A 112172-nucleotide genomic window follows, 5' to 3' on the forward strand; every position below is an offset into this window, starting at 1 on the left:
TGATACAAACTTGCGTACACGCGTGCATGTATGTGAGGGGACGAGATGGCCAGGGTGTTCGTGGTCGGGGTCGGCCTGACCAGGTTCGAGAAGCCGGGACGTCGCGAGGGCTGGGACTACCCGCACATGGCCCGCGAATCCGGCACGAACGCGCTGGCCGACGCCGGGATCTCCTACGACCAGGTGCAGCAGGCGTTCGTCGGCTACGTCTACGGCGAGTCGACGGCCGGCCAGCGCGCCGTCTACGAACTGGGGATGACCGGCATCCCGGTCGTGAACGTGAACAACAACTGCTCGACCGGTTCGACCGCGCTCTACCTCGCGGCCCAGGCGATCCGCGGCGGCCTGGCCGACTGCGCTCTCGCGCTCGGCTTCGAGAGGATGAAGCCCGGCTCGCTGAGCTCGACCTGGGACGACCGCGAGCAACCGATGATGCGGCACCTCCTCGCGCTGGCCGAGCTGCACGAGTTCGCGATGCCGACTGCGCCCTACATGTTCGGCGCCGCCGGGCGGGAGCACATGCAGAAGTACGGCACCACGGCCGAGCAGTTCGCCCGCATCGGGGTGAAGAACCACCGGCACTCGACCAACAACCCGTTCGCCCAGTTCCAGCACGAGTACTCGCTGGACGACGTGCTCGCGGCAACGATGATCTACGAGCCGCTGACCAAGCTGCAGTGCTCCCCCACCTCGGACGGGGCGGCCGCGGCGATCCTGGCGAGCGAGCGCTTCGTCGACGAGCACGACCTCGGTGATCGCGCGGTCGAGGTCGTCGGGCAGGCAATGGTCACCGACCTGCCCGGCACCCTCGAGTCGCAGTCGGCCATCACCCTGGTCGGCGCGCAGATGTCACGCCGGGCCGCTCAGGCGGTGTACGACCAGGCGGGCTTCGGCCCGGACGACGTCGACGTCATCGAGTTGCACGACTGCTTCTCGACCAACGAGCTGTTGACCTACGAGGCCTTGCAGCTGTGCGGCGAGGGCGAGGGCGGCAAGCTCGTCGACAACGACGACACGACCTATGGCGGGCGGTGGGTGGTCAACCCGTCCGGTGGCCTGATCAGCAAAGGCCACCCGCTCGGTGCCACCGGCCTGGCCCAGTGCGCCGAGCTCACCTGGCAGCTGCGCGGCGCCGCCGGCGCCCGCCAGGTCGAGGGCGCGCGGATCGCCCTGCAGCACAACATCGGGCTCGGCGGCGCCGCCGTCGTCACCGCCTACCGTCCGGCCAACCGCTGACCCTCACGACAGGAGAATCCATGGGCACGATCGAGAAGACCGTCCGGTTCGACGCCGCACCCGAGAAGGTGTGGGGCGTGGTGTCCGACCCGGCGCGCTTCGGCGAGTGGCTCGGCATGCACAAGTCGTGGAAGGGCGACCCGCCGGCCGAGTTCGCGAAGGGCACCCAGGCCACGGCCGTGGTCAGCCTGCTCAACATGCCGAACACCATCACCTGGACGGTGGCCGAGTACGACCCGAACTCGTCGGTCACGCTGACCGGCACCGGCATGGCCGGCGTGAAGGTGTCGATCACGCTCGGCGTCGCCCCGAGCGGCAGCGGCAGCGACATGACGATCCTGGCCGCCTTCGAGGGGCAGATGCTCGTCGGGGCCATCGGCGCCGCGGTCGAGAAGGCCGGGCGCACCGAGCTGGACGAGTCGACCGGCCGCCTGGCGGACCTCATCTCGTGACCTCGTTCAGCACCGACTCGCTCGGCGCCTGGGGTGAGCCGGACACCTTCGAGGTGACGGCCGAGCGCATCGCGGCCTATGCCGAGGCCACGAACGATCCGATCGCGGCGCACCGCAGTGGCGACATCGCGCCGCCGGTCTTCGCGATCGTGCCGTCGTTCCTGTCGATGCTGCAGGCGGCGTTCCTGGTCGCGCCGCCCGAGGTGGCGATGCGGGTGGTGCACGGCGAGCAGGACTTCCACTTCCACCGGCCGATCCGGCCCGGCGATGTCATCGTCACCCGGGTGAAGCCGCTCGGCTTCGCCGTCGGGGGCAGCGGCACACGGGCGGCGTTCCTCCTCGAGTGCCGCGATGCCGCGGGCGAACTCGTCAACGAGCAGTACATGACCGCCTTCTTCCGCGGCGTCGACGCCGGGACGTCCTCGGGCGGGCTCGCGCCGACGCACGGGTTCCCCGAGGCGGCGCGCGACGACGCCGCGGTGGCGAAGGTCGTCGGGCACGTCGACGCCGACCAGACCTTCCGGTACGCCCCGGCGTCGGGCGACCCGATGCCGATCCACCTCGACGAGGACGCCGCCCGCTCGGCCGGCCTGCCCGGGATCATCGTGCACGGCCTGTGCACGCAGGCGTTCACGTCGTGGGCCGTGCTCACCGAGCTCGCCGACCGCGACGTCAGCCGGCTCAAGCGGCTCGCGGTCCGCTTCGCCAAGCCGGTGCGGCCCGGCCAGGACCTCACCACCACCATCTGGGCCACGCCGACGACCGGCGTGTACGCGTTCGAGTCCGAGGCGGGCGGGGCGCTCGTCATCACCGACGGCCTCGCCGAGATCGCCCCGGCCTGATCTTCGACGAGGGACACATCATGGGAGCACTCGACGGCCGCGTGGCGGTCATCACCGGCGCCGGGCGCGGTATCGGTCGCGAGCACGCGCTGCTGTTCGCGCGGGAGGGCGCGAGCGTCGTCGTGAACGACCTCGGCGGTGCAAACGACGGCAGCGGCGCCGACGCCGGTCCGGCCCAGGAGGTCGTCGACGAGATCGTCGCCGCCCGCGGCAGCGCGGTGGCCAACACCGACAACGTCGCGACGTGGAACGGCGCGGCCGCGCTCGTGCGGCAGGCGGTCGACAGCTACGGCCGGCTCGACATCGTCGTCAACAACGCCGGCATCCTGCGTGACGGCTTCGTCGCGTCGCTGACCGAGCAGCAGTGGGACGACGTCATCGCCGTGCACCTCAAGGGTCACTTCGCCGTGTTGCGCCACGCGGCCGAGTACTGGAAGGACAGGTCGAAGGCGGGCGAGCAGGTGGCGGCGTCGGTGGTCAACACCGCTTCGGCGTCCGGGACGTTCATGCCCAACGCCGGGCAGCTCAACTACGGCGCAGCCAAGGCCGGCATCGCGGCGATGACGCTCGTCGCCGCGCAGGAACTCGAGCGCTACGGCGTGCGCGTCAACGCCATCGCGCCGATCGCCCGCACCCGGCTCACGCTGGCCACGCCCGGCATGGGCGCGATCTTCGCCGCGCCGGTGGCCGAGGGTGAGTTCGACATGTTCAGCCCGGCCAACATCTCCCCTCTCGTCGCCTACCTCGCCACCGAGAAGTGCCCGCACAACGGCAAAGTGTTCGCGGTGCAGGGCGGCTCGATCCAGGAGCTCGAGACCTGGCGCACCACGCGCGGCACCGACACCGCCGGGCCGTGGACGATCGACGACATCGCCGAGCGCACCGCCGACTGGAGCTGAGCATGTACGAGTGGTCCGAGACGGACCTCGCGGTCCAGGGCGCGATCCGCCAGTTCGTCGACACCGAGATCCGGCCGCACCGGGAGGAACTCGAGTTCGGCGACCGGCCGCCCTACGACATCCTGCGCAAGCTGTGGAAGACGTTCGGCATCGACGTGATGGCCTCGGACTCGATCGAGAAGCTGCTGGCCGAGGACGGCTCGTCCGGTGGCGGCGGGATGCTCGGTGGCGGCGGCCAGGCGAGCCTGGGCGTCATCCTGGTCAAGGAGATCTGCCGGGTCTGCCCCGGCTTCGTCGGCGCCTTCGGCGTCAGCCTCGGGCTGGGAGCGTCGACGATCCTCTCCCGCGGCACACTCGCGCAGAAGCGGCGCTGGGTGCCGAGCCTCGTCACGCTGGAGAAGATCGCCGCCTGGGCGCTCACCGAACCCGGCTCCGGCTCGGACGCGTTCGGCGCGATGAAGACCACCGCCCGGCGCGACGGCGACGAGTACGTCCTCGACGGGCAGAAGACGTTCATCACCAACGGGCCGTACGCCGACACCGTCGTCGTCTACGCCAAGCTCGACGACGGCGCGACCGCCCTGCGCGACCGCAAGATCCTCACCTTCGTGCTCGACAGCGGGATGCCCGGCTTCACCCAGGGCAATCCGTTCCGCAAGATGGGCTTCCACTCCTCCCCCACCGGCGAGCTGTTCTTCGACGGCGTGCGGCTCGGCCGCGACCGGCTGCTCGGCGAGACCGAGGAACACGCCGGCGGCGACGGCCGCAGCAGCGCCAAGTCGGGCTTCGTGGCCGAGCGGACGGGCGTCGCCGCGATGTCGCTCGGCATCATCGAGGAGTGCCTCGACCAGTGCACCCGCTACGCGAAACAGCGGATCCAGTTCGGGCACCCGATCGGCGACTACCAGCTCGTCCAGCTCAAGCTGGCCAAGATGGAGGTCGCCCGGATCAACGTCCAGAACATGGTTTTTCAGTGCCTCGAGCTGTCGGCCGCGGGCAAGCAGCCCAGCCTCGCCGAGGCGTCGGCGATGAAGTGGTATGCCTCCGAGACGGCCACCGAGGTGGCGATGGAGGCGGTGCAGCTCTTCGGTGGCAACGGCTACATGGCCGAGTACCCGGTCGAGCAGCTCGCGCGGGACGCGAAGTCGCTGATGATCTACGCCGGCAGCAACGAACTGCAGATCACGCACGTCGCGAAGGGCGTGCTCGAGCGTTGAGCGTCAGCCGGCCGCGCCGGCCACGGCCCGCACGACATGATCGACCGGCGGGAACACCGCGCGCAGCCGCTCGCGGGCGCGGCGCCAGCGGGCGTTGCGCTGCCGGGGTGGCAGGTGCCAGGTCGAGATGAGCAGGCCCCGCATCGCGTCCATGGCGGTGAAGACGGCGTCGAGCAGATCGGGGTCGACGAGTTCGGGCCCGGAGCCACCCGCGTCGGCGGCGTCCCGAAGGCTCTCCATGAGTACCGGCTCGACGCCGGCGACGTGGCGCCGCAGCTCCTCGTCGGTGCGGGCCGCGACCCAGAGCTCGACGGTGGCGGTGAAGGTCGGGCCGTGGTGCATGCGCCACAGCACGTCGAGCAGCTCGCCGATCGGGTCGTCGGACTCGGCGACCCGCGCGATCTGGCTCCAGCCGAACTGCGCGCTCTTGCCGGCGAGGTGGGTGACGGCAGCGGTCACGAGATCGTCCTTGGTGCGGTAGTGGTGCACCTGGGCGCCGCGGGTGACGCCGGCCCGCTCGGCGATGCGGGTCACGGTCGTGCCGGCGTAGCCGAACTCGACGAGGCAGTCGATCGTGGCGTCGAGCAGTCGTTCCCGCATCGCCGAGCTGCGCTCGTCCTGGGTCCGGCGGCCCGACGTTGTGGTCACCCCGCAAGCTTACATACCGGCCATCCTGTATCTAAGCATGGCAGGAGGGAAATGATGTCGTACCCCTCTGCAAGTCTTGATCAGTGCTCAACGATGCGCTCCCCGCCCGGCCCGAAGCGAGACGGCTGCTCGCCAGCAAGCTGCTCACCTCCATCGGTCAGGGCATGACCCTGCCCTTCCTCTTCGTCTACTTCACCCGCGTCCGCCACCTCGACCCCACGGTCGTCGGCCTGGTCGTGGCGTGGATGGGGCTGCTCTCGCTCGCCCTCGCCGGGCTGGGCGGCAGCCTCATCGACCGCTTCGGCCCGCGCCGCATCATCCTGCCGCTCTACGTCGTCAGCGCCGCGGGCATCGCGTCCTACGGGTGGGCCACCACCGAGCTCGCCGCCTTCGGGGCGGCCACGCTGTGTGCGATCGGCGGCTCGGCGCTGTGGTCGGGCGAGAACACGATGCTCAGCCGGGTCACCGGCGACGACGAGCGGCAGCACGTGTTCGGCCTGTCGTTCACCCTGCTCAACCTCGGCATCGGCATCGGCGGGGTCACGTCCGGCTTCATCGCCGACATCCACGACCCGGGCAGCTTCCGCCTGCTCTACGTCGTGAACGCCGCGCTGGCCCTGGTGCCGGCGCTGATCCTGCTCACCCTGCCGCAGGTCGGGCACCGCATCGCCCGGCCCGAGCGCGCGCCCGGCGTGGCCGCCGGCGGCTACCGCGACGTGTTCGCCAACCGCGCGTTCCGGCGCTACCTCGTCTTCGCCCTGCTCCTCACCGTGTGCGGCTATGCGCAGATCGAGGTGGGCTTCCCGGCGTTCGCGTCGCTGGTCGGAGGCGTGTCCACGAAGGTGATCGCGTGGGGGCTGGCCGCGAACACGCTGACGATCGTCGTGTCGCAGCTGTTCGTCCTGCGTCGCCTGCGCGGGCGCAGCCGCAGCACCGCGCTGGCGACCGCGGCGACGATCATCGCCGGCTCGTGGGTGATTCTCGGCGTGAGTGCGCTCGGCAAGGGCGTGAGCCCGGTCCTCCCCGTTCTCGGCGTCGTGCTGTGCGCGAGCGTCTTCGCCTGCGGCGAGACGTTCATGTCACCGATCATGCCGGCGGTCACCAACGCGCTGGCCACCGAGGAACTCCGCGGTCGCTACAACGCGATGGGCTCGCTGATCTTCGGCGTCACCGCCATCGTCGGCCCGCTGACCGCGGCTCCGCTCATCGGGCACGGCCTCGGCGGGGTGTGGGTGGTCCTGGTGGTGGCCGGCAGTCTGGCGGCGGTGGTGGCGGCCCGGTCGCTGCGCCGGCTGCTGACCCCGGAGCAGGACGGCCGGTTCGGCGCGGTCGGCGTACCGCCCGAGGCTGCGGTCGTCGGCGCATGATGGGGGCATGAAGCTCGTCCTCGACCTGCACGACATCTACAACAAGGGCGACCAGATCGAGCGCGCGCTGCACGACGTCATGGCCGAGGCGGCGGCGAAGAAGGCCAAGCTCGTCGAGATCATCCCGGGCAAGGGCTCGGGGCAGTTGAAGAAGAGAGTGCTGCGCTTCCTCGACCGCAAGGACGTCCGCCCGCTCTACCACCGGGTCGAGAAGGACAAGGACAACTTCGGCCGGGTCTTCGTGCATTTCCGCTGGAAGTAGCTGCGCTACCTTGTCCCGACAAGGGGCGGTAGCTCAGCCGGTCAGAGCAGCGGACTCATAATCCGTCGGTCGTGGGTTCAAGCCCCACCCGCCCCACAGGCGCCTTCCGCGACCGGGATGTAGGTGGCCCGGCGCCCGCCGGAGCGGGCGCCGGACCCGAGCTCCGAGGTGCCGCACCGTTCCCCCGATCGGCGTCGCACCAGAACTCGTCCGTCCACCTTGACCGATCGTTCTCGTCTCCCGCCGGTCCGAAGGTCCACGAGGTGCGGGGTCCTTCGTCCCGAAGGGGTCCGGCGCCCGTTCGCAGCGTCATTGCAGCGTTGCTCGGGTAGCGTTGCGAGCACTGTGACTGCGCACACAACCAGCACATTCACCGACGCGCTCTCGACCCATCGCGACCACGATCGCTTCCTCGAGTCCGGCGCGGTGTCGGCGCGCGTCCGCGACCTCGTTGCCGAGTCCTGGCTGCGTTCGGCCGCGGCGGGGGTCGACGCCGACCGGCCCGAGGCCCCGGTCGCGATCGACGCCGACGAGCTGCGCGACTACCGCGAGGCCCACCCGCTCTCCCAGGTCTTCCCGCTGCTCTACGACGTGCTCGGCCGCGCCGCCGAGGAGTGCGACAGCCTGCTGGCCGTCGGCGATTCCGACGGCCGCCTGCTGTGGGTGTGCGGACGTCCCGGCGTGCTCGCGCAGGCCGAGGGCATCAACTTCGCCGAAGGCACCTCGTGGGACGAGGGCCGGGCCGGCACCAACGCCCCCGGCACGGCCCTGCGCCTCGACGCCCCGGTCCAAATCCGCGCGGCGGAACACTTCCGCCGCGCCGTGCAGCCGTGGACGTGCGCGGCCGCCCCGATCCACGACCCGATCACGCAGGCGATCCTCGGCGTGGTCGACGTGACCGGCACCGAGACGATCGCCTCGCCGCAGACGATGGCCATGGTGCGCGCGGCGGCCCGGATGGCCGAGGCCGAACTCGGTCGCATCGTCGCGGTGTCCGGACGCCCGAAGCTGTGGTCGTCGGCGCGGGAGCCGGTCTGCCGGCTCGAGGGGCTCGGCCGGCCCGACTGCCAGGTCGACGTCGACGGTCGCACGAGCCGCCTCACCCACCGGCACAGCGAGATCATGGTGCTGCTGGTCGATCGCCCCGAGGGTCTGACCGGCGACCAGCTCGCCATCGAGCTCTACGCCGACGACGTGCGGGGGTCGACGATCCGGGCCGAGCTGACCCGCCTGCGCGCACTGCTCGGCGCCGACCTGCTCGACTCCCGGCCCTACCGGCTGCGCTCGACGCCGGCCTGCGACTGGCTGCGGGTGGGTGAACTGATCGAGGCCGGTCGGGTGGCCGAGGCGATCCGTGCGTACCGCGGCCCGCTGCTCCCCCAGTCCGACGCACCCGGCGTGGTCGCGCGCCGCGAGCGGCTCGAGCGTGACCTGCGCGCCGCCGTCTACGCCTCGGGTGACCTCGATCTGATGATGGCCTGGACGCGCTCGCGCTGGGGCGCCGACGACGTGCAGATGTGGGAGCGGCAGGCCGGCTTGCTGCCCGAGAGCTCGCCGCTGCGCCCCCTGGCCGTCACCGAGGTGCGCCGGCTCAACCGCGAACTCGGCGCCTGACTCAGTCGTCGCGGGTCCGGTCGAGGCGCTCGGGGGCCCGCTCGAATCCGGCCGATCGGTACGTGGCGACGGCGGCGGCACGGGCGCTGGGCGTGCAGACCAGTGCGCTCGTCGAGCCGAGCGCCCTCAGTTCGGCCGCAGCCGCCCGGCAGATCGCCCGGGCGTACCCGCGCCCGCGGTGGGCGGCGTGGATCCCCAGCGGCTCGATCAGCCCCGGACGCCCCGCCCCCGCCGACCACACCGTCACTCCCCCGACGGCAACGCCCTGATCGTCATAGGCGAGCAGGCAGCGGGCGTCGGCGAACGGCGCCCCGTCGGCCATCGCGTGCCACCGGTCATCGGTGAAGCGTGCGCTGTCCCAGGCGGACCGGTGGACCTCGGTGAACTCGGAGACCTGCGCCAGGCCGATCACGTCGACGCGCAGGTCCTCCGTCTCCACCGGCTCCGCAAGATCACGGCGCAGCGGTGTCCACGCCTCGCCGCCGCTCCAGCCGGTGTCGGTCAGGATCTCCTGGACCCGCGTACCGTTCGGCGACTCGACCGATGCCTTCCCCGCCGGCAGCACGCCGCGCCGCGGGTCGGACAGGTCGGAGACCACCTCACGGGCCAGCTCGGCGTCGTGGCGGACCTCGGGCGCGACCGTCATCCGCAAGACCTCAGGGCTGTCCAGGAAGCCGATGCCGACGATCCGGCCGTCCCGACTCCAGGTCCGCAACGCCGCGGCCGTGGCCTCGGCACCGAACTGCCAGTTCCAGCCCAGGTCGCCCGGATGCAGCTGCATGGTCAGCCCCTCGACCTGCCAGCTGCGCAGCGCGTTCACGACCTCCACGAGCTGATCGACGCTGGGGGTGCTCAACTCGATGGCCACGCGGGTCATCACACACGATCACCCGGCGGGGCGCACCCGAGTTCTCGGTGGAGCGGGCGCACTTCGATCTTGCCGTCGCGGATCTGCGACGCGTCGGTGGCGAGCTTGTTCGCCACCTTCAGGTCAGGGGCCTCCCACACCCGGACGCCGGCGAGGTACCCCTTCGACGCCACGATCGAACGCGCTGATGCCCGGCTGCTGCCGGGCTGGTCCTGGTCGTCGAGCACGGAAATTAGGTACTGCATAGGATCTTGCACTCCAACCGATGTTCGAATACAGGAGGCCGGTTGTCCACAAATTTCGGAACATCTGAGAAACTGTCGAACGGTGTTCTATTCTGTGATACATGATCAGAACTGCGGCGTCGGAGGCTCTCGCGGTGCTCCGCGTGGGGGTCGACAGGCTGCTCGACGCGGATCTGACGGCCCTGTCCGGGGTCGAGGTCGCCGAGCTGTTGGCGGCTCTCGAGGTGCAGCGCCGCCGGCTTGATGCGGTGGACGTCGCGGTGTTGGCCGAGGCCGACTGCCGCGGCGTGGCGGGTGAGTACGCCCAGACCGGCACGCCGGAGTTGGTGATGACGTTGTGCCGGGTGGATCCGGCCGAGTCACGGCGCCGAACCGAGGCCGCCCGCACGCTCGGGCCGCGGCGCACGGTGACCGGGGAACCGTTGCCGCCGATCCTGGCCGCGTCGGCCGACGCCCTTCGTGCCGGTGCGGTCTCGGCGACCCAGGTCGATGTGGTCACCCGCTGTCTGGGCAGGCTGGAACGGGTGCCGGACCTGCCGATGGCCGAGGTCGCCCCCGTCGTCGAACGCGTCCTGCTCGACGCCGCGCAGCACGAGCACCCGGGACTGCTGGCCCGCACCGCGCAGGCGATCATCACCCGCCTCGACCCCGACGGCGTCGAACCGAACGACGAGCAGGCCCAGCGCCGGCGTGACTTCGGGCTGCGGAAGCACCCCGACGGCACGTCCACCCCCACCGGCCGGTTCACCCCCGACGCCACCGCAACCATCGAAGCGATCCTCGACTCCCTCTCCGCCCCGATCCCGGCCGGGGAGGACGGCATCCCCGACGACCGCACCGCGGGGCAGCGCCGTCACGACGCGCTGCTCGACGCCCTCAAGCGGCTACTGCGCTCCGGCACCCTGCCCGACGCCGGCGCCGCGCCGGTCACCGTCATAGTCACGGTCAAGCAAGGCGTGGCGCGCACCGGGCACGGCGACACCTGGACGATGCCCGACGTCCTGCGCTACCTCGACTGCGCCGAGATCATCACCGTCGTCGAGAACGACCTCGACGGGGTCATCGCCTACGGCCGCACCAAACGCCTCGCCACCCCCGGACAACGCCGAGCCCTCGCCGCCCGCGACGGCGGCTGTAGCTTCCCCGCCTGCACCAGACCGGCCGCCTGGTGCGAGGCCCACCACGTGATCCCCTGGATCGACGGCGGGAACACCGACCTCATCAACTTGTGCCTCGTCTGCCCGTTCCACCACGGCGTGTTCGAGAAGGCAGGCTGGCGCGTCGACATGATCAACGGCCACCCCTGGTGGACGCCACCACCCTGGATCGACCCGGCCCGGAAACCCAGACGGAACACCGCCCACCACCCACCCGACCTCGACTTCACCAGCGAAGACAGACCACGTGTTTACAGCGTGATGCAACTCCGGGACGGACGGTGCCGCCCCCGTCGGCACTCGGCCGGCCCGACCGCCTCAGTCGCCGGCCCGATGCCAGCCCTGGTCGGCGTCACGCTCCGAGGGCGCGGGCGAAGCCGTCCGGGATGAGGATGTCGGAGCGCGTGAGGTCGTGGACGGAGCTCTTGCCGAGCCCGAGCAGCGCCGAGTCGATGCCGCCCCGGAGCACGTCGAGGACGTTCTCGACACCGGCCTGGCCGTTGGCGCCGAGGCCCCAGAGGTAGGCGCGTCCGATCATGACCGCGCGGGCACCGAGCGCGACGGCCTTCACGACGTCGCTGCCGCGCCGGACGCCGCCGTCGAGCAGCACCTCGATCTGGTCGCCCACGGCATCGGCGACGGCGGGCAGGGCGCGGATCGTGGCCGGCGTGCCGTCGAGGTTGTTGCCGCCGTGGTTGGACACCGAGATGGCGGTGACGCCGGCGTCGACCGCCGCCTTGGCGTCGTCGACGCGGCACACGCCCTTGAGCATGAACGGCCCGCCCCACTGCTCGCGCACCCAGGCGACGTCCTCCCACGACGGGGCGGGCGTCTGCATCCACTCGCCGTAGACACCGAAGAAGGTCGGCGCCGGCTCACCCGGGTTCTGCATGTTGGGCACGGTGAGGTCGGGGATCCAACGGGTCCGCGCGACGTTGTAGAGCCAGCGGGGCCGGGTGATCGCCTCCGGAGCGAAGCGCAGCGCCTCCTTGAAGGTCACCTTCTCCGGGATGCGCGGGCTGCCCCAGTCGCGGCCCATCGAGAAGGACCAGTCGAGGGTGGCGATCAGGCCGACGGCGCCGGCGGCGCGGGCGCGTTCCATGCGGGCGAGGATCTGCTCCTTCGACCCCGACCAGTACAGCTGGAAGAACGTCTTCGGGTTGGCCGCGACGACCTCCTCGACCGGCTTGCTCGCGAACGAGCTGAGCCCCATCACGGTGCCGCGCGCGGCCGCGGCCCGCGCGACCGCGACCTCGCCGTCGGGGTGGACGGCCTGTACGCCGGTCGGCGAGATGAGCACGGGCAGCGAGATGTCCTGGCCCATGACAGTCGTCGCGAGGTCGCGCTTCTGCGGCTGGCCCGCGGTGTGCGGCGCGAAGCCCAGCTCGTCGAAGGCGGCGATGTTGTCCTCGACGGTGAGGCCTCGCTCGGAGCCGGCGAGCAGCGCGCTGTACACCGACTTGGGCAGCCGCTTCTTGGCGCGGCGCTGGGCCTCGGCCACGGTCTCGAACCATGCGTTCATGTGCGGTCTCCTCGAGTCGTTCGTCGGCGGGCGGGCCGGGCGATGGCCGGACGCAGCGGGGCGATGGTGCGGTGGGTGCGGCAGCCGGCCCAGACGCCGGCTCCGTAGGCGATCTCGTCGGCGAGATGGGCCGCGGTGTAACGGATGGGGTCGAGCGAATCACGATGCGCGGCCCACGAGGTGAGCGGCGGACCCAGCAGCAGCGACGCGGCGGCCAGCCGGCGCCCGCGCGAACCTGGCAGCACCGCCGCCGCGGCGACAGCGGGCGCCGCGAGCTGGGTGAGATAACGCCCGACGCCGAGCCAGGTCTGGCGCACGGCCCCGGCCATCGACCGGGCGGTACCGCGGGTCGGCAGGCCGGCGGTCCGCAGGCGGCGGGACATCGCCGCCACACTCATCGCGTAACCCCCGGCGGCCAGGCCCGGCCGCCGCGCGAGCAGGGCGGCGACGGTAACCCCGAGCCACGGGTGGATGACGAGCGGGGCGCCGGCGCCGGGGTGCCGCAGCGCCAGCGGGGCGGCCGACGTGCCGTAGCTGAACCGCCGGCGCAGCAGGCCGGGCCAGGTGCCCGGCTCCTGGTGCGACACGCGCACGGCCGGGGCGTACCGAACCCGCCACCCTGCGGCATCGAGCCGCCAGACCAGGTCGACGTCCTCGCCCACACGCATGGACGCCTCGAACGCGCCGGTCCCGCCGGCCACGTCGAGCAGCGCCGCCCGCCGCGCGACCAGGGCCGCCGTCGGCACGTACGAGACGCGGGACTTCGGTGCGACCCGGCTGGGCCTCGGCCCGAGATCGAGACTTCCCCGGACCCGGGTGTAGCGCCCGGCCCAGGTGTCATCGGCGATCGCGGCGATGCGCGGCGCGGCCGCGGCGACCAGCGGATCGGCGAGGTGCGCGACGAGCGGGGCGAGCCAGCCGGCGGGCGGGACGCAGTCGCTGTCGAGCAGCGCCACGAACCCGGTGGTCACGGCGACGAGGCCGGTGTTGCGGGCAGCGGCCGGGCCGCCGTTGACGTCGCGCCGGATCAGCCGGGCGCCGTGCGCGGCCGCGACCCGCGCGATCGCGGCGGCGTCGCGGGAGCCGTCGTCGACGACCACCACGGGGTGCTCGCGACCGAGGGCGGCCAGGCAGCGCCCGAGCGCCTCGGGCCGGTCGAGGACGGGCACGAGCACGGTGAGGTCGAACGGTCCGGCGGCCGCCGGCGGCACCGGATGGGCCAGGCCGGAATCGACGAGCGTGCGGGCGAGACGGCCGGCGGTGGGACCGGCCACCGGGCCGGTGCGCAGCTCGTCGAGGGCGCGCCGGCCGGCGTCGCTGAGCCGGGTGATGCGGGCGGGCACGCCGCCGAACCAGGTACCGGGTTCGAGCTCGCGGGCACTGTCGTCGAGGGCGATGCCGAAGCCGTCGGGGAGACGGGCGGCCCCGGACGTCGGTGGCCCGTCGGCGCGGCGGTTCCGATGGAGCTCGCGGACCACCCCGGTCACAGGGCCAGCCCCCCGTCGACCGGCACGACGGCACCGGTCATCGCACCCGATGCCGGGCCGGCGAGGAACGCCAGCACCGCCGCGACCTCGGCCGGCTCGAGCAGGCGACCGAGGGGCTGCTGGGCCGCGAACGCCTGCGCACTCGGCAGTCCATAGAGCCGGGCGCTCTCGGCCAGGATCGCGGTGTCGGTGGAACCGGGGCTGACCGCGTTGGCGGTGACGCCGGTGCCGCCGAGCTCGACACCGAGCGCCCGGATCAGCCCGGCCACACCGGCCTTGGCCGCGCAGTAGGCGGCGAGCATCGGTAGCCCGCGGGTGGCCGCGGTCGAGGCGACGGCGAGGAACCGGCCGGCCCGCGGCTCGGGGCGGCGCAGCAGCGCCGGGATCGCCGCCCGGGCCAGGTTGAGCACGCCGCCGAGGTTGACGGCGAGGACGGCCTGCTCCTGCCCGACCGGCACCTCCCACGCCGGGACGCCGCCGGCCATCGCCCCGGCCGCCGCGATCGCGGCGTCGAGGCCGCCGTAGCGCGATTCGGCCTCGGCCACCGCGGCGTCGAGGCCGGCCTGATCGCGCACGTCGGCGACCACGGCGTGCACCCGGTCCGGGCCGAGCTCTCCGACCAGGGCGTCGAGGTCGGCCCGGCGGCCGAGCGGGTACGGCAGCGCCGGGTCGTCGGCCGCGAGGTCGAGCGCGAGCACCGACCAGCCGTCGGCGACGAGCGCGCGCACGGTCGCCGCACCGATGCCGCGCGCGGCGCCCGTCACCAGCGCCACCCGGGTCATGCGTCCACCCGCCCGGGCCACCAGGCGTCGACGTCGCGCACCAGGTCGGACGCGAGACCGGCGAGCACGCGCTCCCCCTCGGCGGCGCTCGCGCCGGTCGGGTCGCCCAGGATGCCGGTGGCCGTCACCGCCCGCACACCGCCGGAGCGCAGCGCGGGCATCAGCTCGGCGAGCGGCCGGGTCTCCCCCGGCACGGCGTGCTCGATCGAGACGGCGTCGGGCCGCAGCGCCAGCAGCATCGAGGTCTCGGTGCGGCCGGCGTGCGCATCGACCTGCCAGCGCGGCTGGTGGAGGCGCACGTCGCGGCCCTCGTAGCGCAGCCGATCGACTGCGTGGCCGACCGCGCCGGCGTTGCCGCCGTGGGCCGAGACCAGCACGATGCGGTCGAACGTCTCGGTGGCCGAGCGGCCGAGCTCGAGGACGAGCAGTTCGAGCGCCGCCTCGCCGATGGACAGTGTGCCGGCGAACCCGGCGTGCTCGCCCGACGCGCCGTAGGGCACGGCCGGGGCGACGACGACGTCGGCCCGGGCCGCGGCGAGCCGGCGCGCAAGTTCGACCGCCACGTCGGTGTCGGTCGACAGCGGCAGGTGCGGCCCGTGCTGCTCGGTCGAGCCGAGCGGCACCGCGAGCACCGCGCCCGCAACGACCCGGCGACCGGCCTCGGGTGAGGTCAGGCCGTCGAGTCGCTGCGACGCGCGGCGCGACACAACTAGAGCGCCAGCCCGGCGAGGGGGTTCTCGTCGCAGGCCCGCTCGGGCGGCCGCCGTGCGGTGAGCGTCAGCGGCACCGGCCGGGCCGGGGCGGTGCGGTGCGAGTGGTCGAGCGACGGCTTCGGCGCGGTACCCGCGTCGATGAGCGTGAGCGCCTGCTCGCCGTGCCCCTTCACGCACTCCGGATCGGGACCGTCGAGCGGCAGGCCGGTGAAGAACTTGGCCGCCATGCAGCCGCCCCGGCACGCGTCGTAGGCCGAGCACGACGTGCAGGCTCCCCCGCTCTGCGGCTGCCGCAGCTCGGTGAACAGCTCCGACTGCCGCCACACCGAGGTGAACCCGCCCTCGGCGCGGACGTTGCCGGCGAGGAAGTTCTCGTGGATCGCGAACGGGCACGCGTAGACGTCACCCACCGGGTCGATCAGGCACACGACCCGGCCCGCGCCGCACAGGTTCAGCCCGGGCAGGGCGTCGCCGAACGCGGCGAGGTGGAAGAACGAGTCGCCGGTGAGCACGTTCGAGCCGTGGGCGACGAGCCAGTCGTAGAGCTCGCGCTGCTGCTCGGCCGTCACGTGCAGCTCGTTCCACACGTCGGCGCCGCGCCCGGACGGCCGCAGGCGGGTGATGCGCAGCTGGGCGTCGAAGCGATCGGCGATCGCTTTGAAATCGTCAAGCTGATTGACGTTGTGCCGGGTCATGACGACCGAGATCTTGAAACCCTTGAACCCGGCGTCGTACAGATGTTGCATCGCGCGCAGCGCGGTGTCGTAGGACCCCGGGCCACGGACGACGTCGTTCACCTCGGCCGTGGCGCCGTCGAGGGAGATCTGCACGTCGACGTAGTCGCTGGCGGCCAGGCGCTGCGCGACCGCGGCGTCGATCTTCACGCCGTTGGTCGAGAACTTCACCCCGACGTGGTGCTCGGTGGCGTAGTCGACGAGCTCCCAGAAGTCGGAGCGGACGGTGGGCTCACCGCCGCCGATGTTGACGTAGAAGACCTGCATCCGCTCGAGCTCGTCGATGACGGCCTTGCACTCGTCGGTCGACAGCTCGCGCGGGTCACGCCGCCCGGAGGACGACAGGCAGTGCACGCAGGACAGGTTGCAGGCGTAGGTGAGTTCCCAGGTGAGGCAGATGGGGGCGTCCAGGCCGAACTGGAACTGCTCGACCAGCGGCAGTGCGGTGCTCGTCATGAAGGGGTCCTCTCGCAGATCATCCGGGACGTCGCGAGCGTGGTCAGCGCGGCGCCGTACTGCGGCAGTTCGGCGGCGGCGACCCCCGACGACAGGCAGGCGTCCCGCGCCGTCGGTGAGTCGGCCAGCGCGCGGACCACGGTCAGCAGCTGCGGGCTCTTCAGGAACGACAGCTGCCGGGTCCCGAAGTGGTAGAGCAGCGCGCCGAACCGCTCGGGGCGGATCGACACCTGCCGGTGCAGCTGCCACGCAGCGTCCAGGTCGAACGGGCGGACCTCGGTGTCAGTAGACACCGCACATGCCGTCGATGGAGACCTCTTCGACGAGGACGTCCTCGACGACGGCAGCCTCGTCGTGCGTTTCGACGGCGTCGCTCACCTCGGTCACGGTGGCGGTGGTGTCGTCCATGTCGGCTCCTCTGCGGATGGGATCGATGGTTTTCGTCACTCGGTGACGAATAGCTCGGTACGCTAACGTCGCCCCTCCGCAGGATCAATAGCTGGGCCGAAATTCACGAGGTACGTATGTCCGTCGAGGTGGAGACCGCCGGCCGTCCGCCACGCCGCGGTCGGCCGCCGGGCACCAGCGCGCGCGCCCTCGAACTCATCGCGCTCGAACTGTTCACCGCCCAGGGTTTCGACGAGACGACCATCGACCAGATCGCGTCCGAGGCCGGCGTCAGCAAGCGCACGTTCTTCCGCTACTTCGACTCCAAACCGTCGGTGCTGTGGGCCGAGTTCGACCTCGAGGTCGACAACCTGCGCCGCATCCTCGGCGACATGCCGGCCGACCTCCCGGTGATGGAGGCGGTGCGGCTGGCCGTGCTCGAGGCCAACCACTACCGGGCCGAGGACGCCCCCGAACTGCGACGCCGCATGACGCTGATCGGCTCGGTGCCCGAGCTCGGCGCGAGCGCGGCCGTGCGCTACGACGCCTGGGAGCGGGCAGTCGGCGACTTCGTGGCGAAGCGCTCGGGCCAGCCCGAGGATTCGCTCTACCCCCTGACCGTCGGCCGGGCCACGCTGGCCGCCTGCCGCGCGGCCTACGAGCGGTGGGCCGCCCGGGCCGACGCCGACCTGACGGTCTACCTCGACGCCGCCCTGCGCGCGCTCGCGGCCGGTTTCCGCGACGACGTCCTGACCGGCGAACCGACACCGAAGCGACGGCGCTCGACCCGCCGGTGACACCCCCCTGCCCGATCGGGCAGGGCCACCCTGCGACCGTACGGGCGCCACGATCGCGCCCCGGCCGGTTTCTCGTCCGTAGCCTGTCGCCGCGCGTGGTGGCCGCCATAACGTCCCCGACGTCAGCGCCGCCACCAGCCACCCGAGCGAGGTCCGCATGCAGGTCGACGAACTGCTCAAGCCATACCCGATCAAGGAGTTCCACCCGTTCCCGCGGGCGATGCTCGGTCCGGGAGCCCACGAGATGATCGGCCCCGAGGCCCTGAAGCTGGGCTTCAGGAAGACCCTGGTGATGACGTCCGGCCTGCGCGGCACGGACATCGTCCACAAGATCGTCGAGTCGATGAAGTACCACGGGCTCGAGGTGGTCGTGTACGACAAGGTCGAGTCCAACCCCAAGGACTACAACGTCATGGACGCCGTGGCGCTGTACCAGGACAACAAGTGCGATTCCTTCGTCTCCATCGGCGGCGGCTCCTCGCACGACGCCTGCAAGGGCGCCCGCGTCTCGGTCGCGCACGACGGCCGCAACGTGAACGAGTTCGAGGGCTTCAACATGTCCGAGAACCCGAAGAACCCGCCGCACATCGCGGTCTCGACGACGGCCGGCACCGGCTCGGAGACGTCGTGGGCGTACGTCATCACCGACACCACGACCGACCCCGACAACCCGCACAAGTACGTCGCCTTCGACGACGCCTGCGTGACGAGCCTGGCGATCGACGACCCCGTGCTCTACTTCGACTGCCCGATCGACTACACGGCGCAGTGCGGCTTCGACGTGCTCGCCCACGCGAGCGAGCCGTACGTGTCGCGGCTGAACTTCCAGCCGTCGCTCGGCAACGCGCTGCACGCGATCCGGCTCACCGCGCAGCACCTGCGCGCGGCGGTCTGGAACGGGCAGGACCTCGAGGGTCGGGAGGGCATGATGTACGCCCAGTACATCGCGGCCCAGGCCTTCAACTCCGGCGGCCTCGGCATCATCCACTCGATCTCGCACGCGATCAGCGCGTTCTACGACACGCACCACGGCTTGAACAACGCGATCGCGCTGCCCCGCGTGTGGGCGTTCAACATGCGGGCGGTCTACCACCGCTTCGCCGACATCGCCGAGGTCATGGGCATCGACACCCATGGCATGACCAAGCCACAGGCCGCCGACGCCGCCCTCGCCGCGGCGATCCGGCTGCTGCGTGACGTCGGCATCCCGGAACGCTTCGTCGACGTGACCGCCGACAGCTACTCGAAGAACCGGCTGGGCCGGGGCCCGACCAAGTTCTACGAGAAGGCGAAGACGATCACCGGCGACAAGGCCGACGTCGACCGCATCACCAACCACGTGCTCGGTGACGCGTGCACGCCGGGCAATGCCAAGGAGTGCACCTTCGAGACGGTGCGCCCGGTGGTCGACCACTGCATGAACGGTGATCTCGACGACCTGTTGAGCTGACCGGCGCCAACCCCCAGCACCATCCCGTCCGCTGCGGCGACGCGTCCCGCCGTCGTCGCGGCGGGGCCGGGCCGATCGCCACCGGAAGGATCCTGCGTGAGCCTCGACGCCGCGACATTCGACTCGGTCGACGATGTGGTCGCCCGCTTCGCCCAGCACGGCTACCTGGCCGACGACCGGCTGGCGACCACTGTGTTCCTGCAGTCCCGGCTCGACAAGCCGATCCTGCTCGAGGGGCCGGCCGGGGTCGGCAAGACCCAGCTCGCGAAGTCCCTCGCCGAGGTCACCGGCCGCCCGCTGCTCCGCCTCCAGTGCTACGAGGGTCAGGACGAGAGCACTGCTCTCTACGAGTGGGACTACGGCAAGCAGCTGCTCTACACCCAGCTGCTGCGCGAGAAGATCGGGCAGATCGTGGGAGACGCCACGACGATCCACGAATCGGTCGAGCGCATCGCGCACGAGGACAGCGTGTTCTTCTCCGAGCGCTTCCTCGCCCCCCGCCCGCTGCTCGAGGCCGTCCGCTCCGACGTGCCGGTCGTGCTGCTGATCGACGAGGTCGACCGCGCCGACGAGGCGCTCGAGGCGGTGCTGCTCGAACTGCTCGCCGAGTACCAGGTGTCGGTGCCCGAGCTCGGCACCTACGCGGCCGAGCACCTGCCCTACGTGGTGCTGACCTCGAACAACACCCGCGACCTGTCCGCCGCGCTCAAGCGCCGCTGCCTGCATCTCTCGCTCGACTACCCCGACGCCGAGCGCGAGCTCGAGATCATCCGGTCGAAGGACACCGGCCTGCCCGAGGCGCTGGCCCGCACCCTCGTCGACGTCGTCCGTGGCCTGCGCGACCTCGATCTGCGCAAGGCGCCCAGCATCTCCGAGACGATCGACTGGGCGCGCACCCTGGCCGTCCTCGGCGCGAAGGAGCTCACCGCCGAGATCCTCGCCCAGACCGCCAACGTGGTCGTGAAGTACGACCGGGACCTGCGCCGCACGCTCGAGGTGCTGCCCAAGCTCGTCGACCCGAACGCCGTCGTGCCGACGAGCCGCGACCGTGGTCACCAGCACGGTCCCGGGTCCGGTCACTCCCACGGCCACGAGGATCACCCGCACCGCCACGACGACCATGACCCCGAGCCCGTCCGCGACCCCGCGGGCCAGGAGCGCCGCGCGGCCAAGGACGAGCCGGGCCGCCACACCGCGCCGAACTACGGCATCGCGCCACCGACCCGCTCGCTCGACGTGGGCCGCGGGCAGGGCGAGCGGTCGTTCCACACCCGCGGCGCCCGCCGCCGGCCGGTGTAGGTCGCCGTGGAGGAGTCGGTCCATCGCTTCGTGCGGCTGTTGCGGCTCTCCGGCGTGCGGGTAGGGGTGTCCGAGGCCGTCGACGCGATGCAGGCCCTCGCCCTGCCCGGCATCGCCGCCGACCGGGAGCTGACCCGGCACGCCCTGCGGGTGAGCCTGGTCAAGGACCGCCGCGACGAGCCGACCTTCGACCGCATCTTCGACCTGTTCTTCCGGCTGCGCCGCGTGCTCGAGGACGACGAGGATGGCCACGGCCACGCGCACGACGACCTCTCCGACGAGGGCCGGCTCGAGCGGTTCAGCCTGTCCGAGGACACCGGCGAGGCGCCGACCGGCGGCCACTCGCACGGCCAGCCGGTGGACATCAAGGAGTTCTTCGACGACGAGGATATGGCCCAGCAGTACAACCTGCACCAGGAGGCCAACCGCCTCGACCTGGCCTCGATGACCGACGAGATCGTGCTCTCGGACCAGGCCGCCACCGACCCGTCCGACGCGACCCGGGTGCAGCTCACCACCTCGCGCCTGCACAACCCGGGGCGCCCCGGCGAGATCGCGACGAGCGAGGGCCTGCGGCTCGACGCCGAGCTGTCGGTCGCGCAGGAGATGGCGCTGCTCTCGTGGCTCGAGGAGACCGAGGGCGACGACGAGGGCGACCCGCAACCGGACGAGCTCGCCGCCCTGCGCGGCCGCCTCGCGGGGCTGCTGGAGCGATTGCCCGACGCCCTGCGCAAGCACCTGGAACGGCTCATGGCCGGCGGGCTCGACGTCGAGTCCCCCGACGTCGCCGCCCCGCCCGGCGAGCGCATCGACGAGCGGGAGCGCGCCGATCTGGAGGAGGCGGTGCGCCGGTTGCTGCGCAGCCTGCACGGCGCGCCCCGACCGCGGCGTCGCGTGGCCGCCAAGGGTGCGGTCGACGGCGCGCGGACGATGCGGCACAACATGCGCTACGACGGCGTGCCGTTCAAGCCGATCACGGTGGCCCGGGTGGCCGACCGGCCGCGGCTGCTGCTCCTCGTCGACGTCTCGCTGTCGGTGCGCACCGCCGCCCGGTTCACCCTGCAGCTCGTCCACGGCCTGCAGAGCATGGCCTCGACCGTCCGCTCGTTCGCGTTCGTCTCCGACCTCGTCGAGATCACCGACCTGTTCGACGAGCATCCGCTGGAGAACGCGCTGGGCCTGGTCATGGCCGGCCTCCCCGCCGGGGGCGTGCTCGACGTCGACGCCGACTCCGACTACGGCGAGGCCCTCGGCCAGTTCCTCGACGACCACGGCGGCGCGATCACCCGGCGCACCACCGTGATCGTGCTGGGCGACGGGCGCGGCAACGGCAAGGACCCGAACTTCGGGGCGATCGCCGAGATCTCGCGCCGCGCCCGCGAGCTGATCTGGCTGACCCCCGAGCCGCGCTACTCGTGGGCGCTCGGCTCGTGCGACCTGCCGGCCTACGCGGGTTACTGCGACCGCGTGCACGTGGTCCGCGACCTCGCGGGCCTGGACCGGCTCTCCGGACTCGCGCTGGCGCGGACGAGCGCGTGAGCACGACCGTCGCGCCGATCGACCCGCTGCGCTCGTGCCCGGCCGGGCGTTACGCCGACGAGCGGCTGATAGTCGAGCCGGGCCGGCCGCTCGGGGTCACGGCCGCGGCGACGGGAGACGGTCGCATCCTGGTCCGGCACCACCTGCGGCCGGCCGAGCTGGACGACGAGCTCGGCGCCGCGCTGGCCGCCGCACTCGCGCCGCTCACCGACGACCACGACGTCTTCGCCCGGGCGTTCACCGGCGTCGTGCTGACCTCCGCGCCGCAGGCCGAGCGGGCGTGGGAGCTCTTCTACCGCAACACCCTGGCCCGCATCCGGCACGCCGAGCCGGGCTACAGCGCGATCTACCGGCGGGCGCTCGAACTGCTGCCCCGCGGCGAGGTGCTCGACCTCGGCTGCAGCTTCGGCTTCCTCGCGTTGCACCTGGCCGCGCGGGGCGACCGCGTGACCGCGGCCGAGATCGACGCCGGCACGACGACGCTGGTGCGCTCGATGGCCCGCCGCCTGCGCCGCCCCGTCGAGGTCGTCCGGGCCGACGGGGCCGCGCTCCCCCTGCCCGACGGGTGCGTCGACGCCGTCGCCGTGCTGCACGTGCTCGAACACGTCGACGACGCGACCGGGGCCGAGGTGCTGACCGAGGCGCGCCGGCTCGCGCGGTCGCGGGTCGTCGTCGCCGTCCCGTTCGAGGAACGGCCGACCGCCCTGTTCGGTCACGTCCGGCGCATCGACGCCCACCACCTGTACCAGCTCGGTCACGCGTCGGGCTGGTCGTTCGACATCCACCGGCACCACGGGGGCTGGCTCGTCCTCGACCGGCCTGTCCGGCACCACCGGTAGCCGTCCGGGCGACCGTCCCGGGTCAGCGATCCTCAACCAGCCCGGGAGCTGGGCGTTCTCCACCTAGAGGGCGCCCATCTTGCTGGCGACGTACACCGCCTCGGCCCGGTGCCCGACGTCCAGCTTGCGCATGATGTTGGCGACGTGGAACTTCGCCGTCGTCTGACTGATGAACAGCGCCTTGCCGATCTCGCCGTTCGACATGCCGCGCGCGAGCAGGCGCAGCACCTCCATCTCGCGAGCGGTCAGCGAGTGGGCGCCGGCCGCCGACGGCGCGCTGAGCCCGCGCACCATCGCCGACGCGCTCTTCGGGTCGAAGGCGTTCTGCCCCGAGTGCACCGTGCGGATGGCCCGGACGAGCTCGGACGTGTCGACCTCCTTGACCACGTAGCCGCGGGCGCCGCGGCGCAGGGCGGCCACCACGATGCTGTCGTCGAGGGTGGTGGTGAGGACGAGCACGGCCAGGCCGGGGTGGGCGTTGACGAGCGCCTCGCACAGGTCGAGCCCGGCCAGCCCGGGCGCCCCGGAGAGCTTGAGGTCGAGCAGCACGAGCGAGGGCCGGGTGGCCGCGACGACCTCCATGGCCGCGGCCGGGCTGCCGGCCTCGCCGACGACCCGGACGTCGGGCTCGCGCTCCAGCACCGAGCGCAGTCCTTGCCGCACGACCGCGTGATCGTCGACGAGGACGATGTCGATGGTGTCGGACCTCGGCCGGGGCGCGGCGCTGGCGCTCATGCGGTTCTCCTTGTTCGGACTCACGAGCCGGTCGGGGGCGGGCCGGGGACGGTGACGTCGATCAGGACGCCGCCGAGCCGCGCGCGCCGGATCGCGAAGGTGCCGCCGAGATCCTCGGCCCGGCTGGCCATGTTGAGCAGGCCCTGGTGCCGGCCGTCGGGCCCGCCGCCGCCGGCCAGGCGCAGGCGGCGGCGAAGCTCCCGCGGGTCGCCGCTGCCGTCGTCGCTGACCGAGAGCTGGGCCCCGGCGTCGGAGTAGCGCAGCCGCACCGCGGCCCGGGTGGCCCGGGCGTGGATCGAGACGTTGAACAGCGCCTCGCCGGCGACGCGGGCGAGCGCGTGCTCGATCTTCGCCCCCAGCGGGGTGGCGAGCCCCTCGATCCGCACCGCGACGGCCAGCGTCGGCTGGTGCTGGGCGGCGAGCCCGTGCAGCAGGTCGGGCAGGCTGGCGACCTCGTCGCCGCCGGGCTCGTGGTGCAGCGCGTAGATCACCGAGCGCACCTGGTCGCCGGCCTTGGCCACGAGGTCGCGGGCGTGCACGAGGCGCGCAACGTTCGGTCCGCGCGTCCCCTCCTGCTCGACCGCCTCGGAGCGGCAGACGTCGACGGCGAGCCCGGCCGACAGCACGTACTGGGCGACGCTGTCGTGCAGTTCCAGGGCGATGCGGTGCCGCTCGGCGTCGAGCAGCTCCCGCTGGTGCAGCACCTCGAGGCGCCCCTCGGCCCGTTCGAGCTCGGCCGTGCGGGTCTGCAGGTCCTCCGAGCTGCGCCGGATCTCGTCGTAGAGTCGCTGCGCCCGGGCCCGCAGGTCGGTCGCGGTCGTGTAGAGCGTGGCGGTGTGGATCGACATCGCCGCCTGGTTGGCCAGGATGCGCAGCACCCACAGGTCCTCGGTGTCGAGGGCGTCGCCGGGCGGCCGCGAGACGACGAGGCGGCCCAGCACCTCGCCGTCGAGGGTCATCGGCACCCGCACCCACTCGTCGGTGACGGTGGTCGACGGGTCGTGGTCGGTGCGGACCTGGAACAGCTGGTCGCGCAGGCCGCCCGGCAGCGCCCGCTCGCTGTCGATGAGCGCGCCGGTGATCCCGGCCGCGAGGAAGCGGGTGCCCAGACCGGGCAGCGCGACGTCGCGCAGGGCCATCATCGTCCAGTCGGCCCGCAGGTGACCGGCGGCGGCCCGCAGCACGCCGTGCAGCAGCTCGCGCGGGTCGTCCCGCGTGCGCACGAGCGCGGACGAGATGCCCTCGAGGGCGCGGACGGCTGAGGTCATCCGCTCCTCGGTGCGCCGGAGTTCGACGTAGTAGGACTTCTTGCCCGAGCGGACGCCGGTGAGCGTGCTCAGGCTGCTGTCGTCGATCGGCTCGGGCTGGGCCACGGTCAGAGGGCGGCGCGGAACAGTGCGGCCAGGTCGTCGACCTCGACCGGACGGGGGTTCGTCGACAGGCAGGCGTCGACCATGGCATTGGCGGCGAGCGTCGGGATGTCGGCCTCGGTGACCCCGAGTTGGGACAGCCCCTTCGGCACGCCCAGGCGATCGGCGACCGAGCGCACCTCGTCGGCGAGGACGTCGCCGACCTCGTCGGAGCCGCCGTGCAGCCCCGCCATCGCGGCGAGCGGGACGAACCGGTCGCCGGCGACAGCGGCGTTGAACCGGATGACGTGCGGCAGCAGGACGCCGTTGACCACGCCGTGCGGGAGGTCGAGCAGGCCGCCGACCTGGTGGCTCATCGCGTGGGTGGCGCCGAGGATCGCGTTGCTGAACGCCAGGCCGGCCTCGAGGCTGGCCTGGGCCATGTTCTCGCGGTGGGCCGCGACCTCGGGCCGGTCGATCATCTCGGCCAGGTTGCCGAAGACCAGCCGCACCGCGCTCAGCGCGTGGCCGTCGGTGAGCGGGTTGTGGGCGCGCGAGACGAAGGCCTCGATACCGTGCGTCAGCGCGTCGAGCCCGGTGGCGGCGGCGAGGTCGTCGGGCATCGTGGTGAGCAGGTCCGGGTCGGTGAGCGAGATGTCCGGCACGAGGGCCCGGCCCATGATCGTCACCTTCACCGCGTTCACCGTGTCGGTGATGATGCAGAACTGCGAGACGTCGGCACCGGTGCCGGCCGTCGTCGGGATCATCAGCAGCGGCGGGATGGCGCGGGTGACGCGGTCGACGCCCGCGTAGTCGAGGATCGAGCCGCCGTTGCCGGTGAGGATCGCGATGCCCTTGGCCGCGTCGATGCACGAGCCGCCCCCGATGGCGATGAGGACGTCGCAGCCGGATTCGCGGTAGCGCTCGTAGCCCTGGGTGACCTCGTGGTCCTTCGGGTTCGGCGTGACCCCGGACCACACGGTGGCGCTGAGCCCGGCACCGGACAAATGGTCGACGAGCTGGGTCACCCAGCCGGCCTCGATCAATCCGGCGTCGGTCACGACGAAGGGGCGGCGGGCGCCGAGCCGGCGGGCGGCGAATCCGGCCTCTCGCAGCGACCCGGCCCCGAACACCACCTCGGGAGCCTGGAACTTGATCACGCCGGTGGGCGCGCCTTGCGGGCCGCCGGCGGCCTCGTGGACGTGCCCGGACCGGCGTTCGAGAGCGGCGAGCGGTGGCATCGATGCCTCCCGGCTAGAGATCAGCGGCCCGGGCGATCAGCGTCTCTGATCGATTCGGGTAGGTCAATGAACGAAGGACCCTTCCGTCGCTCGCCTCGCCGACGCACAGGGCGAGCTCGGTGTCGGTCGGCCGACGGGCGGATCCACCTCCTCCGGTTCCGGCCCTGGCCGATCGGCGGGGACGCTACGTCGGGCGACGTTGCACGAACGCTGCATCCGTCGCTTCCGTGCACCCCGAGGCGGTGTCGACCATGATGAGGACGTGGCCGACGGGACGGACGGGAGCACGGACCGCGACGACCGGACCGCTGCCGCGGTCGACGCGGCCGCCGACACCCTCTACGCCGCCGCACCCGACGACTTCATGGCCCTGCGGGCCGACCTCGCCGCCCGGGCCCGCCAGGACGGCGACGCCGCCGCGGCCAAGCGCATCGGCGGCCTGCGCAAGCCGACCGTCGCCGCCTCGGTGGTGAACCGGCTGATCCACGACGCCCCGGAGCGGGTCGAGCAGCTGACCGAGCTCGGCGAGCGGCTGCGCGCCGCCCAGGACGACCTCGACGCCACGCTGCTGCGCGACCTGTCGATGGAGCGGCGCGCGCTCGTCGGCAGCCTCGCCCGCACCGCCTTCACCGTCGTCGGCCAGGATTCCCCGTCGACCGCCCTGCACGACGAGGTCGTGGCCACCCTCGACGCCGCCGTCGCCGACCCCGCGGTCGCCGGACGGCTCGGCCGGTTGGTACGGCCCGAGCGGTGGTCCGGCTTCGGTTTCGCGGCGGTGGCGGGCCCGCCCGAGCTCACCGTCGTCCGGGGCGGGCGCGACACCTCGCGGCGCTCCTCGGGTCGGGCCGGCTCGTCGGGGAGGTTGGGGCCGCGCACCCCCGCGCCGTCCCCGCCGGAGGCGGAACCGCCGCCGAAGCGTGAGACGGACAGCGGGTCGGCCGAGCAGCGGCGCCGGGCCCGGGCGGTCGAGAAGGCCCGCGCTGCCTTCCACACCGCCGACGAGGCCCTCGACGCCGCGGCCGAGGCCGAGGACTCGGCGAGCCGGCAGGTCCGCGCGCTGACCGACGAGATCGCCGAGCGGCAGCGGTCCCTCGACGATCTCAAGCGCGAGCTGGACGGGTTGCGCCGCGAGCACCGCGCCGCGAAGGCCCGGCGGCGCGAGGCGCGTTCGGCCCTGGACCGGGCCGAACGGAGTTCGCAGCGTTAGGGCCTCATCGATCCTCGCCCCGCCCGCGTGGTCGTTCAGCGGCCGGCGTCCCGATGGGCCGAGCGGTACGCCCGCGGGCTCAGTCCGAACTCGCGGCGGAATGCCCGGGAGAAGTACTCGGCCGAGGCGAAGCCGCACTCCAGCGCGACTCGCTCGACGTGCCCGTGGCCGCCCCGCGCGGCCAGGATCTCGGCCGCCCGCTCGAGGCGGCGCCGGCGGATGCGGGCGGCCGGGCTCTCGGTGCCGTTGAAGGCGCGGTAGAGCTGGCGCAGCGAGATGTTGAGCTGGGTCGCGATCGTTGCCGGGGTCAGGCTCGGGTCGGCCGCCTGCTCGTAGATGATCGCGTCCGTGCGCAGGCGCACCTGCTCGACGTGGGCGAGGTCCGGCGTCGGGCGCTGCACCGCGGTGCGCAGCACGAGCGCGGCCAGCGAGGCGAGGTAGCGGTCGACGCCGACAAGACTCGACGCCGTGCTCAGCTCGTCCCCGGCGACCGTGAGCAGACCGACCGCCGAGCGGAGCAGCTGGATCTGCAGCGGGGTCAGGTCGAAGGCCTGGTCGCGCATGGCCCGGATCGCGCCGAGTTCGAGACCGATGACCGCGAGCGGGATGTTCAGCGTGTACATGTGCGTGTTGCCGGTGAACTGCTCGGTGATCTCGTCGGCCGGGTCGAGCACGCGGAGGAACCCGCTGGCGGCACCCGTCGCGTCGAAGACCGACCCGCTGCTCTCGAGCCGGGCCAGCAGGTGGACCCCGCCCTCGAACGGCGTCGGCACCGGCGTGCGCGGACCGCGGTACAGCTCGGCCCCGCTCACCGTCGACGCCGACCACGTGCAGCGGGTGCCGCGCAACCGAGCGCCCTTGAAGAAGTACGGCACGTGACCGTGCCGCAGCGGCGAGATCTGCAGCCCGAGCGGGCCGGTCCGCACCCGTCCGCTCCAGGTGTCCGGGTTGTCGGCCGAGACGTCGAGCCACGCCACCGCACCCGGCGGCGGTAGATCGAATCGGTGCACGCTCTCTGCCATGGCTCTGCTCGACTGCTGAGTCGATCCTCCGCTCCACCGTCACGTGTTCACCGGGTGATGCGGGATACCCGCGCATGAGGTGACAGAAACGGTAGGGACGCTCTCAGGCTTCCGCAAGACGGTGTGAGGTCGGAGCCGCGACGTTTTCCGACAATCCGGATGATCACCTCAGGACGTCATCGGGACACGTTTCGCGAAGCGGACGAAATCGGCGGCGGCCGGACGGGTCGCCGATCAGGCGCTGGGGCTGCCGGCCGAGGTCGGGTCGGCGGGCGACACAGCGCCGGCGGCCGTCGGGTCGCTCGCCGCGCCCGGGGTGGTCGGGGCCGCCGACGTGATCGTCGTCGTCGAGGACGTGTCGGTCGGGGCCGGATCGGTCGGCGGCGGGGTCGCGGTCGGCGGATCCGAGGTCGGCGGGCCCGAGGACGCCGACCCGGTGGACCCGTCGGTCGGCGGGGTCCCGTTACCCGTTCCGCTGCCGGGGTCCGACGACGAGCCCGACGGCGGCACGGACGGCGTGCTCGGGCCGCTGTTGCTCGGGGAACCCGGCGCCGAGGTCGTCGGGCTGGGCGTCGGCTTCGGCTTGGGCTTCGGCAGACCGCGCGGCTTGCCCGGGTCGACCGGAGGCAGCACCGGCGGGTGCGGCGGGTGCACCGTGCCCGGCTTCGGGTCGGTCGGCAGCACCGGGATGGTCACGCCCACGGCCCCGCTCGCGTAGTCCTTCTCCAACCCCAGCACGAGGGCGATGTAGGCGTCGGAATCGTTGTAGCTGCGCACGGCCTGCACCTGGCCGGCGTAGGTGTGCAGGTCGCGCCCGGCGGCGCAGAGGTAGTCGGCGGCGGCCGCCGCCGCGTCGAAGATGTTGTTGGGGTCGGCGCGGCCGTCGTGGTTGGCGTCGACGCCCCACCCGGCCCAGGTCGAGGGGATGAACTGCATCGGCCCGACCGCCCGGTCGTACACGGTGTCGCCGTCGAGGCGGCCGTGGTCGGTGTCGAGGATCAGCGCGGTGCCGTGACCGTTGAGCGGGATGCCGACGATGCGCGGCGTCGAGTAGCCGTCGGTGTGCAGCAGGGCGCCGGCGAAGCGGCCGTGGTCGGACTCGACCCGGCCGATGCCGGCGAGCAGCGGCCAGACCAGCCCGCAGGCGGGACGCCGCGCGGCCTCGCGGACCGCGGCCTGCTTGTAGGCGGTGAGGGCGGTGACGGGGATGCCGCTGTCGGCCAGGGCCGAGGGCGTCGTCGTGTCGAGCGCCGCGGCGGCGGTCGGGCCGGGCGTCGTCGGGGTGCCGGCCGGGGGGGCGCCGGTCGTGAACCAGGTGCCGGTGATCCCCGCGCCGATGTCCGCCGCGCGGAACGCGACGGGGTTCGCGGCGACGGCGCGGTCGAGGACGAGGTGCGGGATGGACGGGCCACCGGCCTGAGGCCGGGAGGACGCCGGGCGGGAACCGGCCACGGCGGCACACCCGGCGATGCCCAGGCCGGCGAGAAGGGCGAGCGTGCCGGCGGCGAGCAGGCGGCGCCTGGGGGCGAGCAGCGACGGGCTCGCGTGTCGCGGACGGCTTCTCGCCGGCTTCGCTCGCGTCATGGTCTGGCCCCCGCTGCCCCTCGTGCGCCCGACCCGGGCCGGTGTCGCCCGGGCGCGGACCCGGTCACCTTAGATCCACTGCGCCCCACTCGTCCATGCTCGAATCAGGGGGTTGCCCGACTGGGCAGCCGATCGGTCGCTCAGGTGAAGAGCGGGCGAACGGCGAACTCACCCGGGTTCAGGGATGAAGAGCCACGAAGCGCCAGTCCAGTACCTCCGTGCCGGTCCCGGTCTCCGGGTCGTCGGCTCGCACCCGGGATCGCAGCCGGACGAACCGGCCGCCCGTCGGACCCGGCGTCACCCGCTCGATCTCCAGCTCGCTGGTGAGGCGGTCCCCCTCGTGCACCGCTGCGAGGTGGTCGCACGAGTGCCAGCCCAGCACGGTGAGCAGGTCTGGCAGCGCCCGCGTCGCCTGGTGCAGCGCGAGGCCGATGGTGTGACCGCCGAAGACGAGCCGGCGACCTCCGGCGGCGGCAGCATCGTGATGAACCCGGGCGATGTTGAGGGTCAGCCGGGCGAGTTCGGGGGCGCCGGACACGACGTCGCCGCCGAGGACCCGGATGCGGCTGCCGGCCGGCGGCAGGTCGCCGCCCGGGCCGTCCACCGTCCAGCCCGCGACGCTCGCGGCCAGACGGTCATCTGGCAGGTCGGCCGGGGCGGTGTCGAGGGGCCGGCGAATCGTGCTCGCAGCGAGCGGATCGGCGAGCGGGATCATCGCGCAGCGGTGGAAGTCGAGCACCACGGTGCCGTCCTGGTCGCGGGTGACGATGCGCAGCAGCGCGAGCCCGGTCGCCGGTCGGTCGTCGCGCGACCGGTTGCGCGTGAGCGCGTCGATCGTCGTGACCGTCTGCAGGGTGTCGCCGATCGACGGCAGCCGGTGCAGCACCAGCCCGCGGTAGAACAGGTTGGCCCGCACGTTGTGCGTGACGACGCTGCTCTGCCCGATCGCGACGTCCCACACGAGCGCGGGGTGGGCCAGCGGCCCGCGACCGGTGACCGCCCGGGCGAGCGGTTCGGACAGCGGCAGCCGCAGCCGGTCACCCGTCACGCTCTGGTGCACCGCGGCCAGCCCGCTGCTGAGCGTGATGGCCGGGGCGCGGTCGAACACCTGCCCCACCCGGAGTTCCTCGAAGTACGGCCCGCGCGCGTCGATCACGCGCTCAGTATCGAGGTTCAGTGCTCCGGCTCGTGCGCGACCACGCGGCTCGACAGCACGATGTCGCCGCTCCAGCCGCACGCCCCGCAGAAGCAGACGAACACCCGGTCGTCGGCCACCCAGTACTCGGTGGCCAGCCCGTGGCCGCCGTCGGCCAGCGCCAGCGGCGCGGCACACGCCGGGCAGAACCTCGGCGCATCGCGGCGGTGCCGGTCGGCGTCGACCGGGAACCAATTCGCGGGTGCGCTACTCACGAGCCTTGCGGTTCTCCCACGCCTGCTGGTGCAGCTTCTTCAACGCGTCGGCCTGCGGGCTGAACCGCATGGACGCCTTCTCGATGAAGTCGATGGCGAAGCCCGGGCCGGCGTCGAACTTGTTCTTCTCGCACGGCAGGTCGATGCGCTCGTGCGCCTCGCGGGTGGTGCCGAGCGGATCCTCCCCCGCCGCCACCTTCGCCATCTCGGCCTTGAACATCCGGCGCAGCATGGTGACCCCCACGTCCGACCGCCCGAGATGCTCGACCGTGCGATCGGTGATGGGCCCCTGCGTCACCCAGGCCATGATGTCCTGGCCCTCGACGTAGTCGGTGCGGTGCCGGCCGTCCTCGGTGTAGACGGGGATGTTGTAGTCGGGGATCGTCGGCTGCTCCGGGTACTCGATGCCCTCGGGAGCGTGCGTCGAGTAGAGCATGAACCGGGTGGTGGTGCGGTCGATCGGCACCCGGATCTGCATCTGCTCGACGTTGGCGCCGCCCACCCGCATGTTGTACGGGAACACGAGCGGGTGGCCGACCTTCCAGTCGTCGTCCTCCTCGGTCGCGCCCTCCACGACGCGGCGCTTGATGATGCCCCACTCGAACGCGTCGAAGCCGACCTTCACGTGCTTCTTGCCGAACGAGGCCGGGGCGTCGAAGCCCTGCTGGCGGCCGAGGAACTCGAAGTAGCGGCCGTGCAGGAACTCGACGTGGTGCGGGTCGACCGCGTTCTCCATGATCTGGACGAAGTTGCACGGCAGGTCGGCCCAGCCGATGTCGCGCACGCCGTCCATGACGAACACGTCGAAGCGCGGGAGCTCGGGCGCGGGCTGCGGGCCGACGTAGGCCCACACCAGCCCACCCAGCTCCTGCGCGCTGCCGGCCTGGGCGCGCACCCGCTCGCGGAAGTTGGTCTCGTCCCGCTCGGCCGGTTGCTCGAGGCATTCGCCGTCGAGCCCGAACAGCCAGCCGTGGTACGGGCAGCGCAGCCCGTTCTCCTCGACGATGCCGTACGCCATCGAGGCCCGGCGGTGCGGGCACGCCTCGGGCATGATCCCGTAACGGCCCGAGGCCGTCCGGTAGACCGCCCAGTCCTCGCCGAGCAGCCGGGCGTGCTTGACCGGGAACTCGGCGAGCTCGCGGGTGAACGCCACGGGGTACCAGTAGCGGCGCAGCAGCTCGCCCATCGGCGTGCCCGGCGCGATGTCGGTCAGTTCGTCGTTCTGCTCAGCGGTCAGCACGGGCTCTTCCTCAATCCAGAACGGTCACGGTGCCGGCGTTGCCGTCGACCCGGATGCGCTGGCCGGTCCTGATCTTCTTGGTGCCGAACGCGGTGCCGGTGACGGCGGGCAAGCCGTACTCGCGGCAGACGATCGCGGCGTGGCTCATGATGCCGCCGACGTCGGTGACGGTCGCCCCGATGCGGCCGAACACCGGCGCCCAGCTCGGCGCGGTCAGCGGCGCGACGAGGATCTCGCCGTCCTGCAGGTCGGCGATGCCGTCGGCGGAGAAGATGACGCGGGCCGGCCCCTCGGCGACGCCGGGCGAGGCGGCGAAGCCATGGAGGCTGCCGTCGTCGGACTCGCCGCCACCGAGCCACTGCTTGACGCTTTCGGACGTGACGCCCCAGAGCATCACCGTGAACGGCTCGGTGATCACCTCCGGCGGCGCGCCCAGCGCCGGCGGGGGCGACCAGGTGCGCAGCGCGTCCATGATCGCCTTGCGCCGGTGGATCTCGCGGCCCCAGTACTTCGGCCCGCGGGACTCGATGCCCACCGCCCAGCCGTGGTAGTAGTCAAAGATCGCGTCCGGCACCTCGGTGCGGCGCAGCAGGAAGATGTCGTCCGGCTGGCCGAAGAAGCCGGCCTCGGTCAGGACCGCCCCGAGCTCGCGCATCTTGCCCCACACCTGGCTCATGCCCCAGTGCTCGACGTAGAAGTTGTGGTTCTCGACGTAGGGGAAGACGGTGCGGGCGAGACCGAGCTTGTCGTCGAAGGTCGCGCGGTCGCCGTCGTCCTCGATCAGGTCGCGGTACTCCTCGACGATGCGGTCGCGCTCGGCCTCGATCGCGGCGACCGGGCGGGCCAGGCTCTCGCCCCGGCCGAGGGCGGTCACGTAGTTGGCGATGAAGGCCATCGGGATGTCCGGGTAGTCCCGCCAGATGCGGTCGGAGTGGTAGAAGCCGCTGCCCGCACTGAAGTTGAACCACGGGTCGTGCGCGGCCTCCCACGCCTCGACCCACTTGCTGCCGTCGTCGTCCTTGCCCATGCGGGCGAGCGTGTCGTGGGCCGACCTGTCGATGCGGTCGTCGACGCCGAGGTCGACGGCGAGCTGGGCCAGCTTCTTCAGCTCCTCGTCCGGACGGAACAGGTCGACGTCGATGCCGGCCACCATCTTGGCGATGCCCTGGTCGGGGATCGACGGGAAGAGCTGCTTGCAGAAGCCGAAGAAGTCGAGGTACGCGGCGTAGCCGAGGTTGAGGAACTCGAAGTGGTGGTTCCACAGCCGGATCGTCAGCTCGACGAGCTTGTCGTACTCCTTGAGCATCAGCGCGCCGCTGCCGATGCCGCGCCCCTCGGTGAGGACGGCCATGTCCTCGCGGTGCGGCAGCGCGGTGAACCGGATCGCCGCGAGCTCGCCGATGACACCCTTGATCTTGTCCATCCAGGCGTCGTAGAGCGTGTCCCAGTGGCCGAAGTAGTAGCCGGCCCGCTCGGCGAACTCGGGCACGCGCGCGCCGATCTCCGCGGGGTCGGCGACGCCCACCGGCGAGAGGTACATGTAGCCGTTGAGGTAGCGGATGTCGACGCCGAGCGCCGGCGGGATCACGTAGTGGCGGGTGTTGTACTGGCCGAGCACGATGATCGCGAAGTCCATGATCGTCGCGTCCCAGGGCTCGATCACCTCGGGTGTGTGCACGCCGTCCATGAACCAGAACATCGAGTCCTCGTACTCGCGGCGGTCCTCGCTGAAGACCGTCGAGTACCCGTAGAGCTGTTCCCATCCCTCCGCCCCGCTCGGCGTCGTCATCTCGAACGGGCTGGGGAAGCGATCGGCCATCGGAACTCCTCGGTGAGTGGGACGGATCAGCAGTGCGAGGTGCTGGGCGCGCTGTGCGGGTGCAACAGGTTGTGCACGATCGATTCGTAGGTGTCGGTGGCGACGCCGTCGATCACCTTCTTCCGGCGGCTCCACACCGTCTCGGGCCGGCTCTGCAGCAGCACTACGGTGTCGCCGTCCTCGCGCAGCGGGTCGAGGGCCCACTCGACGTCCTGCGGGCAGCCGTAGTGCTTCTCGGCGCGCCGGGCGAGCCGGGCGACGGCGACCACCTCGTCGTCGGTCAGGCACTGGGCGTCGCGCCGCTCGGGCTCGACCTCGGTCTCGACGACGCGATCGCCGTCGAGGCGGTGCTCGACCGTCTTGGCCGAGATCGTGCGGCGCGTGATGGCGCCGAGCACCTTGTCGACGAGGAAGTTGTCGGGCGTGACGCTGCCGCTCACGACCGCCTCGCCGAGTCCCCACGAGGCATCGATCGCGACCTGCGACCGGTCGCCGTCGAGCGGGTTGAGGGTGAAGGCCACCCCGGCGGCCCGGGGCAGCACCATCTGCTGCACGCCGACGCTCATCGCCACGCCGGCCTCGGCGTAGTTCATCTTCGTGCGGTAGCAGATCGCGCGGTCGGTGTAGAGGCTCGACCAGCAGCGGCGCAGGTGCTCGGCGACGGCGTCCGCGCCCCGGATCCAGAGGTAGGTGTCGTGCTCGCCGGCGAAACTGGCGTCGGGCTGGTCCTCGCAGGTGGCCGACGAGCGCACCGCCACCGGCAGGTCGTCGAGCCCGCAGCGAGCCGACAGCTCGGCGTAGGCCGAGGCCAGCTGGTCGGCGAGCCAGGCCGGCAGTTCGACCCCGAGCACCTCGGCCCGCACGGCCGTGCCGATGCGGGCCACGCCGACCGAGTCGTGCGGATCGACCTCGGCCATGAGCGCGTCGATGCGGCCGTCCAGACCCGAGTCGGCGAACGCCTTGCGGTAGGCGTCGGCACTCACCGCGAACCCCGGCGGCACCGGGAGACCGGCCCGGGTGAGGTTGCCGAGGCTGGCGTTCTTGCCGCCGAGGATGCTCTCGTGCGCCGGCTCATGCTGGTCGAACCACAGGATGTGCCCCACGCGCTGTCTCCGTCCGCCGTGCCGTTTGCCGCGACCGTAGGAGCGGGTGACCGGGGCCACAAGAAGCTGTCCCGCAATGCGGGACACGGCGCTAGGGTCAGGACCTATGGCACCCACGGCGACCGATCGCGCCCTGCTCGGCTCGGTGCGCAACGCCGCCCGCGTGCTGCGCGCGTTCTCCCAGGCCGATCAGGAGCTCGGCGTCACCGAGCTGTCGGGTCGCCTCGGGCTGGGCAAGAGCACGACCCACCGGCTACTCGCGACGCTCGAGGCCGAGCGCCTGCTCGAGCAGAACCAGACGACCGGGAAGTACCGCCTCGGGCTGGCGCTCTACGAGCTGGGCACGACGGTGACCGAGCACGTCGACCTGCACCAGGCCGCGCTGCCGGTGCTCACGACGCTGCGGCACAACACCGACGAGATGGTGCACGTGGCCGTCCTCGACGGGCTCGAGGTCGTCTACGTCGAGCGGCTGGAGACGGGCAACCTGCTGCCGATCTTCCGCCAGGTCGGCCATCGGCTGCCCGCTCACTGGACGAGTTCGGGCAAGGTGCTGCTCGCCGCGCTCCCCCGCGACGAGGTGCTGCGCCGCCTGGCCGGTGCCTCCCTCGAGGCGCGCACCGACCACACGATCCATCGCGTCGACACGCTGCTCGCCGAGCTCGACCGCTGCGCCGCCCGCGGGTGGGCCTCCAACGTCGAGGAGGGCCATCTCGGCGTCTCGTCCGTGGGCGCTCCGGTCCGCGGCGCCGACGGCACGGTGATGGCCGCGGTGTCGGTCGTCGGCGCGTCCGACCGGCTGCAGGGCGAGGTGATGCGCCGCTACGCCACCCTCGTCGTCGAGGCCGCCGCGGTGATCAGCCGCCGCCTCGGGTACCGCCCGACCGGCCGCTCCCGCAGCCGCTACCGCTGAGCCCCCCCCATCGCGTTGAGTGGCGAGTCGTTGGTCGAGTGGCGCGTACCTACTCGCCACCCAACCCGGGAACTCGCCACTCAACGAGATGGGGGGACGCGGCGTCAGTGGATGCCGCGGTGGCCGCCGGCGTCGAGGTAGAGCACGCTGCCGTGCAGCAGGTCGGCCTCGGGGTCGAGCAGCACCGTCACGCCCCAGGCGACCTCGTCGGCGGTCGGCAACCGGCCGAGGGAGTTGCCCGACGCGTACGTCGCCCAGACCTCGTCGAACGGGCGCCCCGACTCCTCGGCCACGGTCTCGGCGATGCGGCGCAGGCGCGGGGTGTCGGCCGGGCCGGGGCTGATGGTGTGCGTGGTGATGCCGCGCGGGCCGTAGATCAGCGAGAGCTGGCGCATCAGGTTGAACACCCCGGCGTTGATCGCGCCCGGGGCGGCCTCGGTGGCCCGCGGTTCGAGACCGAGCGAGCCGGCGAAGGTGACGATGCGGGAGCCGGGGACGAGGTGCGGCTCGACGGCCCGGACGAGGCGTAGCAGGCCACCCAGCTTTGTGCCCGCGCCGACGGCGAGCAGGTCGGGATCGATCGTGTCGGCGGCCCCACGAACCGGCAGCCCGGCGGCGAACACGGCCAGCCGCACCGGCTCGTCGACCGCGCCCCCGATCGTCGCGATCGCCTCGTTGGACGCGATGTCGGCGACGCACGGCGTGACGCCGGGGACGTCGCGCGCGAGCGCGGCCAGGTCGTCGGCCGACCGCGCGACCGCGAGCACGCGCTGGCCGCGCGCGGCGAGCCGAACCGTCGCGGCCCGTCCGATCGCGCCCGTCGCCCCGACGAGGATGCAGAGATCAGGCGGGGTCATCGCGCCCGGCCGCCGCCGCCCGGGCCGCGACCTCGTCGCCGCGGGCGATGTCGGCCGGTACGCCGCCGATGCCCCAGGCCTGCGGCGGGAACTGGGTGATGTACGTGCGCACCCGTTCGATCGGTGCTTCGAGGATCTCGGCGACCAGCGCGGCGACGCGCTCGTGCAGCTCGCGGATCTTCTCCGGCGGACGGCCCTCCATGATGTCGATGCGGACGAGGGGCATGGCGTCACTTCCTTTCCGACGACGTGAGCCTTTCCGACGACGTGAGCCTTTCCGACGACGTGAGCCTTTCCGGCGACGTGGGCCTCTCCGGCGACATGGGCCTTTCCGATGACGTGGGCCGTTCCGACGGGGCGAGGCCGAGACGCTGGCGGGCCTCGGCGACGGCCGGCGCCGGGTCGTCGTGGCCGACCTGGATCGACTGCAGTCCGGCCACGACGCCGCCGGCCACGTTCCACGGCATGTCGTCGAGGTACACGATCTCGCCGGGCGCGAGCCCGAGCGCCTCGGCACCGAGGGCGTACGCGCGCGGATCGGGTTTGAGGATCTTCGTGATCGACGCGTCGACGACGACGTCGAACACCTTGAGCCAGTCCTGCCGCTCGACCCACTCGCGACCGTGGAAGTCCTCGAGGTCGTTGGTGAGTGCCCCGAGCGGGATGCCGGCCGCCTTCGCGTCGCGCATGAGCTCGTCGACCTCGGGGACCAGCCAGTCCTCGGGCGGCGAATCGTAGATGCGGTTGATCAGCTCGCGGGTGTCCCACTGCTCGCCGACCACCGTCCCGAGCTCACCGGCGCGCTGCGACCAGTACGCCCGCTCGGCGACCTCGTGCGCGAGCATGCGCTGCCACAGGTCGTCGCGGGCGGTGGCGACGCCGAGGCGGGCGATCTCGGCCGCCAGGCGCGGGTCCTGGCGGGCGAGCACGGCCATGAGGGTGGCCGCGTTGCGCAGCACGACGCCGCCGATGTCGAGCAGCAGGCCGCGGACGGGGGTCACGCGGTCATGATGCCGGTCCGGGTTGCGCCGAGCGGAGCCCCGTTCCGCCATGCGGGAAGCGCTCAGCCGCCCTCGGCGATGCGCTTGATGGCGGCGAGCGTGCGCGGGATGCCGTCGTGCGCCGCATCGACGCGGTTCTTGATCTGGGCCGGCGCCTCGTCGCCGTACCGCTCGTCGAACATGGTCAGCCCGCCGGGCAGGAACTCCCAGGACTCGGTCAGCGTCGTGCCGCCGGCGTCCGTCGGCGCGAGGCGGTAGCCCCATCGCACGTAGGTGCCGCCGACGATCCAGGCGAACTCGCGGCCGCGCTCGGCCGCGACGACCTCCGACCGGGTCTCCCACGTGCGGTCCGGTGTCACGTTGCGGCCGTGGAACCAGTCACCGACCCGGGCCGAGGCGCCCTCCTCCCACCAGCACTCCCTGCAGATCGGGCTCCACTCCCCCGTCCGCGTCACGTCCGAGACCAGGTCGTACACCGCCTCCGGTGACGCGGCGATGTCGATCGACTGCGAGAACGTCAGGTCACTCATCCGGCTCACGCTACTTCTTGGGTCGCCGGCTACCGCCGTGCCAGTCCTCCTGAACGCCGACCTCGTCGACGTCGACGCCGAGCCCGCGCAGCTGAGGGGTCTCGCGCAGGCTGCGCTTGAGCTCGGCGAAGCCGGGGAACGCGGCGAGACCGACGACGTGGTCCCAGAGCGTGAGCGCGTCGGCCGCGCTGGGCAGCCGGCTGATCACCGGCCCGAAGAAGGCGACGCCGCCGGGCGGCTCGAAGTGGATGATCGGCGTGCCCACGTCCTTGCCGGTGAGGGCGAGCGCCTCGTCGGTCTCGGCCTGGATCACCGGGTCGAGCGATGCGTCGTCGAGCGCCTCGGCGAGCTGGACCGGCAGCCCGACCCCGGCGAGCAGGGGTTCGACGTAGGCGCGGGTGCCCCGCCACTCGCGGCCGCGACTGTCGGCGTCGTCCGCAGCGGTGTCGAAGATGCGCGTACCGAAGGCCTCGTACAGCCGGCCCACCGCGTCGCGCCCGTGCTCGGCCCGTGCCCGCGCCGCCACCCGCAACAGGCGCAGCCCGGCGGTGTGCCCGGCCTCGTAGTCGGGCGGGAAGTGCGCGTCGTAGTCGACGTGTGCGTTGAGCTGGCGCAAGGAGATGAAGCGCCAGTCGACGTCGTACTCGCGCTGCGCCGCCACGAGCCGCACCCACTTGCTCGTCATCCACGCGAACGGGCACACCGGGTCGAAGTAGAAGTTGAGGTCAGCTCGGCCGGCAACCACAGAAGTTCCGTCTCCAACCACATGAGTCATGCCCTTACCCTGGCACTCATGCGCAAGATCGTGGTGATGATGTCGACGTCGGTCGACGGCTTCATGTCCGATCCCGACGGTGGTCTCGACTGGTCGGTCGTCGACGCCGAGCTGCACCAGCACTTCAACGACTGGCTCGCCACCGCCGGCGCGTTCCTCGACGGCCGGGTGAGCTACGAGCTCATGGCCGGCTACTGGCCGACCGCCGACGCCGACCCGCAGAGCTCACCGCAGGAGGCCGAGTTCGCCGGCATCTGGCGCGACATGCCGAAGATCGTCTACTCGACGACGCTCGAACACGCCGAATGGAACACGACGATCCGGCGCGAGGTCGACGTCGACGAGGTGCGGGCCCTGCAGCGCGAGCGGGGCGGCGACCTCGTCGTCGGCGGCGCGAACCTGGCCGCCACGTTCCGGGCGCTCGATCTCGTCGACGAGTACCGGCTCTACATCCATCCGGTGCTGCTCGGGCGCGGGGTGCCGCTGTTCCACGACCTCGACGAGCGAGCCGAGCTCGGCCTCGTCGAGACCCGGATCTTCGGCACCGGCGTCGTGCTCCTGCGGTACGCCCGGGCCGGCCGACCGGCCTAGACCGGCCTGCCACACTCGGGGCATGTCCCGAACCGTGATCCTCGTCCGGCACGCCAAGACCGGCGACGGCGAGCCCGACATCGACCGGGCGCTGACGCCGCGCGGGCACGCCGACGCCGCGGCGATCGGCCGCGCGCTCGCCGCGAACGACGTCACTCCCGACCGCGTCGTCGTCTCCCCGGCCCGCCGGGCGCAGGAGACGTGGTCCGACGCCGCGCGCGAGCTGCCGGCGGGAGCCGCCCCCGCCGTGGTCGAGGACGACCGCATCTACGACAACGACGAGGACCTGCTGCTCGAGATCGTCCGGGAGACTCCCGACGACATCGACACGCTGGTGCTCGTCGGGCACAACCCGTCGTTCGGTGGACTGGCGCTGCGCCTCGGCAGCCCGGAGGTGCGGCGCGACGGCTTCCCGACCGCCGCGTGTGCCGGCTTCGAGATCACCGGTTCGTGGGCCGGGTTCGAACCGCACGCCGCCACGCCGTACTGGTTCGTTGTCGCCCGCGCGTGAATAATTGACGGGGTGAGACCCCGAGGCTTCGAGAACGTGGCGACCGTACTGGTCGACCCTGCGGTGCTCGACGACTTCGAGCTCGACCTGATGTCGCACGACTTCCGGGTCTGGGCCGTGAACTCGGCGCCCACCTTCGTCGACGCGCCTCGGCTGGCCTTCCAGCTGCGCCGCTCGCTGGTCGAGGCGAGCCAGGGCAGGTGGGACGTCGCGGCCGAGTGGACCCTCGTGTGGATCACCTTCGGGGAGAGCTGGCTCGACGGCGAGGAGCCGATCCCGTGGCCGGCCCACGCGGCGCTGTGGGACAAGCTCGCCGAGTACTCGGCGCACACCCGCTACCACCTCGGCCTCGGCGGCGTGCCGCGGCTGAGCGTGCCGCACGAGCACTAACCGACGGCCACCGGTTCGGGCTCACCGACCAGCGGCTCCCGCGCGGCCCGCCACCGGTCGACGAGCGCGCCGACGCCGGCCCGACCGCCGTACACCGCCCACGCACTCGCCGCGAGCAGCGCTACGGCGACGATGCCGTCGAGCCACCAGTGATTGCCGGTGGCCACCACGACCAGGATCGTGATCACCGCGTGCGCCGGTCCGGCCCAGCGCCAACGGCTCGGGCTCACCCGCCACACGTACCAGCCGACGCAGACCGCCCACGCGACGTGCACCGACGGCATCGCCGACATCTGGTCGAACGCCAGGCCGTTGCTGTAGACCGACTGGTTGTAGAGCAGGCCGGTGTCGACGAGCCCGCTGTGCGCGAGCAGCCGCGGCGGCGCCACCGGCGTCAGCTGGATCAGCAGGCAGGCCAGCGTCGTCCAGGCCATGGTCATCCGGATCGGGCGGTACCGGTCGCGGTGCCGCACGAACAGCCAGATCAGGAAGACGAGCATCGTCGTCATGTGCATCGTCGCGTAGTAGAGGTTCGCGGCCTGGACGACGTGGCTGTGCCCGAGGATCGCGTGCTGCACCGCGTGTTCGGACGGCAGCGGCAGGTAGCCCTCGATCCGCTGGATCCAGCGGGCCCGGTCGAAGGCGTGGTCGACGCCTGACTGCGAGATCTCCCCGGCAAGGCGCCACAGCCCGTACAGCACGCCGATGACCGCGGTCTCGCGGAGGAACGCGCCGGCGTTGCGCACCCGCGACCGCGCCGACAGGGCCATCGCCCCACCGGTCGCGGCGAGCACGGCGGCCACCTCGACCGAGTGCTGCCAGGTGAGTCCGACGGTCTGCACGGCACGACTCTACGAGGCGGAACCCGGGACGCGAGCAACCTGACGGCCCAGCGCGGACGTCTTCCTTGCGAGACTCGACCCGACGACGGAGGCGGTGACCGCGAATGGCGCAACTGTCCGACGCCGCACGGGCCCGCTTCGAGGAGTTCGTCCGGGCCAACGGCGACCGCCTGCTGCACACCGCCTACGGGCTCTGCGGCGATTGGCAGCATGCCGAGGACCTAGTACAGGTGACGCTGTCGACGATGGCGGCGCGGTGGGACTCGATCGAGCGCAACGCGCTCGGCTACGCCTACCGCTGCCTGAGCCGCTCGACCGTCGACCGGTGGCGCCGGCTGGGTCGCCGTCCCGAGGTGGTCAGCGATCCGGTGACGCTGCGCGCGGCGACGGCGAGCGATCCGGACGTCGCCGAACGGCTGTCGGTACTCGCCGCCCTGCAGACGCTGCCCGAGCGGCAGCGGGCGATCGTCGTCCTGCGCTACCTGCAGGATCTCTCCGAGGCCGACACCGCGGGCGCCCTCGGCATCACGGTGGGCGCTGTCAAGAGCGGCGCGTCGCGCGGGCTGGCCCGGCTGCGGGCCGGAGCGTTCCAGGAGGTGGAGCAGTGAACGACGAATTGATCGTCCAGCGGCTGCGGGAGGCCATGGCCGAGGAGTCCCGCAGGCACCGGCTCGACACCGGCGCGGCCGCCACCGCCCTCGCCGACCGCGCCGCGGTCGGTCCTCGGCGCCGGCGCGACCGGGTCGCGATCGCCACCGCCCTGGTGGGCGCCGCCGCGGCCGCCGGCGTGTACGCCGTCGTGTCGGCCCGCCACGACGTGACACCGCCCGCGGCCGCGAGCTGCGGGCCGGTGGTGCGCGGCCCGCTGCCGCAGTGGGCCCGGGCCGGGTTCACGCCGCCGGACCAGCCCGTCCCGCACGTCGTGTCCGCCGGCGGACAGATCGTCGCGATCCTCTTCGTCGACCTGCGGGTGCACCCGGCCGCAGGCACGAACAACAAGATCCTGTGGTCGGCGCGCGACGGCGGCGGCACCGGACCGCTGGTCATCCGGGCGACGCTCCGCGGGGCGGGCACCGGCGTCACCCGCACGGTCGACAACGGCCCGGGCCCGTCGATCATCGACCTGCCGGCCGCCGGGTGCTGGCACCTGGAGCTCGGCTGGGGTGCTCACCACGACACGCTCGAACTCGCCTACGCCCCCTGACCGCCCTCGCCCTCCCGTCCACCGCCCCGCCTCTCTCGGTGAGTGGCGAGTTCAGCTCCTGAGTGGCGAGCAACTTCGCGCCAGTCACGTCCACAACTCGCCACTCAACGAGAGGGGCGCGGAGACGAGAGGGGCCGCGGAGACGGCGTAGGAGACGGCGACGGCCGGCCCCGACGCGAGTCGGGACCGGCCGTTGCCGCTTACGACGTGCCTACGAGCCGAAGTAGGTCAGCACGTTCGTCATCAGCGCCGCCTTGTCCGACGCCGCGCCGTAGCCCTCGAACGGGAAGGCCAGGAACACGACCTTGTAGGCGCCGGCGGCCACGGACAGGCCGTCGGTGTTGCCACCGGCGTCCTTGAACGCCGCGGCCGCGGGGTCGATCGGAGTGACCTGGTCCTCGAAGTTGGCGCCGAGCACGGAGTGGTCCAGCGGGACCGTGCCGAGCCCGGAGGTGACGGGGTTGCCCGCCACCGGCGTGATCGTGGCCGTCGCCTTGTCGTTCTGGGTCTCCGAACCGTCCCAGTTGATGTGCAGGTAGTTCTTCACGAACGGCGTCGTGCCGGCGGCCTGGTCCAGGATGTCCTGGCCCGACAGCATCAGCCGACCGCCGCCGTCCAGGAAGGACGCCAACTCGGTCTCGTACGGGCCGACCGGGTCGGGGTAGCTGTTGGCCGTGAACCAGACGACGTTCTTATGCGCCTTCAGGTACGACTCCGGCAGCACCGGATCCGTGTTCAGGTTCCATGTGCTGAACGACGCCCCAGCCGCCGTGAGGGCCGTCTGGTAGTAGGCGGCACTCGCCGTGTCGGTCGTCTTGCCGTTGTCCACCAACAGCGTGTCGACCGTGACCGCGATGGTGGTCAGGGTCGCCGTGCCCGACACCGTCGGGTCACCCGTCGAGGTGACCGTCAGGGTCGAGTCGCTCTTGGCGTCGTTCGCGGCGGCCGCCGGAACGGCGACCTTCACGCACACGTCGGTGGTGTCACCCGGCTGCACGGTCGGCGTCGTGGTGATCGCCGTCGTGCAGGTCGCGTCGTACACCGTGGTGGCCCAGGTGCCCGTGCCGGACACCGAGTAGGTGTCGGCCTGGTAACCCGCGTTCGTCACGTGCTCGATGTACGTGGCGGACTGACCGACCTTGGCGCCGCCGGTCTGCGTGGCCGGCGCGACCACGACGGCGTGCGCCGGGGCGATCGGCGTGGCGTGCGGGCTGCCCGACGTGTCCACACCCTGCTGCGAGCGCACGGTGATGCCGTCGTTCACGATCGAGCTGACCGACGAGCGCAGCCGCGGGTCGATGCGGGTGCTGTAGGTCAGCTGCACCGAACCGCCGGCCGGAACCGTCAGACCGCTCCAGCGCACCGCATCGTGACGGAGCTGCCCACCCTGACCCGCGAAGGAGAAGGTGGTGTGCTCCGGGATCGGGTCGGTGACGACGACGCCGGTGGCGTCGGCGTTGCCCTGGTTCTTCAGCGTGATCGTGTAGTCGATGTTGCGACCCGGGCCGACCGGCTTGCCGCTGTCGGCCTTGGAGACGACCAGCGCCGGCAGGGCCGTGCGGTTCTGCAGCGTGTAGGCGCCGCGACCGTGCGTGCCGGCCGCGAGGACCCCGTGGCTCGAGTCGTAGTCGAGCTGCCACACGGACACCTTCGGGATGCTGTCGCCGAGGCGCTGCCAGCTGCGACCGCCGTTGACCGTGACGAACGGGCCGACGTCGGTGCCCACGTAGAGCGTGCGGGGCGACGACGGGTCCAGCACGACCGAGTTGACCGGCACGTCCGGCAGGTTGCCACTGACGTCGCTCCACCGCTTGCCGCCGTCGCTCGTCGCGAAGACGTGACCGCGCTGTTGCGGCGTCGCCGCGCCGAAGCCGGCGTAGGACGCGTAGGCGATCCGGTAGTTCGACTTGTCGACCGCGAACTGGCTGACCGGGCGCGCGGGCAGCACCCGCGAGTTGACCCGACGCCACGTCGGCGATGCGGCCGTGACCGCGTCCGGGCTGACCGAGACGACGCCGTCGTCGGAGCCGACGTAGACGCCGTCCCCGCCGTCGGCCACGCCGATCGCGCTGATCAGGCAGCCGCGTGCCCCGTTGGGAGCGGCACCGGTGCAGCCCGTCGTGAGGTCGGGGCTGATCACGTTCCAGTTGACGTCGGCCGCGTTCGGCGTCTCCGCGTTGTCGCTGCGGTAGAGCCGGTAGGTGCCGAGGAACAGCTGGTTCACGTTGCCGCGGTTCTGCACCCACGGGACGTAGAACTCGGCCCGGTCGGTCATGTTGATGCCACCGTCGATGGCCTCGTTGCCGAAGAAGGTGCTGACCGTGGCCGGGTTGTAGCGGTACGGCGAGATGCCGTAGTAGCTGCCGAACACGAAGGCCGCGGCGTTCGCGTTCAGCGGGTTCTTCGTCGACTGGTCGACGATCACCTGGCCGCCGTCACCGCTGGCCTGGTCGAACCACCGCGAGTTGGCGGTCGACTTGCGCACGGTGCCGTTGTCCTGCAGGCCGCCCCAGTACTGGCCGGGGACCTGCGGGACGGTGGCGATGCTGGTGTACTGCGCGATCGCGAGACCGGTGGAGTGGATCAGCGCCGCCGTGTTCGGGTCGACCGTGCCGTTGAGGTCCTCCCAGTCGGACGCGGACAGCGGGTCGCCCGGGTTGTTGCGGCCACCGCCCGTGTGCGACTGCCATACGCCGCCGTCGTTGCCGAGCGCGACGTGCTGCGTGTCGTTCGGCTGGAAGGCGAAGGCGTGGAAGTCCGGGTGCAGGTCGTAGCCGAGGCTCTGCCAGGTGTTGCCGCCGTCCTTCGAGCGGAAGATGCCACCGGACTGCGGCGAGTTGTTGTAGCCGTAGAGGCCGAGCACGTAGACGGTGTTCGGGTCGGTCGGGTCGGGCTTGATGACGTTGTCGTAGAAGCACTGCGTGCCGCAGTAGCCGTAGATCGAGTCGATGCCCGAGCCGGTCGGCGTCGCGCTCCACGAGGCGGCGTCGTCGGTGCTCTTGTAGACCTGGCTCTGGTGGTACTTGTCGGCCAGGTCGAAGTAGTCGAACCCGGTGTAGAGCGTGGCGTGGGCCGCACCGGCCGGGTGCGAGATACCGAGCGAGAACCGGGTGCCGCCCTCGAGGAAGTTGCCGGCCGGCAGGTTGGCCAGGGCACTGGCCCAGGTGGCTCCGCCGTCGGTCGACTTGTAGATGCCGTCGCCCCAGAACGAGGCGTAGAGCACCTTGAAGTTCTGCGGGTCGGCGACCAGGTCGGTCGCGCCGTGCAGCTCGTTCGTGGTGCCCTTGCGCAGCGTCCAGCTCGCGCCGCCGTCGCGCGACTCGTAGACGCCGTACGGCTTCGACGAGGGCGCCGAGACGCGGCGGATGCCGCCGCGGCCACGCACGGTGGCGGCGTAGAGGTGGTTGGCGCTCGCCGGGTCGACGACGATCGAGGTGACCGCCTGCCCGGTGAACGTGGTCGAGACGTGGCTCCAGGTGACGCCGCCGTCGTCGGAGCGGTAGATGCCGTTGCCGCTGTAGCTGTCGCCGGCGAGCGAGCCCTCGCCCGAGCCCATGTAGACGACGTTGTCGTTGCTCGGCGCGATGGCGAGAGCACCGACGGTCTGGGTGTCGGAGTCCTTGGTGCGAGAGGTCCACATCTTGGTGGACGCGTCGTAGGTCCACACGCCGCCGCCGGCGGCACCGAGGATGACCGTGCCGTCCTTGCGGATCGCCAGGGCGCCGATGCGCCCGGCCACGGCCTGGAAGTTGTTGGTGGTGCGACCGTTCTGGACGATCGGGCTGGGCCCGACCTGGTTCCAGGTGCCACCCCGGGTGGCGTAGGAGGTCGCGGCGGTCATGCCCCTGGACTTCACCGACGCGCTCTCCCGCAGCGCAGCGGCCTGGTCCAGGCTCAGCCCACCGCCGTCGCCCGCAAGCAGGCGGCTCTCGTAGTAGGCGTCGCGGAGCTTGTCGAAGCCGGCCTCGTCGGACCCGTCGTCGTGCTCGCCCTTCGGGGTGAGCAGGGTCGGGGTGTCGTCGGCCGGAGCCGGAGCGGCGGAGCCCGGCTGGGCCATCGCCGTCAGGAACGAGACGGCCGTCAGGGCGACAACCGAGGACGCCAACAGCGACGTCGTTCGGGTACGAATCATGCGAATCCCCCACACCGGTGAACGACACCGGACATCGCGGCTCAGATGAGAGCCGTTGAGGAGTCTCGCCTGAGAGGCGTATGAGGCGCAAGATCCTTCGCGGCAGGAAAATATCCTGCGGGCCGGACGGGAGGAGCGCCATGACGGTGCCGTCGACCTCCGGACCCGCCTCTCTCGGCGCCCGGCTGGTGATCACCGCGCCGGGGTCCGCGGCCGGCGGCGCGACACTTCGGGTGCACGGTCGGGTCGAAGTCGGCTCGGACGCACCGCGGATCGTCACCGTCCCGGCCCGATCGCAGCTGCTCATCACCCGGGCCGGACGCATCGTCGTCCGCTCCGACGGTGCGGCCGATCCGGAGATTCCCCTCGTCCTACGGGCCGGCACGAGCCGCCCGGCGCAGGCACTGCCCGTCTCCGTGCGCCTCGCCACCCCCGACGAGGCCCGCCTGCCGCCGGGCGAGTACGCCGTCGTCGGCGTGCTGGCCTACGGCAGTGATCCGCTGCAGAGCGCACCGACCGGCGGCACCGGGCGCGCGTTCGCCCTGGTGAGCGACCCGGTGCCGATCACGGTCGGCTGAGCCGGTCAGGGAGACGGTGGCACCACGTGGTGGCGCTCGCGCGACTGCTTCGGGCTGAGCCAGCCGACCAGGCTCGCCCGCACCCGCCGCTTCAGCGGCAGCGGTGCGACCGCCACGCGCTCCTCGACCGGCGGCGGCGGTGGGCTGGCCGGGTACTCGTGGTGGAAGGTCGGGTGGTCGTGCCAGCAGTGATCGTCCAGTTCGGTCTTGTAGGCGAACTTCAGTTCACACTTGGGGCACTGGTGAATCGACATCCGTCCGACCCTTCGCCGCGGCTGCTCGAACGTCCACGGTAGGCCCGTCGCCGCGCGCCGAAAAGGGTCTTCAGCCTGTGGATCGACCCGCGGCGTGCGCCCGCAGGATCGCCGACCACGAGCGGGGCTTCCGCGGGGCGATCTCGGCGTAGGCGACGCCGTCGCGGACGACGACCGGGTAGCGGGTCAGCCGGTAGTCCGGCGTCGTGCGGCACTCCCCTGTCGCCAGGTCGAAGCGGTACCAGTGCGAGGGACAGACGATCGCGCCGTCGCGGATCAGCCCGTCGGTCAGCCGGCCCTGGCGGTGAGGGCACAGCGCATCCACCACGACGAGTTCATCGACACCGTCGTCGTCCACCGCGAAGACGGCGAAGCGCCGGCCGTCGTGCGCGAACTCCCACCGGCTCCGGCCGTCCGGCTCGCCCAGCGGGATGTACGCCGGCCCGGTCACCGGCACCCGAGCTCGACACTCCCGAGGCGATCGATGCTCGCCACGACCACGTCGCCGGGTTGCACCGGCACGGCCGCGGTCAGCCCGCCGGACAGGATCACGTCACCCGCGCGGAGCCCCTCACCGTCGGCATCGAGGGCGCGGACCAGCCAGGCCACCGCCGCCGCCGGGTGGCCGAGCGAGGCTGCCCCGGACGCGGTCGCGACGACCTCGCCGTTCTTCTCGAGCACCACCCCGACGAGGCGCAGGTCGATGCCGTCGACCGGCCGCGGCGTGCCGACCACGAAACGGCCGGCCGAGGCGTTGTCGGCGACGACATCGGGCATGGTGAACCGGTAGTCGCGGTAGCGCGAGTCGAGCACCTCGATGCCGACGGTGACGCCTGCGGTGGCGGCCAGGACGTCGGCCGCGGTGACGTGCGCGCCGGTGAGGTCGCGGCCCATCACGAACACGATCTCCGGCTCACAGCGGGGTTGGATGTGCGTGCCGGTGACCAGCGCTTCGCCGAGGTCGAGCACGTGCTCGGGGCCGAGGAATCCGTAGATCGGCGCGTCGACGCCGACCTGGGCCTGCTTGGCCCGCGACGTGACGCCGAGCTTCCAGCCCACGAGCGCGCCCGGACGTTGGCGGCGCTGCGCCTGGTAAGCGGTGGCGAGGTCGAGCGCGTCGCCGTAGCGCTCGGTGAGCGAGTCGATGGCGGTGCGCTCGCGCCGGGCCCGGGTCACCTCGTCGGCGAGCAGTTGCGGCAGGGTCGAGGTCGCGGTGCTGGTCATGACGTCCCCTCAGTCCACGACCCGGACGGTGACGGGTCCGAGCCGGTCGAAGTCGGCCCGGAACACGTCACCCGGGGTCATCGGCACGGCGGCATGCAGCGCACCGGTCATCACGAGGTGGCCCGGCTCGAGCGCGATGCCCACCTCGCCGAGCGTGTTGGCCAGCCAGGCGACCACCGCGAGCGGGTCGCCGAGCGCGGCCGCCCCGGCCCCGGTGTCGACGAGCTCGCCGTTGCGGGTGAGGGTCATGCCGACGAGGCGGGTGTCGAGCCCGGTGAGCGGGACGAGCCGGCCGGCGACGGCGACGGCGCCGTTGCTCGCGAGGTCGGCGACCGTGTCGGCCAGCTTGATGCGCCAGTCGGCGAAGCGCGAGTCGACGATCTCCATCGACGCCGCGACACCGGCGACGGCCCGGTGCGCGTCGAGGACGGTGACGCCCGGCCCCTGCAGCCGCTCCCCCAGCACGAAGACGATCTCGGCCTCGATCTTCGGCTGGATGAAGGCCGACGCCGAGATCGCGTCGCCGTCGCGGTAGACGGTCGTACCGAGCACCGGTCCGTAGTCGGGGCTGTCGACGCCGATCATCTTCTGCATCGGCTTGGAGGTGAGCCCGACCTTGTAGCCGACGACGGTGTCGCCCTCGGCCAGGATCAGTCTGGTCAGCTCAGCCTGCACGGCGTAGCCGTCGGCCATGCCGAGGCTCGGGTCCTCGTCGGTGAACGGCTCGATGGGCACCCGGCTGCGGCGCGCCTCGAACAGCGCCCGGGCCTTGCCCTCGACGTCGGTGATGGGCACGTCAGCCACCCTTTCGGAACTGGGCCTCGGGCGACCACCCGAGGCGTCGGGAGGCGGCCTCGCCGGCCTCGACGAGTACGGGCACGAGGCGGCGCCGGGCGGAGGGCCCGAGCCGGGCGAGCGGGGCGCCGATGCTGAGCGCGGCGACCACCTCGCCCTCGGTGTCGCGGATCGGTACGGCGATCGACACGACGCCGAGCTCGCGCTCCTCGACCGCCTCGGCGAACCCGCGTCGCCGCACGGTGGCGAGCTCGTCGGCGAGCCGGTCGCGATCGGTGATGGTGCGGGGTGTCAGCGCGGCCATGGGGGCGACGGCGAGCACGCGGCCCAACTCGTCGTCGTCGAGGTGGGCGAGCAGCACCTTGCCCGAGCTGGTGCAGTTCACCGGCACGCGGCGTCCGGTCTCGGTGAACAGGCGCAGGGTCTGCGGGCTCTCGAGGCGGTCGACGTAGACGACGTCGCAGCCGTCGAGGATGCCGACCTGGCAGCTCTCCCGGGTCTGCTCGCGCAGGGCGGCGAGCACCGGGCCGGCGGCGGCGTGCAGGTCCATGTGCACGCGGACGGCCTCGCCCAGCTCGAACATGACGATGCCGAGCCGGTAGTTGCCGGTCGCCGGGTTCTGCTCCACGAGCCCTTCGGCGACGAGGGTGGTGAGCACGCGGTGGACGCTGCTCTTGCCCAGGCCGAGACGGCGGGCGAGCTCGGAGACGCCGAGCTCCCGCTCGCGTGAGCGGAAGACCTTGAGCAGTCGCGCGGCGTTGCGGACGGAGGAGAGGCCGTCGCTGGAGCCGGTCATCCGGTCGGGGTCCGTTCGGGGGTCCATTGCCTGCGGCCGCCGACGCCGGCGAGCAGCGCCTTGCGGATCTCGTCGGGGTCGGGTGGCTCGGCGTCGCAGGCGCGGGCGAGCTCGATGTTGTGGGGCGCGATCGCCTTGGCCAGCAACGCCTGCGCCCGCGGCAGCCCGGCCCGGGCCGCCCCGGCCAGTTCGTCGACCAGGGCCTCGCGGCCGCGGGCCCGGGAGCGGATGGTGTCGAAGTCACGCGCGATCGACGAGTGGCCGTTGGCCAGGCCGGTGCCGACGTGCGTGGCGTTGTGCGCGGTGAGCCCGGCGCCCTCGCCCGCGACGAAGTGGTAGATCACCGTGCCGATGCCGAGCGCGCGGCGCACCTCGTCGAAGGCCGGCCCCTGCGACTCGTCGACCAACGCGAGCGCCGGCACGACGACCGGGTCGAAGAAGCGCAGCTGCCAGCTCAGCCCGCGGTACTCGCCGTCGAGGGCGACCTCGGGTTCCTGCAGCGGGCCGAGCGATTCGGTGGTGGCGAGCAGGTGTAGCTTGCGGGCGCCGACGGCGGCCACGGTGAACCGCTCGGCGGCCAGCAGCGGCATCCGCCCGCGTCCACCCGCGGTGAAGGTCATCGCCTGGTCGACGTAGGCGCGATGGATCTCGTGGACGTAGCCGGCGACCGCGGCCCGCAGCTGTTCCGGTGTCGGCATGCAGCCTCCGCCCAGCGCGCTCGTGTTCCGTCATCCGGAACGGCTCTCCTGTACATGGAACGGTAGGCGCAGCTAGCGTCGGCCGTCAACACGACCGGGAGGAGACCGCGGTGGGAGTGCTCCGGCTGGCTCACGTCGACGTCCGCACGCCCGACCTCGATCTGTCGACCGCCTACTACAGCGAGGTCCTGGGTCTGAGCGTCGTCCGGCGCGACGACGACGTCGCCTACCTGAAGTGCTGGGACGAGGAGGACCACCACTCGCTGCGGCTGCGCTACGACTCGCGCATCGGGCTCGACTCGTTCACCTTCCGGGTCGAGGCCGAGGACGACCTGCACGACCTGGAGAAGAAGCTCGAGGCCTACGGCTGCGCGGTGCGGCGCGTGTCGCGCGGGGAGGCGGTCGGGCAGGGCGAGTCGATCCGCTTCGAGATCCCGTCGGGCCAGACGATGGAGCTGGTCTGGGAGCTGGAGAAGACCGGCAACCTGCTCGGCAAGCTCAACCCGGCGCCGATGCCCCCACCCACGCTGCCCGGAATCGCGCCGCCGCGGCTCGACCACATGCTCATCAACGCCGAGGAGGTCGGCGAGTCCTATGCGTTCTTCCGCGACGTCCTCGGCTTCCGGATGACCGAGCAGGTGCTCGACGCGAACAACCACCAGCTCGGCGTCTGGCTCGAGCGCTCGCACAGCCCGCACGACATCGCGATCGTCAACGGCCCCAACGGGGCGATGCACCACTTCGCGTTCTGGCTCGACGACTGGGACCACGTGCGCAAGGCAGCCGACATCCTGGCCTACAACGGCGTGCAGATCGACCAGGGCCCGACGCGGCACGGCGTCACCCGCGGCAACACGATCTACTTCTTCGACCCGCTCGGCATCCGCAACGAGGTGTTCACCGGCGGCTACTCCCCCGACCCCGACTTCCCGGCCATCACCTGGACCGAGGACCAGTTCGGTCGCGGGCTCTTCTACTACGAGAACGTGGTCGCGCAGCGGTTCCTGCGCTTCCACACCTGATCGGTGGCCGGCATGTCTGATCGGATTCTCCGTCTGCAGCACGTACAGATCCGGGTGCCGGATCTCGAGCTGTGCACCGCCTACTACACCGAGGTGCTGGGCCTGATCCAGACGGCGCACGAGGGCGACCGCGTCTTCCTGAAGTGCTGGGACGAGCACGAGCACCACTCGGTCGTGCTGCGCCAGGCGCCCACGTTCGGCCTCGACCACATGTCGTTCAAGGTGGCCGAGCTCGAGGACCTCGACCACTACACCGAGCGGGTCGAGGGCGCCGGCATCGCGGTGAAGCGCTATGCCCGCGGCGAGCTCGGCCCGGGGTGGGGCGACGCGATCCGGTTCGAGGCGCCGTCCGGGCACACCGTCGAGCTGGTGTTCGGCATGGAGAAGGTCGGCAACATGCTGCCGCTGTTCAACCCGCCGCCGCGGCCGGGCAATCTGGTCGGCATCGCGCCGCCGCGCATCGACCATCTCTTCATCATGTGCGAGGACGTCGAGGCCGCGACATCGTTCTACTGCGACGTCCTCGACTTCCGGCTCACCGAGCAGATCCTGGCCAACGACGGCCACCAGCTGGCGACCTGGATGGAGCGTTCGCACACGCCGCACGACCTCGCGATCGTCACCGGCCCGAACGGCGCGCTGCACCACTTCGCCTTCTGGCTCGACGACTGGAACGCCATCCGCGAGGCGGCCGACCTGCTGGCGTTCAACGGCGTCCACATCGACATCGCGCCGACGCGGCACGGCGCGACCCGCGGCTACACGACCTACTTCTTCGACCCGGTCGGCAACCGCAACGAGATGTTCACCGGCGGCTACTGGGTCGACCCCGACTTCGAGCCGATCACCTGGACGGAGGAGGAGATGGGCCGGGCCCTCTTCTACTACGCCCGCGAGGCCAACGAGCGCTTCTTCACGGTCCATTCCTGATGAGCGACTTCCGACGGACGGACCGCACCGACGCGCCGCTGTACCTGGCGCGCTACACCGAGCGGCGGCGGGAGCGCGCGGCGGACGAAGGCGGCGCCGACGACGGCACGCCGCTCTACCTGCGTCGCTTCCGCGAGCGGCAAGGCGCCGAACCGTCGCGCACGGTCATGCTCGAGGAGCAGGGCGAGCGCTTCACCCGCCAGTACGCCGAGGTGACGCGCAGCCACGAGATCGTGCCGCCGCCCGAGCGGCGCGAGCGCGACACCTATGACACCGAGATCCGGATCATCCGGCACGGCATCACGCAGGGGTACTCGACCGACGCCGGCCTGACCCCGATGGGCGGGTGGCAGGCGCACCAGCGCGGGCACGCCCTGGCCAAGACGCTCCGCGCGTGGCCCAGGATGCGCATCGTCTGCGCCGACACGAACCGGGCCCGGCAGACGGCCGAGCAGATCCACCGCGGCCTGCTCGACGGGCTCGACCAGTTCGGCCGGGAGAGCGAGATCGCGCCGCCCGAGACGATTCCCGAGCTGGCCAACTTCCAGGTCTGGACGCCGGACGGCCCGCGTGACATCACCTCGGCGTTCCGCCAGTACCAGTCGCAGATGGAGAAGCTGGAGCGCATGGCCGTCGGCGAGCGGCCGCGGTGGCTGGTCGAGATCGACCGCTTCTACCGGACCCAGCTCGGCGGGGCCGACCCGATCCAGCAGTGGCTGACCATCCCGCTCATGTACTTCGAGTCGCCGCAGTCGTGCGTGCGCCGCTTCTGGCGCGGCTTCAACCGGCTGGTCGCCGAATCGCCCGGCAGCCGCATCATCGCGGCCACGCACTCGGGGCCGATCCGGGCGTTCGCGACGTGGGCCCACGGCTACGACCCGGGCGAGCCGGTGAACACCGAGGAGGTCGTGGTGCGCATCCGGCCGCCGCTGCCGAGCGGCGCCCGCACCGCGTTCGTCAGCTACCGCAACCGGGTCACCGAGGTGAACGTGCCCTCGTCCGACGACATGCCGAACTGGGAGTCCTGATGGGTTCGACGAAGGCACTCGCCGCGATCATCGGGCCGGGCAACATCGGCACCGACCTGCTGGCCAAGCTGCGCCGCAGCGACGTGATCGACGTCGGCTACGTCGTCGGGGTCGTCGAGTCCGACGGCCTGGCCCGGGCGCGTGACCTGGGTATCGCGGCCTCGGCCGAGGGGCTCGACTGGCTGCTGGACCAGAAGCGTCTTCCCGACATCGTGTTCGACGCGACGTCGGCGAAGGCCCATCACGCGGCCGCGCCCCGGTTGGCCGAGGCCGGCATCGTCGCCATCGACCTCACGCCGGCCGCGGTCGGCCCGCTGGTGTGCCCGCCGGTCAACTTCGACGAGCACGTCGACGCCCCGAACATCAACATGATCAGCTGCGGCGCGCAGGCGACCGTCCCGATCGTCCACGCAATCTCGTCGGTCGTCGCCGTGCCCTACGCCGAGATCGTCGCGTCGGTTGCCTCGAAGTCGGCCGGCCCGGGCACCCGGGCCAACATCGACGAGTTCACCCACACGACCTCGCGGGCGGTGCGTGAGCTCGGCGGCACACCCAAGGGCAAGGCGATCATCGTGCTCAACCCGGTGGAGCCGCCGATGATGATGCGCGACACCGTCTTCTGCGCCATCCCCGCCGACGCCGACCACGCCGCGATCACCGACTCGATCGAGCGCCGCGTCAAGGAGGTGCAGCAGTACGTGCCGGGTTACACGCTGCGCAACGCACCCCAGTTCGACCCGCCACGCGACGCCTGGGACGGGCACGGCCGCGTCGCCGTCTTCCTCGAGGTGCGCGGCGCCGGCGACTACCTGCCCGAGTACGCCGGCAACCTCGACATCATGACGGCTGCGGCCGCCCGGATCGGCGAGCTCGTCGCCACGCAGCGTCTCGGAGCAGCGGTATGAGCGGTACTTCCCGGCCGGTGCGGCTGACCGACACGACCCTGCGCGACGGCAGCCATGCGATGAGCCACCAGTTCACCGAGGCGCAGGTGCGCGCCACCGTGCACGCGCTCGACGCGGCCAACGTCGAGGTCATCGAGTGCAGCCACGGCGACGGCATCGGCGGCTCGTCGTTCAACTACGGCTTCTCCCGCACCGACGAGATGGTGCTGATCCGCGCGGCCTACGAGGAGGCGACCCGGGCGAAGATCGCGGTACTGCTGGTGCCCGGCATCGGCACGATGGACGACCTGCGCAACGCCCGCGAGGCCGGCGCGTCCGTCGCCCGCATCGCGACGCACTGCACCGAGGCCGACGTGTCGGTGCAGCACTTCGGGCTGGCCAAGTCACTCGGCATGGAGACGGTCGGCTTCCTGATGATGAGCCACCGCACCTCGCCCGAGGAGCTCGCCCGGCAGGCCCGTTTCATGGTCGACGCCGGGGCCGACTGCGTGTACGCCGTGGACTCGGCGGGCGCGCTCGTGCTCGACGAGGCGAAGGCGCGGATCAAGGCGCTGCACGACGAGATCGGCACCGAGGCCCAGGTCGGCTTCCACGGCCACCAGAACCTGTCGCTCGGGGTGGCCAACTCGGTGCTCGCGTTCCAGACCGGCGCACGGCAGATCGACGGCTCGCTCTGCGCGCTCGGCGCGGGCGCCGGCAACTCCCCCACCGAGGTGCTGGCCGCGACGTTCAACCACCTCGGCGTCGAGACCGGCATCGACGTCGGCGGCGTGCTCGACGCGGCCGAGGAGGTCGTGCGTCCGTACCTGCCGCGCTGGCCCAAGGCCGACCGCACCGCGATCGTCCAGGGCTGGGCCGGGGTGTACTCGTCGTTCCTGCTGCACGCCGAGCACGCGGCCGAGCGCTACGGCGTGCCGGCCCACGAGATCCTGCAGCGCGCCGGCGAGAAGGGCTACGTCGGCGGCCAGGAAGACATGCTCATCGACATCGCGGTGCAGCTCGCGCAGGAGCGCGACCTTGCCGCCGTCGGCGCCCGGTAGTGCCCGGCCCCCAGCGATCTTCATGCCGACGCGGCCGCGTGGGTCCGCTGGAGCATGAAGACCCACGACCGAAGGCGGAGACTCGCCCATGAGTGACCTGATCCCGCACGTCATCGACGGCGAGGAGGTCGAGTCGGCCTCCGGTGCGCGCTTCGACACCGTCGACCCCTGGACGCGCTCGACCTACGCCGAAGTCGCGCTGGGCGGCGCGGATGAAGCCGACCGGGCCGTGACCGCCGCCCGGCGCGCGTTCGACGAAGGCCCGTGGCCGCGGATGGGGGCCGCCGAGCGCGGCGCCCTGATCCACCGTCTCGCCGACCTGATCGGTGAGCACGCCGACGAGCTGGCCCGGGCCGACACCCGCGACATGGGCAAGCCGATCACCGACGCGAGAACCAAGGACGTCCCTCGCACCGCGCAGAACTTCCGGTTCTTCGCCGACCACGCGCGGCTCAGCGCGGGCGACGTGTTCCCGATGGACACCGGCCACCACGCCTACTCGCTGTTCCAGCCGGCCGGCGTCGTCGCCGCGATCGCCCCGTGGAACTTCCCGCTGATGCTGGAGTCGTGGAAGGTCGCGCCCGCGCTCGCGTGGGGCAACACCGTCGTGCTCAAGCCGGCCGAGGACACCCCGGCGTCGGCGACGATCCTGGCCCGGCTCGCCCTCGAGGCCGGCCTGCCGCCGGGCGTGCTCAACGTCGTGCACGGGTACGGCCCCGACTCGGCCGGCGCGGCGCTCACCGAGCACCGCGGCGTCGACCGGGTGACCTTCACCGGCGAGTCCGGCACCGGGCGCATCATCGCCCGCGCGGCCGGCGCGAACCTGACGCCGGTCAGCCTCGAACTCGGCGGCAAGGGGGCCAACCTCGTCTTCGACGACGCCGCGATCGACAACGCGATCGACTGGTCGATCAAGGCGGTCTTCACCAACGCCGGGCAGGTCTGCCTCGCCGGTTCACGCCTGTACGTGCAACGCGGCGTCCTCGACGAGTTCGTCTCCCGCTTCGTCACCGCGGCCGAGAAGCTGGTGGTCGGCGACCCGACGGACCCCGCCACCCAGCTCGGCCCGCTCGCGTCCGAGGAGCACTTCATCAAGGTCCGCGGCCACCTCGAGGGCATCCCGGCCGGTGCGCGGGTACTCACCGGCGGGCCGCCCGGCGACGACAGCTGGGTGATCCGTCCGACCGTCGTGCTGGACGCGCCGCTCGACTCGCGCATCGTCCGCGAGGAGGTGTTCGGCCCGGTGGTCACCGTCCACCCGTTCGACACCGAGGCCGAGGCCGTCGCGTCGGCCAACGACACCAGCTACGGCCTGAACGCGATGGTGTTCACCGAGAACCTGTCGCGGGCGCACCGGGTGTCGGCCGCCCTCAACGCCGGAACCGTGTGGGTGAACTGCTTCTTCGTCCGCGACCTCCGGGCCCCGTTCGGCGGCGTCGGCGATTCCGGCATCGGCCGCGAGGGCGGCACGTTCAGCCGGGAGTTCTTCACCGAGCCCAAGGCCGTGGTGATGCAGATCTGACCGTCCCATCCACCGATCTTCATGCCCGAGCGGCCCCGGGCCTCGGGCATGAAGATCGGAACGGGGGTCGGCCGGCCTGAGCCGGGCGTCCCGCCACCGCGCGGGCACTCGGGCCATCTGGGAAAGTGGAGCGATGCGAACGATGGCGCGGTGGTTCGTCCTGCACGGGATCGTGCGGATCGTCACCAAGAAGTGGGCCGAGAAGGGCGATCCGCAGGCCGCCCTCATCTCCGACCCGGAGATCCGGCGCGACCCGTTCCCGACCTATGAACGAATCCGCGCCGACGGTCCGACGCTGCGCACCAAGATCGGCATCATCACCGCCAGCCACCCGGTCGCGGCCGGGCTGCTGCGCTCGGACGACTTTCGCACCACCTCGATCGCCACGAGCGTGCCGCCGCACCTGCAGTGGATCGAGCGGGCGACCCGCCCCGACGCGCTGCACCCCCTGATGCCGCCGTCGCTGCTGTCGGTGGAGCCGCCGAGCCACACGCGCTACCGCACCACCGTCTCGTCGGTCTTCACCGCCCGTGCGGTCGCCGCCATGCGGGCCGACGTGCAGGCCGTCGCCGACCGGCTGCTGGACGAGTTGGAGCACGACGCCGAGGCGGGCCGGCCGGTCGACATCGTCGGGCGTTACTGCGCGCAGCTGCCCGTCGCCATCATCAGCGACATCCTCGGCATCTCCGCGGACGAGCGCGATCGGGTGCTCGAATTCGGCGAGCACGTCGCGCCGAGTCTCGACGTCGGGCTCGGCTACCGCCAGTTCCGCGAGGTCCAGAAGGGCCTCGCCGGGTTCGACGCCTGGCTGGCCGACCACATCGCCGAGCTGCGCCGCGCGCCGCGCGACGACCTGATGAGCCAGCTCATCGCCGCGACGTCCGACGGCGTGCACCTCGACGACGAGGAGCTCCGCGCCACCGCAGGTCTGGTGCTGGCGGCCGGGTTCGAGACGACGGTCAACCTGCTGAGCAACGGCATCCGACTCTTCGTCGACCACCCGGACCAGCTCGCCGTGCTGCAGGCCGACCCGTCGCACTGGGGCACGGCCGTCGACGAGGTGCTGCGCCTCGAATCGCCGGTGCAGCTGACCGGGCGCGTCGCCAGGCGAGACACCGAGGTCGGCGGCCTGCCGATCCTCGCCGGGGAGTTCGTCGCCACCCTGCTCGCCGCCGCGAACCGCGACCCCGAGGTGTTCGCCGACCCGACCCGTTTCGACGTCACCCGGGCCAACGCGAACAAGCACCTGTCGTTCTCGGGCGGCCGGCACTTCTGCCTCGGCGCCGCGCTCGCCCGCCTCGAGGGCGAGGTCGGGCTGCGCAGCCTGTTCGAGCGCTTCCCCGAGCTGACCACCGAGGGCCCGGGCACGCGCCGCCCGACCCGCGTGCTGCGGGGCTGGGCCGAGCTGCCGGTGCGGCTGCGCCCCCGGGTGTCCTCGCCGGCGGCGCTTGGCTAACGTCGGAGGTCGACCCAGCCGGGCAACGACGCCGACACGGACGGAGCACGACCATGACGCTGACGGAGACGGTCATCGGGGGTGGCGCCACCCGCGTCATCGCCCTGCACGGCTGGTTCGGGTCCTCCAACGGCTGGGGCATGCTGCCCGAGCTGATCGACCCCGACGTCTTCACCTGGGCCTTCCCCGACTACCGCGGCTACGGGTCGCGGCGCGACGAGGCCGGTGAGTACACGATCCAGGAGATCGCGGCCGACACCGTCGCCCTGGCCGACCGGCTCGGCTGGGACCGGTTCGCCGTCGTCGGTCACTCGATGGGCGGCTCGGCCGCGCAGCGTGTGTTCGCCGACGTGCCCGACCGGGTGAGCGCGCTCGTCGGCATCAGCCCGGTGCCGGCGTCCGGCGTCCCGTTCGACGAGCAGAGCTGGGGCCTGTTCGACGGCGCGGCGCAGAACGACGACAACCGGTTCGCGATCATCGACTACACCACCGGCAACCGGCAGTCGAAGTACTGGATCGACAAGATGGTTGCCTATTCCGTCGCCGTGTCGACCCGTGAGGCGTTCGGCGCCTACCTGCCGTCCTGGGCGAACTACGACTTCAGCGCCGAGCTGCCCACGCCGTCGATCCCGGTCAAGGCGATCGTCGGCCAGTTCGACCCCGCGCTGGGCGAGGACACCATCAAGGCCACCTGGGCCGAGCAGCTGCCGGGGTGCGAGGTCGACGTGATGACGAACGCCGGTCACTACGCGATGTTCGAGTCGCCCGTGGCCCTGATGACCAGCATCGAGAAGACGCTCGGAGCCTCCATCCACGCGGCATGAGCCGGTCTCTGCACGACCCGCAGACCTACGTCGGCGGCGTGCCGTTCGACGAGATCGAGCGGCTGCGGGCCGCCGGTCCGGTCGCCTGGGTCGACGAACCGGAGCTCCCGGGACTGCCGGCTGGTCCGGGCTACCACCTGGTGCTCTCGCACGAGCTCGTGTCGCGGGTGCTGGCGCGTCCGAAGGAGTTCTCCTCGGCCGCACGGGGCACCCAGATCCGCGACCCGGCGAACGACGACGACCTCGCCTACGTGCGCCGCATGATGCTGAACATGGATCCGCCCGAGCACGCCCGGCTGCGGCGGATGCTGGCCCGCTCGTTCACGCCCCGCGCGGTCGCCGCCCTCGAGCAGCGCATCGCCGGCCACGCCCGGCGCATCGTCGACCGGATGCTCGACGGCCCGGCCGAGTGCGACTTCGCCAAGGACGTCGCCGCCGACCTGCCGCTGCTGGCCCTGGCCGACGTGCTGGGCGTCCCGGCCGAGGACCGCTGGCTGATGTTCGACTGGTCGAACCGGGTGATCGGGTTCCTCGACCCCGACTACGCCGGTTCGGCGGCGTTCGACGGCGCGCGCGGCAGCGCCCTGGCCCGTGCCGCGCTGGCCCTGCGGCCGTCGCCCGACGCCGACGGCCGCATGCCCGACCCGCGCGGACGGTTCGGTCTACCCGACCTCTACCGCTACGCCCACCTGCTCGGCGACGCGAAGCGGGCCGACCCGGGCGCGGACGTCATGTCGATCCTGCTCGCCCAGCTCGACGACGAGGACGGCGCGCTCTCGGTCGAGGAGTTCGAGAACATGTTCTGGCTCTTCGCCGTGGCCGGCAACGAGACCCTGCGCAACGGGCTGCCGGGCGCGATGATCGCGCTGCTCACGCACCCCGACGCACAGCGCGCGCTCCGCGCCGATCCCGACCGCCTCGCCACCGGGGTCGACGAGTTGCTGCGCTGGTGGACCCCGGTGATGATCTTCCGCCGCACGGCGACCGTCGACACGACGCTCGGCGGCACGGCGGTTCGGGCCGGGGACAAGGTGGTCGTGTCGTTCGTCGCGGCCAACCGCGATCCGTCCGTCTTCGACCGTCCGGACGAGTTCGACATCGACCGGCAACCGAACCCGCATCTGGTCTTCGGCCACGGCCCCCACTTCTGCCTCGGCGCGCAGCTCGCCCGCACCCAGCTGCGGGCGCTGTTCACCGAACTGCTCACGCGCACGGAGTGGATCGAGGCAGCCGGCGAGCCCGCCTACCTGCGCTCGAACTTCCAGCGCGGCGTCAAGCGGCTACCGATCCGCTGGACCGCCTGACGACTCGCGCTCCGGCGCGGGTCGGCGCCAGTCGTCGCGCGGCCGGATGAGCCGCGCGTCGCGAGGGGGAACTCGGGCATCGCGGGCGACCCGCGTGGGCCGCGTCAGTGCCGGTGGCCCTCGTCGTACTCGTCGCGGACCTCGTGGGCGGCCTCTTCCTGCTCCTCCCCCTCCTCCTCCAGATCCTTGCGGTGCGCGATGCGGCCGACGACCTCCTTGGCCTTGCCGACCGCGACGTTCTCCCACGTCGCCGGGGAATCGATCTGCTCGTCGTCAGGCTCGGTCATGCGAAGGACGGTAGTCGAAGCGGCGCGCTCAGTCAGGCGCTTCGTCCGGACGCCGGCGCCGCAACTGCTCTTCCTCCGCCGCCAGCTCCTGGCGTCGCCGGACCTGGTACTCGCGGCGCTGGGCCTCGGCCCGCTCGCGCACTTGGCGCAGGAACTGCTCGTCGGCCTCGGGGTCGGTCGCGACGGCACGGCCGGGCCGGTCGTACTCGGGGTAGGCCCGGTCGAGCGGTGAGCCGCCGCGGGCCGGGGCGACGCCGGCCCAGTGGCGGCCCGCGACCAGCCAGGCGATCGATCCGATGTCGGGCAGCAGCAGCACGATGAACAGCCACGCCAGCTTCGGCAGATTGCGCATCTGCGACTCGTCGGTGGTGATGACGTCGATGAGGCAGAAGATCCACAGCCCGACCAGCAGCAGCCCGGCGGCGCCATCCGCGAAGATCATGGCCGGGATGATGGCAGATGCAAGCACGGAACGCACCATTCGTCCCCCGGCCACTCGCCGGGTGAGCCACACTCGTCCCATGATGTCGATCGGGCTGGCCAAGCAACTGCGCGACGCGGGCCTGCGCTGGACTCCCGCCGCCGGTGACCGCTTCGTCGTGGCCGACCGGGACATGGACGAGCACGTCCTGGTCATCGCCGAGATGGTCATCGAGGTCGACGAGCTGCCGACCGGGCGTCTCATCCGGTTCAACGGCACCACCGAGTGGGCGCTCGACTCCATCCGCGAGGAGGACGCCGTCTGGCTGCCGCGCGAGTCGCAGCTGCGCGAGGGCCTGGGCGATCGCTTCCAGAGCCTGGCCCGGGTGGACGGCGGCGCGCGGGTGCGGACGGTCGTCGACGGGGTCGACCGAGCCGTCGAGCACGCGGACGCCGAGCAGGCCTACGGGCTCGCCCTGCTGGACGCCCTGACCCGCTGAGCCGGCTCAGGGCAGCGCGACGAAGGAGGAGATGAACGCGTCGAACGCCGGGCCGGACGGCGCGAAGAGCGAGTAGAAGCGGGTGCTGCCGTAGATCACCACCAACGCGGTGTACCGGCGGCCGCTGCGGTCGGTGATCGTGACCTGCCGGGCCGGACGGTTCTGGAAGGTGAGCGAACGGGCGTCGCTGATGGTCATGGTCGAGGCGACGCCGGACTGCAGCCCGGCGACGGCGGCGTCGAGGGCGCGCGTGACCCGGGACGACGTCACGGCGGGCGAGATGTCGGCCCCCTCGACGACGACCTTCGAGGTCGTGTCGACGGCGTAGGTGAGGGTCAGGTTGCCGTTGCCGGTCACCGCGTAGGTCGACTTGACCACCGGGCGGTGCGGCATGCGCACGGCGAAGTGGCCCGCCTCGGACCGGACGATCAACCCGACACCGGGTGGGATCGCGTCGGGCAGGCTCGCCACGCCGGAGCCGTTCGGCAGCAGGTTCCGGGTGGTGGTCGACTGCTCGAAGATCCGCAGCCCGACACCGGCCAGGATGGCGAAGACCAGCACGACGTAGACGGCGTGCATGAGCCGGCGCCCGCGCCGCTCCCGCGGCCGGACGAATCCCGCCCGATCCTTCGGATGGGAGCTCACGTCGAACGTGCCGGGGGGCGGCGTGGCGCCGCGACTGTCCCACGGCTGCGGCTCGTAGGTGGCCGGCGACTGGTGGCCGGGCGGGACGAGTCGAGTCTCCTCAACCGGTCCCGTCATCGAAAGACATCCCTGTCCATAGCGGCCCTATCGGCGGGCCGCTCGAGGACCTGAGCGCAATCCCTCGACGAGTTACTCGGTGGTGCTGAGCGCGGCCATCGGGCACATGCCGACGCCGTTCTCCACGTCCTTCTCCAGACCCGCCGGTACCGGCTTGTCCTGGCCGATGTTGCTGTAGCCGTCCTCGTCCAGCGTGAAGAAATCCGGCTGGACGGCAGCGCACTGCCCCTGGGCCTCGCAGCGGCCGTTGTCGACACTCACCTTCATGGTGCCATCCTGGCAGCCCGGGCCGTCCGCGTCGCGGTGGACAGATCCGCGCGCCGCTACCGTGATCAGCATGGTCACGCTGCGCCCGTTCACCGAGGCCGAACTCGGCTACTTCGACGATCTGCCCGGCTACGACGACGACCCGTACAGCTTCTACGGCTTCCGCCCCGGCACGTCGGCGCACCTGCGGGGGCCGTGGGCCGAGAACCAGTTCCTCTCCGACTCCAACGGCATGCTCGCGGTCGTCGTCGACGGCGAGGTGATCGGTGACGTCCAGTTCCGCGCGCTGCCCTACGGGCCGCCGCCGATGTCGAACGCATTGAACATCGGTATCCGCGTGCTGCCGGCCTACCAGGGCAACGGGCACGGCACGGCGGCGCAGGCCGCGCTCGTCGAGTACCTGTTCGCGACCTACCCGGTGCACCGGATCGACGCCCACACCGACATCACCAACCGGGCCGAGCAGCGTTCGCTCGAGAAGGCGGGCTTCACCCGCGAGGGCGTGGTGCGCGGGGCGCAGTGGCGCGACGGCCGCTACAACGACATGGTCGTCTACTCGCGACTGCGCACCGACTAGGCCAGCCCGCGGATCGCGCGGGTCGGCGGCCGGTCGCCCCGGATGCTCGTCACCATGTCGAGCACCTGGCGCGTCTCGAGCACCTCGTGCACGCGGTAGACGACGGCGCCGTGCCAGGCGCAGACAGCGGTGGCGGCCAGCGTGCCGATCAGCCGCTCGCCCACGGGCAACCCACCGAGCGTCTCGCCGACGAAATCCTTGTTCGACAGCGACACGAGCACCGGCCACTCGGTGGCGACCATGCGGTCGAGCTCGCGGGTGAGCTGCAGCGAGTGACGCGTGTTCTTGCCGAAGTCGTGCGCCGGGTCGATGACGATCGCTTCCCGCGGGACGCCGAGCGCGAGCGCCCGCTCGGCCAGCCCGACCGTGTGCCGGATCGCGTCGGCGGTCACGTCGTCGTAGGCGACCCGGTGCGGGCGGGTGCGCGGCGTCGCCCGTCCCACGTGGGTGCACACCAAACCGACTGCGAACTCGGCCGCCACCTCGGCCAGCTTCGGGTCGGCGCCGCCCCACGAGTCGTTGAGCAGGTCGGCCCCGGCCTCGCACACGGCCCGGGCGACCTCGTGCCGCCAGGTGTCGACGCTGATGATCACGTCGGGGAACTCGGACCGCACGGTCGCGACGAAGTCGACGGTGCGCCCGATCTCCTCCTCGACCGACACGTCGCCCCCCGGCGCGGCCTTCACCCCGCCGATGTCGACGATCTCGGCGCCCTGGCCGACGACCAGACGCACCCGCTCGAGGGCCACATCGAACGCGAAGGTCGCGCCCTGGTCGTAGAACGAGTCGGGCGTGCGGTTGACGATCGCCATGATCGCCGGCGCCCCCGGGCCGAACTCGCGTCCACGCAGTCGCAGCATCAACTCACCTCGGGGAGATCGGTCGCGGCGGCCGGCGGCCGCTCGCCCACGGGCACCGGACGTTCCTGCCATCTGGCCGTGCCACGGTCGTACTGGCTCAGGACGACCGAATCGCCGACGCCGGTGGGACGCCCGGGCAGCCGCCGGTCGGCCACGCGCAGGATCTCGGCCGCCATCACGCCCAGATCGTGCACGCTCTGGTGCCGGTGCGCCCGTCGGCCCAGGTCGACCTGGGCGATGGCGTCCGGGCCGCGGGCGGCGAGGGTGTCGAGCAGCGTGGCCAGCTCGACGCCGTAGCCGACCGGCACGAACAGCCCCGCGAAGAGGTCCCGGCGGATCGCCCACTCCCCCGCCAGCGGCTGCACCACGGCGCCGAGCTCGGGCCAGTGCAGCGCGAGCAGCGGCCGGGCGACCAGCTCGGTGACCCGTCCACCCTCGGTGCTGGGCCGGTCGCTGGTCTGATCGACGCGGTCGTAGAAGCCCTTGACGAGCGCGACCCCGGGCTCGGCGAGGAGAGGACCGAGCAGGCCGAGGACGAAGTGCGGGCCCCACTCGGTGAGGTCGGCGTCGACGAAGACGAGGATGTCGCCGGACGTGACGAACTGCGACTTCCACAGCGCCTCGCCCTTGCCCGCCTGCACCCCGAGGTCGGCCCGCACGTCGGCGACGCTGTGCACGGTCGCGCCGGCCGCGGTTGCCCGCTCGGCGGTGCGGTCGCCGGAGAGGGAGTCCATCACCACCAGCTCGTCGACGATGCCGCCCAGGTCGTGACCGATGCGCCCGACGACCGAGGCGATGGTCGCCTCCTCGTTGCGGGCCGGGATGACCACGCTGATCCGGGCACCGGTCGCCGCCTTGGCCGCGGCGACGCGGGCGAGCGGCCAGTCGTCGCTCGTGCTCGTCCGTCGGCGGAACCAGTCGGCCGCTCGTGGATCCACCGGTCAACCGCTCCTGTTCGCCGTACTCGGACGTCGTGTCCGTCGATTGTGCCCGTCGCCCTACGATCGCAGGGACGTCCGGGCGGTGCCCCGCCCACAACCGAATGGGAGAGCAGCTGTGCAACTCGATGGAGCGGTAGCCGTCGTCACCGGAGGAGCGTCGGGCCTGGGCCTGGCGACCGTGCGCCGCCTGCACGGCGAGGGTGCCGCGGTCGTCATCCTCGACCTCCCCTCCTCGGCCGGCGCCGAGGTCGCCGCCGAACTCGGTGACCGCGTCCGCTTCGCCCCGGGCGACGTCACCTCCGAGGCCGATGTCACCGCCGCCCTCGACGCCGCCGCCGAGCTCGGCCCGCTGCGCGTCGCCGTCAACTGCGCAGGTATCGGCAACGGCATCAAGACCTACGGCAAGAACGGCCCGTTCCCGCTCGACGCGTTCACCAGGATCATCAACGTCAACCTGATCGGGACGTTCAACGTGATCCGGCTGGCCGCCGAGCGCATCGCGCAGTCCGACGAGGTCGCCGGCGAGCGCGGCGTCATCGTCAACACCGCCTCGGTCGCGGCGTTCGAGGGCCAGATCGGGCAGGCCGCGTACTCGGCGTCGAAGGGCGGCATCGTCGGTATGACGCTGCCGATCGCCCGCGACCTCGCATCGCTGAAGATCCGTGTCGTCACCATCGCCCCCGGCCTGTTCAAGACCCCGCTGCTCGGCTCCCTGCCGGACGACGTGCAGGAGTCGCTCGGGGCGCAGGTGCCGCACCCGTCCCGGCTGGGCGACCCGTCGGAGTACGGCCTGCTGGTCGGCTCGATCATCGCCAACCCGATGCTCAACGGCGAGACGATCCGACTCGACGGCGCCATCCGCATGGCTCCGCGCTGACCGGAAGGCGACGCGATGACCGAGGCGGTACTGACCGAGGACGCGGACGGCGTCCTCGTCATCACGCTCAACCGGCCCGAGGCGAAGAACGCGGTGAACCACGCCGTTGCCGAGGGCATGGCCGCGGCGTTGGACGAGCTCGAGTCGCGCGACGACCTGACTCTCGCGATCATCACCGGTGCGGGCGGCACGTTCAGCGCCGGGATGGACCTCAAGGCGTTCCTCACCGGCGAGGACCCGACGGCGGGTGGGCGCGGCTTCGCCGGCATCTGCCAGAAGCCCCCGCGCAAGCCGCTGATCGCGGCCGTCGAGGGCTGGGCCCTGGCCGGCGGCTGCGAGATCGCGCTGTCGTGCGATCTCATCGTGGCGGCCGAGGACGCGAAGTTCGGCATCCCCGAGGTCAAGCGCAGCCTGGTCGCCGCCGCCGGCGGGCTGCTGCGGCTGCCGCGCCGGCTGCCGCCGTCGGTCGCCATGGAGCTCGCGCTCACCGGCGATCCGCTGTCGGCCGCCGACGCGCACCGCTACGGGCTGGTCAACTCGCTCGCGCCGTCCGGCGGCGCGCTCGACGCCGCCCGCGCGCTCGCGGCCCGGATCGTCCCGAACGGTCCGCTCGCCCTCGTCGCCACGAAGCAGATCATGGCGGCTGCCCTCGACTGGACGATCGACGAGGGCTTCGAGAGGCAGGGTCCGATCATGGCGCCGGTCTTCACCTCCGAGGATTCCCGCGAGGGCGCCCGCGCCTTCGCCGAGAAACGTCCGCCTGTCTGGAAGGGCCGCTGACCGCATGCCGATCGCGCTGACCGACGACCACCGCTCCCTCGCTGCCGTCGCGAAGTCGTTCGCCTCGGCCAACTCGCTGCGCGCGGCCACCCGCGCGGCGCTGACGTCAGGCGTCGAGGTCCGCCCGGCGGCCTGGTCGAAGATGGCCGAGCTCGGCTGGCTCGGCCTGCACCTGCCCGAGGCGTTCGGCGGCTCGGGCGCCGGCCTGCCCGAGCTGGCGATCGTCGTCGAGGAACTCGGCGCCGCCGTCGCGCCCGGCCCCACCGTCGCCGCCGTCACGGGCTCGGCGATCATCGACCGCTGCGGTTCGGCCGAGCTGCGCTCGGCCCTGCTGCCCGCGCTCGCCGCGGGCGACCGGATCGCTGTCTTCGCCGTGGCGCCGGAGCTGAGCCGCGATGTCGACACCGTGTCGGGTGAGGCGAGCATCGCGGGTGGGGTCTGGGCCGATCAGCTGATCCTCGCCGTCGACGACGACCTGATCGTCGTGGCGACCGGGGCCGAGGGGGTGACGGTCACGCCGATCGAGAAGGCGGCCGACGCCTCACTCGGACTGGCGACGGTCCGCCTCGACGCGGTCCGCGGAGCAGTGCTCTCGCATTACGCGAGCACTGCTCTCGCCATCGCCCGCACCGTCGCGAGCGCCGAGGCCGCCGGCGGCGCGCGGGCCACGCTCGAGATGGCACTCGCCTACGCGAAGGTGCGCGAACAGTTCGGCCGCATCATCGGCTCGTTCCAGGCGGTGAAGCACCACCTGGCCAACATGCTCGTCGCGAGCGAGCGCGCCACCGCGGCGGCGTGGGACGCCGCCCGCGCGGTCGGTCACGCCGACGACCCGGGCGAGTACGCCGCGGCGGTCGCGGCCATCGTCGCCCTCGACGCCTACGTCGCGAACGCGCAGCAGAACATCCAGGTCCACGGCGGCATCGGCTTCACCTGGGAGCACGACGCGCACCTCTACCTGCGCCGCGCCATCACCCTCGCCGGCACGCTGCGCGGCGACGCGGAGGCGCAGCTCGTCGGGGCCGTCGCCGCCGGCGTGCGCCGCGACGTCGGGGTCGAGCTGCCACCCGAGGCCGAGAAATTCCGCGAGCAGGCCCGCACCTTCCGGACCGCGTTCGAGGCCACGCCGGCCGAGGAGCGCCGGACCCTGCTCGTCGACTCCGGTTACCTCCTCCCCCACTGGCCGAAGCCGTGGGGTCGGGCCGCCGGGCCGGTCGAGCAGCTCGTCCTGGACGAGGAGTTCGACGGTCTCGACATCCCGCGCCTCGGCATCGGCGGCTGGGTGCTGCTGACCCTGGTGCAGCAGGCCTCGCCCGAGCAGGTCGAGCGCTGGGTGCCGCCGAGCCTGGCCGGTGTGCTGAAGTGGTGCCAGCTGTTCAGCGAGCCCGGCGCCGGCTCCGACGCCGCCGCCGTGCAGACCAAGGCGATCCGGGTCGAGGGCGGGTGGCGCGTCACCGGCCAGAAGGTCTGGACGAGCGGCGCCCTGAGCTGCAACCGCGGGCTCGCCACCGTCCGGACCAACCCCGACGCACCCAAGCATCGCGGCATCACGACCATGGCACTGGATCTCGAGGCCGAGGGCGTGACGATCCGGCCGCTGCGCGAGATCACCGGGGAGGCGATGTTCAACGAGGTGTTCTTCGACGACCTGTTCGTCCCGGACGAGGACGTCGTCGGGGCCGTCGACGACGGCTGGACCGTCGCGCGGGCGACCCTGGGCAACGAGCGGGTGTCGATCGGCGGCGGCGGCGGCTCACTGGCGGCGACGTCGGCGCGCGACCTCGTCACCCTCCTCGACGGCGCGGCCCACGATGCCGGCCGGTCGGCCGAGGTCGGCCGGCTGATCGCCGCGGAGCAGGCGATGCGTCTGATCACGCTGCGCCAGGTCGAGCGCAGCGTGGTGGGCGGACCACCCGGTCCGGAGGGCAACGTCACCAAGCTGCTCAAGGCCGAGCACATGCAGGCGGTCACCGAACTCGCGCTGCGCATCCTCGGCCCGGGCGGCGTCGACGGCCACCACTACCCGCTCCTGCACGAGTACCTGCTCGGCCGGTGCATGACCATCGCGGGCGGCACGTCGGAAGTCAGCCGCAACGTCATCGCCGAGCGCATCCTCGGCCTGCCCCGCGAGGCCGTCGCGAACTGACGTGACTATTCCCGCGCGCGGCGTGGGAAGGCTCCCAGGCCGGCGGGTGGCGCCGTCACCCGCGCATGGGTAGGCAGGTAGGCATGACATCCAAGACGTGGTTCATCACCGGCGCGTCCCGCGGCTTCGGTCGCGAGTGGACGATCGCCGCCCTCGAACGCGGCGACTCGGTCGCCGCCACCGCCCGCGACGCCGCCACCCTCGACGACCTGGCCGCGGAGTACGGCGACCGCCTGCTCCCGCTGACCCTCGACGTCGACGACCGCGCCGCCGACTTCGCCGCGGTGCGGCAGGCGCACGAGCACTTCGGCCGTCTCGACGTCGTCGTCAACAACGCGGGCTACGGCCACTTCGGCATGATCGAGGAGGTCACCGAGGCCGAGGCCCGGGCCCAGCTCGAGACCAACGTCTTCGGGGCCCTGTGGATCACGCAGGCCGCGCTGCCGTACCTGCGCGAGCAGGGCAGCGGGCACATCATCCAGGTGTCCTCGATCGGCGGCATCTCCGCGTTCCCGCTCGTCGGCATCTACAACGCGTCGAAGTGGGCCCTCGAGGGGTTCAGCCAGTCGCTGGCGCAGGAGGTAGCCGACTTCGGCATCCATGTCACGCTCGTCGAGCCCGGCGGCTTCGACACCGACTGGGCCGGCTCGTCGGCCAGGCACTCCGATCCGCTGCCGGCCTACGAGGCCTTCCGGGAGAAGGCCCTCGAGCAGCGCAAGCAGCGGGTGGCCACGCCGGGCGACCCGCACGCCAGCGGCGCCGCGATCCTGCGCGTGGTCGACGCCGAGCAGCCGCCGCTGCGGGTCTTCTTCGGCACCGCCCCGCTCGCCATCGCCGAGCGGGACTACGCCTCCCGGCTCGAGACCTGGCGCGAGTGGAAGGATGTCGCCGAACTCGCACAGGGCTGAGTTCGCGCGGGGCCGACCCCGCCGAGGAGATCCGATGGGCCTGTTCGAGACCGAGATCGCCGACGGCGTGCTGACGATCCGCTGGAACCGCCCGGATGCGCTCAACTCGCTGCGGCTGGAGATGTACCAGGGCGCGGCCGAGCACGTCCGGGCGGCGGCCGACGACCCGGCCGTCCGCGTCGTGGTGCTCACCGGTGAGGGGCGGGCCTTCAGTGCCGGCGCCGACATCGCGCAGGACCGGCCCGTGGGACCCGGTCGGCTCGCGCCGCTCGAGGCCGGCAACGCGCTGGTCGAGACGATCATCGGCCTGCCCAAGCCGGTCGTCGCCGCCGTCAACGGCCTCGCCGCCGGCATCGGCGCCACGATCGCGCTGTCGTGCGACCTCGTCATCGCGAAGCGCAGTTCCTACTTCCTGCTCGCCTTCGCCAACATCGGTCTCATGCCCGACGGCGGCGCCACGCTGCTCGTCCCGGCGGCGGTCGGGCGCCCCCGCGCGGCCCGCATGGCCCTGCTCGGCGAGCGCATTCCGGCGGCCACCGCCCTCGAGTGGGGTCTCGTCTCGCACGTCGTCGACGACGCCGCCTTCGAGGCCGAGGTCGCGGCCGTCGTCACCAAGCTGGCGCACGGCCCGACGCAGTCCTACGCCCGAACCAAGGCCGCCCTCGCCGCGTCGACGCTCGCGCTGCTGCAGCAGGCGCACGCCATCGAGTGCGCCGGGCAGGACGAACTGTTCGACACCGCCGACTTCGCCGAGGGCGTCGCCGCCTTCCGCGAGAAGCGGGTCGCCCGGTTCGCCGGTCGCTGAGATGCGCCCCATCCGTTCACCCGGGGCATAGGGAGTACAGAGGATCGCCCGGCACGATCGGTGCGTGCCGACCAAGCCGCAGACTCCCCGCGGCCCGCAATCGGTGTGGCAGCAGCGCCGGCACCAGCCCGGCTGGCTGATCCTGCCGCTCCGCGCGTTCCTGGGCATCACGTTCGTCTACGCCGGCCTGCAGAAGCTCGCGAACCCCGACTACCTCGACCCGGCGGCACCGACGTCGGTCGTCCGGCAGATGGCGGGGCTGCGCCACACCACCCCGCTCGGCCCGCTGCTCGGCCTGTCGCTGCACGCGCCGACCCTGGTCGGCCTGCTCATCGCGTTCGGCGAGCTGGCCGTCGGGCTGGGCACCCTGCTGGGGCTGCTCACCCGCATCGCCGCGACCGGCGGGGCGCTGCTCGCTCTGACCTTCTTCCTCACCGTCAGCTGGGCGACCACGCCGTACTACTACGGCGCCGACATCGTGTTCGTCTTCGCCTGGACGGTCCTGATCGCGTTCGGCAGCGGCGGCGTCCTCAGCCTCGACGGTTGGCTCGCCGATCGGGCCCGTCGCGACGTCGGGCTCGGACGCCGGCCGGCCGAGGTGACGATCGCCGCGCCGCGGCTCAAGGAGCTCTGCGCCCGCGGCGCCAAGTGCGGGCTCGACGAGGCCGGGCGGTGCCGGCGGCCCTCCGGCTGCCCCATCTTCTCGGCCGACGACAAGGTCGCCGCCCGCACCGGCGAGGCCCTGGCCCGCCGGACGGTCGTCGTCACCGCCGTCGCCGCCGCGGTCACCGGAGCGGCCGCGCTGATCACCGCCGGCCTCGCCGCCTCCATCGGACGGGCGGTCGGCGGCACGCCCCAGCGCCGCCGGGTGGCCGCCGGAACCGGCCCGCCCGCCCCGGCGTCGAGCGCGACCGCACCGAGCTCGAGCGCTCCGGCCACGACGGCGGCCCCGCCCAGCGGCACCGTCATCGCCGCCGAGTCCTCGATCGCCGTCGGCGACGCCAAGTCGTTCACCAACCCCGCCGACGGCAACCCGGCGTTCCTGGTGCACACGTCGGCGACCAAGTTCGTGGCGTTCTCCGCCGTCTGCACGCACGCGGGGTGCCCCGTCCAGTTCGACAAGGCGAACACCGCCTTCGTGTGCCCGTGCCACGGGGGCGCCTACGACGCCCGGACGGGCCAGGTGCTGCAGGGGCCGCCCCCGGCCCCGCTGGCCCCGATCGCGGTGCAGGTCGTCGGCGGTCAGGTCCGAACCGGCTGACGGCGGGCCGTCGGCTCAGCCGAGCATCGGTGCGGCGTCGAGCACGTCCTGCGCCGACTCGATATGTCCGAGCGCGACGAAGACCGACGTGACGCCGCGCTCGGCGAGGGCCCGGTAGCGGGCCCGCTGCTCGACGTAGGTGCCGGCGTGGTGCGACGCCGCGAAGGTCGCGGCCGCAGTGCGGCCGCGCAGCCGCTCCACCCGCTGCCACACCTCTTCCCGGTCCCGGCCCACTACGGGCAGATCGAGCACCGACACCGCCAGCTCCGGGCGCAGGCCGTGCGCAAGGTCGATCAGGCGGCCCACGGTCTCGTCGGCGCCGCGGAGGTTGACGCCGTCGGCGAGGCGGGCCGCGATCCGCAGCGACCGCACGCCGTTGCCGCCGACGATGATCGGGATGTCGGAGACCGGCCGCGGGTAGCAGGTCGTCTCCGGCAGCGACGCATGCGCCCCGACGAACGCCTTCGTGCCCGGCGACCACAGGGCCCGGATCATCTCGAGGGACGACTCGAGCCGGTCGAGCCGGTCGGCCGGCGGCGGGAAGGGCAGGCCGAATGCCGCGTGCTCGCGTTCCCACCAGCCCGCGCCGAGGCCGAGGAAGGCCCGCCCGCCGCTGATCGCGTCGAGGGTGGCCACGGTCTTGGCGATGATGCCCGGCGCCCGGAACGTCACCGGCGAGACGAGGGGGCCGAGCCGCAGCCGGGTGTCCAGGCCGGCAAGGAGGCCGAGGGTGACGAACGGTTCGGGGATCGGCGACCAGGCGCGGTCGACCTGCGGGATCTGGATGAGGTGATCCATCAGCGCGAGCCCGGCGAAGCCGGCCTCGTCGGCGGCCCGGGCGATGCTGGTGAGCCACTCCCCCGGATCGGCCCCCCACGGGAAGCGGGACACCTGCAAGAACACCTCCGGACCGTCTCTGAGAGCACTGCTCTCCTCTGCGAGAGCAGTGCTCTCGACGCGGGCCGGCTCGACCGGTTCGACCTCGACGCGGACCACGACGTCCCAACCCTCGATCTCCACCTGGGCCCGCGCGTCGGCGGCACGGGACAGCTGCGTCGCGAGCGCCGGCGCCGGGACCGGCCGGTCGCGCTCCGCGTTGCGCTGCCGCACGGCGGCGGCCGGCACGTCGAACACCACGGCCGCCGCAGGCAGCCCGGCCGCGCGGGCGGCGGCGAGATAGCCGCGGCGCCGGTCCGGGTCGAGCCCGAGCGTGTCGATCACGCAGGTGAGACGACGGCGCAGGCGGGCCGCGACGATGTCGTCGAGCAGGCGGAACGCGTCGACCGAGGCGTCGAGGTCATGCCGGCCGCTGCCGACGACCCCGCGCAACTCGTCGGACGAGACGATCTCCTGGGTCCGGTACCGCGCCGCCGCCCAGGTCGACTTGCCGGCACCGGACGCACCGACCAGCACAACGACGGCCGGGTCCGGAAGCGGTTCGCTCGCCGTCATCCGAGTGCGCCGTCGAGCCGCTCGAGGATCGTGTCGAGAACCGCCGACGACGTCGCGAAGTTCAGGCGGGCCCGGGTCTCGTTCCCCGGCCCGAAGTCCGGGCCCGGGCTCAACTCGACCCCGGCGGCCCGGAACCTCGCGGCCGGGTCGCCCGCGATCTCCGGAATGTCGAGCCAGGCGAGGTAGCCGGCCTCGGGCGGCAGCCACGAGACGCCGTCGTGCCCGGCCGCCCACGCGGCGACGCGATCCCGGTTGGTGCGCAGCTGGGCGCGCAGCGCGTCGAGCCATGACCCGCCGTCCCGCCATGCGGCGAGCGTCGCCTCGACGCCGAGCACGTTGACCCCGCCGAACAGGTCCGGCGGCTGCGCGTCCCAGCGGCGACGCAGCTCGGCCGGACCGACGTGTGCGAGTGCGGTCCGCAGGCCGGCGATGTTGAACGCCTTGGTCGCCGAGCTGACGGTGACGGTGCGGGCCGCGACCTCCGCCCCGAGCGAGGCGAACGGGACGTGCCGGCGCGGATCGTGGGTCAGGTCGGCGTGGATCTCGTCGCTGATCACGACGAGGTCGTGCCGCTCGGCGAGCTCGGCGAGGCGGCCCAACTCGTCGGCCGTGAACGAGCGGCCGGTCGGGTTCTGCGGGTTGACCAGCAGCAGCACCCGCGCCCGGGCCGCGGCCCGATCGAGCGCCGCGTGATCCCACGTCCAGGTGCCGTCGTCCACGACCAGGGGCGCGGGGATCGTCGTGCGGCCCATCGAGGCGATGGTGGCGAGGAAGGGCGGGTAGTTCGGGGTGTGCACGACGACGCCGTCACCGGGTTCGGTGCCGAGGTGCAGGACGAGCTGCACCGCCTGGATGAGATCGGTCAGCGAGCGGACGTGCGCCGGGTCGGGCGACCAGCCGTAGCGCTGCGCCATGCGCGCAGTGAACGGCTCGGCGAGTGGATCGACCGGCCAGTCCGGGTAGCCGAGATCGCCCCGGTCGAGCGCCGCCTCGATCGCGGCCCGGATCGGGCGCGCCAGCGGGAAATCCATGTCGGCCACCCAGGCCGGCAGCACGGCCGCACTCGGTCGGGCCCACTTCACACCTCGCTTCGCCCGCAGCCACTCGAGCGACGGGTCGAACGCGCCGCTCATCGGGCGGAGTCCCGCACCGCGTCGTGCAGGATCTCCATCTGGCCGTGATGTTGCGCGAGCTCCTCGTAGACGTGCAGCAACGCAGCGCCCTGGGTCAGCGGGCGATCCGGCCCGACGGCCCACCCGTCGGGCTCGTGGCGCAGCGGCGCCGCCGGTGAGCTGCCGACGACGTCGATGCGGAGTTGCGCGAACACCGCAGCACTGCGGGCGAGGAGGTCGTCGACCGGGCCGGTGGCGTCGAACTCGGTGGCGCGATCGCGCTCGATCGTGCGACCCGCGACCAGGTGCCCGGCCCAGTACTCGACCACGCCGAGACAGTGCGTCAGCAACCCGTAGGGCGAGTTGGCGCCGGGCAGGGACGCTCGCTCGCCGGCCCGCGCATCACCCAGCTCCCGCACGATGGCGTCCATCCCGCCCAGGGCCCGCCCGACGAAGTACAGGTAGTCGTCGGCCGACACCGACACGTTCATTGCCATCATGGGCCGCCTCCGTCGCCTTAGGGTGGAGCCTATGGACCTCGAGATCCAGGGCGAGATCTGGTTCTGGAAGGGGCCGTCCCCCTGGCACTTCGTGAGCGTGCCGGACGACGCCGCGGCCGCTCTGGAGTCCGCGTCCGCCCTGGTCACGTACGGCTGGGGCATGATCCCCGTGACCGCCCGCCTCGGCGCCTCCTCCTGGACGACGTCGCTCTGGCCGAAGGACGGTGGCTACATCGTCCCGATCCGGGCCGCGGTGCGGAAGGCGGAACAAGTCGACGTCGGCGATCTCGTGACTGTGCGGCTCAACGTCGACGTATGACAAGCCGGCGTGCCAACCTGCGCGCCCCCGCCGCCGCCGACCCGGACGGCCTACGCATGCCGTCTGACCGATACCGGTTCTTCGCCCGTCCCAGGGCTCCGGCCCGCATCCGGCCCACCCGTTGAGTGGCGAGTAAACGGTTGAGTGGCGCTCAGGTACGCGCCATTCAACCTGCAACTCGCCACTCAACGGAGGGCGAGGGCGAGGGGGCGGGGGGGACGGGGGGACGGTCAGCCCTGACGCAGCGCGGCGATGATGCGGGGACGCAGCTCGCGGGCCTCGATCACGGCATCGACGGAGCCGACCTCGACGGCGCGGTGGATGCTGTGCACGCCGTCGAACTCGGCCGCGACCTCACCCAGCTTCTCGGCCCGCACGGCCGCCCGCACCGTGGCGAGCTCGGCCGCGAGCGGGGCGCGATCGGCCTCGGCCGCCGCGCGCACGCGACCCTCGAGCTCGCGGACCCGCGGATCGGCCGAGGTTCGCGAGTTGACGTCACCGGCGAACACGACGGCCGCCGCCGGAGCACCACCGATCACCGACGCGTACGAGCCATCGACGGCGAGCACGGTCATCCGCGGGTTCAGTGCCTTCGAGAACACGACGAACGCGCCACCGTGGTAGCGCGAGATGACGCAGAACACGATCGGGCCGTCGAAGTTGACGATCGCCCGCCCGATCTCGGCGCCGTACTCGAGCTGCAGGTTGCGCATCGAGTCCGGTGACCCGTCGAAGCCGGACAGGTTCGCCAGTACGACGACCGGACGGTTGCCGCTCGCGGTGTTGAGCGCCCGCGCCGCCTTCTTCGACGAGCGGGGGAACAGCGTGCCGGCCGTGTAGGTGTCCGGGCCGTCGGTGGGCGGGAAGCCGCGCCGCGGCACGCTGCGCGACTCGATGCCGAGCAGGCACACCGGCCGGCCGCCCAGGTGCGCGTCGAACACGACCGCCGTCTCGGCGTCGGCCATGCCCGACCACCGCTCCAGCGTCTCGTGGTCCTGATCGGCGAGCGCGCCCATGACCGTCCGGATGTCGAACGCCTTCTTGCGGTCGGGGTTGCTCGTCGCCGAGAAGATGTCGCCGATCGTGGCGAAGTCGCTGTCCGGGTGGTCGTGCGGCATCGTGGTGATGTCGCGCTCGACCGGATCTTCGGTCGGCATGACGCGCGGCGAGGACTCCCCCGGCGCGATGTAGGCGTGCTCGTAGTGCTCCATCAGGATGTCGCGCGCGCCCTTGAGGTCGGGCGCCCAGTACTGCGCCTGACCGTTCGGGCCCATCACCCGGTCGTAGCCACCGATGCCGAAGTTGTCCTCGGCCGAGACGCCGCCGGAGAAGTCGAGCGACTGCTTGCCGGTGAGCACCATCGCGCTGTCGGGCGTCATCACCAGCACGCCCTTGGTGTGCATCAGCATCGTCGCCTCGGCGTTCCAGTACGGCTGCGCCCCGACGTTGATCCCGGCCACCACGACGTTGATCTCGCCGCCGGCCTGGGTGACCTCGACGATGCGCTTGAGCGCGCGGGCGACCCAGTCCATGTTCTCGGTGCCGGAGTCCATCGAGATGCGCGCTCCGGCCGACAGCGCGTACCACTCGACGGGTACCCGCATCCGCTCGGCGAGGTCGAGGGCGGCGATGACCCGCGAGCACTCGGCCTCGGACACCGCCCCGAGCGCCTTGGTCGGGTCACCGCTGAGCAGGACGCGGGTGATGCCCTGCGGGTGCAGCGTGGTCGGGCTGGTGACGACGCCGACGACGATGCCGGCCTTGTTCAGCCCGGGCGGGCGGACGACCGGCACCAGGTTGCCGGCGTCGTCGAGGTCGTGCTCGACGAACTGGCCGTTGGGCCCGGCCACCATGTCGTGCAGCTCGTAGGGGTAGACGGTGCCGCGGCGCCGCGCGCGCAGCACCTTCTGGGCGTAGTCGTCGAGCGGCTTGAGCCGTTCGGTCGGCGGCGCGTCGACGGCGAACTGCACCCCGGCGCCCGACTGGTAGAAGAACCGCGCGGCCACCGGCACGATCGTGCCGTCGTCGGCGGCGACCCGCCCCTGCGCGAGCACCTCGTCGATGCCGGCGCCCGCCGTCAGCGGCGCGATGCCGCGCTGCAGCGCGGTCAGCTGGTCGAGCGCGGCCTCGATCGGCGGCCAGACGTGTACCCAGACGTGGTTCATGTCGAGGACGACGGTGCGGCTGCCGAGCCGGGCCCGTCCGCGCCGGATGCCCTCGACGCAGTTGGCGATCGCGCGCTCGACCTGGGGCAGCGAGACGACCCGGTCGTCCTCGTCGCGTACCACCGCGAGCTCGCGCACCTGGGCCAGCGCGACGAGCCGTTGGTCGGCCGGGTTGCCCTTCGCGACGGCGTGGTAGATGAGCACGTCCTCGGGCGCCTCGAGCCGGCTGATGTCGAAGTCGCGCAGCCGCCACAGATCGAGGCGGCGCGCGACCATCGGGTGCAGGTCGCGCACGAGCGCGTCCTCGACCAGGCCGGATCGCGACGGCCGGAAGGTGAAGTAGGCGACCGGGCGACCGCCGCCCGCGCACACGCCGACCGCGACGCGCCGCACCCGGCGGGTCAGCTCGATCGGCTCCAGCACCGCCTTCAGGGCGGCCGAGCACTCGTCCGGATCCGCGGGCGGGTCGGGCCAGGAGATGTAGAGGTCCACGACCGCCTGCTGGTCGGCCCGCCGGCCCTTCACCTGCTCGCCGATCGCGCGGACGAGCGAGCTGTCGGGAACGAGTTCGTCGAAGGTGCCGAGGGTCGAGACGAGGCGCCGCGGGCTGCCGTCGAGGACGTAGTCGGCCACGGCCATCGGGCGGTCCTCGACCTGGATCGAGCGGAGCTCGTGCAGCTCGTACTCGCGGTAGTGGCGCCGGATGAGCACCTCGAGCAGCGGTTCGTGGCTGGGCACGCCCTCTTCCAGCCGGTCGGCGAGGAAACTGACGATGCGCTCGGGAATGGCCGCGAGCGCGTCCATGCGGTCGGCCCGGTCGGGCGCGTCGGGGTCGGCCGCCAGGGCCTCGACCTCGCTGCGCACGCCGGCCAGCACGGCCGTGCGTTCCTCGGCGACGACGGGCTGGTCGAACCAGCGGAAGCGCACGCTGCGGGCGAGCTCGCCCAGCGCCGGGAAGCGGGCCTGGGTGGCGAGCACGAGCCGTTCGAGGACGTCCCGGGCGGTGGCGTCGGCGAGGGTGTCGGGCGCGGGCTCGGTGTGCCAGCGCTGCAGGATCGCGGTGACGATCGCGGTGTCGGGCGTGGAGCGCTGCTGGGCCAGGAAGATGCGGAACACCGCACGCTCGAGCTCGGGCGTGTGGTCGAGCGAGGTGACCCCGAAGTGGACGAGAACGCTGCCGAGCTTGTCGCGGAACGTGTCGGGCAGTCCGCTGCGCTCGACGTCGAGCGTGCGCAGGTAGCTGTAGAAGTACTCGCGCGGGCTGTGCACGCGAAGCTCGTTGCGCATCTCCTCGTCGGCCAGCCGGTTGCGGCTCAGCTCGGCGAAATCGGCGAAGACCCGGAACAGCTCGATCTCGCCCAGCACGACGTCGTCGCCGCGCTCGGCAGCGGCGTCGCGGGCGGCCAGGTAGTCGGCGAGCATCCGTCCGTCGTCGGAGGGGTCGATGTCGTAGCCGAGCAGCACCGAGCGCAGGTCGACGAGACCTCGCGTCACCGGATCGAGGCCGTCGACCCCGGGCGCGGGCAGGTCGAGGTCGACCGTCTCGCCGGCCACCACCGCGGCGTCGTCGCCACCGACGGCCTCGAGCCGGATCAGTGGCGTGCCGGTCTCGACCTGGCTGCCGGCCGAGACGTGCAGTTCACGCACGGTGGCAGCGAAGGGTGCGTTGAGCCGCGTCTCCATCTTCATCGACTCGAGGACGATGACGGGCGCTCCGGCCTCGACGACCGTGCCGATGGGCGCCGGGGCGGCGACGACCAGCGCGGGCGCGGGCGAGCGCAGCACGCCGCCCTCGTCGCGACTGATCCGGTGGGCCACGCCGTCGACCTCGATGAAGTGCACCGGCCCGTGCATCGCGGCGAGTACCCGGTAGACCCGACCCGACGCGGTGAGCCGCAGCCGGTACTCCCCGATCGGTTCGACGTCGACGCCGACGACGGTCACCTCGCCGTCGACGGTGACACCGACGCGGAAGCGCTCGGGGCCGATGCGCGAGACGGTGACGCGATAGCCGGCGCCACGCAGCTTGAGGTCGACCGGGCGCGCCTCGCGGTGCTGCACCTGCGGCCGGCCGCCGCGGCCACCCTGCAGCAGGCGGCGGAGCTCGACCCGTTCGTCGTCCTCGTAGGCCTCGATGCCGGCGGCGACGAGCGCGATGCCGGAGTGGCGGTCGGAGACGAGTCGCCCCTCGGCCCGCACGCGGTCGATCCAGCCGGTGTCGGCGCTGGCGTCGATGACCTCGGGCTGGGCCAGCAGATCGAGGATGAAGCTCTTGTTGGTGGCGCCGCCCTCGATGATCACGGAGGTCTCGCCGACGGCGCGGCGCAGCCGGGCGAGCGCCTCGGAGCGGGTGCGGCCGTAGGCGATGATCTTGGCGATCATCGAGTCGAAGTCGGCCGGGATGACGTCGCCCTCGCTGACGCCGGTGTCGACGCGGATGCCCGGGCCGGAGGGCAGTTCGAGGAGTTCGATGCGTCCGGGTGACGGCGCGAAGTCGCGGTCGGCATCCTCGGCGTTGAGGCGGGCCTCGACGGCGTGACCGGACTCGACCGGCTTGGTGCCCTCGAGCGCGCCGCCCGAGGCGACGTGGATCTGGGCCCGGACGAGGTCGGTGCCGGTCGTGATCTCGGTGATCGGGTGCTCGACCTGCAGGCGGGTGTTCACCTCGAGGAAGGCGAACGACTTGTCCTTCGGGTGGTACAGGAACTCGACCGTGCCGGCCCCGCAGTAGCCCACGGCCACGGCCAGCCGCTCGGCCGAGGCCTTGAGGTCCTCGACCTGCTGGACGGACAGCAGCGGCGAGGACGACTCCTCGATCACCTTCTGGTTGCGCCGCTGCACCGAGCAGTCGCGCACGCCGAGCGCCCACGCCGTGCCGTAGGAGTCGGCGATGACCTGCACCTCGACGTGCCGCGCCCCGGTGACCAGCCGTTCGAGGAACACGACGTCACTGCCGAACGCGCGGCCGGCCTCGTCGCGGGTGCGCTGGTAGGCGTCGACCAGATCGGCCTCGGTGGTGATGACCCGGATGCCGCGCCCGCCGCCCCCTGCCGTTGCCTTGAGCATGAGCGGGTAGCCGACCTCGGCGGCCGAGGCCCGCGCGGCGTCGAGGGAATCGACCGGGCCGCGGCTCCACGGCGCGACCGGGACGCCGACCTCCTCGGCGATGAGCTTGGAGCCGATCTTGTCGCCGAGCTTGCGCATCGCATGCGCGCTCGGGCCGATGAAGGTGACGCCGATGCGGGCGCACATCTCGGCGAAGTTCGGGTCCTCGGCGACGAAGCCCCAGCCGACCCAGACGGCGTCGGCCCGGGTGTCGAGCAGGGCCTGCTCCAGGAGGTCGTGGTTCAGGTACGGGCGCGCCGACGCCGGCCCGAGGGAGTAGGCGACGTCGGCCTGGCGCACGAACATGGCGTTGCGCTCGATGTCGGTGTGCAGGGCGATCGTCTCGATCTCGCCGGCGCCCGAGGCGTTGATGTCGCGCACGGCATGGATGAGCCGCATGGCCGCCTCGCCGCGGTTCACCACCGCAATACGACGGAACGGGACGTTCTCGGCAATCTCGTCAGACACCATGCCCTCCAGCCTTCCGCGTCGAAGGGGTTACTAGCGAGTCACCCGGGGTCGTACTCATGGGAGCTCGACAGTCTGGGCCCGCATGAGCTCGCGGAGCGCGAGATCGAGCACCTCGGGCAGGGTGTCCGGCGGCCCGGCGAGCAGGTCGGCGACGAGCAGGAGCCCGTGGGCGAGGACGGTCGGCCTGGTCAGCGGGGACGGCGCGTCGGGGTCGTCGACGCCGAGAGTCCCGGCGAGGGCCCGGACGAGCGCGTCGGCGTCGAACGCGGGGTACCAGGGGGCCGCCGCCCGGGTGGCGGACTCGAGGATCTGCGCGGCGTCGTCGGAGTCCAGGCCGTCGGGGTGGGCCCGCTCGATCAGGTCGCGCGTGACATCGCCCAACAGCGCGGCGAGCTGCCCGCGGTCGAGGCGTTCCAGCTCGGCCCGGGCGTCGGCGAACGCCTCGGCATCACCTACCCGGGCGGCCGAGACGGCCCGGTCGACCGCGACCGCCATCGTCCGCACCGGACCCGGCCACGACCGGTAGCCCGTCGTCATCGACTCGGCCTCCTCATCACCCCACTCACCTTAACGCCGGTGCCGGTCACCCTCGGCCCTCCCGACTCGCGGGGCGATCGAAAGGGTGGGTATACAGGGTCCACCGCGCACCGGTCCGACGGCGCACCACGTGCAAACGAGAGGAACCCGAAGACGATGGCTGATCTGGAGAAGGCGTTCGACGAGGCTGGGCTGACGAACACCGCCGTGCGCGAGTACGTCACCTACTGGGCCGAACTGACCGGGGCCGAGCGCGTCGAGATCGTGAGCGCCGCCGACGACGCCCGCCTGATCCAGGAGGCCCTCGAGGCCGGTGAGCTCGAGCCCGCGGGCGAGGGCCGCTACTACTCCCGCAGCTACGAGAAGGACACCGCGCGCTCCGAGGAGCGCACCATCGTCGCCACCAGCAACCCGGAGGACAAGGGCGTCTACAACAACTGGCGCCCGTCGTCGGAGATGAAGCCGCTGCTCGAGGAGCGCATGCGAGGCGCGTCGATCGGCAAGACGATGTACGTCGTCCCCTACCTGATGGCCCCGCCCGGATCCCCGCTCGAGCGCTACGCCGCCGGCGTCGAGCTGACCGACACCCGCACCGTCGTGCTCCACATGATTCGCATGGCCCGCGTCGGCGTCGACCACATCAACCACCTGCACGACCAGAGCAGCTTCGTCCGCGCCGTCCACGTCACCGGCGATCTCGAGAACCTGGGTCAGGGCACCCCCGACGACCAGCGCTACTTCGTCACCGTCGCCGACGAGCGGACGATCCTGCACTTCGGCTCGTCCTACGGCGGCAACGCGCTGCTCGGCAAGATCGCGCACGGGCTGCGCCAGGCCGCCTACGACGGCTGGGCCTCGGGCAAGTTCCTCGCCGAGCAGTTCATGCTCATCGGCATCAAGGACAAGCAGACCGGCCGGACGTATCACATCTGCGGCGGCTTCCCGAGCGCCTCGGGCAAGACGAACCTCGCGATGATGCTGGCGCCCGACTCGCTCGGCGACCGCTATCACGTGACCTTCTACGGCGACGACATCGCGTGGCTCTGGATCGACCCCGAGGACGGCAAGCTCTACGGCATGAACCCCGAGTACGGGGTCTTCGGCGTCGCGAAGGACACCAACGAGATCACCAACCCGACGGCCCTGCACTCGGTCGACGAGGGCACCCACGCCATCTTCACCAACATCGCCTACAACGAGAACACCCAGGAGGTCTGGTGGGAGGGACGCACGCCCGAGCCGCCGGCCGACATCACCGGCTGGCGTGACTGGCGGGGCCACCTGATCGCCGAGCGGGCCGCGGGCGACGACGCGCCGTGGGCCCATCCGAACAGCCGGTTCACCACCACGCTCGACAACGTCCCGAACATCGCACCCGACTACAACGAGCCGCACGGCGTGCCGATCGACGGCATCATCTTCGGTGGCCGCACCCGCGACCGCGAGCCGCTCATCCGGGCCATGCACGACCTGGCCGAGGGGGTGTACGACGGCCTGACGCTGGGCGCCGAGGCGACCGCCGCCGCCGAGGGTGTCGAGGGCCTGCTGCGCTACGACCCGATGTCGATGCGGCCGTTCATGTCCTACCCCGAGGGCCCGTACGCCGCGCACTGGTTGAAGATCATCGGCGAGGCCAAGGAGCAGCCGATCTTCGCCCACGTGAACTGGTTCCAGCGCGGCCAGGACGGTCACTTCCTGTGGCCCGGCTACCGCGAGAACCTGCGTCCGCTGCTGTGGCTGATGAAGCTGCACAACGGCGAGGTCACCGGGCGCGACACCCCGGTCGGCATCATCCCGACCGAGGAGGAACTGCACCTCGAGGGCGTCGACATCGCGCCCGAGGACCTCGAGACCATCCTGTCCATCAACGTGCCGCGCTGGCGCCAGGAGATGGAGCACCGGCAGGAGCACCTCGAGCAGTTCCCGAACCTGCCCGAGGAGATCTGGGCGGCGCACCGCCGGGTGGCGGCGGCGCTGGAGGCCGAGGGCTGACCCCACCTGCTCCGGGCTACCCCACCCGCTCGAACAGTGCGGCCAGGCCCTGGCCGCCGCCGATGCACATGGTCTCGAGCCCGTAGCGGGCCTGGCGGCGGTCGAGCTCGCGCAGCAGGGTGGCCAGGATGCGGCCGCCGGTCGCGCCCACGGGGTGGCCGAGCGAGATGCCCGAGCCGTGCACGTTGATGCGGGCGTGGTCGGCCTCGGTCAGGCCCAACCCGCGGGTGCAGGCCAGCACCTGCGAGGCGAACGCCTCGTTCAGCTCGATGAGGTCGATGTCGGCGAGGGTGAGGCCGAGCTTCGCCAGCAGGGTCTGCACGGCCGGCACCGGGCCGACGCCCATCGTGCGCGGCGCCACCCCGGCGACGGTCCACGAGACGAGGCGGGCCAGCGGGCGCAGGCCGAGTAGCTCGGCCCGCTCTCGGGTCGTCACCAACGAGACCGAGGCGCCGTCGTTCTGGCCTGACGCATTGCCGGCCGTGACGGTCGCGTCCGGGTCGTCGCGGCCCATGATCGGACGCAGCTTCGCCAGCGATTCGAGCGTCGCGTCGGGCCGCGGGTGCTCGTCGGTGTCGACGACGGTGTCGCCGTTCCGTCCGGGAACGGTGACCGGGACGATCTCCTCGGCGAAGACGCCGCCCTGCTGGGCGGCGACGGCCCGCCGGTGCGACTGCAGCGCCAGCGCGTCCTGGTCCGCGCGGCTGATCGAGTGCTCGCGCCGCACGTTCTCGGCCGTCTCGATCATGCCGCCCGGTACCGGGAAGTTGTGTCCGCCGGCGGTGCTGCGGCCACGGGCGAGGGAGTCGTGGAAGAGCACGCCGGTGCCCTTCACACCCCAGCGCATGTCGTGGGTGAAGTACGAGGCGCCGCTCATCGACTCCGCTCCCCCGGCCAGGACGATGTCGCTCGCGCCGGCCTGCACCTGCATCGCGGCGTAGAGCACGGCCTGCAGGCCCGAGCCGCAGCGCCGGTCGATCTGCAGCCCGGTGACCGAGATCGGCAGCCCGGCGTTCAGCGCGGCGACCCGCCCGATCGCCGGGGCCTCCATGCTCGGGTAGCACTGGCCCAGGATGACGTCGGAGATCAGCTCGGGATCGACACCGGTGCGCTCGAGCAGCCCGCGGATCGTGGTCGCCGCGAGGTCGTGCGCCGGCACGTCCCGCAGCGCGCCGCCGTAGCGTCCGACCGGCGTGCGGACGGGTTCGCAGATCACGACGTCGGTCATGCGGTCTCCTCGATGATGACGGGAACGGCGAGCTCGGCGGCGAGGTCGGCGGCGCGGGAGCCGAAGGTCTCGGCGACCTCGACGCCGTCGCCGGTGATGACGAACAGCGCGTGCTCGGTGTAGACGCGGCTGACGCAGCGCACTCCGGTGAGCGGGTAGGTGCAGGCGGGCACCAGCTTCGGCGCCCCGCCCTTCGTGAACAGGCTCATCATCACGAAGACGTCCTTGGCGCCGGTCGCGAGATCCATCGCACCGCCGACGGCCGGGATCGCGTCGGGCTCGCCGGTGTGCCAGTTGGCGAGGTCGCCGTCGGCCGCGACCTGGAACGCGCCGAGCACGCAGACGTCGAGATGGCCGCCGCGCATCATGGCGAACGAGTCGGCGTGGTGGAAGTACGACGCGCCGGGCAGTTCGGTGACGGGCACCTTGCCGGCGTTCACGAGATCGGGGTCGATGTCGCCGCCGTGCGCCTCGGGGCCGACGTTCAGCATGCCGTTCTCGGTGTGCAGCACGATGTTCTTCGCCGGGTCGAGGAAGTCGCCGACCCGGGTGGGCTGGCCGATGCCGAGGTTGACGTACGAACCGGCCGGGATGTCACGCGCCACGAGCTGCGCCATCTCGTCGCGGTTCAGCGGGCCGCGGTCGAGGTGTTCGACGGTCATCGGTCGTCCGCGACGACAACGCGGTCGACGAAGATGCCGGGCGTGACGACGGCCTCGGGGTCCAGCTCGCCCGTCTCCACCAGCTCGCTCACCTCGACGATCGTTCGCGTCGCCGCGCTCGCCATGATCGGGCCGAAGTTGCGGGCGGTCTTGCGATAGACGAGGTTGCCCATGCGGTCGGCCCGGTGCGCCTTCACCAGCGCGACGTCGCCGCGGATCGGGAACTCCAGCAGGTACTCGCGTCCGTCGATCGTGCGGGCCTCCTTGCCCTCGGCCAGCGGCGTGCCGACGGCGGTCGGTGAGTAGAAGGCGCCGATGCCCGCGCCGGCCGCGCGGATGCGCTCGGCCAGGTTGCCCTGCGGTACGAGCTCGAGCTCGACCTTCCCGGCGCGGTACAGCTCGTCGAAGACGTAGGAGTCGCTCTGCCGCGGGAACGAGCAGACCACCTTGCGCACCAGGCCGGCGGCGAGCAGGGCGGCGACGCCGCTGGAGCCGTTGCCGGCGTTGTTGTTGACGACGACGAGGTCGCGCGCGCGGGTGCGCACGAGCGCGTCGATGAGGGCGAAGGGCATGCCGGCGCGACCGAAGCCGCTGATCAGGACGGTCGACCCGTCGGCGACGCCGCGCACGGCCTCGTCCGGGTCGGCAGCGATCTCGACGACGCTCATCCGGCGACGTCGAGGAACACGGTCTCGGCCGGACCCTGCAGTCGGATGTCGAAGACGAGCGCGTCGCCGTCGTCGACGGCGATGAGGGTGCGGCGCCGTTCGGGGGTCAGCGCCCTCAGCAGGTCGTCCGCGGCGTCGGCGAGGTAGACGCGGGTGAACAGGCGGTCGAGCAGGCCGCGGGCGAACACCGTCATCGCGATGAACGGCGGCCCGTCCACCGCCCCGGGCCGGATCGTGGTGAACGAGTAGCGGCCGGTGCGGTCGGTGGCCGCCCGGCCCCAGCCGGTGAAGGTGTAGCCGTCGCGCCGCAGCGAGCCCTCGACGCAGGGCACATCGCCGTCGGCATCGGCCTGGCGGATCTCGATCAGTGCGTCGGGCACCGGCTCGCCGTCGCCGTCGAGCACGCGCCCGGTCAGCCGTACCGAGTCCAGGTGGGAGGCCGGCACGAGTTCGCCGTCGCCGGGGAACGGGAGCGCGTAGCCGAAGAACGGTCCGACGGTCTGGCCCGGCGTGGTCACTCCGCCTCCAGCAGCGTCGCGCGGCACCCGGTGAGCACGACGTCCCAGCGGTAGCCGGTGCTCAGCTCGGGCTGGGTCAACCCATGGTCGTAGCTCGCGATCAACCGCTCACGCACCGCGGGATCGACGACCGACCGGAAGATCGGGTCGAGGCCGAACAGCGGGTCGCCCGGGAAGTACATCTGGGTGATCAGCCGCTGGGTGAAGTCGGTGCCGAACAGCGAGAAGTGGATGTGCGCCGGCCGCCACGCGTTCCGATGGTTCTTCCACGGGTAGGGGCCGGGCTTGACCGTGGTGAAACGGTAGACGCCGTCGTCATCGGTGAGGCAGCGGCCGGTGCCGGTGAAGTTCGGGTCGAGCGGCGCCGGGTGCTGGTCGCGCTGGTGGATGTAGCGGCCACTCGCGTTGGCCTGCCAGATCTCGACGAGCTGGTGCGCCACCGGGCGCCCGTCGCCGTCGGTGACCCGTCCGGTCACGACGATCTTCTCCCCCAACGGCGCGCCGGCGTGCTGGATCGTCAGGTCGGACTCGAGCGGGTCGACGTCGCGCGCCCCGAACACGGGCGCGACCAGCTCCGCCGCTTCCGGATCGACCGCGACGAGCGGGTGCGTCGGATGCCGCAGGATGCTGCTGCGGTACGGCGGGTAGTCGAGCCGGGTCCGCATCTCGCCGCCCGCGTACCCCGCCGCGATCGCGTCGATCTCGGCGCTGACCTCGGCCTGGCTCGATCCGGCGGCATCACTCGATCGGTCCATCCTTCGCAGCGTAGGGCGTGGACGGAGTTCCGGGCGAGTGCCCCCGAGGAGCGACGCCGGCAGCGGGGCGGGCGGGTGCCGGTCCGGCAGCTCGGCGAGGTCAGTACGCCGTCATACGACTCGGGACCGGCTCACCCCGCGGTCGGCGTCCGTGCGTCGACGCGTCGCGGTCACATGTGCCGCCAGCTGCGGCCGTCCCGCTCGATGAGCTCGGTCGCCTCGCGCGGACCCCAGGTCGACGCCTGGTACAGCGGGATCGCATCGGGATCGGCCGACCAGTACTCGAGGATGGGGTCGACGATGCGCCACGAGCGGCCGACCTCGTCGGCGCGGATGAACAGCGTCGGGTCGCCCTTGAGCGCGTCGAGGATGACCCGCTCGTAGGCCTCGGGGTAGTGGTCGTCGAAGCCGGCGCCGTAGGAGAAGTCCATCGACGCCTTGCGCACGTCGAAGGCGAGGCCGGGCACCTTCGCGCCGAAGCGCAGGCTCATGCCCTCGTCGGGCTGAACCTGGACGATGAGCGCATCGGGTTCGAGCATCGCCGCGGCCTGCGGGAACAGCGGCAGCTGAGGCGGACGCTGGAAATGGATCGCGACCTCGGTGATCCGCTTCGGCAGCCGCTTGCCGGTGCGCACGTACACCGGCACGCCGGCCCACCGCCAGTTCTCGATCGACAGCCGCAGCGCCACGAACGTCTCGGTCGCGCTCAACGGATCGACGCCCGGCTCGTCGCGGTAGCCGGCCATCAGCGCGTCGCGCGTGCCGCCACGGGTGTACTGGCCGCGCACCGCGTTGGTGACGATCTCGCGCTCGTCGTCCATCGGCCGGACGGCGCGCAGCAGCTTGATCTTCTCGTCTCGGATGGCCTCGGGATGGAACGACGTCGGCGGCTCCATCAGGAACAGCGACAGCACCTGCAGCACGTGGTTCTGCACGATGTCGCGCATCGCACCGGCCGTCTCGTAGAAGCCGCCCCGCTCCCCCACGCCGAGCGTCTCGGCCACGGTGATCTGCACGTGGTCGACCCACGTCCGGTTCCAGATCGGTTCGAAGATCGTGTTGGCGAAGCGCAGCGCGAGCAGGTTCTGCACGGTGTCCTTCGCGAGGTAGTGGTCGATGCGGAAGATCTGGTCCTCGTCGAACGCGGCCGAGATCTCGGTGTACAGGTCGCGGGCACTCTGCCCGTCCCAGCCGAACGGCTTCTCGATGACCAGACGCGCCGTGCCGCGATTGAGCCCGACCCGACCGAGGTGTCCGGCGATCGTGCCGAACAGCGAGGGCGGGGTCGCGAGGTAGAAGACGCTGTTGCCCTCGGTGCCGCGCGCCTCGTCGCACTCCTTGAGCACCTGGGCGAGCCGGTCGTAGGTGGCCGCGTCGTCGTAGTCGCCGCTGACGTAGCGCACCGACGCCGCGAGGTCCTTCCACCTGTCGGACGTGCCGTCGCTGCGGTCGGCGGCCTCGACGCACCGGTCGCGGAAGTCGTCCTCACTCATCACCGTGCGGGCGACGCCGATCAACGCGACCTTCTTCGGCAACCGGTCGAACGAGGCCAGCCGCTCGATCGCCGGCAGCAGCTTGCGCGACGTCAGATCACCGGACGCCCCGAAGATCACCAGGGCACACGGAGGGACGTCCGGATCGTTCTCGCTCACCATGGGCTCGACCCTACGGCTGAGAGTGCGCTGCGCGCCGCCGGCCGGTCGCCGTCACTGAGAGCCGGCACCCAGGATCCGGCGTTACATTCACGGAGTGCCGACGACGCCCGATCTCGCGCGGGCCACCTTCGTGGCCGACGTCCGCGCCGAGGTCGCCCGCCTGTTCCGCGCGCCCCAGATGGAACTGCGCATCGTCGCGATGAACGCGCTCATGGTGTGCGTGGGTTGGTTCGTGCTGCCGGGCGGGCTCAAGGACTGGCTCTTCGACAACCTGCACGGGCCGATCGCGTTCGCGGTGGTGCTCGAGACCTGGATGATCGGCGACGTCACGTCGACCAACCTGCTCGCGCACGACCGGCCGGCCGCCCTCGACGCCCTGTACGACGGCAGCGTCCGGCGCCTGATGCGGGTCAAGACCGCCGCCCTGGCCACGATCATCGGACCGGTCGGCGCGGCCGCGGCCCTCGTCATCGGCTACGAGCACGGGCGCACGCAGACCGCTCTCGTCGCCGCCCCGCTGTTCCTCGCTCTGCCGTTCGCGGCGATCGCGGTGGCGTCCTGTCTCGGCGTCATCGCCCCGTACCGGCCGCGGTCGCTGCGCTGGCGCTGGGAACGTCGATCGGTGGCGACGCTGCGCTGGGCGTTCCTCGTCCTCGTGCCCTACACGCTGGTGAGCGCGGTCGTCACGGCGCTGATCTTCCCACCGAAGCTGCTGGCCGACGTCGTGACGCACCACGCCCATCGCCTGGCCCACGCCTCGCCCACGACGTTCGGCCTGCTCGCGCTCACCGGCGGCGTGCTCTCGTTCGCCGTGTACACCGGGGCCACGGTGGGCGCCGACCGGCTGGCCCGGCTGCGCCGCACCGCGCTGATCCGGCACCTGCAGGATCCGGAAGCGGCCTAACCGACGCGCAGCGCGCTCGCCTGCTCGGCCAGAGCGGCGATCAACGGCCAGTCACCGCTCGCGAGCGCAGCCGCCGGCGTGAGCCAGGTGCCACCGACACATCCGACGTTCGGCAGCGCGAGGAACTCCGGCGCCGACGCCACGGTGATGCCACCGGTTGGGCAGAAGCGCAGCTGGGGCAGCGGCCCGTGGACGGCCTTGAGCAGCGCCGTGCCCCCGACGGCCGTCGCCGGGAAGAGCTTCGCCTCGGTGATGCCGCGCTCGAGCAGACGCAGCATGTCCGACGGCGTCGCGCAGCCGGCGAGGAACGGCAGGCCGGTGTCCTGCATCGCGTCGAGCAGCCGGTCGGTGCTGCCCGGGCTGACGAGGAACGACGCGCCCGCCTCGCGCGCGGCGAGCGCCTGGGCCGGCGCGCACACCGTGCCCACGCCGACCGCCATCTGCGGCCGCTCGTCGGCGATCGCCCGCACAGCCTCGAGCGCGGCGGCCGAGCGGAGGGTGATCTCGATGATCCGGACGCCGCCGGCCCACAGCGCGTCGGCCAGCGGGACCGCGGTCGCGGCCTCCTCGATCACGACGACCGGCACGACGGGCGACACGTCGAGCAGCGAGCCGACAAGATCCTCGCGGCGCAGCTTCGCTCCGCAAGCGTCGCTCATGCGGCATCTCCTGCCGGGTCGTGCCGCCGGTCGGCAGCGGGTGGATCGGAGGGGCGGGACCAGCCGAAGACGCCGGCCCCCTCATCGGCCGGCCCGACGGCGGCGCGCAGGCCGGCGAACAGCTCGCGCCCGGTGCCGACCCACTCGTCGGCATTCGGCGCGCGACCGGTGACCGGCCGGTGCGCGAGTTCGATCTCGCTGACGTGCAGCGTCAGCTCGCTCGTGCGGCAGTCGAGGGTGATCACGTCGCCGTCGCGCACCCGGGTGAGCGGCCCCCCGACCGCGGCCTCTGGGGTCACGTGGATCGCTGCCGGCACCTTGCCCGACGCTCCGGACATGCGGCCGTCGGTGACGAGCGCGACCCGGTGCCCGCGCCCCTGCAGCACGGCCAGTGCCGGCGTGAGGTTGTGCAGCTCGGGCATACCGTTCGCGGCCGGCCCCTGGTAGCGGACGACGGCGACGAAGTCACGGTCGAGATTGCCGTGCCGGAAGGCGGCGAGCAGCTGCTCCGGGTCGTCGAAGACCCGGGCCGGCGCGGTGACGACCTGGTGCTCGGCCGCGATGGCCGACACCTTGACGACGCCGCGGCCGAGCGCGCCGCTGACGATGCGGATGCCGCCTTCGGCCGCGAACGGGTCGGCGACGGGGCGCAGTACCGAGTCGTCGAGGCTGTGCGGCGTGGCGTCCTGCCAGACCAGCCGGCCGTCGCGCAGCGTCGGCTCCTGCGCGTAGCGCCGCAGCCCGCGACCGGCGATCGTGCGCACATCCTCGTGCAGCAGCCCGGCGTCGAGCAGCTCGCGGATCAGCAGCGCCATGCCACCGGCGGCGTGGAAGTGGTTCACGTCCGCCTCGCCGTTGGGGTAGATGCGGGCGAGCAGCGGGACGACGGCGGACAGCTCGGCGATGTCGTCCCAGTCGAGGACGACGCCGGCCGCGCGGGCGATCGCGACCAGGTGCATGGTGTGGTTCGTCGAGCCGCCGGTGGCCAGGAGTGCGACGCAGCCGTTGACCACGGCCCTCTCGTCGACGACGTGACCGACCGGCGTGTACTCGCCGCCGAGCGTGGTCACAGCGGTGACGCGCGCCGCGGCCGCGCGGGTCAACGCCTCGCGCAGTTCGGTGCCGGGGTTGGGGAAGCTCGCCCCGGGCAGGTGCAGCCCCATGACCTCCATCAGCAGTTGGTTGGAGTTCGCCGTCCCGAAGAAGGTGCAGGTGCCCTCGCCGTGGTACGACGCGGCCTCGGCCTCGAGCAGCGCGGCGCGGTCGACGAGCCCTTCGGCGAACTGCTGGCGCACCCTGGCCTTGTCGCTGTTGGACAGTCCCGAGGTCATCGGGCCGGCCGGCACGAGCACGGCCGGCAGGTGCCCGAAGCTCAGCGCCCCGATGAGCAGCCCGGGCACGATCTTGTCGCAGACGCCGAGCATCAGCGTCGCGTCGAACATGTCGTGCGAGAGCGCGATGGCCGTCGACATCGCGATCACGTCGCGGCTGAACAGCGAGAGCTGCATACCGTCGCGCCCCTGCGTGATGCCGTCACACATGGCCGGCACGCCACCGGCGAACTGGGCGATGCCGCCGGCCTCGATGACCGCGCGCTTGATGATCCGCGGGTAGTTCTCGAACGGCTTGTGGGCCGAGAGCATGTCGTTGTAGGCCGAGACGAGGGCGATGTTGGGCTTGGTCACCCGGCGCAGGTCGGCCTTGTCGACCGGGGCGGCCGCGGCGAAGCCGTGGGCGAGGTTGGCGCAGGCGAGGCGGCCGCGGGCCGGGCCGAGGTCGGCGGCGGCGTCGACGCGGGCGAGGTAGGCCGAGCGGGTGGGACGGCTGCGCTCGACGATCCGCTCGGTGACGTCGTGGACGGTGCGGGATGCGTGGGCGGTGTCGAACGGGTGCGGTGGGGAGGTCATCCGATCGGTTCCTCTCATGCTCGGAGACTCTAACCGAGTTTTGTACTTGAAGTACATAATCATGCACGACGAAAGCAGAATTAGGATCGAATCGTGAATGAACACGCGGAGTCGGACGGGCGGCGGGGCCGATCGCTGAATCCGGCCACCGCCGCGACGGTCTTCCGCCTGATCCGCGAGCGCACCGCGACCTCGCGGGCCGAGCTCGGGCGCCACACCGGGCTCTCCCGCACCGCCGTGGCCGCCCGCGTCACCGCGCTCATCGAGACCGGCCTGGTGCAGGAGGGCGCTCCCCCCGGCTCCTCCAGCGGGGTCGGCCGCCCGGCCGCCCGGCTGGCGTTCGACGCCTCGGCCGGGATCGTGCTCTGCGCCGCGATCGGCCGCAGCCGCACCCAGGTCGGCGTCGTCGACCTCGCCGGCGAGATCGTGGCCGAGACCGAGATCGCCCAGGAGATCGGGCTCGGCCCCGACGAGTTGCTCCCCCGCGTCGTCGGCGCGCTGGCGGAGACGCTGGGCCGGGCCCGGCGCGACGTCGCGGCGGTGAAGGGCGTCGGGGTGAGCATTCCCGGCACGGTCGACCAGGAGCACGGCTGCAGCCTGGACTCGCCGATCATGTCGGGCTGGCACGAGGTGCCGATGGCGCCCTACTTCGCCGAACTCACGCCGGCCACCGTCCACGTCGAGAACGACACGAACGTGATCGCGCTGTCCGAGCGCGACGGCCACCTCGCGACCGCGCCGGACGCACTGATCATCAAGGCCTCGACCGGGTTCGGTGCCGGCATCGTCACCGGTGGCGTCCTGCAGCACGGCGCGCTGGGCGCGGCCGGCGAGATCGGGCACGTGAAGTACCCGCCCGCGAAGGGTCTCGCCTGCCGCTGCGGCGAGACCGGCTGCCTCGAGGCCGTGGCCGGCGGCTGGGCCCTCGTGCGCGACCTGCGGGCCGTCGGCGTCGACGTCGATCACGTCCGCGACGTCGTGACCCTGGCGATGGCGGGCGACCAGCCGGCCCGGCGGGCGGTGCGGCGCAGCGGGCGGCATCTCGGCTCGGTGCTCGCCACCGCGGTCACCCTGCTCAACCCGGCGACGGTGGTGGTGGGCGGCGACATGCAGCCGGCCTACGAGCCCTTCGTCGCCGGCCTGCGCGAGACGCTGTATCGCGACGCGACCCCGATCGCGACCCGCGAGCTGACCATCGTGGCAGCGACGCACGGCGCCCAGGCGGGTCTGCGGGGCTGCGCGGCACTGGCCCTGGACCACGCCCTCGACGACGAGGTGATCAACCGGCTCGCGACGCACGCGGTCGACTGAGGTTTAAGTAGAAGTGGCGGTCGCGTCCGAGCACCAGAGCGACCGCCACCGGCGACTCGGTTCCCCCCGGAATGTCGAGCCGCCTCGGACGCGACCACCGGCGCGAAGGGACGGCAGCGGTCGTATCCGAAGAATCTCGAGCCGCTGCGTTATAACCGCTCGGTGTCAGTTCTACCCCACGATGCCCCGATCTCGCACTGACCGTCCGCTTCTGGCGCAATCCAGACGAGTCCGGCCGGGGCTGCGGTAGACACGTGCGCATGACCCGAACGCTGCGCTCGGCCATCGTCGGCACCGGCTTCATGGGCGACGTGCACGCTCGCGCCGTCCGGGCCGCGGGGGGCACGGTGGCCTGCGTGGCCGGCTCGTCCGCCGAGCGGGCCGAGGCCGCGGCCGGCCGGTTCGCCGCCGAGCGGGCCGCCGCCTCGGCCGCCGACGCGATCACCGCGGCCGACGTCGACCTCGTGCACATCTGCACCCCCAACGCCTCGCACCGCGAACTCGCCGAACTCGCGATCGCGGCGGGCAAGCACGTCATCTGCGAGAAGCCGCTGGCGCTCTCGAGCGGCGACACCGGGGCCCTGCTCGCCGCGGCCGACCGGGCCGGCATCGTGCACGCGGTGCCGTTCGCGTACCGCTTCTACTCGACGGTGCGCACGGCCCGCGCCCGCGTCGCCGGCGGCTACGCCGGTGCGATCCGACTGCTGCACGGGACCTACCTGCAGGACTGGTTGCGCGACGACACCGCGTCGAACTGGCGGGTCGATCCGGCCCTCGGCGGCCGCACCCGCGTCTTCGGCGACATCGGCGTGCACTGGTGCGACCTCGCCGAGTTCGTCTCCGGGCACTGCATCACCCGCCTCGACGCGCAGTTCCTCACCGCGCATCCCGAGCGCGGGCCGCGCGAGGATCGCAGGCGCGTCGACACCGAGGACTGCGTGACCGTCACGTTCCGCACCGACCGCGGCGCCATCGGCACGGTCGTGCTCAGCCAGGTGTCCACCGGGCACAAGAACCGGCTCTGGCTCTCGGTCGAGGGCGACGCGCAGTCGCTGGTGTTCGACCAGGAGAACCCGGAGACCCTCTGGGCCGGTCTCCACGACCGCGTCGAGCTCGTGCCGCGCGCCGCCGGCGACCCGAACCGCTACGACGTCGTGCCGGTCGGCCATCCGCAGGGCTATCAGGAGTGCTTCACCGCGCTCGTCCGCGACGTGCACGACGCGATCGGGGGCGCCGTGCCCGACGGCCTGCCGACCTTCGCCGACGGCCATCGCGCGGCCGTGCTCACCGATGCCGTCGTCCGCTCGGCCACGACCGGCACGAGCGTCGACATCGGCCCGTAGTCGTCACCAGCGGCGCAGCCGCTGCGCGAACTCGTCGCGGCGGGCCCGCAGCTCGGGGCCGGTTCCCCACGCGTAGCCGGCCCGGACGAGCCGGTGCTCGGTGGCCTCGTTGATCCAGGTGGCGGTGAACAGCACCGCGCACGAGCCGGCCACGAATGCGGTCAGCGCGCGCAGGCCGCCCGGCGCGGGCAGGAAGATCGCGATCGCGGCCACCGGCAGGGCGGCCGCGGCCAGGATGCGGGCGAAGTGGCGCAGCACCCACGTCGAGCAGGTCGAGTCGTAGAGCACCCAGGCCTGGTGGCGGGGCGGCAACGGCCCCCAGAGGGCGTACCAGAACCAGTGCAGCGGGTTGGGCCGGATGCGCGGGCCGGCCGCGAGGTCGAGCGATTCGGCGGCGATCTCCCACGCCTCGGTCGACCGGCGGCTGCTCACCCCTCCTTGGTACTCCGGCCCGCCCCCCGCGTCGCGTCGCCGCCGCGACGGTGGGACGGCGCGAGCTCCTCGAAGATCAGCACCGTCTGCGTCGCGCGGACCTCCTTCATGCCCTGCAGGCGGGTGAGGACGAGGTCACGCAGGGAGGCGGCGTCGTGCGTGCGGACGAGCAGGACGATGTCGTGCTCGCCCGAGATCAGCGCGGCGTGCTCGACCTCGGGCATCGCCAGGACCTCGTTGCGCACTCCCACCCAGGCCTGCTGGGTGATGTCGAGGTAGACGTAGGCGGCCAGCCCGAAGCCGAACCGCTCGGGATCGATCGTCGCGGCGTAGCCGGTGATCACGCCGTCGCGCTGCAGCCGCTCGACCCGGGTGTAGGCGTTCGCCCGCGAGATGTGCAGGTCGGCGGCCAGCGCCCGCATCGACATGCGACCGTCGGCGCGCAGCGCCAGAACGATGCGCCGATCGAGGTCGTCGAGGGGCGCCATTCGTCCAGCGGCCGCCGCCCGGTCCGTGCGCACTTCCATCATCCGGCCCTCTTCTACGCCGCGGGGGATCCATTCGTCTCGACCAGAGCACTGTAGCTGGACCATTGGTCGAGTTGGCGAGCAGACTTCGAGGCACGCCCCTGGAAGGACCTCCGTGACCCTGCTCGTCGACGCCGACCGACGCATTCCCGGCGATCACCTGCTGCCGAGCGCCACCCCCCTGCAGCTGATCGCCCCCGACGGGCGCACCGGGGACAACCCCGGACCGCTCGAACTGCCCGGCCCGGCGGTGCTGCGCGACCTGTACCGGCGCATGGTGGTGGGCCGCCGGCTCGACCGCCAGGCGACCGCGCTGACCAAGCAGGGCCGGCTCGCGGTCTATCCGTCCTCGCGCGGTCAGGACGCCTGCGAGGTCGGGTCGGTGCTCGCGCTGCGCGAGCAGGACTGGCTCTTCCCCACCTACCGCGACTCGGTGGCGATCATGACCCGCGGCGTCGACCCCGTCGACGTGCTCGCCCTGCTGCGGGGCGACTGGCACTGCGGCTACGACCCCTACGAGCACCGGGTCGCGCCGCAGTGCACCCCGCTGGCCACGAACACGCTGCACGCGGTCGGGCTCGCCCACGCCGCCCGGCTCAAGCGCACCGACGAGGTCGCGCTCGTGCTCGTCGGCGACGGCGCCACCAGCGAGGGCGACACCCACGAGGCGCTCAACTTCGCCGCGGTGTGGAAGGCCCCGGTCGTCTTCCTCGTGCAGAACAACGGCTACGCGATCAGCGTGCCCCTGGCCAAGCAGACAGCGGCGCCGACGCTCGCGGCCAAGGGCATCGGTTACGGCATCCCGGCGCTGCTGGTCGACGGCAACGACGCCGCGGCGGTGCACGCCGCCGTGCAGCTCGCGGTGGCGCGCGGTGCCGCCGGCGAGGGCCCGACCCTCATCGAGGCGATCACCTACCGCATGGAGGCGCACACCAACGCCGACGACGCCACCAAGTACCGCTCGAACGACGAGGTGCAGGCCTGGCTCGCCCGCGACCCGATCGACCGGCTGGAGGCCTTCCTGCGCGCGGCCGGCGAGCTGGACGACGAGGCCGTCGCCGCCGCGCGGGCCGAGGCCGAGGAGCGCGCCGCCGACCTGCGCACCCGCATGAACGTCGATGTCGACCTCGACCCGGCCGAGCTGTTCGCGCACGTCTACGCCGAGCCGACGAAGAACCTCGACCGCCAGCGGGAGTTCCTGCGGGCCGAGCTGGAGGAGTCCCGATGACCGGCGTGCTGAACCGCCCGGCCCCAACCGGCGCCACCACGCGGCCGGCCGCTCCGGTCACGATGGCCGGCGCGCTCAACGCGGCGCTGGTCGACAGCCTCGCGGCCGACGACCGCGTGCTCGTCTTCGGCGAGGACGTCGGCCCGCTCGGCGGCGTCTTCCGCATCACCGACGGCCTGGCCGCCCGTTTCGGCGACGACCGCGTCTTCGACACCCCGCTGGCCGAGGCCGGCATCCTCGGCACCGCGATCGGCATGGCCATGAACGGCCTGCGTCCGGTCGTCGAGATGCAGTTCGACGCGTTCGCCTACCCGGCCTTCGAGCAGGTCACGAGCCACCTGGCCAAGCTGCACAACCGCACCCGCGGGCGCATTACGCTGCCGGTCGTCGTGCGCATCCCGTTCGGCGGCGGCATCGGTGGCGTCGAGCACCACTGCGATTCGTCCGAGGCGTACTACACGCACACACCGGGCCTGCGGGTCGTCAGCCCGGGCACTCCGGGTGACGCGTATCGCCTGCTGCGCCAGGCGATCGAGTGCCCGGACCCGGTCGTCTTCCTCGAACCCAAGCGACGCTACTGGTCGAAGGAGTCAACTTCCTTGACCATCGACGGGCCGGGCATCGACCGCGCGGTGGTGCGGCGCCCCGGCCGCGACGTCACCCTCATCGCCTACGGCGGCATGGTCGCCACCGCGCTCGAGGCGGCCGAGGCCGCGGTCGAGGACTACTGGGACGTCGAGGTCGTCGACCTGCGCACACTCTCGCCGTTCGACGACGAGACGGTCGTCGAGTCGGTACGCCGCACCGGCCGGGCCGTCGTCGTCCACGAGGCCTCGGGCTTCGGCGGCTACGGCGCCGAGGTCGCGGCCCGCCTCACCGAGCAGTGCTTCCATCACCTCGAGGCGCCGATCCTGCGGGTGACCGGCTTCGACATCCCCTACCCGCAGCCGAAGCTCGAGCAGCACCACCTGCCCAGCATCGATCGCATCCTCGACACCATCGCCCGGCTGCAGTGGGACGACCCGGGCAGCAACCGTGCCTGACTTCCTGCTGCCCGACCTCGGCGAGGGCCTGGACGCTGCCGAGGTCGTCACCTGGCGCGTGCAGGTCGGCGACCGGGTCGAGGTCGACCAGATCGTGGTCGAGGTCGAGACGGCCAAGGCGGCCGTCGAGGTGCCGATCCCGTTCGCCGGCCAGGTCGCGCGGCTGCACGCGGACGCCGGCCAGACCGTCTCCGTCGGGCGACCGCTCATCACCGTCGACGCCGAGGTGCCGGCCGGCTTCCGCGAACCCGGAGTGACCACGCCCGAGCCGACCGGTGAGGAGAGCAGCGGCAACGTGCTCATCGGCTACGGCACGAGCGCGGCCCCACGCCGGGCCCGCCGCGGCTCCCGTCGCACAACCGGCCCGGTGGCGGCACCGGTTCCGGCGGCCACCCCCACCCGATCGGGACCCGTTCCGGTCATCTCGCCGCTGGTGCGCAAGCTGGCCCGCGACGCCGGGGTCGACCTGCACGCCGTCACGCCGACCGGGCCGTGCGGCCTGGTCCGCCGGCACGACGTCGAGCAGCTGCTCAACACCCCGGCGAGCGCAACCGCGTCACCCGACACCCGGATCCCGCTGCGCGGCCGGCGGCGCGTGATGGCCGACGCGCTCAGCCGCTCACGCCGGGAGATCCCCGAGGCGACGGTGTGGGTCGACGTCGACGCCACCGAGCTGCTCGCCGCGCGCCGGGTGCTCAACGCCCGCGACGCCGGCCGGCCGGTCAGCCTGCTGGCACTGCTGGCCCGCTTCGCCGTGCTCGCGCTGAGCCGCTACCCCGAGCTGAACGCGCGGGTCGACGCCGACGAGATCGTGCTGTTCGACCACGTGCACCTCGGCTTCGCGGCCCAGACCGACCGGGGCCTCGTCGTGCCGGTCGTCCGCGATGCGCAGACCCTCTCGACGCGCGACCTGTCGGCCGCGCTGGCCTCCCGCACCGCCGCGGCCCGCGCCGGCACGCTGGCCCCGGCCGACCTCACCGGCGGCACGTTCACGGTGAACAACTACGGCGTGTTCGGCGTCGACGGTTCGGCCGCGATCATCAACCACCCGGAGGTCGCGATCCTCGGCATCGGCCGCATCATCGACCGCCCGTGGGTCGTCGACGGCGAGCTCACCGTGCGCAAGGTCAGTCAGCTGACGCTCGCCTTCGACCACCGCGCGTGTGACGGCGGCACCGCCGGCGGCTTCCTGCGCTACGTCGCCGACTGCGTCGAGGCGCCGATCACTGCGCTCGGCGAGCTCTAGTCCGGCTCGGGCGGTGACGCCGCGCGCCAGAGCTTGGCCCGCAGGTGCGGTTCGGGCAGCGCGTTGACCGCCAGCCGCAGCAGGTCGTGCTCGACGTCGGCGTCGTGGCGCGAGAGGGCATCGGAGAGGTAGCGGCCGACTCTCGGCAGGAACGACGGCAGCGCCGGCTCGGTGGCCGCCGACGAACCGACGAAGGCGAGCACGGCGTCGAGGCCCTGGGCCAGCACGTCACCGTCGCGCATGGTCGCGCGCATCGAGGCGAAGTCGGTCTCCAGCGCCGCGTCGATCTGCCCCTGCACCCACGGCAGCCGGTCCCAGCCGTCGTCGAGCTCGAGCTCCTCGGCGATGATCGCGATGGTCAACTCCTTCACGTCGGCGTCGGCCAGACCGAGGACCCGGGCCAGGTTCGCGAGCCCGCACAGCCGGCCCCACATCCAGTCCCAGTCGCGCCACTCCGGTGCCCCGAACGCGGCGAAGTGGCTCAGCCGCGTGCCGTAGAGGATCTTGCCCGCCGAGGCACCGGGCCGCGTCAACGCGGTCCGGTAGTGCAGGTCCAGCGGTGGCGGTGGGGCGTCGAGCCCGAGGCGGTCGAAGGAGAAGATCGGCCGGGCCCGCTCGCTCGGCAGCGACCCGGCCCCGTTGCTGACCTCGATCGCCAGCCCGGCGCACAGCACGTCGGCCGGCGTCACCCCGGCGCCGAGGTAGGTGGCGTAGCTGGTGACCGCCTTCGTCACGAACGGTTCGAGATGCCCCGGCACGTCCAAAGCGGTGTAGGTGTCGTCAAGCTGCTTGACGATCGCGTCATCGCCGATGTCGTTGCCCTGCGCGGCGGCGACCAGCGGGGCCAGTGCCTCGACGAGGTGGTCGTCGACCGCCCGCCCGACCGCCGCGACGTGCGCGATCGCCGACGACAGGTCGGCCCGCGCCGTGTCGGCGCCGGCGCTCTCGCGCAGCGAGCGCAGCATCACCCGCAGCACCCGCTCGGTCGGGTCGACGCCCCACTGCCACCCGCCGGCCGGGTCGGCCCCGGCGGCGGCCGGGAAGTCGGGCAGCCACGGCCGCGGCCCCGGCCAGTCCGGCGCTCCCGTGTCATCGACGGTGGGCTCGAGGTAGCCCCCGAAGGAGCGGGCCAGCAGGTCGCGCACCTGGTACAGCGCGCTCGAACGCGAGGTCTGCCGGTACAGCGGCATCACGCTCGTCGACACCTGCCGGGCCGCGGCGACGAGCCCGAGCGCCTCCTCGGTCAGCGCGCCCACGCCTGTCACCGCGGTCATCTGTCGGAACCGCTGCACGTCGAACGACGCCCGGCCGAAGCGGATCGTGCGGTGCAGCCGCTCGATGTCGTCGCGGAAGTCCGACTCGCGGGGCAGGTTCAGCGCCGACAGCACCACCGACGTCCACGGCGGCGGCACCGGTTCACCGTCGGCGGCCGGGTCGGCCGCGTGCGCGACCTCCTTGCCCAGTTCGGCCTCCTCGGCCGAGGGCACGACGTAGACGAGGGTGCGCTGCCACTGGCCGGACACGTGCTGGGCCTCGATGGCGTCGAGCACCGGGTCGAACGGCGAGTTGTCGAGGATGCCGCCGTCGGCGAGCCACTCGAGCCGGGGCGAGGTCTCCCAGTCGGGGAACACCCGCTGCGCCCGCAGCAGCGCCGACTCGTGCTGCGGCTCGAACGCCGCCGGGAACGACGCCGACGCCCGGCCGGCCGTGGCCAGCGGCTCGGGCGAGGTGAAGTCGTCGACGGCCGTCCCGGGCTCGAAGGCCCAGGCCCCGCCGGCCGCCACGAACCGGGGTGCCCCCGCGTTGCGCGCGAACCGGAACCGGCGCCGGTGGTCGGCCTCGAGGAACGGGCGCCCGTCGGAGTCGGTGACCGGCCGGGCCGACGAGCCGAGCGCGGTGGCGGTGACGATGAGGGTCACGTCGCGGCCGTCATCGGGGTCGCCGGCGGTGAGCGTGCCGAGGATCTTGCCGATCTCGTCCTTGAAGTACGCCCCGTTCATCAGCGACCGGATGCGGTCGCGCGGGGTGAACAGGGCCTCGGTCGACATCTGGGCGCTGTCGTGCCACAGCTGTTTGAGCGGGGCGAGGTCGGTGCCGCGGGCGATGGCGGTGGCGAGCAGCACCCCGTTCAGGCCGCCCGCACTCGTGCCGGCGATGACGTCGACGGTGAGCCGCACCCCGGCGTTCGTTAGCGCCTGCGTCCACAACTCGTGCGCGCGCCGGCGACCGGCACTGGCGTCGCCGGGCGGCGCGATGCCGTTCGAGGCTCGGCGGGCCGCGTCGATCTCGCGGGCCACGCCGCCCATCCACACCGCCAGGCTGACGCCGCCGTTCATGACCAGCGCCAACCGATGCTCCACGGACTCAGCGGCGCCCGCCGGATCCGTACCCCCTGGTTGGATCATGCTGCTGGATGATCCAGGTCGCCGGGGCCGCTCGGCAAGGGCCGACGGGCCCCGATGCCGCGGGGCTACCCGGGCCCGGCGGCCGCGGGCTGCCGTGCGAGCACGGCGTCGAAGGCGAGCGCGACGATGTCGATGCAGGTGGCGGTCGGGATGAGCGTGCTGTCGAGCTGCAGGTCGAACAACGCGCAATCGTCGATGTCGCGGCCGTAGAGGCGGCGCACGTAGTGCGCGCGGGCCTTGTCGACCTGCGGCAGCCGTTCGGCCGCAGTGGCGGCGTCGATCCCCTCGACCCGCGCCGCGTGCGCGATGCGCCGGTCCTTCGGGCCGTAGAGCCGCACCGTCAGCACCCCGGGCTCGCCGTGCAGGGCGGCCGCGCCGCCGCGGCCCAGGATCACCGCGCCGGCGGGCAGCGCCGCGCGCATGATCCGCTCGGCCGACTGGCGGAACACCTGGTCGTTGTCGGCGATGAGGGCGGCGTCGATCGCGGCGTCCTCGTCGGAGCTCACGACCGCGCCGGACATCGCGGCCAGCGGGCCGAAGAACTTCTCGACGAAGCCGCGCTTCTGCGTGCCCTCCTCGGCCTCGTCGACGGTCACGTTGAGCTGCTGCGCCACCAGCGAGCTGATCGCCCGGTCGAGCAGTCGGAAACCGAGACGGTCGGCCAGGCCCTTGGCGACCTGGCTGCCCCCGGCGCCGTATCCCGCGGACACCGTGATTGCCGGCATGACCCTCCCTGGTTCGACACGTGCCCGGGCCCCCGGCGTCCAGAACATCACGTTCGAGCGCTTCGAGGGAACAGGCGCACCGCGCCGCCTCGACTCACCCGGGCCGGCGCCGCCCCGCGACGACCACCACGGCGGCGCCTCCGACCAGCAGTGCCCCGGCCAGGCCGAGCAGCCCCGCGACGTCGGCCCCGGTGATGGCCGGCCCGGCGGTCTGTCCCCCGATGCCACGGCCCGGGCTCGCCGGCGGACGCGACCTGCTGCCGCCGGCGATCCCGCTGCCCGCTCCCTTGCCGACGACGGTGAAGTCGACGACGACGAGCAGGGGCACGCGGGCTGCGACCGCGGCGCCACCGGCCGGGGCGGGTGACCGCCGCGCCGGGCCGGCGTCGTCCGGCGCCGGTCCGCTGAACAGCAGGTGGTAGCGCCCCACCCGGTCCGGGGCGCGGTAACGGACCCGGACGCGGCCGTGCCGATCGGCCACCAACCGGACGGACGTCGTCGCCCCGGCGAGTTGCTCCCAGACCTCGGCCCCGCCCCGGAAGCCGGCGGCGCCGACGACGAACGACTCGTTCGGCGTGACCGTGCGCGACGACGTCGCGGCGGCGGCGTCCCCCGCGTAGAGGGCGGCGGCCGACACCGCGATCACCGCGCCGCTCCGGCGCAGCATCAACCGAAGCGACCGTTGACGTAGTCCGACGTCCGCGGATCCCGGGGACTGCCGAAGATCTGGTTCGTCGGACCGTGCTCGACGATGCCGCCGGGCGTGCCCTGCTCGGCGAGGAAGAACGCGCAGTGGTCGGACACCCGCGCCGCCTGCTGCATGTTGTGCGTGACGATGACGATCGTCACCTGGGCGACGAGTTCACCGATCGTCTCCTCGATGACCCGGGTCGAGGTCGGGTCCAGCGCCGAGCACGGCTCGTCCATGAGGAGCACGCGCGGCCGGACGGCGAGGGACCGGGCGATGCACAGCCGCTGCTGCTGACCGCCCGAGAGGGCACCGCCAGGCTGGTCGAGCCGGTCCTTCACCTCGCGCCACAGACCGGCGCGGGTCAGCGACTCCTCGACGAGCTCCTCCTTCGCCGCGCGGTTGACGCGCACCCCGGTGAGCTTGAGCCCGGCGAGCACGTTCTCGGCGATACTCATGGCCGGGAAGGGGTTCGGCTTCTGGAACACCATCCCGATCGCCCGGCGGGCGTCGGTGAGCCGGCGCCCGGCCGCGTAGATGTCGTCGCCGTCGAGGCGCACCTCGCCGGCCATCCGCGCGGACGGGACCAGCTCGTGCATCCGGTTGAGGATGCGCAGGAAGGTCGACTTGCCGCACCCGGACGGCCCGATGAGCGCCGTCACCTGCCCGGCCGGCATCAGCAGCGACACGCGGTCGAGCACCTTCCGCTCGCCGAACCAGGCCGAGACCGCGATCGCGTCGATCTCGGCCAGCTGACCCTCCGCCGCGGGGTTCCGGTGGGGCGCCTCGTCGAGCACGTCCGGGGCGATCACGTCGACTTCACCACGAGGGTGACGGAGTACCCGGCCAGCACGGTCGACGTCGCCGGCTTGTACACGCGGAACGTGTACGTGGCCACGGAGGTCAGCGTGATCGGCAGGACGTAGCCGGTGGCCACCCGGCCGTTCGGCAACCGCTGGCCCTTGATGACCGCCGTCGTCGAGAGGGCGTGCCACGCGCGGCTGTAGTACCGCTGCAGGTAGACCCGCTGGCCCGTCCCGACCGGGCCGACGGTGCCGTAGAAGCGCACGGTCGAGCCGTGGCGGACGGTCGAGGCGGTCTTCGCCGCCGACACCACCTGGCTGACCGTCACCGGCTTGACCAGGGAGTTGACCGCCTTGCGCGTCGCGCTGCCGCCGTAGCGGAGGTAGAACTGGGTCAGGCCCGTCATCGGCACGGCGAGGCTCACCGCCCCGGCCGAGGTGGTCGTCAGCGTCCGGTACGCCGAGTAGGCGCTCGCCGGCGCCACGCGGCGGTAGAGCACGACCGGGGCGCCGGCGACGACAGCCCGGGTCGTCGCGTCGACGAGAGTCCCGGAGACCACCGCGCTCGCCCCGTAGCGCACTGTGGTGGGCGCCGCGACGGACAGCATCGACGTGTCGGCAACCGGGACCACCGCCGCGGACGACGCCGAGTAGGCGCCGGTGCCGCCCGAGTTGATCGCCGCGACCTGGAAGACGTAGGACACGCCGTTGGTGAGACCGGTGATCAGCTGCGATGTCGCGGTGCTCGTGTGGAACGCCGACGACGCGGGCACGAAGGCGCCGCCGTCGGCCGAGTACCGGACGTCGTAGCCGGTGATGGAACCGCCGCCGTCGCTCGCCGGCGCGGTCCACGACACGGTGGCCGCGGTGTTGCCCGCGGTGGCGTTGACGGCCGTCGGTGCGCCGGGCGCGACGGCCGCCGCCGGGTAGACCTGGGTCCAGGTGTGGGCCACCGGGTCGATCAGCAGGTCGGCGTCGGCGTACTGCGCGCTCTGCTGGTTGTTCGCGTCGGCGGTGCGCAGCCGGATCTGCACGACATTCGCGTACCCGGGCGTCGCGCTCTTCGTGACGATGGATTCGAAGTCGTCGAGCGAGAGGTCGCCGCCGGCCGCCGTGGCCACCGGGTGGGTCTGGCTCAGCGCGTTGATGTCGGCCGGAGCGGTCGACGTCGGGTACGCGGTGAATTTGGCCGCGGCCAGCAGGCGGTACCAGAACGGCGTCGTCGTCGTCGAGTCCGGGTTGGCGTAGTACAGCGCCGCGGACGTGTCGCCCGCCCGCACGGTCGAGCCGGCCACCGCATAGGTCGCGAACGGCGAGTCGGCCGAGTTGCCCGACGTGACGACGTTGCCACTCGCGTCGTAGAAGGTCAGCGTGGCGACCGCGTTGCCGGTGTCGGGTTCCCACGGCGGGGTGCTGACAGCCGCGCCGGCCGGGCTGGTGACGAGCAGGGCGCCGACCGCGCTGGTGAGCGCGGCGGTCGCGATGGCTCTTCTCAGGCCAGTCCTCATGAGCTGGCTACTTCCTTTCGATCGGTGTGACACCGGCGGCCGCGCCGCCAGGCTTCGGGTGGGCCCGGCCCCGGACCGTGAGACCCAACAGCACGGTCAGCACGGCCACGAGGGCGAGCAGGGCCCAGACCACCCACGACATCGACGTGTCGTGCGGCAGCGCCTTCGATTCGGCGACCGGGCTCGCCCGGGCGGGACCCGCGCCGGTGGTCGGCGCGCTGCCGCCGGGGACGGACGGGGTCGCCGTCGCGCTCGCCGGGCCGGCCGTCATCGGGTGCGGGCCGCCTGCCGCCACCACGACCTGGGCCGGATCGGGCCGTCGGGGTGCCGCGTCGCTGCGGGGCAGCGCGCCGGTGAGGATCGCCACCGACTTCCCCTGACTCGCGCCGCACGCGACGGTGCCGCCGGCCACGACCCGCCAGCTGCGTCCGATGACCTGGATCGTCGTGGTCGGGTAGGTCGCGCTGTACAGGCCGAAACCGGCCTTGCCCCAGTACACGCGCAGCACGAACAGCCCGTTCTGCCGCGGCGGGTACAGCGTCATGATGTCGGCGAGGCTGGCGTCGCCGTAGCTGCTCTGCACTGCCGGCAGCTTCGGCGTCGAGTAGAACGAGGCCGCCGAGAGCGCCATGCCGCTCCAGTACGCCGGCTCCACGCCGGGGCGGGGTTGGTAGATGTTCAGCACCGCATTCTCGCCGCTGCCCTGGAACTCCTTCGGCGGCGCCGCGGTGGCGACGGCCTTCCAGATGAACGGCCGGGCGTCGATGCTGCCGCCGGTCACGTTCTGGCCCCTCTCGTTGCACAGGCCGATGTAGCCGTGCGCCTTCGGGTCGGTGCTCGGCCCGGGCAGGGCGGAGGCGGCGGCCGGGCCCGAACCGGCCATGACCGCGAGGGCGAGGAACGCGCCGACGGCCCCGCGGGCGGCGAGGCGGGCTCGTAGCGATGTCACGGGGATCAGTCCTTCGTCGCCAGCGCGGGTGCAGGCGGTCGGCCCGCGTCGGGCGCGGACGGGACGGGGTGCGCGCGCCGGTGGCGGCGTTGCCGGAGTGCGCCCGCGACGGCGAGCGCGAGGAGCGCGAGCAGTCCCAGCAGGCTCCACGGGACGGCGCGGAAGCTCGTCTGCCGGCTCACCGGGTCGAGCGCGGGATCGGCCGCCGTGGCGAGGCCGGCCGGGTGCACGCTCACCCGGGCGTGCATGAAGATCTCGGGCCACACGTCGTGGACGGTCAGCCTGACCGGGTAGTCGCCGCCCGGGATCAGCACCGGCACGGCGGCGACGGCACTCAGGGCGCCGGCGGCGCCGAACAGTCCGGTGACGGTCACCGCCTGCTTTCCGCCGAGATTGATGTTGCCGCTGTTGCGGACCCGGAAGGAGATGCTCACGCTGCCGGAGCCGAAGGGGTTGAGCGTGCCGTGGTAGTCGGCCACCAGGTGCTCGATGCGCAGTCCGGGCTGCAGCGGTCCGCTGACCCGGATCAGCGTGCGGAGAGCGACCCGCTGTTCGAAGTCGACGTCCTCCCCGCTCCGGCTGCGCACCCTCGAGGTGACCGACACGACGATGCCGGCGATGTGGTCACCTGGCGTCGCGTTCGCCGGGACGTGCACGCTGATCGGCAGCACGTGCGAGGAGCGCGGCCGGAGGGTGAGCGTCGTGGTGTTGCGTGGCAGCGTGATCCAGGTGCCGGCGTCGGGGCCCGGATCGGCCTTCGGCTCGTACCCGATCCGGCCGTCCGCGCCGCTCACGCCGTCGGCCGTGTACAGGCTGACCGTCAGCGGCTTCGCACCGAGATTCACGACCGCGATGTGGTCCGCCGTCTCGCCCTTCGGCGACGACACGTAGTTCAGGAACGGGCGACCGTCGATGCCGTGGGTGTTGGCCGGCCCGATGCCGAAGGCCGCGGGCGACGCCGGTGTCGCCGGCCGGGCCGAGGCCGGGGCGATGCTGCCGCAGACGAGGGACAGCGCCAGCAGCAGGCCGGCGAGACCGCGAGCCACCGAGCTCCGGCGCGCGCTCTCGGGCTTGGTCGACATGCCAGTCAGCCAATCTTTCGGACGGGACGGCGCAACGAACCGAAGGTGAACAAGGGACCTACGAGCTGGGGCGGCCGGTGGATGACCGGCCGCCCCACTCGTCGTACTGCTGGCGGCTAACCCACCGTGAAGGTGATCGTTCCGCCGAACGTGCCGGCCTCGGTCGAGGTCGGGGCGTTCAGCGTGACGGTGCCCTTGACGGAGACGGTGCCGAGACCCTTGTCCACCGAGAAGACGGTGTGCGGGGTCGGGCCACCGAGGCCGAGCGAACCGGTGTCACCCGGAGTGACCGCGTTCGCGGCCGGGTTGTCGGTCGGCGTCACGGTGCCGACGAACGCGTTGCCCGGGGTTGCGTGCAGCGTCGTCAGACCGAGGTTCTGGGCGTTGATCGTGCTGCCCGCGTTGCCCTTGCCGTCGCTGAGCGCCGAGGCGAGTGCCGACACCGTGTAGCCGAGGCCGCCGGAGCGGGTGTCGGTCACCACGATGCTGTCGAAAGTGGCGCTGCCCGTGAACCTGGTCGCACCGGCGTCGAGCGCCAACGTGCCCAGGTCGAGCGGGTGAGCGCTCGTGTACGGGGTGGCGATGACCAGGGTGCCGACCGGCACGGTGGCCTGGACGTTCGACGTCGACGTGCACGCCGAGCCGGTCTGCGCGCACGCCCCCTGGAGGGGCGCCTGCGTCAGGAAGCTCTGCGCGGCCGACTGCGAGGCTGCGTACACGGTGTTGTCGGTCGGGGTGAACTTGGCGACGACCGAGTGCCCACCGGCGGCGAAGCCGGTCGGCAGGCCGAGGGTGTAGACGCCGCTCGATCCCGGCACCGGTGACGCGTTGAGCGCCGTGCTCGCCCCGTTGTCGTAGAAAGACACCGTGCCGGCGTTGTTCGGCGTCGAGCCCGGCCCGGTGACGGTTGCGGTGAGGGTGGCCGCGTCGCCCGCGACGCCGTCCTGGTTGACGGCGAGGGTGGTCGACGTCGCGGTCGCCGGCGGGTTCACCACGAGCGTGGCGGTTCCGGTCGACGCCGCGAACGACGTGTCGGTCGGGGTGAAGACCGCGCTGAGGCTGTGCGATCCGGTGGTCAGCGACGACGTCTGGGTCGTGGCGACGCCGGTGGTCGCGGTGACCGCGACCGCGCTGCCGAGGTTCGTCGTGCCGTCCTTGAACTGCACCGAGCCGGCCGTCTTGGGCGTCTCGGTGGCGGTCAGCGTGACCTGCTGGCCCGAGGTCGCCGGGCTGGGTGCCGCGGTCAACGTCGTGCTCGTCGCCGTCAGGGGCGTCGGGTAGATCTGTGTCCACGTGTTGGTCGCCGGGTCGACCGAGACGTCGGCGACGTCGTACGGCACGCCCAGCTGGTTGGCCGTGTTCGCCGTCCGCATGCGGACCTGTACGACGTTCTGGTAGCCGGCCACCGTGGTCGGCGTGACCAGGCCCTCGAAGTCGGACAGGTCGAGATCACCCGAGGATCCGGTGTTGACGGGCTTGCTCTGGCTCAGGGTCTGGATGCTCGCCGGCCCGCTGGTGACGGGGTAGGGCGTCACGTTGCCGACCAGGATCCGGTACCACGTGGTGGGGTCGGCCGTGGTCGGGTTCGCGAAGTAGAGCGCGGCCGACGTGTCTCCCGCACGCACCGGAACGCTGCCGGCCACGTACGCCGCGAACGGTGCGGCGAGGGTGGACCCTGAGGTGATCTGGTTGCCGGACGCGTCGTAGAACGACAGCGTGCCGACCGACGATGCGTCGGGCTCCCACGGCGGGGTGGTGGCCGCATTCGCGGCCCCCGCCCCGAGCGTGAGCATCGCCGCGGACGTGGCGATCGTGGCGAGTGCCGCGACCCCCGCGCGCTTGCTGGTCAGAGTGCGCATGATGTGAAGACGTTCCCTTCCGTGAATGTCGGGTTGTCGACTAGCAGGTGGTCGGGTTGGTCAGGCAGTCCTTGAACAACGGGGTGAAACCGGCCTGCTGGATCTGCGACTTGCCGTTGGCCGAGCGGAACGCGCTCACCGGGCTGGTGATGATCGTCGCGACCGCGTTGGCGGCCGCGCCGGGCTCGAAGGGCGTGGTGCTGGTGACGTCGGTCTGCCGCGCGACGACGTACATGCCGCGCACAGTGCTGAAGTTCGCCGTCCCGTTGCCGTCGGCGGTGCCCGAGGTGATCGCCAGGTAGTTCGGCGTATAGGCGCCGGCGGTCAGCGAGCTGTTGCTGCCGGTGCCGGCGTAACCGACCCCGTTGGCGAAGTAGCCGGCGTTGATCATGGCGAGCTTGCCGGTCGAGAACGGCTCGATCGCGTCGGCCGAGCTCGAGTCGGCGTAGACGCCGGTGGGGTCGTGCTCCTGCACCGTCCGGACGCAACTGCCGGGCGTGACCGGGGCGCCGAGGCCGGTGTCGGTCGCGATCTGGGCCAGGAAGAAGTTGCGCGTCCCGGAGCCCGACTGCGGGATCAGCGGGTGGATGGTGGCGGTGCTGCCGCCCGCGTTGCCCGGCAGCTGGTTCCAGGCGGTCTTGGCGCAGGTGTAGATGTCGACGAGGTCCTGCGACGACAGCGCCGCCGGGCCGTTGTAGGCCGACGCCTGGTGGACGATCGTCAAGGTGTCGGTTGCGACCTGGTAGACGTGCAGGGCGCCGCAGCCGGACGCGTTGGCGTTGCAGTTGCTGATCTCGGTCGAGTTCGGGAGCCGCGACATGCGGGCGAACTGGATCGAGCCGGTCGGCAGGCCCTTGTAGCCGGTGCCCCCGGCCGAGTCGCTGATCAGGGCCGCGACACCGGCGCCGGAGCCGTTCGGGCGGATGACCGGTTTGGTGCCCGCCCGGAGGACGACGCTGCCGGCCAGGGCGTTCGGCGCCAGGTTGTTCGTGGCGTTGCAGAACTGACCCAGACCGGTGGAGTCGGCGGCACCGCAGGTGCCGTCGTAGGGCAGGCGGCCGTTCGCGTCGCCGGTGGCGAACACGTTCACGATCCGGTTGGCGTTGCCGGCGGTGTTGAAGCCACCCGCCACGCCCGGGGAACCGTCGAAGGCGAAGTCCGCAGCGTTCTGAACGGTGTCGGACCCGACGACGACGGCGTCGCCGCCGACCGCGCCGGTGTCGGCGCTCGCCGGCAGGGCGAGGGCGATCGAGGCGACCGATGCGGCGATGACGCCCGCGGCCACCCCGATCTTGCTGAGCACGTGCATGAGGACCCCTTCCAAGGGATGTGCGACTTGACGACGCGAATCCTCAGAGGGCCGTGTGACACCCGTGGCG

At 72.3% G+C, this 112172-nt stretch carries 110 protein-coding genes and 1 tRNA gene; 48 read left to right on the forward strand and 63 right to left on the reverse strand.

Features of this window, described 5'->3' with window-relative positions; all coding sequences use genetic code 11:
* The first annotated feature begins 45 nt into the window (after positions 1–45).
* From VGN18_RS12130 to VGN18_RS12150, 5 genes are read left to right on the forward strand one after another with little or no spacing between them, the layout of a single operon-like run.
* The gene (locus VGN18_RS12130) at positions 46–1236 is read left to right on the forward strand and encodes a lipid-transfer protein (protein WP_327539950.1); all 1191 of its coding nucleotides are present in this window, start codon (positions 46–48) and stop codon (positions 1234–1236) included.
* A 20-nt stretch (positions 1237–1256) separates the two neighbouring features.
* A complete protein-coding gene (locus tag VGN18_RS12135; RefSeq protein ID WP_327539951.1) occupies positions 1257–1688 on the forward strand; it encodes a type II toxin-antitoxin system Rv0910 family toxin in 432 nt (143 codons plus the stop codon).
* Complete coding sequence (locus VGN18_RS12140; protein ID WP_327539952.1) at positions 1685–2530, forward strand: MaoC/PaaZ C-terminal domain-containing protein; 846 nt, start codon at positions 1685–1687, stop codon at positions 2528–2530. The genes VGN18_RS12135 and VGN18_RS12140 overlap by 4 nt, the downstream gene beginning before the upstream one ends.
* 20 nt (positions 2531–2550) lie before the next feature.
* Positions 2551–3429 (forward strand): SDR family oxidoreductase, encoded by an 879-nt coding sequence (locus VGN18_RS12145; RefSeq protein WP_327539953.1) that lies wholly within the window; start codon positions 2551–2553, stop codon positions 3427–3429.
* Positions 3430–3431: 2 nt separating this feature from the next.
* A complete protein-coding gene (locus VGN18_RS12150) occupies positions 3432–4646 on the forward strand; it encodes an acyl-CoA dehydrogenase family protein (protein WP_327539954.1) in 1215 nt (404 codons plus the stop codon).
* Positions 4647–4649: 3 nt separating this feature from the next.
* Here the strand turns inward: VGN18_RS12150 and VGN18_RS12155 are convergent, their stop codons facing one another.
* Positions 4650–5294, reverse strand: coding sequence for a TetR/AcrR family transcriptional regulator (locus tag VGN18_RS12155; RefSeq protein ID WP_327539955.1), 645 nt, complete (start codon positions 5292–5294; stop codon positions 4650–4652).
* Between the two features lie 83 nt (positions 5295–5377).
* Here VGN18_RS12155 and VGN18_RS12160 point away from each other — a divergent pair, with 83 nt between their 5' ends.
* The 4 genes from VGN18_RS12160 to VGN18_RS12175 all read left to right on the forward strand — a co-directional run bounded on the left by VGN18_RS12160 (position 5378) and on the right by VGN18_RS12175 (position 8537).
* Positions 5378–6661, forward strand: coding sequence for an MFS transporter (locus tag VGN18_RS12160; RefSeq protein WP_327539956.1), 1284 nt, complete (start codon positions 5378–5380; stop codon positions 6659–6661).
* 7 nt (positions 6662–6668) lie between these two features.
* Complete coding sequence (locus VGN18_RS12165) at positions 6669–6923, forward strand: Smr/MutS family protein (RefSeq protein ID WP_327539957.1); 255 nt, start codon at positions 6669–6671, stop codon at positions 6921–6923.
* Positions 6924–6945: 22 nt separating this feature from the next.
* Positions 6946–7019 (forward strand) — tRNA-Ile (locus tag VGN18_RS12170).
* Between the two features lie 249 nt (positions 7020–7268).
* Positions 7269–8537 (forward strand): GAF domain-containing protein, encoded by a 1269-nt coding sequence (locus VGN18_RS12175; protein WP_327539958.1) that lies wholly within the window; start codon positions 7269–7271, stop codon positions 8535–8537.
* A 1-nt stretch (position 8538) separates the two neighbouring features.
* Here the strand turns inward: VGN18_RS12175 and VGN18_RS12180 are convergent, their stop codons facing one another.
* Both VGN18_RS12180 and VGN18_RS12185 read right to left on the reverse strand, forming a co-directional pair.
* Positions 8539–9414: a GNAT family N-acetyltransferase gene (locus tag VGN18_RS12180; RefSeq protein ID WP_349259895.1), complete on the reverse strand. Its 876-nt coding sequence runs from the start codon at positions 9412–9414 to the stop codon at positions 8539–8541.
* Positions 9414–9632, reverse strand: a complete 219-nt coding sequence (locus VGN18_RS12185; protein WP_327539960.1) for a hypothetical protein — start codon at positions 9630–9632, stop codon at positions 9414–9416. Before VGN18_RS12185 ends, VGN18_RS12180 begins: the two co-directional genes overlap by 1 nt.
* A gap of 119 nt (positions 9633–9751) precedes the next feature.
* On the opposite strand from VGN18_RS12185, the gene VGN18_RS12190 reads away from it, so the two are divergent.
* Positions 9752–11197, forward strand: a complete 1446-nt coding sequence (locus tag VGN18_RS12190) for an HNH endonuclease signature motif containing protein (protein WP_327539961.1) — start codon at positions 9752–9754, stop codon at positions 11195–11197.
* Here the strand turns inward: VGN18_RS12190 and mftD are convergent.
* Genes mftD through mftA form a run of 7 tightly spaced genes read right to left on the reverse strand, consistent with a single transcriptional unit; the run spans position 11160 to position 16909 of the window.
* Positions 11160–12329 carry a pre-mycofactocin synthase MftD gene (gene mftD / locus VGN18_RS12195; protein ID WP_327539962.1) on the reverse strand — a complete coding sequence of 390 codons (1170 nt, stop codon included), beginning with the start codon at positions 12327–12329 and terminating at the stop codon, positions 11160–11162. The two genes, VGN18_RS12190 and mftD, sit on opposite strands and share 38 nt — an antisense overlap.
* Positions 12326–13816, reverse strand: a complete 1491-nt coding sequence (mftF, locus tag VGN18_RS12200; RefSeq protein WP_327539963.1) for a mycofactocin biosynthesis glycosyltransferase MftF — start codon at positions 13814–13816, stop codon at positions 12326–12328. The genes mftD and mftF overlap by 4 nt, the downstream gene beginning before the upstream one ends.
* Positions 13813–14598: a mycofactocin-coupled SDR family oxidoreductase gene (locus VGN18_RS12205; RefSeq protein WP_327539964.1), complete on the reverse strand. Its 786-nt coding sequence runs from the start codon at positions 14596–14598 to the stop codon at positions 13813–13815. The genes mftF and VGN18_RS12205 overlap by 4 nt, the downstream gene beginning before the upstream one ends.
* On the reverse strand, positions 14595–15305 hold the full coding sequence (gene mftE / locus VGN18_RS12210; protein ID WP_327539965.1) for a mycofactocin biosynthesis peptidyl-dipeptidase MftE: 711 nt from the start codon (positions 15303–15305) through the stop codon (positions 14595–14597). The genes VGN18_RS12205 and mftE overlap by 4 nt, the downstream gene beginning before the upstream one ends.
* Positions 15306–15307: 2 nt before the next feature.
* The gene (gene mftC, locus VGN18_RS12215; protein WP_327539966.1) at positions 15308–16501 is read right to left on the reverse strand and encodes a mycofactocin radical SAM maturase; all 1194 of its coding nucleotides are present in this window, start codon (positions 16499–16501) and stop codon (positions 15308–15310) included.
* A complete protein-coding gene (mftB, locus tag VGN18_RS12220) occupies positions 16498–16794 on the reverse strand; it encodes a mycofactocin biosynthesis chaperone MftB (protein ID WP_327539967.1) in 297 nt (98 codons plus the stop codon). Before mftB ends, mftC begins: the two co-directional genes overlap by 4 nt.
* Positions 16784–16909, reverse strand: coding sequence for a mycofactocin precursor MftA (mftA, locus tag VGN18_RS12225; protein WP_327539968.1), 126 nt, complete (start codon positions 16907–16909; stop codon positions 16784–16786). Before mftA ends, mftB begins: the two co-directional genes overlap by 11 nt.
* A gap of 116 nt (positions 16910–17025) precedes the next feature.
* Between mftA and mftR the strand changes: the two genes are divergently transcribed.
* From mftR to mftM, 5 genes are all read left to right on the forward strand, one after another.
* Positions 17026–17685 carry a mycofactocin system transcriptional regulator gene (gene mftR / locus VGN18_RS12230; RefSeq protein ID WP_327539969.1) on the forward strand — a complete coding sequence of 220 codons (660 nt, stop codon included), beginning with the start codon at positions 17026–17028 and terminating at the stop codon, positions 17683–17685.
* 157 nt (positions 17686–17842) lie between these two features.
* The gene (mdo, locus tag VGN18_RS12235) at positions 17843–19135 is read left to right on the forward strand and encodes an NDMA-dependent methanol dehydrogenase (protein WP_327539970.1); all 1293 of its coding nucleotides are present in this window, start codon (positions 17843–17845) and stop codon (positions 19133–19135) included.
* Positions 19136–19231: 96 nt separating this feature from the next.
* Entirely contained in the window at positions 19232–20434 is a 1203-nt protein-coding gene (locus VGN18_RS12240; protein WP_327539971.1) for a MoxR family ATPase, read from the forward strand.
* A 6-nt stretch (positions 20435–20440) separates the two neighbouring features.
* Positions 20441–21973: a VWA domain-containing protein gene (locus tag VGN18_RS12245; protein WP_327539972.1), complete on the forward strand. Its 1533-nt coding sequence runs from the start codon at positions 20441–20443 to the stop codon at positions 21971–21973.
* The gene (gene mftM / locus VGN18_RS12250) at positions 21970–22812 is read left to right on the forward strand and encodes a mycofactocin oligosaccharide methyltransferase MftM (protein ID WP_327539973.1); all 843 of its coding nucleotides are present in this window, start codon (positions 21970–21972) and stop codon (positions 22810–22812) included. The genes VGN18_RS12245 and mftM overlap by 4 nt, the downstream gene beginning before the upstream one ends.
* 63 nt (positions 22813–22875) lie before the next feature.
* Here mftM and VGN18_RS12255 read toward each other — a convergent pair whose 3' ends face one another.
* Genes VGN18_RS12255 through VGN18_RS12265 form a run of 3 tightly spaced genes read right to left on the reverse strand, consistent with a single transcriptional unit; the run spans position 22876 to position 26137 of the window.
* On the reverse strand, positions 22876–23547 hold the full coding sequence (locus tag VGN18_RS12255; protein WP_327539974.1) for a MadR family response regulator transcription factor: 672 nt from the start codon (positions 23545–23547) through the stop codon (positions 22876–22878).
* 20 nt (positions 23548–23567) lie between these two features.
* Positions 23568–24920, reverse strand: coding sequence for a sensor histidine kinase (locus VGN18_RS12260; RefSeq protein WP_327539975.1), 1353 nt, complete (start codon positions 24918–24920; stop codon positions 23568–23570).
* Positions 24921–24922: 2 nt separating this feature from the next.
* Positions 24923–26137: an iron-containing alcohol dehydrogenase gene (locus VGN18_RS12265; protein WP_327539976.1), complete on the reverse strand. Its 1215-nt coding sequence runs from the start codon at positions 26135–26137 to the stop codon at positions 24923–24925.
* 262 nt (positions 26138–26399) lie between these two features.
* On the opposite strand from VGN18_RS12265, the gene VGN18_RS12270 reads away from it, so the two are divergent.
* A complete protein-coding gene (locus VGN18_RS12270; RefSeq protein WP_327539977.1) occupies positions 26400–27344 on the forward strand; it encodes a hypothetical protein in 945 nt (314 codons plus the stop codon).
* Between the two features lie 35 nt (positions 27345–27379).
* Here VGN18_RS12270 and VGN18_RS12275 read toward each other — a convergent pair whose 3' ends face one another.
* The 7 genes from VGN18_RS12275 to VGN18_RS12305 all read right to left on the reverse strand — a co-directional run bounded on the left by VGN18_RS12275 (position 27380) and on the right by VGN18_RS12305 (position 35522).
* The gene (locus tag VGN18_RS12275; protein WP_327539978.1) at positions 27380–28354 is read right to left on the reverse strand and encodes an AraC family transcriptional regulator; all 975 of its coding nucleotides are present in this window, start codon (positions 28352–28354) and stop codon (positions 27380–27382) included.
* Positions 28355–28600: 246 nt separating this feature from the next.
* Entirely contained in the window at positions 28601–29950 is a 1350-nt protein-coding gene (locus VGN18_RS12280; protein ID WP_327539979.1) for a lytic murein transglycosylase, read from the reverse strand.
* Between the two features lie 178 nt (positions 29951–30128).
* Entirely contained in the window at positions 30129–31106 is a 978-nt protein-coding gene (locus tag VGN18_RS12285) for a MaoC family dehydratase (protein ID WP_327539980.1), read from the reverse strand.
* A gap of 17 nt (positions 31107–31123) precedes the next feature.
* On the reverse strand, positions 31124–31360 hold the full coding sequence (locus tag VGN18_RS12290) for a hypothetical protein (protein WP_327539981.1): 237 nt from the start codon (positions 31358–31360) through the stop codon (positions 31124–31126).
* Entirely contained in the window at positions 31353–32600 is a 1248-nt protein-coding gene (locus VGN18_RS12295; RefSeq protein ID WP_327539982.1) for a Rieske 2Fe-2S domain-containing protein, read from the reverse strand. The genes VGN18_RS12290 and VGN18_RS12295 overlap by 8 nt, the downstream gene beginning before the upstream one ends.
* 10 nt (positions 32601–32610) lie before the next feature.
* On the reverse strand, positions 32611–34419 hold the full coding sequence (locus VGN18_RS12300) for a PEP-utilizing enzyme (RefSeq protein WP_327539983.1): 1809 nt from the start codon (positions 34417–34419) through the stop codon (positions 32611–32613).
* A 26-nt stretch (positions 34420–34445) separates the two neighbouring features.
* Positions 34446–35522, reverse strand: coding sequence for a PEP/pyruvate-binding domain-containing protein (locus tag VGN18_RS12305; protein WP_327539984.1), 1077 nt, complete (start codon positions 35520–35522; stop codon positions 34446–34448).
* Between the two features lie 106 nt (positions 35523–35628).
* Between VGN18_RS12305 and VGN18_RS12310 the strand changes: the two genes are divergently transcribed.
* Positions 35629–36435 (forward strand): IclR family transcriptional regulator, encoded by an 807-nt coding sequence (locus VGN18_RS12310; RefSeq protein WP_327539985.1) that lies wholly within the window; start codon positions 35629–35631, stop codon positions 36433–36435.
* A 104-nt stretch (positions 36436–36539) separates the two neighbouring features.
* Here VGN18_RS12310 and VGN18_RS12315 read toward each other — a convergent pair whose 3' ends face one another.
* The 5 genes from VGN18_RS12315 to VGN18_RS12335 all read right to left on the reverse strand — a co-directional run bounded on the left by VGN18_RS12315 (position 36540) and on the right by VGN18_RS12335 (position 39568).
* A complete protein-coding gene (locus VGN18_RS12315) occupies positions 36540–37292 on the reverse strand; it encodes an SDR family NAD(P)-dependent oxidoreductase (RefSeq protein ID WP_327539986.1) in 753 nt (250 codons plus the stop codon).
* Positions 37279–37518 carry a tautomerase family protein gene (locus tag VGN18_RS12320; RefSeq protein WP_327539987.1) on the reverse strand — a complete coding sequence of 80 codons (240 nt, stop codon included), beginning with the start codon at positions 37516–37518 and terminating at the stop codon, positions 37279–37281. The genes VGN18_RS12315 and VGN18_RS12320 overlap by 14 nt, the downstream gene beginning before the upstream one ends.
* 4 nt (positions 37519–37522) lie before the next feature.
* Positions 37523–38293 carry an HAD-IA family hydrolase gene (locus tag VGN18_RS12325; protein WP_327539988.1) on the reverse strand — a complete coding sequence of 257 codons (771 nt, stop codon included), beginning with the start codon at positions 38291–38293 and terminating at the stop codon, positions 37523–37525.
* Between the two features lie 62 nt (positions 38294–38355).
* The gene (locus VGN18_RS12330) at positions 38356–38823 is read right to left on the reverse strand and encodes an SRPBCC family protein (protein ID WP_327539989.1); all 468 of its coding nucleotides are present in this window, start codon (positions 38821–38823) and stop codon (positions 38356–38358) included.
* A 10-nt stretch (positions 38824–38833) separates the two neighbouring features.
* Complete coding sequence (locus VGN18_RS12335; protein ID WP_327539990.1) at positions 38834–39568, reverse strand: hypothetical protein; 735 nt, start codon at positions 39566–39568, stop codon at positions 38834–38836.
* Between the two features lie 48 nt (positions 39569–39616).
* On the opposite strand from VGN18_RS12335, the gene VGN18_RS12340 reads away from it, so the two are divergent.
* The 3 genes from VGN18_RS12340 to VGN18_RS12350 are packed head-to-tail and all read left to right on the forward strand — an operon-like array spanning position 39617 to position 41090.
* A complete protein-coding gene (locus VGN18_RS12340; RefSeq protein ID WP_327539991.1) occupies positions 39617–40189 on the forward strand; it encodes a dihydrofolate reductase family protein in 573 nt (190 codons plus the stop codon).
* A 22-nt stretch (positions 40190–40211) separates the two neighbouring features.
* Positions 40212–40700, forward strand: a complete 489-nt coding sequence (locus tag VGN18_RS12345) for a SixA phosphatase family protein (protein WP_327539992.1) — start codon at positions 40212–40214, stop codon at positions 40698–40700.
* A 36-nt stretch (positions 40701–40736) separates the two neighbouring features.
* The gene (locus tag VGN18_RS12350; RefSeq protein ID WP_327539993.1) at positions 40737–41090 is read left to right on the forward strand and encodes a hypothetical protein; all 354 of its coding nucleotides are present in this window, start codon (positions 40737–40739) and stop codon (positions 41088–41090) included.
* Here VGN18_RS12350 and VGN18_RS12355 read toward each other — a convergent pair.
* Entirely contained in the window at positions 41087–41932 is an 846-nt protein-coding gene (locus tag VGN18_RS12355) for a phosphatase PAP2 family protein (protein ID WP_327539994.1), read from the reverse strand. The two genes, VGN18_RS12350 and VGN18_RS12355, sit on opposite strands and share 4 nt — an antisense overlap.
* 104 nt (positions 41933–42036) lie before the next feature.
* Between VGN18_RS12355 and VGN18_RS12360 the strand changes: the two genes are divergently transcribed.
* Entirely contained in the window at positions 42037–42540 is a 504-nt protein-coding gene (locus VGN18_RS12360) for a SigE family RNA polymerase sigma factor (RefSeq protein ID WP_327539995.1), read from the forward strand.
* Positions 42537–43136: a hypothetical protein gene (locus VGN18_RS12365; protein WP_327539996.1), complete on the forward strand. Its 600-nt coding sequence runs from the start codon at positions 42537–42539 to the stop codon at positions 43134–43136. Before VGN18_RS12360 ends, VGN18_RS12365 begins: the two co-directional genes overlap by 4 nt.
* 211 nt (positions 43137–43347) lie before the next feature.
* Here the strand turns inward: VGN18_RS12365 and VGN18_RS12370 are convergent, their stop codons facing one another.
* Positions 43348–47268, reverse strand: a complete 3921-nt coding sequence (locus VGN18_RS12370; protein WP_327539997.1) for a hypothetical protein — start codon at positions 47266–47268, stop codon at positions 43348–43350.
* A gap of 140 nt (positions 47269–47408) precedes the next feature.
* On the opposite strand from VGN18_RS12370, the gene VGN18_RS12375 reads away from it, so the two are divergent.
* On the forward strand, positions 47409–47846 hold the full coding sequence (locus VGN18_RS12375; protein ID WP_327539998.1) for a hypothetical protein: 438 nt from the start codon (positions 47409–47411) through the stop codon (positions 47844–47846).
* Between the two features lie 5 nt (positions 47847–47851).
* Here the strand turns inward: VGN18_RS12375 and VGN18_RS12380 are convergent, their stop codons facing one another.
* The 6 genes from VGN18_RS12380 to VGN18_RS12405 all read right to left on the reverse strand — a co-directional run bounded on the left by VGN18_RS12380 (position 47852) and on the right by VGN18_RS12405 (position 51613).
* The gene (locus VGN18_RS12380; protein ID WP_327539999.1) at positions 47852–48100 is read right to left on the reverse strand and encodes a hypothetical protein; all 249 of its coding nucleotides are present in this window, start codon (positions 48098–48100) and stop codon (positions 47852–47854) included.
* 70 nt (positions 48101–48170) lie between these two features.
* A complete protein-coding gene (locus tag VGN18_RS12385) occupies positions 48171–48551 on the reverse strand; it encodes a Rieske (2Fe-2S) protein (protein ID WP_327540000.1) in 381 nt (126 codons plus the stop codon).
* Positions 48548–49324 carry a 2-keto-4-pentenoate hydratase gene (locus VGN18_RS12390; RefSeq protein WP_327540001.1) on the reverse strand — a complete coding sequence of 259 codons (777 nt, stop codon included), beginning with the start codon at positions 49322–49324 and terminating at the stop codon, positions 48548–48550. The genes VGN18_RS12385 and VGN18_RS12390 overlap by 4 nt, the downstream gene beginning before the upstream one ends.
* Before the next feature lie 9 nt (positions 49325–49333).
* Entirely contained in the window at positions 49334–50119 is a 786-nt protein-coding gene (locus VGN18_RS12395) for a 2-keto-4-pentenoate hydratase (protein WP_327540002.1), read from the reverse strand.
* 1 nt (position 50120) lies between these two features.
* Positions 50121–50915, reverse strand: a complete 795-nt coding sequence (locus VGN18_RS12400; protein WP_327540003.1) for an IclR family transcriptional regulator — start codon at positions 50913–50915, stop codon at positions 50121–50123.
* On the reverse strand, positions 50912–51613 hold the full coding sequence (locus VGN18_RS12405) for a hypothetical protein (protein WP_327540004.1): 702 nt from the start codon (positions 51611–51613) through the stop codon (positions 50912–50914). Before VGN18_RS12405 ends, VGN18_RS12400 begins: the two co-directional genes overlap by 4 nt.
* 110 nt (positions 51614–51723) lie before the next feature.
* On the opposite strand from VGN18_RS12405, the gene VGN18_RS12410 reads away from it, so the two are divergent.
* The 9 genes from VGN18_RS12410 (at position 51724) to VGN18_RS12450 (ending at position 61644) form a co-directional block, all read left to right on the forward strand.
* Complete coding sequence (locus VGN18_RS12410; protein WP_327540005.1) at positions 51724–52635, forward strand: catechol 2,3-dioxygenase; 912 nt, start codon at positions 51724–51726, stop codon at positions 52633–52635.
* 12 nt (positions 52636–52647) lie between these two features.
* On the forward strand, positions 52648–53565 hold the full coding sequence (locus tag VGN18_RS12415) for a catechol 2,3-dioxygenase (RefSeq protein ID WP_327540006.1): 918 nt from the start codon (positions 52648–52650) through the stop codon (positions 53563–53565).
* Positions 53565–54593, forward strand: coding sequence for a histidine phosphatase family protein (locus VGN18_RS12420; RefSeq protein ID WP_327540007.1), 1029 nt, complete (start codon positions 53565–53567; stop codon positions 54591–54593). Before VGN18_RS12415 ends, VGN18_RS12420 begins: the two co-directional genes overlap by 1 nt.
* Positions 54593–55498 carry an acetaldehyde dehydrogenase (acetylating) gene (locus VGN18_RS12425; RefSeq protein WP_327540008.1) on the forward strand — a complete coding sequence of 302 codons (906 nt, stop codon included), beginning with the start codon at positions 54593–54595 and terminating at the stop codon, positions 55496–55498. The genes VGN18_RS12420 and VGN18_RS12425 overlap by 1 nt, the downstream gene beginning before the upstream one ends.
* Positions 55495–56538 (forward strand): 4-hydroxy-2-oxovalerate aldolase, encoded by a 1044-nt coding sequence (dmpG, locus tag VGN18_RS12430; protein ID WP_327540009.1) that lies wholly within the window; start codon positions 55495–55497, stop codon positions 56536–56538. Before VGN18_RS12425 ends, dmpG begins: the two co-directional genes overlap by 4 nt.
* Before the next feature lie 88 nt (positions 56539–56626).
* The gene (locus VGN18_RS12435; protein WP_327540010.1) at positions 56627–58060 is read left to right on the forward strand and encodes an aldehyde dehydrogenase; all 1434 of its coding nucleotides are present in this window, start codon (positions 56627–56629) and stop codon (positions 58058–58060) included.
* 133 nt (positions 58061–58193) lie between these two features.
* Positions 58194–59516, forward strand: a complete 1323-nt coding sequence (locus VGN18_RS12440) for a cytochrome P450 (RefSeq protein ID WP_327540011.1) — start codon at positions 58194–58196, stop codon at positions 59514–59516.
* Positions 59517–59569: 53 nt separating this feature from the next.
* Positions 59570–60340: an alpha/beta hydrolase gene (locus VGN18_RS12445; RefSeq protein WP_327540012.1), complete on the forward strand. Its 771-nt coding sequence runs from the start codon at positions 59570–59572 to the stop codon at positions 60338–60340.
* A complete protein-coding gene (locus tag VGN18_RS12450) occupies positions 60337–61644 on the forward strand; it encodes a cytochrome P450 (RefSeq protein ID WP_327540013.1) in 1308 nt (435 codons plus the stop codon). The genes VGN18_RS12445 and VGN18_RS12450 overlap by 4 nt, the downstream gene beginning before the upstream one ends.
* Before the next feature lie 104 nt (positions 61645–61748).
* On the opposite strand, the gene VGN18_RS12455 is transcribed toward VGN18_RS12450, so the two are convergent.
* Together VGN18_RS12455 and VGN18_RS12460 are read right to left on the reverse strand one after the other, a co-directional pair.
* Positions 61749–61931, reverse strand: coding sequence for a hypothetical protein (locus VGN18_RS12455; protein ID WP_327540014.1), 183 nt, complete (start codon positions 61929–61931; stop codon positions 61749–61751).
* A gap of 28 nt (positions 61932–61959) precedes the next feature.
* Complete coding sequence (locus VGN18_RS12460) at positions 61960–62373, reverse strand: PLD nuclease N-terminal domain-containing protein (RefSeq protein WP_327540015.1); 414 nt, start codon at positions 62371–62373, stop codon at positions 61960–61962.
* Between the two features lie 79 nt (positions 62374–62452).
* Here VGN18_RS12460 and VGN18_RS12465 point away from each other — a divergent pair, with 79 nt between their 5' ends.
* Complete coding sequence (locus VGN18_RS12465) at positions 62453–62851, forward strand: hypothetical protein (protein WP_327540016.1); 399 nt, start codon at positions 62453–62455, stop codon at positions 62849–62851.
* 6 nt (positions 62852–62857) lie between these two features.
* Here the strand turns inward: VGN18_RS12465 and VGN18_RS12470 are convergent, their stop codons facing one another.
* Both VGN18_RS12470 and VGN18_RS12475 read right to left on the reverse strand, forming a co-directional pair.
* Complete coding sequence (locus tag VGN18_RS12470; protein ID WP_327540017.1) at positions 62858–63613, reverse strand: hypothetical protein; 756 nt, start codon at positions 63611–63613, stop codon at positions 62858–62860.
* Positions 63614–63685: 72 nt separating this feature from the next.
* Positions 63686–63880, reverse strand: a complete 195-nt coding sequence (locus tag VGN18_RS12475) for a ferredoxin (protein WP_327540018.1) — start codon at positions 63878–63880, stop codon at positions 63686–63688.
* 70 nt (positions 63881–63950) lie between these two features.
* On the opposite strand from VGN18_RS12475, the gene VGN18_RS12480 reads away from it, so the two are divergent.
* Complete coding sequence (locus VGN18_RS12480) at positions 63951–64457, forward strand: GNAT family protein (protein ID WP_327540019.1); 507 nt, start codon at positions 63951–63953, stop codon at positions 64455–64457.
* Here the strand turns inward: VGN18_RS12480 and folP are convergent.
* Positions 64454–65317, reverse strand: a complete 864-nt coding sequence (gene folP / locus VGN18_RS12485; RefSeq protein ID WP_327540020.1) for a dihydropteroate synthase — start codon at positions 65315–65317, stop codon at positions 64454–64456. The genes VGN18_RS12480 and folP overlap by 4 nt on opposite strands.
* Complete coding sequence (locus VGN18_RS12490) at positions 65317–66255, reverse strand: glucosyl-3-phosphoglycerate synthase (protein ID WP_327540021.1); 939 nt, start codon at positions 66253–66255, stop codon at positions 65317–65319. Before VGN18_RS12490 ends, folP begins: the two co-directional genes overlap by 1 nt.
* A 118-nt stretch (positions 66256–66373) precedes the next feature.
* On the opposite strand from VGN18_RS12490, the gene VGN18_RS12495 reads away from it, so the two are divergent.
* The 6 genes from VGN18_RS12495 to VGN18_RS12520 all read left to right on the forward strand — a co-directional run bounded on the left by VGN18_RS12495 (position 66374) and on the right by VGN18_RS12520 (position 73035).
* On the forward strand, positions 66374–67135 hold the full coding sequence (locus VGN18_RS12495) for a 3-hydroxyacyl-CoA dehydrogenase (RefSeq protein WP_327540022.1): 762 nt from the start codon (positions 66374–66376) through the stop codon (positions 67133–67135).
* Between the two features lie 15 nt (positions 67136–67150).
* A complete protein-coding gene (locus VGN18_RS12500) occupies positions 67151–67915 on the forward strand; it encodes a crotonase/enoyl-CoA hydratase family protein (RefSeq protein WP_327540023.1) in 765 nt (254 codons plus the stop codon).
* Between the two features lie 4 nt (positions 67916–67919).
* Positions 67920–70061: an acyl-CoA dehydrogenase gene (locus VGN18_RS12505; protein ID WP_327540024.1), complete on the forward strand. Its 2142-nt coding sequence runs from the start codon at positions 67920–67922 to the stop codon at positions 70059–70061.
* 83 nt (positions 70062–70144) lie between these two features.
* Positions 70145–70969 carry an SDR family oxidoreductase gene (locus tag VGN18_RS12510; protein WP_327540025.1) on the forward strand — a complete coding sequence of 275 codons (825 nt, stop codon included), beginning with the start codon at positions 70145–70147 and terminating at the stop codon, positions 70967–70969.
* 34 nt (positions 70970–71003) lie between these two features.
* A complete protein-coding gene (locus VGN18_RS12515; RefSeq protein WP_327540026.1) occupies positions 71004–71774 on the forward strand; it encodes an enoyl-CoA hydratase in 771 nt (256 codons plus the stop codon).
* A gap of 64 nt (positions 71775–71838) precedes the next feature.
* The gene (locus VGN18_RS12520; protein WP_327540027.1) at positions 71839–73035 is read left to right on the forward strand and encodes a TQO small subunit DoxD; all 1197 of its coding nucleotides are present in this window, start codon (positions 71839–71841) and stop codon (positions 73033–73035) included.
* Between the two features lie 15 nt (positions 73036–73050).
* On the opposite strand, the gene VGN18_RS12525 is transcribed toward VGN18_RS12520, so the two are convergent.
* Genes VGN18_RS12525 through VGN18_RS12535 form a run of 3 tightly spaced genes read right to left on the reverse strand, consistent with a single transcriptional unit; the run spans position 73051 to position 76099 of the window.
* The gene (locus VGN18_RS12525) at positions 73051–74487 is read right to left on the reverse strand and encodes an LLM class flavin-dependent oxidoreductase (protein ID WP_327540028.1); all 1437 of its coding nucleotides are present in this window, start codon (positions 74485–74487) and stop codon (positions 73051–73053) included.
* Positions 74484–75620 carry a MalY/PatB family protein gene (locus VGN18_RS12530; protein WP_327540029.1) on the reverse strand — a complete coding sequence of 379 codons (1137 nt, stop codon included), beginning with the start codon at positions 75618–75620 and terminating at the stop codon, positions 74484–74486. Before VGN18_RS12530 ends, VGN18_RS12525 begins: the two co-directional genes overlap by 4 nt.
* Positions 75617–76099 carry a DUF664 domain-containing protein gene (locus VGN18_RS12535; protein WP_327540030.1) on the reverse strand — a complete coding sequence of 161 codons (483 nt, stop codon included), beginning with the start codon at positions 76097–76099 and terminating at the stop codon, positions 75617–75619. The genes VGN18_RS12530 and VGN18_RS12535 overlap by 4 nt, the downstream gene beginning before the upstream one ends.
* Positions 76100–76130: 31 nt before the next feature.
* On the opposite strand from VGN18_RS12535, the gene VGN18_RS12540 reads away from it, so the two are divergent.
* A complete protein-coding gene (locus VGN18_RS12540; RefSeq protein ID WP_327540031.1) occupies positions 76131–76418 on the forward strand; it encodes a DUF1905 domain-containing protein in 288 nt (95 codons plus the stop codon).
* Positions 76419–76648: 230 nt separating this feature from the next.
* Here the strand turns inward: VGN18_RS12540 and VGN18_RS12545 are convergent, their stop codons facing one another.
* Positions 76649–82159 carry a carboxyl transferase domain-containing protein gene (locus VGN18_RS12545; protein ID WP_327540032.1) on the reverse strand — a complete coding sequence of 1837 codons (5511 nt, stop codon included), beginning with the start codon at positions 82157–82159 and terminating at the stop codon, positions 76649–76651.
* Positions 82160–82213: 54 nt separating this feature from the next.
* The gene (locus VGN18_RS12550) at positions 82214–82696 is read right to left on the reverse strand and encodes a hypothetical protein (RefSeq protein WP_327540033.1); all 483 of its coding nucleotides are present in this window, start codon (positions 82694–82696) and stop codon (positions 82214–82216) included.
* Positions 82697–82852: 156 nt separating this feature from the next.
* Here VGN18_RS12550 and VGN18_RS12555 point away from each other — a divergent pair, with 156 nt between their 5' ends.
* Entirely contained in the window at positions 82853–84688 is a 1836-nt protein-coding gene (locus tag VGN18_RS12555; RefSeq protein ID WP_327540034.1) for a phosphoenolpyruvate carboxykinase (GTP), read from the forward strand.
* 16 nt (positions 84689–84704) lie between these two features.
* Here the strand turns inward: VGN18_RS12555 and VGN18_RS12560 are convergent, their stop codons facing one another.
* The 6 genes from VGN18_RS12560 to zwf all read right to left on the reverse strand — a co-directional run bounded on the left by VGN18_RS12560 (position 84705) and on the right by zwf (position 90174).
* Complete coding sequence (locus VGN18_RS12560) at positions 84705–85916, reverse strand: acetyl-CoA C-acetyltransferase (protein WP_327540035.1); 1212 nt, start codon at positions 85914–85916, stop codon at positions 84705–84707.
* Entirely contained in the window at positions 85913–86578 is a 666-nt protein-coding gene (locus tag VGN18_RS12565) for a 3-oxoacid CoA-transferase subunit B (RefSeq protein WP_327540036.1), read from the reverse strand. The genes VGN18_RS12560 and VGN18_RS12565 overlap by 4 nt, the downstream gene beginning before the upstream one ends.
* Positions 86575–87246 (reverse strand): 3-oxoacid CoA-transferase subunit A, encoded by a 672-nt coding sequence (locus VGN18_RS12570; protein ID WP_327540037.1) that lies wholly within the window; start codon positions 87244–87246, stop codon positions 86575–86577. The genes VGN18_RS12565 and VGN18_RS12570 overlap by 4 nt, the downstream gene beginning before the upstream one ends.
* Entirely contained in the window at positions 87243–87764 is a 522-nt protein-coding gene (pcaG, locus tag VGN18_RS12575) for a protocatechuate 3,4-dioxygenase subunit alpha (RefSeq protein ID WP_327540038.1), read from the reverse strand. Before pcaG ends, VGN18_RS12570 begins: the two co-directional genes overlap by 4 nt.
* A complete protein-coding gene (gene pcaH, locus VGN18_RS12580; RefSeq protein ID WP_327540039.1) occupies positions 87761–88519 on the reverse strand; it encodes a protocatechuate 3,4-dioxygenase subunit beta in 759 nt (252 codons plus the stop codon). Before pcaH ends, pcaG begins: the two co-directional genes overlap by 4 nt.
* 170 nt (positions 88520–88689) lie before the next feature.
* Positions 88690–90174 carry a glucose-6-phosphate dehydrogenase gene (zwf, locus tag VGN18_RS12585; RefSeq protein ID WP_327540040.1) on the reverse strand — a complete coding sequence of 495 codons (1485 nt, stop codon included), beginning with the start codon at positions 90172–90174 and terminating at the stop codon, positions 88690–88692.
* Between the two features lie 94 nt (positions 90175–90268).
* Here zwf and VGN18_RS12590 point away from each other — a divergent pair, with 94 nt between their 5' ends.
* Complete coding sequence (locus tag VGN18_RS12590) at positions 90269–91078, forward strand: hypothetical protein (protein WP_327540041.1); 810 nt, start codon at positions 90269–90271, stop codon at positions 91076–91078.
* On the opposite strand, the gene eda is transcribed toward VGN18_RS12590, so the two are convergent.
* Positions 91075–91737: a bifunctional 4-hydroxy-2-oxoglutarate aldolase/2-dehydro-3-deoxy-phosphogluconate aldolase gene (gene eda / locus VGN18_RS12595; protein WP_327540042.1), complete on the reverse strand. Its 663-nt coding sequence runs from the start codon at positions 91735–91737 to the stop codon at positions 91075–91077. The genes VGN18_RS12590 and eda overlap by 4 nt on opposite strands.
* Positions 91734–93644 (reverse strand): phosphogluconate dehydratase, encoded by a 1911-nt coding sequence (gene edd / locus VGN18_RS12600; RefSeq protein ID WP_327540043.1) that lies wholly within the window; start codon positions 93642–93644, stop codon positions 91734–91736. The genes eda and edd overlap by 4 nt, the downstream gene beginning before the upstream one ends.
* Positions 93645–93737: 93 nt before the next feature.
* On the opposite strand from edd, the gene VGN18_RS12605 reads away from it, so the two are divergent.
* Together VGN18_RS12605 and VGN18_RS12610 are read left to right on the forward strand one after the other, a co-directional pair.
* A complete protein-coding gene (locus VGN18_RS12605; RefSeq protein WP_327540044.1) occupies positions 93738–94955 on the forward strand; it encodes an ROK family transcriptional regulator in 1218 nt (405 codons plus the stop codon).
* 260 nt (positions 94956–95215) lie between these two features.
* A complete protein-coding gene (locus tag VGN18_RS12610; protein ID WP_327540045.1) occupies positions 95216–96298 on the forward strand; it encodes a Gfo/Idh/MocA family oxidoreductase in 1083 nt (360 codons plus the stop codon).
* Positions 96299–96301: 3 nt separating this feature from the next.
* On the opposite strand, the gene VGN18_RS12615 is transcribed toward VGN18_RS12610, so the two are convergent.
* Together VGN18_RS12615 and VGN18_RS12620 are read right to left on the reverse strand one after the other, a co-directional pair.
* Complete coding sequence (locus VGN18_RS12615) at positions 96302–96730, reverse strand: DUF5313 family protein (protein ID WP_327540046.1); 429 nt, start codon at positions 96728–96730, stop codon at positions 96302–96304.
* Positions 96727–97218, reverse strand: a complete 492-nt coding sequence (locus VGN18_RS12620; RefSeq protein WP_327540047.1) for an Lrp/AsnC family transcriptional regulator — start codon at positions 97216–97218, stop codon at positions 96727–96729. The genes VGN18_RS12615 and VGN18_RS12620 overlap by 4 nt, the downstream gene beginning before the upstream one ends.
* 154 nt (positions 97219–97372) lie before the next feature.
* On the opposite strand from VGN18_RS12620, the gene pdhA reads away from it, so the two are divergent.
* The 3 genes from pdhA (at position 97373) to VGN18_RS12635 (ending at position 100774) form a co-directional block, all read left to right on the forward strand.
* Positions 97373–98485, forward strand: coding sequence for a pyruvate dehydrogenase (acetyl-transferring) E1 component subunit alpha (pdhA, locus tag VGN18_RS12625; protein WP_327540048.1), 1113 nt, complete (start codon positions 97373–97375; stop codon positions 98483–98485).
* A 62-nt stretch (positions 98486–98547) separates the two neighbouring features.
* Entirely contained in the window at positions 98548–99528 is a 981-nt protein-coding gene (locus tag VGN18_RS12630; protein ID WP_349259902.1) for an alpha-ketoacid dehydrogenase subunit beta, read from the forward strand.
* Complete coding sequence (locus VGN18_RS12635; protein ID WP_327540050.1) at positions 99521–100774, forward strand: dihydrolipoamide acetyltransferase family protein; 1254 nt, start codon at positions 99521–99523, stop codon at positions 100772–100774. The genes VGN18_RS12630 and VGN18_RS12635 overlap by 8 nt, the downstream gene beginning before the upstream one ends.
* Here the strand turns inward: VGN18_RS12635 and VGN18_RS12640 are convergent.
* The 9 genes from VGN18_RS12640 to VGN18_RS12680 form a co-directional block, all read right to left on the reverse strand.
* A complete protein-coding gene (locus VGN18_RS12640) occupies positions 100771–103134 on the reverse strand; it encodes a DUF3376 domain-containing protein (protein WP_327540051.1) in 2364 nt (787 codons plus the stop codon). The genes VGN18_RS12635 and VGN18_RS12640 overlap by 4 nt on opposite strands.
* Before the next feature lie 110 nt (positions 103135–103244).
* Positions 103245–103904 (reverse strand): cytidylate kinase-like family protein, encoded by a 660-nt coding sequence (locus VGN18_RS12645; protein ID WP_327540052.1) that lies wholly within the window; start codon positions 103902–103904, stop codon positions 103245–103247.
* A gap of 94 nt (positions 103905–103998) precedes the next feature.
* Positions 103999–104571 (reverse strand): hypothetical protein, encoded by a 573-nt coding sequence (locus tag VGN18_RS12650; protein ID WP_327540053.1) that lies wholly within the window; start codon positions 104569–104571, stop codon positions 103999–104001.
* On the reverse strand, positions 104571–105344 hold the full coding sequence (locus tag VGN18_RS12655) for a phosphate ABC transporter ATP-binding protein (protein ID WP_327540102.1): 774 nt from the start codon (positions 105342–105344) through the stop codon (positions 104571–104573). The genes VGN18_RS12650 and VGN18_RS12655 overlap by 1 nt, the downstream gene beginning before the upstream one ends.
* 56 nt (positions 105345–105400) lie before the next feature.
* A complete protein-coding gene (locus VGN18_RS12660; protein ID WP_327540054.1) occupies positions 105401–106903 on the reverse strand; it encodes a fibronectin type III domain-containing protein in 1503 nt (500 codons plus the stop codon).
* Between the two features lie 7 nt (positions 106904–106910).
* Positions 106911–107852 (reverse strand): hypothetical protein, encoded by a 942-nt coding sequence (locus tag VGN18_RS12665; RefSeq protein WP_327540055.1) that lies wholly within the window; start codon positions 107850–107852, stop codon positions 106911–106913.
* A gap of 5 nt (positions 107853–107857) precedes the next feature.
* Positions 107858–108934: a hypothetical protein gene (locus VGN18_RS12670; protein ID WP_327540056.1), complete on the reverse strand. Its 1077-nt coding sequence runs from the start codon at positions 108932–108934 to the stop codon at positions 107858–107860.
* Between the two features lie 116 nt (positions 108935–109050).
* Positions 109051–110793, reverse strand: coding sequence for an Ig-like domain repeat protein (locus VGN18_RS12675; RefSeq protein WP_327540057.1), 1743 nt, complete (start codon positions 110791–110793; stop codon positions 109051–109053).
* A 40-nt stretch (positions 110794–110833) separates the two neighbouring features.
* Positions 110834–112102 (reverse strand): substrate-binding domain-containing protein, encoded by a 1269-nt coding sequence (locus VGN18_RS12680; RefSeq protein ID WP_327540058.1) that lies wholly within the window; start codon positions 112100–112102, stop codon positions 110834–110836.
* Positions 112103–112172 lie beyond the last annotated feature (70 nt).

This window comes from Jatrophihabitans sp., assembly GCF_036000465.1.
Taxonomy (GTDB): Bacteria; Actinomycetota; Actinomycetes; order Mycobacteriales; family Jatrophihabitantaceae; genus Jatrophihabitans.

Bases quoted from the DNA above. Each gene is read 5' to 3' on its own strand.
- eda (WP_327540042.1), bottom strand. From the start codon at position 91,737: ATGAGCGACGCTTGCGGAGCGAAGCTGCGCCGCGAGGATCTTGTCGGC.
- VGN18_RS12265 (WP_327539976.1), bottom strand. From the start codon at position 26,137: ATGCCACCGCTCGCCGCTCTCGAACGCCGGTCCGGGCACGTCCACGAG.
- VGN18_RS12450 (WP_327540013.1), top strand. From the start codon at position 60,337: ATGAGCCGGTCTCTGCACGACCCGCAGACCTACGTCGGCGGCGTGCCG.
- VGN18_RS12535 (WP_327540030.1), bottom strand. From the start codon at position 76,099: ATGATGGCAATGAACGTGTCGGTGTCGGCCGACGACTACCTGTACTTC.
- VGN18_RS12475 (WP_327540018.1), bottom strand. From the start codon at position 63,880: ATGAAGGTGAGTGTCGACAACGGCCGCTGCGAGGCCCAGGGGCAGTGC.
- mdo (WP_327539970.1), top strand. From the start codon at position 17,843: ATGCAGGTCGACGAACTGCTCAAGCCATACCCGATCAAGGAGTTCCAC.
- VGN18_RS12145 (WP_327539953.1), top strand. From the start codon at position 2,551: ATGGGAGCACTCGACGGCCGCGTGGCGGTCATCACCGGCGCCGGGCGC.
- VGN18_RS12390 (WP_327540001.1), bottom strand. From the start codon at position 49,324: ATGACCAGCACCGCGACCTCGACCCTGCCGCAACTGCTCGCCGACGAG.
- VGN18_RS12650 (WP_327540053.1), bottom strand. From the start codon at position 104,571: ATGCTGCGCCGGAGCGGCGCGGTGATCGCGGTGTCGGCCGCCGCCCTC.
- folP (WP_327540020.1), bottom strand. From the start codon at position 65,317: ATGCTGCGACTGCGTGGACGCGAGTTCGGCCCGGGGGCGCCGGCGATC.
- VGN18_RS12610 (WP_327540045.1), top strand. From the start codon at position 95,216: ATGACCCGAACGCTGCGCTCGGCCATCGTCGGCACCGGCTTCATGGGC.
- VGN18_RS12645 (WP_327540052.1), bottom strand. From the start codon at position 103,904: ATGCCGGCAATCACGGTGTCCGCGGGATACGGCGCCGGGGGCAGCCAG.
- VGN18_RS12400 (WP_327540003.1), bottom strand. From the start codon at position 50,915: ATGACCGGCTCCAGCGACGGCCTCTCCTCCGTCCGCAACGCCGCGCGA.
- VGN18_RS12165 (WP_327539957.1), top strand. From the start codon at position 6,669: ATGAAGCTCGTCCTCGACCTGCACGACATCTACAACAAGGGCGACCAG.
- VGN18_RS12370 (WP_327539997.1), bottom strand. From the start codon at position 47,268: ATGATTCGTACCCGAACGACGTCGCTGTTGGCGTCCTCGGTTGTCGCC.
- zwf (WP_327540040.1), bottom strand. From the start codon at position 90,174: ATGGTGAGCGAGAACGATCCGGACGTCCCTCCGTGTGCCCTGGTGATC.
- mftR (WP_327539969.1), top strand. From the start codon at position 17,026: ATGTCCGTCGAGGTGGAGACCGCCGGCCGTCCGCCACGCCGCGGTCGG.
- VGN18_RS12360 (WP_327539995.1), top strand. From the start codon at position 42,037: ATGGCGCAACTGTCCGACGCCGCACGGGCCCGCTTCGAGGAGTTCGTC.
- VGN18_RS12455 (WP_327540014.1), bottom strand. From the start codon at position 61,931: ATGACCGAGCCTGACGACGAGCAGATCGATTCCCCGGCGACGTGGGAG.
- VGN18_RS12460 (WP_327540015.1), bottom strand. From the start codon at position 62,373: ATGATCTTCGCGGATGGCGCCGCCGGGCTGCTGCTGGTCGGGCTGTGG.
- VGN18_RS12680 (WP_327540058.1), bottom strand. From the start codon at position 112,102: ATGCACGTGCTCAGCAAGATCGGGGTGGCCGCGGGCGTCATCGCCGCA.
- VGN18_RS12190 (WP_327539961.1), top strand. From the start codon at position 9,752: ATGATCAGAACTGCGGCGTCGGAGGCTCTCGCGGTGCTCCGCGTGGGG.
- VGN18_RS12425 (WP_327540008.1), top strand. From the start codon at position 54,593: ATGGGTTCGACGAAGGCACTCGCCGCGATCATCGGGCCGGGCAACATC.
- VGN18_RS12340 (WP_327539991.1), top strand. From the start codon at position 39,617: ATGCGCAAGATCGTGGTGATGATGTCGACGTCGGTCGACGGCTTCATG.
- VGN18_RS12530 (WP_327540029.1), bottom strand. From the start codon at position 75,620: ATGAGCGGCGCGTTCGACCCGTCGCTCGAGTGGCTGCGGGCGAAGCGA.
- mftA (WP_327539968.1), bottom strand. From the start codon at position 16,909: ATGGACGACACCACCGCCACCGTGACCGAGGTGAGCGACGCCGTCGAA.
- VGN18_RS12320 (WP_327539987.1), bottom strand. From the start codon at position 37,518: ATGCCCCTCGTCCGCATCGACATCATGGAGGGCCGTCCGCCGGAGAAG.
- edd (WP_327540043.1), bottom strand. From the start codon at position 93,644: ATGACCTCCCCACCGCACCCGTTCGACACCGCCCACGCATCCCGCACC.
- VGN18_RS12280 (WP_327539979.1), bottom strand. From the start codon at position 29,950: ATGACGCGAGCGAAGCCGGCGAGAAGCCGTCCGCGACACGCGAGCCCG.
- VGN18_RS12515 (WP_327540026.1), top strand. From the start codon at position 71,004: ATGGGCCTGTTCGAGACCGAGATCGCCGACGGCGTGCTGACGATCCGC.
- dmpG (WP_327540009.1), top strand. From the start codon at position 55,495: ATGAGCGGTACTTCCCGGCCGGTGCGGCTGACCGACACGACCCTGCGC.
- VGN18_RS12620 (WP_327540047.1), bottom strand. From the start codon at position 97,218: ATGGCGCCCCTCGACGACCTCGATCGGCGCATCGTTCTGGCGCTGCGC.
- VGN18_RS12480 (WP_327540019.1), top strand. From the start codon at position 63,951: ATGGTCACGCTGCGCCCGTTCACCGAGGCCGAACTCGGCTACTTCGAC.
- VGN18_RS12405 (WP_327540004.1), bottom strand. From the start codon at position 51,613: ATGCCGACACCGGAACAGCTGCGGGCCGCGGTCGCCGGCTACGTCCAC.
- VGN18_RS12545 (WP_327540032.1), bottom strand. From the start codon at position 82,159: ATGGTGTCTGACGAGATTGCCGAGAACGTCCCGTTCCGTCGTATTGCG.
- VGN18_RS12470 (WP_327540017.1), bottom strand. From the start codon at position 63,613: ATGACGGGACCGGTTGAGGAGACTCGACTCGTCCCGCCCGGCCACCAG.
- VGN18_RS12630 (WP_349259902.1), top strand. From the start codon at position 98,548: ATGGCCGGCGCGCTCAACGCGGCGCTGGTCGACAGCCTCGCGGCCGAC.
- VGN18_RS12660 (WP_327540054.1), bottom strand. From the start codon at position 106,903: ATGAGGACTGGCCTGAGAAGAGCCATCGCGACCGCCGCGCTCACCAGC.
- VGN18_RS12135 (WP_327539951.1), top strand. From the start codon at position 1,257: ATGGGCACGATCGAGAAGACCGTCCGGTTCGACGCCGCACCCGAGAAG.
- VGN18_RS12435 (WP_327540010.1), top strand. From the start codon at position 56,627: ATGAGTGACCTGATCCCGCACGTCATCGACGGCGAGGAGGTCGAGTCG.
- VGN18_RS12310 (WP_327539985.1), top strand. From the start codon at position 35,629: ATGGCACCCACGGCGACCGATCGCGCCCTGCTCGGCTCGGTGCGCAAC.
- VGN18_RS12560 (WP_327540035.1), bottom strand. From the start codon at position 85,916: ATGACCGACGTCGTGATCTGCGAACCCGTCCGCACGCCGGTCGGACGC.
- VGN18_RS12375 (WP_327539998.1), top strand. From the start codon at position 47,409: ATGACGGTGCCGTCGACCTCCGGACCCGCCTCTCTCGGCGCCCGGCTG.
- VGN18_RS12180 (WP_349259895.1), bottom strand. From the start codon at position 9,414: ATGACCCGCGTGGCCATCGAGTTGAGCACCCCCAGCGTCGATCAGCTC.
- VGN18_RS12445 (WP_327540012.1), top strand. From the start codon at position 59,570: ATGACGCTGACGGAGACGGTCATCGGGGGTGGCGCCACCCGCGTCATC.
- VGN18_RS12500 (WP_327540023.1), top strand. From the start codon at position 67,151: ATGACCGAGGCGGTACTGACCGAGGACGCGGACGGCGTCCTCGTCATC.
- VGN18_RS12565 (WP_327540036.1), bottom strand. From the start codon at position 86,578: ATGACCGTCGAACACCTCGACCGCGGCCCGCTGAACCGCGACGAGATG.
- mftC (WP_327539966.1), bottom strand. From the start codon at position 16,501: ATGACGAGCACCGCACTGCCGCTGGTCGAGCAGTTCCAGTTCGGCCTG.
- VGN18_RS12540 (WP_327540031.1), top strand. From the start codon at position 76,131: ATGGACCTCGAGATCCAGGGCGAGATCTGGTTCTGGAAGGGGCCGTCC.
- VGN18_RS12150 (WP_327539954.1), top strand. From the start codon at position 3,432: ATGTACGAGTGGTCCGAGACGGACCTCGCGGTCCAGGGCGCGATCCGC.
- VGN18_RS12555 (WP_327540034.1), top strand. From the start codon at position 82,853: ATGGCTGATCTGGAGAAGGCGTTCGACGAGGCTGGGCTGACGAACACC.
- VGN18_RS12505 (WP_327540024.1), top strand. From the start codon at position 67,920: ATGCCGATCGCGCTGACCGACGACCACCGCTCCCTCGCTGCCGTCGCG.
- mftD (WP_327539962.1), bottom strand. From the start codon at position 12,329: ATGAACGCATGGTTCGAGACCGTGGCCGAGGCCCAGCGCCGCGCCAAG.
- VGN18_RS12570 (WP_327540037.1), bottom strand. From the start codon at position 87,246: ATGAGCGTCGTCGAGATCGCTGCCGACCCGGACGAGGCCGTGCGCGGC.
- VGN18_RS12415 (WP_327540006.1), top strand. From the start codon at position 52,648: ATGTCTGATCGGATTCTCCGTCTGCAGCACGTACAGATCCGGGTGCCG.
- VGN18_RS12465 (WP_327540016.1), top strand. From the start codon at position 62,453: ATGATGTCGATCGGGCTGGCCAAGCAACTGCGCGACGCGGGCCTGCGC.
- VGN18_RS12675 (WP_327540057.1), bottom strand. From the start codon at position 110,793: ATGCGCACTCTGACCAGCAAGCGCGCGGGGGTCGCGGCACTCGCCACG.
- VGN18_RS12510 (WP_327540025.1), top strand. From the start codon at position 70,145: ATGACATCCAAGACGTGGTTCATCACCGGCGCGTCCCGCGGCTTCGGT.
- VGN18_RS12550 (WP_327540033.1), bottom strand. From the start codon at position 82,696: ATGACGACGGGCTACCGGTCGTGGCCGGGTCCGGTGCGGACGATGGCG.
- VGN18_RS12255 (WP_327539974.1), bottom strand. From the start codon at position 23,547: ATGAGCGCCAGCGCCGCGCCCCGGCCGAGGTCCGACACCATCGACATC.
- VGN18_RS12525 (WP_327540028.1), bottom strand. From the start codon at position 74,487: ATGACGGCGAGCGAACCGCTTCCGGACCCGGCCGTCGTTGTGCTGGTC.
- VGN18_RS12300 (WP_327539983.1), bottom strand. From the start codon at position 34,419: ATGGCCGATCGCTTCCCCAGCCCGTTCGAGATGACGACGCCGAGCGGG.
- VGN18_RS12420 (WP_327540007.1), top strand. From the start codon at position 53,565: ATGAGCGACTTCCGACGGACGGACCGCACCGACGCGCCGCTGTACCTG.
- VGN18_RS12205 (WP_327539964.1), bottom strand. From the start codon at position 14,598: ATGACCCGGGTGGCGCTGGTGACGGGCGCCGCGCGCGGCATCGGTGCG.
- VGN18_RS12345 (WP_327539992.1), top strand. From the start codon at position 40,212: ATGTCCCGAACCGTGATCCTCGTCCGGCACGCCAAGACCGGCGACGGC.
- VGN18_RS12330 (WP_327539989.1), bottom strand. From the start codon at position 38,823: ATGAGTGACCTGACGTTCTCGCAGTCGATCGACATCGCCGCGTCACCG.
- VGN18_RS12130 (WP_327539950.1), top strand. From the start codon at position 46: ATGGCCAGGGTGTTCGTGGTCGGGGTCGGCCTGACCAGGTTCGAGAAG.
- VGN18_RS12380 (WP_327539999.1), bottom strand. From the start codon at position 48,100: ATGTCGATTCACCAGTGCCCCAAGTGTGAACTGAAGTTCGCCTACAAG.
- VGN18_RS12315 (WP_327539986.1), bottom strand. From the start codon at position 37,292: ATGACCCCGCCTGATCTCTGCATCCTCGTCGGGGCGACGGGCGCGATC.
- VGN18_RS12440 (WP_327540011.1), top strand. From the start codon at position 58,194: ATGCGAACGATGGCGCGGTGGTTCGTCCTGCACGGGATCGTGCGGATC.
- pcaH (WP_327540039.1), bottom strand. From the start codon at position 88,519: ATGGACCGATCGAGTGATGCCGCCGGATCGAGCCAGGCCGAGGTCAGC.
- VGN18_RS12670 (WP_327540056.1), bottom strand. From the start codon at position 108,934: ATGTCGACCAAGCCCGAGAGCGCGCGCCGGAGCTCGGTGGCTCGCGGT.